Here is a 115,343-nt window from a genome sequence, read left to right as displayed (position 1 = left end):
CGCCGAGGGGGTTCGCTCCTTCCATTGCAGCGAGGCCGAGGTTTGGGAGTCGTTGTGATCGCGCTCGCTGTGGCGCTGATTCTGCTCTCTCATTTCTGGATCTACGTCGATCGCGGGAGCCTCCGCTCGAACTGACCGAATGATGCGTGTCGAAGGTCTGTAACGACCTTGATTCGCGACCCCGGAGGCCGGCGACCTCACTACTGAGAACCGGCCCCGGGGGTCGAACTTGGAAAGGTTGATACCCCGCATGGTATCGAATTTTGACCCCCAATCGATCGCCTTCCTAACGTCATCGCAGGCTCTCGTTGCAGAGGGCCTGCTCGATGCCGCGATCCTCCGAGCATCCGCAGTTGACGCCGCCGCAGCGTTCGCGCATGTGCGTGAAGCGGATTTCGACAACCCTAGTCTCGGCGTGATATTCGAGACTGCCGCCGAGTTGCGTGCCGCAGGACTACCGCACGACCCGGTCATAGTCCTCGATGAGCTGACCCGCCGTGGGCTGACCGCAGGTCACGTGGGCGCGATGCTCCGCAAGCACCTGCTCGATGTCGTCACCAGCGAGGCTGCAGCCTCGCCGCTCGCCGTCTCGTCGTATGCATGTGCCGTCGTATCCGATTCCTACAGGAGGAGATTCGAGATTCTAGGCAAGTCATTGGTTGAGGCCTCGGCGGGTTTCGCTGAACACGACCTTCTGCCGCTGCTTCAATCGGGACGGGACGCCGCTGTCGCGCACGCCGGTCGGTTGTTCAGACTCCGCGAGGCGACGGGGGCAGCGATATGAGCTTCTCTGTGACGGAACTGCCGGTGGCAGAACGATTCTGGACTGCTCGTCCGGTCCTTGAGCATATTCGCGAGTTCGCCCGAGCCCGACGATCCGGGCCGTGGTCGACACTTCTCGTTGTCCTCGCAAGAGCTGTCGCCAGCGTCGAGCCCAACGTGATGATCCCGCCGACGGTGGGGGGTTCTGTCTCGCTCAACCTGTTCGGTGCGCTCGTAGGGCAGTCGGGGGCTGGCAAGGGTGCCTCCGAGGGTGCTGGTCGGGATGCGGTGCAGTTCGTCGACTTCAACAGCCGAGTGATCGACCTCGACGAGCTGCCGCTCGGATCGGGGGAAGGTGTGGCGCGCACGTACCGCCCTGCAGGGACCGGCGACGAGGAGCCAAATCCCCGTACGCGTGCGCTGTTCTCGGTACCCGAGGTCGACACTCTCACGGCGCTTGGGCAGAGGCAGGGTGCCACGCTCATGGCCGAACTGCGGAAGCTGTACATGGGTGAGCAGCTTGGTTTCAACAACGCATCCAAGGCCACGTGCTCGGTGTTGCCCGCGCACACTTACCGGGCATCGTTGCTCGTTGGAGTGCAGCCGGCGAAAGCCGGACCGTTGCTGCATGACGCAGATGGCGGAACGCCGCAACGGTTCGTGTTCCTCCGTGTCGATGACCCGGATGCACCCGACGAGCCGCCGCCGGCACCGGCCCCGTTCGTGGTGAAGCTGCCGCGCTGGGGTAGCGGCCCTGTCAACCTGACCGTGCCTGAGATTGCTCGTGTGGCGATGGACCGGCACCGGGTCGCGATCCTTCGGGGCGAGGACGTCGACCCCCTGGACGGGCACCGGATGTTGACTCAGTTGAAGGTGGCGGCCGCGCTATTGATCCTCGACGGTCGCACTGTCATCGATGATGAGGACTGGAGGCTGGCGGGGTTCGTGATCCGGGAGTCGAACCGCGCCCGCACCGGCATCGAACGGACTCTCGCCGAGCGCACCCGAGCGGCGAACCGTGCGCGTGCCGAGGTGAAGGCAGACGAGGCCGACCTACTCCACGATCGGGCGGCGCAGCATCTCCGAAATCGAGCCCGTAGCGCTGTCCTGCGCAGGCTCGGGCGCGCCGAAGCCAGCCGAAAGGATCTTCGGTCGGCGATGCGCAACGACCTACGGGGCGATCTTGACTCAACGTTGGCCGACCTGATCGACGAAGGCGCGGTTGTTGAGACCGCGGGGGTGTACGTGCTTGTGGGGGAGTACGGGGGTACGGACTGTACCCCCCTCCGAAACTCACTTTGACCTGCTGAAAACGGCGGGGGTACGGCTCGTACCCCCGTACCCCCGCCGTTCACATTTGACCTGGGAAACGAGGAAACATGAGCAAACTCGCCCTCGAATGGCTTACCGGCGCCACTGACGAGGTGACCCCGTGATGCAACACCGTCTGTCGCAGGGTGTCGCAGTCGCAGGAACCGCCGCGATCTGCGCAGCAGCGTTCATACTGTCGTTCGCCGCTCTGACCGACCTTGCTGCGCGCTCAGGTGTCACGGTGCCGTGGTTGTGGCCGGCGATCGTCGACGGGCTGATCCTGGTTGCGACAGTCGCAGTCGTCGCGGGTGCCGGGCGCTACGCGTGGTTGCTGCTGCTCGTCGGTGCCCTGGTCTCGGTCGCGGGCAACGTGTTGCACGCCGCACTACCGGACGGGCCGCTACCCATCTGGTTGCGTGCCACTGTCGCCGCAGTGCCGCCGGTAGCGCTGGTTGCTGTAGCGCACTTGGCTGTCGTGCTACGCCGCGCAACAGTCGGTACCGCAGCCTCGGAGGAGTCGCCTGACGGACTCGATGCAGGTGTTGCATCTGCACCACCCCGGATCACTGACACGATCGAGGTGTACACGCCGTCGCCGACGCTCATCGACGATCCGGACCCCGAGCCGGACGGGACACTGTCCGGCGGTGTGTCCGCAGAGCCCGTTGATCCGCCCAATGCGGCACCCGAGGGCGCGACGAAAACCAGGGCACTGCAACTGCTCCACGAAGGGATCGAACCGCGCACCGTCGCACATCAACTCGGAGTCCACCGCACCACGGTCTACCGCTGGCGCAGGGAGGTCGCCCTGGCATGACAACCTCACCTCTCATGGTGCTGCCTACACCCGGCACACGCACCGCGCATAGCCCCGGCTACTGCCCGTCCCGAACAGGCGCAGGCGCGGTTTCGCGAGTACTCGGATACGCGGCGCACTGCACTGATGCACCTTCGCGCGGCGACGTCTTGCAGATGCTGTAGCGATGACCTCGAGAACTCGATTCATGTCTTCGCTTGGGTCTATGCATCGCCACCGCTCGCAACCGGGCAAGATGACCTGCTGAGCGTTGCTGTTGTCTGTGAAGGGGTGGGGTCGGTCATGGGTTCTGTTCACGAGGTCATCGAGGCGTTCCGGCAGGCGCCGACTAACTCGGAACGGGGCACCAAGTTCGAGCAGTTGATGGTCCGCTACTTCCAGCTCGACCCGATGCTTGCCCAGCAGTACGACGAGGTGTGGCGGTGGACGGATTGGCCGGGCCGCGACGGGAAGCCGGACACCGGAATCGACCTCGTCGCACGCGAGCGCGACACCGGCGCTCTGACTGCGATTCAGTGCAAGTTCTACGAACCGACCCACACCCTCGCCAAGGGTGACATCGACTCGTTCTTCACCGCGTCGGGGAAGAAGCCGTTCACGAACCGGGTGATCATCTCCACCACCGACCGGTGGGGCAAGAACGCCGAGGACGCCCTCGACGGGCAGTCCATCCCGGTGCAGCGGATCGGGCTCGCGGAAATCGCCGAGTCCCCGGTCGACTGGGACATCGCCTGGCCGGCGGGTGAGCTGCAGGTCGATCTCACGGAGGCGAAACGGCACGAGCCACGCACCCACCAGCAGGCGGCGATGGACGCGGTGTTCGCCGGGTTCGAGGCCGGCAACGATCGCGGCAAGCTGATCATGGCCTGCGGCACCGGCAAGACGTTCACCGCACTCAAGATCGCCGAGCGCGCCGCGGCCGAGAACGGCGGCAATGCCCGGATCCTGTTCGCGGTGCCGTCGATCTCGCTACTGTCGCAGACGTTGCGGGAGTGGACTGCCCAGACCCAGGTCGATCTGCGGGCGTTCGCGGTGTGTTCGGACACCAAGGTCTCGCGCTCCGCGGAGGACGTTGCAGTCCACGACGTCGCGATCCCCGTCACCACCGACGCCGCGACCCTGGTCCAGGAGATGGGACACCGCAAACGAGCCAAGGGACTGACGGTGGTGTTCACCACCTACCAGTCCCTCCCCGTCGTCGCGAAGGCGCAGACACAGGGCGTCGACGCCTTCGACATGGTGATCTGCGACGAGGCGCACCGCACCACCGGCGTCACCCTGTTCGGGGACGACGAGTCGAACTTCGTGAAAGTGCACGACGCCGACTACCTCAAAGCCGACCGCCGCCTCTACATGACCGCGACGCCGCGTATCTTCGACGAGTCGGTGAAAGAGAAAGCCGACGAGCACTCGGCGGAGTTGTCGTCGATGGACGACGAACTGATCTTCGGGCCCGAGTTCCACCGCCTCTCGTTCGGGGACGCCGTCGAGCGGGGTCTGCTCACCGACTACAAGGTGATCGTGCTGACCGTCGACGAGGACCTCGTCGCCGCGCCCCTGCAAACCCAGTTGGCGGGGGAGCTCGCCGAACTACGCCTCGATGACGCCTCAAAGATCGTGGGCTGCTGGAACGGCCTCGCCAAACGCGCCGGCCGCACCCCCGACGGAACCGGCTTCGCGCCCGGTGAGCCGCCGATGAAGCGGGCGGTGGTGTTCGCCAAGGACATCGCCGCGTCCAAGCAGGTCGCCGAAGTCTTCCCCGCTGTCGTCGACGCCTACCGCGATCTGCTCGAGAACGGCGAGAACGACGGACAACAGGTCTCGTCGACGAACCTCGACCTCTCCTGCGCGGTCCGCCACGTCGACGGCACCTTCAACGCCCTGCAACGCAACGCCGAACTCGCCTGGCTCAAAGCCCCCGTCCCCGAGGGTGAATGCCGGATCCTGACCAACGCCCGCTGCCTGTCCGAAGGTGTCGACGTCCCCGCCCTCGACGCAGTCATGTTCCTCAACCCCCGCAACTCGGTCGTCGACGTCGTCCAGTCCGTCGGGCGGGTGATGCGCAGGGCAGAGGGCAAGGACTACGGCTACATCATCCTGCCCGTCGCTGTGCCCGCCGGCGTCTCTCCGTCACAGGCCCTGTCGGACAACCGCCGCTTCAAGGTGGTCTGGCAGGTCCTCAACGCGCTGCGTGCGCACGACGACCGGTTCAACGCGATGGTCAACTCCATCGCCCTCAACGCCAAGTCGGACCTCAAGGCCGGCAAGGGCAGCGAGATGCTGATGGGCGGGCATATCGGCCCTACCGCCGATGCCGGCGAATCCATCGGCACCACCACCAGCAGCGGCACCCCCGCTTCGTCGGATGCCGACGGTGACACCGGTTCCGGATCCGGGCCTTCGGACACCGCGGGCGGGCAGATGGCCCAACAGATGGCACTGTTCTCCCTGTCGGAGTGGCAGGAAGCGATCGTCGCGCGCATCGTCGACAAGGTCGGCACCCGCGCCTACTGGGAGGACTGGGCCACCGACGTCGCCGACATCGCCACCGCCCAGATCACCCGCATCCGCGCACTGTTGGACGGCGCCAACCCAGCGGTGACCGAGGCATTCGTGCAATTCCTGCAAGGCCTACGGGACAACCTCAACGACTCCATCACCGACACCGACGCGATCAGCATGCTCTCCCAGCATCTGATCACCAAGCCGGTGTTCGACGCCCTGTTCGCCGAACACGACTTCGCCTCCCACAACCCCGTCTCACAAGTCATGCAGGCAATGGTCGACACCCTCGGCGACGCCGGCCTCGAAGCCGAAACCGCAAAACTCGACGGCTTCTACGCCTCGGTGCGGGTTCGGGCGTCGGAGGTGACCACCGCGGACGGCAAGCAGAAGGTCATCGCGGAACTGTACGAGAAGTTCTTCCGCATCGGATTCCGCAAGCAGTCCGAAGCACTCGGCATCGTCTACACCCCGGTCGAGGTCGTCGACTTCATCCTCCGCGCCGCCGACCAGGCATCCCGGGACGCGTTCGGCCGCGGCCTCACCGACGAGGGCGTGCACATCCTCGACCCGTTCACCGGGACCGGCACGTTCATGACCCAGCTGCTGCAGTCCGGGCTCATTGCACCCGATGATCTGGCCCGCAAGTACGCCGGCGAGTTGCACGCCAACGAGATCATGCTCCTCGCCTACTACATCGCGGCGGTGAACATCGAGTCCACCTACCACGCCCTCATCGGGAAGGAGGCGGCGTCGGAGTACACGCCGTTCGAGGGGATCGTGCTGGCGGACACCTTCCAGATCCGCGAGGACGGCGACAGCCTCGACGCGGTGATGTTCCCGCAGAACAACGACCGCATCCTCCGTCAGAACTCGATCCCGATTAACGTCGTGATCGGGAACCCGCCCTACTCGGTGGGGCAGACGTCGGCGAACGATCTGAACGCCAACATCGCGTACCCGACCCTCGACAAGCGGATCGCCGACACCTACGCCAAACGCTCCACTGCGACGAACAAGAACAGCCTCTATGACTCCTACCTGCGAGCCTTCCGGTGGGCCACCGACCGCATCGGCGACACCGGCATCGTCGCGTTCGTCTCCAACGGCGGCTGGATCGACGGCAACACCGCCGACGGCATCCGTCTATCGCTTGCCGATGAATACTCTCGAATCTACGTCTACAACCTGCGCGGCAACCAGCGCACCGCCGGCGAACTCTCACGCAAGGAGGGCGGTAAGATCTTCGGCTCCGGCAGCCGCAACACCGTCGCCATCCTCATCGGCGTCAAGAACCCCACCCACACCGGCACCTGCGAGATCTACTACCGCGACATCGGCGACTACCTCACCCGCGAAGACAAACTCCGTATCGTCGACGACAACACCCTCGACACCGTCAACTGGCAGACCATCACCCCCAATGCCCACGGCGACTGGACCAACCAGCGCAACGACGAGTACCTGACCTGGCCCGCAATCGGAGACAAGTCCAGCACAGCGACCCCCGCGGTGTTCTCGACATACTCCCGTGGGCTGTCCACTGGCCGCGATGCCTGGTGCTACAGCTCCTCCCGCGCCGGCCTCGCGGAGTCGATCGACGAACTCGTGAACCAATACCGCGCCACTCAGGCACGGTTCACTGCGTACTGCACCGACATCGGCGAACCCAAGCCGACTCAAAACACCGCGACAGCATTCCTCGATGCCAACGCGGATCTGACCGGGACAGGAAGGATCAGCTGGAACCGGGGCCTGCGCAATGATCTCGTCAAAGGCACCGAGATTGCGTTCTCTGAAGACTCGGTACGCCTCGGGAGCTATCGGCCGTTCAACCGACAATGGTCCTACCTCGACCGCCGCGTCAACGACATGATCTACCAGCTCCCGGCGATGTTCCCCACCTCGCATCACAAGAACATAGGCGTTGTATTGACCGGCGCAGCATCACATTTCGAGTTCACTCCGTTCATCACTGACTTGCTCCCCAACCTGCATTTGCTGGACACCGCCCAGTTCTTTCCTCGCTGGACGTATGTGAAGGAAGAGTCGGCTGACGGCGAGCTGGACTTCGCGGCGGCAGACACCCCCGAGGTTGACGAGTACGGCTACCGCCGGGTCGACAACATCACCGACGGCATCCTCGCCCTCTACCGCGACGCGGTCGGCGACCAGGTCACCAAGGACGACATCTTCTACTACGTCTACGGCCTGCTCCACGACCCCGCCTACCGTGACGCGTACGCAGCGGATCTTAAGAAGATGCTCCCGCACATCCCGACACCGAAATCTCGGGAGTGGTTCGATCAGCTCGCCAACGCCGGACGCCGGCTGGCCGAGTTGCACGTGAACTACGAGGCGGTCGAGCCGTACGGCCTCGACGTGCAGCTCAAGAAGGGCGCCGAGCCCGCCGATCGGGAGACGTGGCGGGTGTCGAAACTCAAGTGGGGCAAGAAGAAGGACCCCGAGACCGGGAAGAACGTCGATGACCGCACCACCATCGTCTACAACGGCAAGGTCACCATCACTGGCATCCCTGAGGACGCCGACCGGTACATGCTCGGTTCCCGGTCGGCGTTGGCGTGGATCCTCGACCGCTACCAGGTCAAGACCGACAAGACCTCCGGGATCGTCAACGACCCCAACGGCTGGTGCGACGAACACGACAACCCGCTCTACGTCGTCGACCTGATCCGCAGAGTGACGACCGTGGCGATCGAGACGATGAAGATCGTCGACTCGCTGAAATAATGACTCAGAAATCTAGATCCAAATTAAAGGTGCAGGTATCGTGAGCAGCTCCTTTCCTGCCACGCCGGAGAACGTCTATCTGGCATGCAATGCTTCTGCGCTGGCCATCAATGAATTATCGCGCTCGCTGCCGAATGACTCTGTCGACATCCGTGAGTACGACGAAAGGATGGGCGACACCCATATTTCTGACCCATTGAACACTTCGCACCGTTTGCTGGGAATGTATCTGATCGGCGCTGGAGACTTCCTCTACAGCATAGGAAAGCTTGTCGGACTCGAGAATCCTATGGTTATGTCTCCTGGTGCTCTTGCAAGGTCCGTGATGGAGTACTCGAGCCGCGCATGGTGGATTGCAACCGCTCCAGATCCCGATCTTCGGGCGTTGCGAGGACACACACTCATCCGAAGCGGGTATTCGGATGCCAAGAAGACCGGCATTGAAGATATCCCGGGAAGCAAGAGAATTGATCACACCCTGAACTCTTGGCGTGCAAAGCGCCCCAATCTGCCGAAGGTTTCCACGCCAAAGATCGCGAACCTCGTAGAGGCCATGTTGGGTGATCAAGGAAAACGCTCGTACAACTCATTGTCTGAAGTCGCACACGGCAACGCACTGACACTGATCGTCTCCGCTGTTGGATCTGCCGCGAAGGATCCAACTTCACTCGAGTCGGTTCTCATACAGGCGATCCACGCGAACATGGTGGCGTTGATCGCAGCTGAGCGAACCACGGAGCTGTGGAACGTGAGACCCGACGATCTGGATCACTGCGTACAGCTCTGCAGACATCTCATGGTCGAGGACGACCAAGATCCCAGCCAGGACGGGTGAGACCTGCACTCATCACCACGAGTTTCCGGCGTCGCGATCTCCCGAACTCGACCATCGCCGTCCATCGTCCCAGAACCTTCGATCTCGAGACCAAATGCCAGGGGCCGATCCGTGATCACTAGGGGTCGTATCAGGTAGCTGGTGGGTGACCCCTGTGTCCACGGGACTGGGGGATTCCCATAGCATTCTGACCGAAACCGGGGGGAACACATGAAAAAGACGCTTACAAGGCCGCCGCGCCGCCTCGCTGTGGCGGCACTGCTCCTCGTCGCACTGGCCGCGACGGCGTGTAGCGGCAGTGGCGACGCCGTCAGCAGCGCTCAGGGCACGGCAGCCGAAGGGGCGACGAACGCCACCGGCACTGGTGAAGGGCGTTGGTGCCAGTTGGTACCAAACCGTTTGGTGGCAGACGCCAGATGGGGGCGCGGCGACGAGGCGCCCAACGACTTTCTGCGGTTGACCGACGAATTCGACCTGCCGCCGCAGCTCGCGGGTCTGGCCGATCTTCCTGACCATCTCAAGCAGGGCTTCGGTGGTAATTACGTCAACGCGTCTTTCCCTGCACCGAACGGCGGGCTCGTCCAGTACCAGGACAAGTCCATCGGCGTCATCATGCCCACGTCCAGGACGAACCTCGGCACTCCCAACGCCCAGATGGACCTCGCAGTAGTCGACCAGGGGGGCGGCGTGGTCTCCTACACGCACTACGTCGAGCGTGATGGGCAGGAGCTTCCCGATCCGTTCGATCTCGGGAACGACCAGTTGAGCGGCTACTTCCGCGTCGGCGCCGTCAACGGCGTGACGATCCCTGCGGTCGCCGGCGGGGACGAGGACCAGAAGGCGTACCTGACGTCGGTACTGGCCGACGCCTTCGATGACTCGGTCGTGTGGGTTCTGGTCCGGGGGTCAGCAAAGTTGTACAGAGCTTCGATGTTATGGACCTCGCTCATCGACGACGCACCTGATAACGCCAGCTGCGTCGGCCAGCCTTAATAAAGCCAACTTCTCCGCAGACAACAGCTCCGCACCGGAATCCCGGTGCAGGGCGCTGCGTTTCGTGCTGGTCCAAGCACCGTGGAGCCGTTGCATTTCCGGGGTGCCCCATCCGACACACGGACAGACACCCCCAATGGCCTTTCTGACCGAAAAGACAACCTCGGGGGACTTTGATGACAACAGGATCCGAACTGCCACAGCCGGGTGTATTCCATTCCGTGGGAGGATCGGGGGGTACGCCTCCAGCATCACCGAGGTTCCGCCGTAGCGTGCATCTTTCGACCCTCGCCACCCTGCTGCTCGGGATCCCTTGGTTGCTGTTCAGCCTTGTCATCATCGGGCTTGTGGTGGACATCATCGCCCCCAACAACGACACCGCCCTCTCGACCACGGTCGCGGCATTCCTCGCATCCGGCCTGCTGGTCTTCTTCCGACCAACAGAAGACGTGATCGCCAGAGTGATGTTCCGTCTGCGGAAGCCAACCCTGGCTGAAGCCAGCGTCCTCGACATGGTGTGGGGTGATGTCGCCGCAGCAGCCGGGGTCCGGCCCCAGCGGTACCGACTCTGGGTCCAGGACACTCACGAGTTGAACGCCTTCGCCACCTCGGGGCACATCGTGGCCGTGACCCGCACCGCGTTGGAGATGCCGCCGAACCACCTCGCCGCGATACTGGCCCACGAACTCGGCCACCACCTCGGCGGACACGCCTGGGCGAGACTGCTCATGTACTGGTACGCCATTCCCGGCCGGCTGACCGCGAAGGCGTTCTATTGGCTCAACCACATGGTCTTCGCGATTCTCACGGGTTTCACCATCGGCGCCGCCGGTGGCGCAGTCGCTGGCCGCGCAGGAGGGCAGGCAGCGGGGTGCCTCGTCGGGCCGATCGTGCGCCTCTTCCCGGTGCTGTGGCTGCTCGGCCTCGCGTGGTTCGCCTACGCCATCCACCCCGCACTACTTCTTCTGTTCGCGATTCCGTTCGTACTGGCCTGGTTCAGCAGGTACGGCGAGAAGTACGCCGACCGCGTCGCCGCCGACCTCGGCTACGGTCCGCCGCTGGTCGAGGTTCTCTACGGGTGGCTCAACACAGGCCACGACGAGGCACGCAAACAACAAGGCTGGCGTGCCAACCTGTTCTCCAGCCACCCCTCGTGTGCGGCCCGGATCCAGGCCCTGGAGAAGCGTCTCTACGGTCACACCCAGATCGGCAGCCGGCCGTGAAGTGGCTCCCACATCGCAAACCCACCCGAGTGGAGCAGCCGTGGGACTACCTTCGCCACAACGATCCTGCCGCGGCAGGGATCCTGGATGCGCTGGCGAATGACCGGACCCTCGAAGACATCGACCGAGCCCGCATCCTCACCGCAGTCGACCACGCCGCCCATGACCTGGAGATCCGCCAGCGCCTGACCGCCGAACTCACCACGCTCGGCTCGGCAGCAGCACTGCACCCCTCCGGTCTTCGCACCCTGCCGGGCACCCGGTTCGCGACCCACAACATGCTCGCCGGGCAGGTGCGACTCGGGCGGGTGGTACCCACCGCGAACAGTGCCCTGATGCGGGCCGGCGACTTCGGCATCGACCACGACGTGCTGAGGACCTCGCTCATGGTGATCGGCCCGCCCGGATCGGGAAAAACCCGAAGCCTCGCAATCCCCATCGTCGAGCACCTCGCCCTCGCATCCCTGGCAGGGAAGGCGAGTCTGGTCGTGATCGACCCCAAAGGCACCGACTTCGCCTACGACGACTGGTTCGACATCACGATCGACCCCCTCAATCCGACCCACGGGTTCAGCCTGTTCGGAGGCGCCACCAACGCCGACACCGCAGCGGACCGGCTCACCGCAGCACTGCTGCCCCCGAACGTGTCCGACGACAAGGCGTACTTCAAGGACGCCTCCTACAACGCGCTCTACGACTGCCTCGCCCCGTACCACGCCGCGTACGGCGCGTGGCCGACCGTGAAGGAACTTCTCGCGCTGCTACGTGCCTCACAGTCCGTCCACGACCAGGTGAAGGCAGCGTTGAAAGGCACCCCCGGCGCGAAGGAATGGAAGGAGCATCTCGACAACCGGGTCCGGCAGTCCCAAGGCAGCCACGACCCGGCCGCCAGTCTCGTCGAACGTCTCGCCAGGCTCGACCGACCCGCGCTGCGGAAGATCTTCGATCACCAGCACCGGTTCGAGATGCGCGACATCAACAGGCCCGTTCGGGTCCGGGTCGCCATCCCCGAGGCCGACTACCCGGAAGCGTCGCGGGTGCTGGCCAGGCTGGTGGTGTCCCAGTTCGTGCAGACCGCATCGGCCCCGGACACCAACCGCCGCATCTTCAAGGGGCTCGTCATCGACGAGGCCGGTCGGTACGTCGACGACTACGTCGCCCGCGGCGTGCAGAAGGTCCGCTCCAACAACGCCGGCATTGTCCTACTCACCCAGACCCTCGCAGACTTCCCGCCCGATGTGCGCCCGACGATCTTCGGATCCACCGGCTGCAAAGCGGTGTTCGGTGGAGTCGATCCGGAGACCGCGGACCACTTCTCCCGATGGTTCGGTGACGAGTGGATCACCCAGAACACCGTCAGCCGCGGCCAAACCAGCAGTATCACCTACGACGACCGGACAATCTTCACCCGGCGCAGCGGTCACAGCGAGGGCCATACCCAGTCGGTGTCCAGTCGCCGTGTCGAACGCGCACGCTGGACACCATCGGACATCATCACCGCCGTCCCGCCCGGACACGCGCTGATGGCGCTCGCCACCAGCGACGGCAACCGTGTCGGACCGATGCTGGTCAACCTCCGGAACTGACGGGATGGCCTGCGGCCCAACCAAAGATGGTTGGGCCGCAGGTGTTCGCGGTTACCCGATCATTTCCCGAGAAGGGGGATCGCGCGTTCCACGAGAGGCAGAAGCTCCGGACAGAACACACCGACGATGGGAAGGATGAGCATCACGATGCCGATGATCACCCTGATGATGCCGGCCACTTCCGTGGTCAGGTGGTGAACGGCGGCGGCGAGCCTTCCGACCGCGTCCACGTTGTCCGTGGTGCGATCGACCTTCGCGACGAAGGTGTTGCGGTTCCGGTTGTTGTAGCGAGCCATCGGTTCTCCTTGAACCGTCAGGGATCAAGGGTCGCCAAGCGATGACTGCTCTAACAGCCACTACCGACGAACCCAAGATCCAGATCAATTGCACTGGACGGTTGAGTTGCCGGTGAAGTGGCAGCCTCTGTTTAGTTGTGCGGTCGAGAGCGTACCGGGGATCTCCGACATCCGATCCGCGAGCAGGTCATTGGGCGGTGTCGCCGGATGCCGGTAGCCTCGGGCTGTCGGTGGAGGTGCTCTAACACCGTTCGACACCGACAGGGGGCCGCGGCGTGGCTTGTAGCGAGCCCTGCGCCGCGGCTCTTCTCACCTCGCGGCACCAGGTGCCATGCTTCGACGAACCACATGCAGGCCATCGACACCGCCTGCGGTTCAGGATCAGCGATTCATGCTGCCTCATCGAACCGAGTCGCATCACCTGGGGCGGTAATTTCCACTCGCGGTCCACGAGTCCGCCTCCCTGGTTCACGGTTCCTGGCGTATTCGGGTCGTCAGAGCCCGCTACGCAACGCCACACTCTCGGCGTGCCAGGTGTCCCATGCTGCGATCAGTCCCCGACGCGCAGCCAGGTCCATGCCGAGCGGGAGACCCCGCTGTTCGGCCCTGACTGCGCAGTGTCAGCGGCCATCTCCCGTGGCGGTCAGATCCGATTTCGCGCGCACAGGGGAGACTGGCAGGTATGTCGGAACGTGAGCAGCAGTCGGGGTTGAATGACCGCGACAAGGCCCAGTTGAAGGTGATGGGGTCGATGCTCGAGTCCCTGCGCGACGCGTTCGTAAGCGGAGACAGTGATGGCGCCTCCGTCGTGGTTCGGCAGCTTGTACAGGTCGACATCGACTGGGGTCGCGTGCGTGACTGTTTGCATGTGCCGGAGGACGCCGGAGAGTGCGCCGAGGGATTGCAGCAGATCCTGTTGCGGATCCCCGACGGGTGGGGACGGTATGTCCGTGCGAGCAAGGGTTGGTACCCGATCCTCGTCCGGCTTGACGAGGCCCTCACTGCCCTCGATCCGGACTACCGGGTGTATCAGGTCAAGGAGAAGTTGGGGTGTCTGCGGTACTACTTCGGCACCGACCGCGATGAGGTTCAAGGGGCGATGAACGATCTCGTAGCGGCTGCGGAGGCTGCCGCCGAGCGTACTTGTGAGGAATGCGGCGACACCGGCACTGGAGTGCGGCTGCGGTCTGATCACTACCGGTATCAGACCCTGTGTGAGCAGTGTGCGGATCGGCGGTCGGACCGCACACTCCGCCCCATCTGACCACGGCAACGCACGACTCGCCCGGGCGCACGTTGATCCGCGACGCCCTTTGAACGGGCGACATCTTCTATCTAGGGGAAACGTCGATGTCCGCGGCGATTTGGTCAGTCCATCCCCTGCAGCTCGAGCGCGACCAGCCGGTCGACGTCCGCTTCTGTCAGGTGGCCCGCGATCAGACGGTCCACGGGGCGTTCGTTGTGGATTCCGAGGTGCGCGGTGAACCACCAGTCGAGCGTGCCCCACGGGTCGAGTTGGCACTGTAGAGCTTCGTTCGCATACGCGGCGACTGGAGAAATGCAGCGGCGGTCTCGGTCGAACTGGAACAGCGGGTAGCGGTACCGGCCGTCCACCTCGAGGCCGAGAAGATGGCTCGCATCCCGTCGAGCCGCGACCGATGACCGATCCGTTCCTGCGGAGAGGATCTCGCGCACGGTCTGCCCGCCGACGGTGTCGCGGTCCAGTGAGAGTGGCAGGCGGTAGCGGAGTCGACCGGTGGCAGTGTCGAGGTAGACGACATCGACCTCGGATGGATGCTCATCGCCATGTTGATGCACCGGACCCCCTTTGCGTTGAGTGGCACATCCGTGCCACTCGCATCAGATGTTTGCAGAAGGATTCTCTCTCGATCGCCGGGGAGGCTGGGTCCTGATGGTGAGCACAGGCAGCTGGCGCCTACGCGATCTGCTCCCCACGCGAGCGGACGAGTTGCGGCTGTCATGACCGGACGGGGCGCCACCGATCTCGCGGTGTTCGGATCGGCCGTCAGAGGCGACGCCGGCCCCAGCAGTGATATTGACCTGCTGATCACCCACCCCGGAAGCAGCATGGATCGGATCAGGTCCTGTCGATGGCATCGATCACATATGAACTGACCGAGATGCTCGGGGTCAAGGTCAATGTCATCACGCGCGCATCCTCGACGCCCGTGGCCGAGGAGGGGGAGGCCGGCGTCATCGGATCTATCGGGATGCGGTCCGGCTCGCAGAGGACAGCCCATCTTTCTAATTGTGATGGGGCTGAAATCTGTACACATCACCTACTCCGCTCGTAGCCGCTTTCTAGGGGTGCGGGAGCTAAAAATCTGCATGGAATCCATGTATCATACGTTTTATCTGCATCCTATGCTGATAAATCAGAATCGACAAGACGGCGCTATCTGCATGACACAACGCAAGGGGAGGACAGCATGACCCAGGAAGTGCCCTGGACAACGGCTCGCATCTGGACGACATCTGGCGCTATCGCGTTGGCGTCGAGCATGGTCGTGGCCCTGAACGCCGGCGCGAAGTGGTTCATCGTGTGCTTGATATGGGTGTTCCTGGTGGCGCTGTGGGTGCTCGAGAGGGTTGCGCGCAAGGCGAACGCGGCTGCGGCTGAGCAGGCCGTTGTCATTCGGGAACAGGCGCTGGCCGAACAGGTGGCGCGCGAGCAGGCTGCGGCTGAACGGGTCGCTCGAGAGGCCGTCGCGGCTCAGGAGGTCGCCGCCATGCGCGCGGCCGAGCAGGCGCGGGCCGCAGCTGCTGATCAGGCTGCAGATCAGGCCCTATTCGAAGATCTGGTGCAGGAGGCGCACAGGAAGATGGCCGAGGGAAGAAGCGGCGAGTAGGTTGCCACGCCGGCGTCGTGGGTTGGGGCGTTCGTGCGCCTGGGTCTGGCTGGGTGGGCAGGTGAAATCTGTATACCCCTCCCACGTGTCGCACAGGTTTGGGAAACCGGGTTCTGCACCGAATATCTGCAACTTATCCAGTTAAGATGACCTTTATCTGTAACTTATGCAGATAAAAGTGGGCGGGCCGCGATAGCGCTATCTGCACAGTGCAATGGAAGGGGTGGTTGGCATGGGGCGGTACAGATCACGACGGCCGGAGGAGATCGCGATGGGGCTGGTGGCGGCGCAAGCGGCGATCGCGAAGACTGCGCAGGCTCTGGCGGAGCGGTCGGCTGCGCTGCTGGACGCCGTGGACCCGGCGGCGCCGTTTTCGGTGGATGTGGCGGCGCAGACCGCCGAGTTGTTCGTGGCCATGGATGAGGCGACGACGACCGTGCGCCGCGAGATCGTGACGGCGCTGGCGGGGGTGTACACGCACGAGCAGTTGGCCCAGATCGTGGGCATGTCGCCTTGGTGGGTCGGGAAGGTGCTGCGGGAGGCGGGCAAGCCGTGAGGACCGCATTTCGTGAGGTAGACGCTCTGGGGTTGGAGGGGCTGCGTCAGCTCGCTCGCGCGGTCGGCATTCTCCGGTGGACTGAGCCGCCGGAGGTGGGTTTTTGGGATTCGGTCTTCAACGGCCTGCCGGAACGGTCCTACACGGGGTGCCTGCCAGTCGCGTACCAGCGCATGCCTGGGGACACGGACTCGGTGATCATCGAGTGGGAGCTGTTGGGGCCGAGGGCGCATCCGGCGGTTCTGTCGAGCGTGGCGGACCAGATGTTGACCAGCCTGCGGATCAATCGGGTGCTGAAAACCGAGCGTGTGGACCGGTCGGCGCGGATCATCCAGATCCTGACCAACGACCGGGTGATTCACTACCCGGCCGAGGAAATACTCGATCCGCCGATCCCGGACTCGCCGATCGAGTTGCGCTCATACCGCGTGCCGCGCCCCGCCATCCTGGCGCCCGCTGAGACGGGACGCCAGTGGAGGGTCACTGTTTCCCAAGTTCAGGAGGCTCAACGTGGCTAAGAAGGACGACGACTTCCTCGCTGAGCTGCGGGCGCGCAGGGCGCGCATTCAAAATCAGCAGCCTGTGCAGGGGCAGGAACGAGACGAGGCGGAGACAGAACCGCAGGACGAGTGCGTACGACCCGCACCCACGCCGGAGCCTGCGCCGCAGTTGCCCCAGCAGGTCAAGGATCCACAGCCCGCCGAGCCGGGGCCTGACACCGGGCCAGCGGATCAGCCCGAGGCGTGGTCAGTGCGTCTGACGGATGCGACAGCGAATGCGATCAGGGCTGGGTCCCCGATGCGTGCGGCCGGTGGCTGGTCCGATCTCGGCGGCGATGTGACCGCAACGGTCCGGGATCTCGAATCGCGGCTGTTCACGGCGCCGGAGCAGATGTCTGCGGCTGCCCATGCCGCGTGCGAGAAGATCGCTTGTGTGGTGCTGGACAAGCTCGAGGCGCGGGTAGAGGCTGTGGCGCTGGCCTGGTTCTCGGTCATCGAGACGGACTGGGCGCCGCTCTTCGCCGAGGCCCGTTTCGTCGACGTCACATGGCAATCGGCGTCCTACCTGCTGAACCAGGCTCTCCGCCCGGCGACCGCCCAGGCACAGTCAGTGGTGGACGCGGTTGGTGGTCTCGCCGGCCGGATGGCCACCGCACATCCTGATCTGGCGGACCCGTGGAAGGCGCTCGCCCGGGATCTGCGCGGCCGGCATGCCACGATCGCGGACACAGCCGAGGAGACCGGGCAGCCAGGATCTGCAGCTCACGTGCACGCACGGGCGCGTGCGCAGGCTCATGCGCGGCTGGCCGCCATGTCGTCCGAAGAGCGTCGCCGCGCTGCGCGAGAGGCCGTCATTCGGCGTATGTCACCGAAAGACGCTGCCGCTGCGCGGGCCGCGGACACGGCCGCTGAGGATGAGACGAAGGAGAAGGCTGCGGCCGCGGCCGCGGTGACCGAGTGGCGTACTGTCGCCGCCGATCTGACGCAGCGGTACCCGCTCGTGCGGTCGATCATCGCCCGTGGCCACCGTCCGGTGATAGAGCTGCTCCGTACGGCCGGACTGGGCAAGAAATCGGCTATAACCAGGAAGAATTCGGATGGATCGACCACCAAGGTGGTGTCCGAGGAACTGCCGACGCTTGCCGTGATCGGGGAGGTTGAGGACGGGATCGAGTTGGAGTTCGATCCGTTGCCTGGTCAGTCGGTCGCTACCTGGCAGACCGCTCTCGGCGTACTCGGCGTCGAGCTGGGATGCCCCTCACTGACCGTGATGCAGCGTGGACAGCGAATCGTCATCGCCACGAACGACGCACCGGTCCCGTTGCCTCCGGCGTCTCTTATCCGCCCGATGCCCGTGCCGTACGACCCGATCCGCGGACGCTCCTACCTGGGACAGAATGGTCGAGGAGACGACATATGGATCACCTGGAGGGAGAAGGCGGGTGCGGTCGTCGGTGGCACTCCCGGCAGTGGCAAAACTGGCTCGCTGTTGCCGCTACTCGCCGGCCTCGCCGGTCAGGCCGAGGTGCACATCTTCGACGGCAAGGGCGAGCACGACTACGACCCCGTGGCGGGGATCTGCCGGACCTTTGACATCAGCGGCGAGGTTGACGGGCCCTGCGCTGATGCTCTGGCCCGTATCGAAGAGCTTCGCCGGGCGCGTAGCGCCGCGATCTATGCGGCAACCGGGGGACAGAATTTCTGGAGCATTCCGCCTGACGTGCGGGAGAAGCTGAATCTGTACCCGGTCTTCATCGTGATGGACGAGTGTCAGACCTGGCTGGACAAGAAGGAGTTGTCAGGTAAGGACGAGTTGGCGATTGGCGCCGATGTCGAGCGTCTCCTCCGTCGGTTCGTGAAGAAGGGGCGGTCGGCCGGGATGATGACGATCCTGGCGACGCAAAAGCCCGAGGTAGAGAGCCTGCCGGGGGCAATCCGCGACATGTGCACGATCAAGGTCTGCTACCAGACCACGACAGATGCGCAGGCCAAGACCGTCCTGGCCGCGCTGCCGCCTGCGGGTCCGCTGCGCCCCACCGAAATCGCAGACGGAGAGTTCGGTCGGTGCGTCGTCAAGTCGGGAAAGAGCTTTGACCTGGTGCAATCCGTATTCGTCGATCCGAAGGACATCACCGCTGCGCTCTCCGGCATGAATCCGGTTCCGGACCAGATGACTGTGGCCCGCGGTCTGATTTCGGGCTGATCTCGAGCGTGAGGCGTGCAGATTTCAGCCCGTCTTTCTAATAGGGATGGGATGAAATCTGCACACCTCCGACGTGCCTCTCACGCCCGGATACTTGGGGTTCGTGGGTGAGAAATCTGGATGGCACCCATGTAAATTAGGAGTTATCTATATGATGTACAGATATACCTCTCGGTGGACTGGAGGGTGTATCTGCATGATGCAACGCGGAGGGGTGGGTATGAATCAGGAAGAGAAGAGTCGTAGGACGTGGGTCACGCGGGGGGCTATCGCGGTTGGATCTGCGGCAGTCGCAGTGGGATGCACCGCCGCCGGCCTCGGGGCGATCGCCGCGAATCCCGACCAGGTCGCCGTATCGGTTGACGCGGCGATGGCGACCTGGACTCAGGTCATCGAGTCCAGGTATCCGCTAATAGACCCGGCCGCACCGCCCTGCTATCGCCCGGCCACCGTGAATCTGGACGGCTCGCCGAACACGCACCTCGACTGCATGACGCAAGAAGAGGTGGAGCACAGCAATCGAGACACCATGAGGGAGCGGGAGCTGCTCATCGCGCAGAAGCAGGCCGAACTCGCTGCTCGGGACGCCGAGGCTGAACTGGAAGCCTGGCGCGACTCAAGGAAGCCCGATCCGCTGCAGCCGGTGGACGTCACGCCACGATGAGAAGAGAGGCTCGGTTGCTACGTATAACCGGACTATATCTTCGGGTTATACGTAGCAACTGAGCCTCTTGCCTGCGATGCACGAGCCCTGACCCTCATCCGGACGAGGCTTTGCCACCTGGTAGCGGCCACCAGTGTGAATCCCCGCCTGTGCGGGGCGGCTGACGTCGTCCCGATGACCACCGAGGCCCTAACCGGTTGATCCCCGCGTGTGCGGGGCCGGCGTCACCGTGATGCGCGGGGACCGTCACCGCCGGGGTTAATCCCCGCGTGTGCGGGGCCGGTGCTGTCCCTGCGCGCGCTCGCGCGTTTGGTGAGGGTCAATCCCCGCGTGTGCGGGGTCCTCAAGAGGAGGGCGTAGAGAACAAGTATTCAGGCTGACCGTTGACAACGCCAGGGGAGTGGCATCGCATCCCTTTCGTCAGGGAGGCGATCTGACGCTTATTCGTCGTTTATGAGCGGGAATGAATGGGTACGGTTGCGATTGGACAAGTGCTGTTCGAATTGAAATCAACTGTGCTGCAGTGCTTATGGGGAACCAATGAGGCTCCTTGAGTGTGCCCGCTCGCAAATCCATTGGTCGCGGGTTCGAGCCCCGCCCGCCCCACATCAGAAGGAACACTCCGCTTCGCGCTTCACCGAGTACCGACACATCGCTTATGAGCGCGGGTCAACGATCCCGATGTTCCGGTACCGAGCCTGACCATCGCTTCTCACGGACGCGTCCAGATCGTCGACTGAGCGATGTCGCCGGCGCGTTTGAGCCCGCGGTAGTCGGCTCGGTTCCAAGATGCGAGTTCTCGAACCAACGGGTTGTACCGCGGACGATCGGAGTCGTCGAGAAACAGCATCCCGCCCGGTGCGATCTTGGGAATCGCGGCACGCCCCGCAATCGACACGAGCACGACCGTCCACGACAACGAGATCGAAGCTCTCGTCCCGTTGTTCGAGAATCGCATGAACTGTAGTCGTCGAAGAAAGCTTCAGGTGCGGACTCCGACGCCATACTGCCCTGGGTGCTGGGCCGACGCAGTTCGATTTTGGCGTTGGCCGGGGCGGATTCCTTCAACACGTCGAACCATTCCTCGTCGTGTTCGACCGTGACGACCTCCGCGACACGATCGCCGAGCCAGAGGGTCGACCCGCCGCCGCCGAACTCGAAGACGCGGGCGTCGTCCGGGAGCGCGGAGGCGACGGCGTCGATGGCACGGACATTCCACCACGGTTCGCGCACGTCGAGGAGGCTGGAACGCCGCCCCCGGATCCAAGTCGGTATTTCTTGCCACCGGGAAGGCTTGTTCCAGTAGTAGGTGGCGACGCGTGTTGCAGTCTTGGTCCGAGACGTCAGAGTTGACATAGCCGCGATCGTCACACAGATGGGGAATGGATCACTCCTGTTGGGAGTTATGTAAATTCGCCCACCATGCCCTGTCAAGGGTTGTTCTGCATCCTTCTGGCGCACTTTCGTGACTTGTTCGCCGTCGAGTGGCGGGCTGCGCCTCGGTTCCGTAGCGAAGAAACGTCGACAACACTTCACGTTCCCGAAACTCGTCGGGGTGGTTCAGTGCCCCCACCGGCGGCCTGTCGGCGCATCTGTCCGACGCGAGAACCGCATGTTTCGTTCGTCGCTGATCGGCAGTCTCAGCGACCTACGAGACGCATCTGGGACTCGTTGTACCTGTCACCGTGGACGCCGAGGCGCGCGGCGAGCGTGTCGAGGTCGGCGAGGTCGTCGGCCGACAGCGCCACGGCGGTGGAGGCGGCGTTCTCGACGACGCGGCTGGTGCGTCGGGTACCCGGAATCGGCACGATCCACGGCTGCTGAGCGAGGAGCCAGGCGAGGGCGATTTGGCCGGGGGTGGCTCCGCGTTGTTCGGCGAGCTGTCTGACGTGGGCGACGAGGATCTCGTTCGCGGCACGGTTCGCGGCGTCGAACCGGGGGATCGTCGTGCGGACGTCGCCGTCCGTGAACGACGTGGGGGCGTTCACGGTGCCGGTAAGGAAACCCTTGCCGAGCGGACTGAACGGTACGAGACCGATGCCGAACTGGCTCAGAATGGCAAGAATCCTGCCCTCGGGGTCCCGGGTCCACAGCGAATACTCGCTCTGCAGGGCAGTGACAGGGTAGGTGGCGTGGGCGCGGAAGATCGTGTCGACGCCCGCCTCGGACAGCCCGAAGTGGCGAACCTTGCCTGCTTCGACCAACTCACCGACTGTGCCGGCAACGTCCTCGATCGGGACGTCGGGGTCGACGCGGTGCTGGTAGAACAGGTCGATACGGTCGGTCCGCAACCGCTTCAGGGAAGCATCCGCTACCGCGCGGATGTGTTCGGGGCGGGAGTCCAGGCCGGTCGCTCCGCCTTCGATGCGGAAGCCGAACTTCGTGGCGATGACGACCTGGTCTCGAACCGGCTCCAGCGCCTCCCCGACGAGTTCCTCGTTGACATACGGACCGTATACCTCTGCCGTGTCGAAGAAGGTCACACCCGCGTCGAGTGCGGAGCGCAGGACGGCAATCATGTCGTCGCGCGTGCCGGGGTTTGGGCCGTAACTCTGCGACATTCCCATAGCGCCGAGGCCGATCGCGGAAACCTCGAGGCCTTGGCCGAGGGTGCGTGTGTGCATGGTGCTGCTCCTCCCAGGAGGTGACGGTGAGGATGCGGACGACGCATTCGTGCAGCCCGGGGGAAGGCAGGCGCATCGGCTTTCGTGCCGACTCGCACCGACTGAGGACCGGACCCGCGCTCACGCGAGCACCCATGGCAACCAGCGTATGCCGGAGAGCTTCTCTGCACTTGTCGATGGAGATGGAGCGGTGTCGTCGCCACTTTTGAAAGAGGTCAGTGGGCGGATGCTCCACTTGCGCTTTCGTCGTCGAAGGTTACGCGGCGGCCTGATCGGCGTCGGGCCGGTCCGGGACAGGTCCGACTGCGGGTTTGTCGATCCACGCACCGGTGGGCAGATCCAGGATCTTCGGGGTGCCGGCCGTCCCGAAGCTTCGGGATGCTGTGCGCGGGCTCGAGCGAGCACGACGGCGCGTTCGGTGGCTTTCCGCCAGGCCAGACCGAAATGCACATCCGCTGGAGTCTGCAGGCCGATGCCGGTATGACGATGCTCGTGGTTGAACCACGCCGTGAACGAGGCTACTAGACCCGCGCTTGGTTGGATCGAGGCGAAGCGCTCCGGCCACATCCGCCCGTACCCGAGCGCCTTGTGTAGCGCTTTCCGTGTGCGGGTTGCCGTTCGATACCCGCAGCTTGGACGTGCACTCCGACGATGTAGCGGGAGAAGATGTCGATCATCACGTACGCATCGAAGTAGGTGCCCTTGGTCGCGCCGGTCAGTTTGGTGATGTCCACGAATACACCCGATGCGGCGGTGGCCACCAGTTCCGGACAAACCCGGCTGGGATGGCGAGCCTGCCGATGGCGCTCTTCGACCTGCGTGCTCTCCCGCAGAATCCGATACATCGTCGACACCGAACAGAGATAGATCCCTCGTCGAGGAGCTGAGCGTGGACCTCAAGCAAGTAGGAACGACAGTCCTCCGCCCGCCGCCATCATGCATCCCGCCCTGAGCTCGGCTTGCACACGAGGTGGTCCTCAGCCGGAACATGCCGACCATTCCCTCAGATGCCCACCTGCTCCCTTCGTTGACATCCAACAGTCCAAAACTGTCCTGATACGTCCGGCGTGAAACGGATCGGAACTCGTTGGCCGTGCGAGCGCGGCGGCGACCCGCAGCGAACGCTGCCATCTAAACAGACGATCCTCGGCTCACTCGTTCGCGACGAGATGACGGCTGCTCCGACTGTCCTCAACTACCTGCCGAAGGTCGGCGATGAAGCTGGATATAGTGTCCATCTCCTCGTCACTCCTTGCTTCGATCTTGGCGACTGCGTTCGAGATCAGTACGCCAGAGAAGGACCAGCCGAGTTCGACTGCCTCAGGGGTGACTTCAAGCAGAATGCTCCTGCGGTCTTGCGGGTGCCGCTGGCGCTGGACGTGTCCGGAGGCTTCCAGGCGATCGACAAGCGCGGTGACCGATGCCGAGGTCAGGCCGAGTTGCTCACGTAGCCAACTTGGTGTCGCCGGATGGCCGCTCCGCTCCGCGTCGAGCAGGCAGATCAGTGCTCTCACATCGGTAAAAGGCAGGTTGTTCGCGCGTGCGAACTCCGCTCCGAAGAGGTTCAGTTCGACTGCGAGCGCGCGTATTTGGTGTACAGCCTGCATGGCTCGTTCGTGTGTTGCAGGTTCGCTGGTCATGCGCCTCTTTCATCGTCGACAAACACTTCTCGACAATCTACTATCTCGATTATCTAACTAAAGTTGGAGAGGAACGAATGTCACCTCTGTCGATAGAAGATTTCGCCGCGACCGATGCCGGCACAGCGTTCTACAGCGCTTACGACACCGTGCTCGGGAATTGGCCAGTCGAGGTCACTCCCCTCGAACTCGAATCGGACTTCGGCACGACGCGCGTGAATGTCTGCGGCTTATCGCACGCACCGCCCGTGGTATTGCTCCATGGCGGCGGAGATACCTCGACAGTGTGGTTCAACAACGTCGCCGCTCTGGCCGGGCACTACCGGGTGTTCGCGGTAGACATAATCGGGGACCCGGGGAGAAGCGTCGGCCACGGGAAACCGGTGCGAACCGTCGAAGATCTGCTGGCATGGCTCGATTCCGTCGCGACCAGTGCAGGATTGGGCACCTTCAGCATGGTTGCCCACTCGTACGGGGCGATGATCGCGCTTGCATATACGCTCGACCACCCTGAGCGTGTGGACACGTTGACGTTGCTCGATCCCAACTCCTGCTTTGCAGGGATGCGCGCGAAGTACCTTACTCGAGCGATCCCACTCCTTCTGCGACCTACCGACAAACGACAGCGCGAGTTCGTTCGCTGGGAGACCGACGGCAACCCACTCGACGAGGACTGGCTGTCACTGCTCGCCCTGGGCGCGGCGCATTTCCCCAAAGCGAAGACCATCGTGCCGAAGCGGCCTCGACCGGGGAAACTCGCACGATTGGCAGTCGATACGACCGTGCTGTTCGCCGCTGGTAGCAAGGTCCATCACAGCGCGCGACTAGCGTCGACGATTGCGTCCGCGAGCCTTCGCCTCCACCCGTTCATGATCGACGGTGCAACGCACCACACTCTGCCCATGTCACCTGCGTCGGAAGTGAACGCTGCAATCATGCAGAGCATCGACAACGCTGGCGCCCTCCGAGGATTCGACTTCACATCTGATGACACGTGAGTGACATCGATCAGATCAAGGGGGTCGACACTGAAGTTGAGACAAGTGGAGAGAAGCAGCTGTGAATGAGCAGGGCGGCCCGTTGGTGCGAGCCGCCCCATCGGTTGTCTGTTCGCGAGGCGGCTTGTTCGACAGTGGGTAGCGATCGGCGTGTGTAGCCGGACGACTTCCGACCGCAGCTCGGCTACGTGCGTGCTGTCCACGCCGTGGCTGCCGGAGATCCCCGCGGCAAGCTCGACGGTCGCGTCGAGCACATGGTGCGCGCGCCGCTTTCCGTGCTTCTGCGCGTGAAGATGGCGCTTGGAAGAGGCGGAATCGCACACCCCAGCCCGACTCGTCGAGTGCTCGCGCCTGCGCGGCGAGCAGATCGGGTGTGCGTTGGTGTCGTGGCGGACGGTCATCGGGTTCCTCCGGCGGTGAGGCTGCGCAAGGTGGCGTCGATTTCGGCTGCGTTCGCGGCGAACTGGGCGGTCGAGGTGTTGACGACGAAGTAGATGGCCCGCGATGTGGTGGCATCGCTTGTCGAATCGGGTTCGATCGATGGCTTCGTCTCCGACGGTGCCGGCTCCGGCAACACGAACGTTGCGACGAGGCCATCCCCGCTCGTCGATGTGAACGGCTCGCTGACCCCGACAAGTCCGCTGTCGGTGGCGAGGGTGCCGCGACCACCGGAGACCGTGAAACCTCGGTCCTCGGCGTAGAGGTTCGACGTCATCATGGTCCATGAGCGCGTCGGCGTCGCCGGCAAAGGTTCCGCCGGTGGCCGAGATCTGTACGCCACCACCGGCGACGATCGGGTCTCCCATGCCACCGCGTCGTCGACCAGCGGAAGCCCGATACTCCACACGAGGCCGACACCGAGCACAACGCCTGCCGGTCAGAGTGCCTGTCCCGCGTGGGGCGACGCGACCAACTGAGTGCCCTCGATCGGCTCGGGATCGCGGGAGCAGTCTCGCGTCGACCGCCGGAAAGTTCGCACTTGTCGGGCGACGCGGCGCTAGCGTTGTCGTACCGAAAGCGCTCCGAGTGAGACCTGTTCATTGCTCGATCACAGGAACGAAGTCCGAGGATGACACAGGACGGCGGCACCGCAACAGCGGCAAATCGAACAACGAAGGTATCTCTTCTGACGCTCACCGCGATGGTGGTGGGATCGATGGTCGGTGCCGGTGTCTTTTCACTGCCACGCCGGTTCGCGCAGGAAACCGGCGTAGCCGGGGCGATGATCGCCTGGTCGATCGCCGGCACGGGCATGCTGACGCTCGCGTTCGTGTTCCAGCGCCTCGCACTCCGTGAGCCGGAACTCGATGCGGGGATCTACGCCTACGCCAAGGCCGGATTCGGCGAGTACACCGGCTTCTTCGCAGCCGCGGGGTACTGGGCCAGCGCATGCGTCGGCAACGTCACCTACTGGGTGCTCATCATGTCCACCCTCGGGCAGTGGATTCCAGGCCTGGGAGCGGGCGACACTGTGCCGGCCATCGCCGCCTCCACAGTCGGGCTGTGGTTGTTCTTCCTGCTGGTGCGGCGAGGTATCAAAGAGGCAACCTCGATCAACCGGATCGTGACGGTGGCGAAGATGATCCCCATCATCGTCTTCGTGCTGCTGGCGTTGTTCGTGTTCGACCCGCACGCGTTCGCGTCGAACTGGCGCGGAGAGTCCTACGGGTCGCTGTTCGACCAGGTGAGTGCCACGATGCTCGTCACGGTCTTCGTGTTCCTCGGCGTCGAGGGCGCAAGCGTGTATTCACGTCATGCGAAACATCGCGAGGACGTCGGGCGAGCCACGATCCTCGGGTTCGTCAGCGTGCTGTCGGTCTTCGCGTCGGTCACGATCGTGTCGTACGGGATCTTGCCAGCCGAGGAGATCGCCCAGCTTCGCCAGCCGTCGATGGCGGGTGTGCTCGACGCGGCCGTCGGGTCGTGGGGCACCGTGCTCGTCAGCATCGGTTTGATCGTCGCTGTACTCGGTGCGTACCTGACGTGGACACTGATGGCCGCCGAGGTGCTGTTCATCGCTGCGCGCGATCGCGACATGCCGCGCTTCCTGGCGCGTCAAACCGATCGGGACGTGCCCGTCAACGCGTTGGTCCTGAGCACGGTGCTCTCGCAAGTTGTGCTCGTATCGACCTATTTCTCAGAAGACGCGTTCGACTTCGCACTCGACATGACCGCTGTCATGACGCTGCTCCCGTTCCTGCTCGCGGCCGCATATGCCGTGAAGTTGCGGATCACCCGGGAGACCTACGACGGCGAGCGACCGGCAACGCTTCGGGTCGACCTCGTGATCTCGTCGTTGGCCACCGTGTACACCGCTTTTCTGGTTGTCGCCGCCGGGGTGCAGTTGGTTCTGCTCTCGTTCATCTTCTATGCGCCCGCCACACTTCTGTTCGTCCTGACCCGCCGCGAACAGGGTCGCCGGGTGTTCGGTCCCGTCGAGCTGATCCTGTTTCTCGGCGCAGCCGTCCTGGCGGTCGTCGCCGTGGTCGGTGTCGCGGCGGGCTGGATCGCTCTGTGACCCCGAAGCCGTCGAAACGGATCGGCGTTCGCGCGGCGCAGATTCAGACGACAGGAAACTCAGACCGCTTCGAGGGTGGGTTGCTCGACTGCCTCGAAACCGTTCCCGTCCTGATCGCGGAACGTGAGCATCGGTGGTACGCCGTCCCAGAGGAGCACTTCACCGACGACGACGCCGCGCTCCTGTAGTTGCGTGTGCAGCGCCGCGGCATCGGACGTGGTGAGCCTGATTCCGGTCTCGATGCCCGCAGGAATGCCGTCGCCGGCAGGAACCAGCGCGATTGTCGTGCGGGCATCCGGTGGCGCGACGATGATCCAGCGGCCCCCGAGTTGTTCGAGCGGTACGTCCATTCGTGTCTCGAAGCCGAGTGTGTCGACGTAGAACGCGAGTGCGCGGTCTTGGTCGGTGACCGGTACTCCGATCGTCATCACGTCGATGAATGCGCTCCCGGTCTTTTCCATGATCAGGTCCTTCATCTCGGAAACGTTGTCGAGTGGGTCGACTCGTCGCCATGGTGGAACTCATCGCGAGACGAGCCCGGCGCACCGAGAAGCGGCTACCGGCGCTGTTCCCACTCGGCTCGGGTGAGGGAGTACTCGACGTCACCGTGTTCGGATCCTTCGATCGCCTCGGCCCAGTCCCCGGTGAAGCTTCGTACGAACAGCAGACCTGCCTTTTCCAGCACGCGCCGGGAGCGCGTGTTGACCGCCATCGTGTTCGCGGTGACCCGCTCCACTCCGAGGTCGGTGAACCCCTTGTCGATCAGCGCCCGCGATCCCTCCGTGGCCAGGCCCTTGCCCCAGGCGGCCCTGTTCAGTCGGTAGCCGAGTTCGACTACGGCGGAGCGATGGTCATCCAGGGGGCGGAACTCGAACCAGCCCAGGAAGATTCCGGTGTCCCTGTCTTCCGCTGCCCAGTAGCCGCGGGTGCCGAAGCACGGGTACTCGTGCAAGAGCCGTGGCAGCGTCTGCGTTCGGACAACTTCGAGGCTCGCGGCGCGGCCGCCGTTGATGAAGCGCATGACGTCGGGGTCGTTGTCGAGTGCTACGAGGTTGCCGGCATCGGTGCCGGTGAAGGGACGCAGCACCAGCCGCCCGGATTTCAGGAAGACATCCATGTCCGCGATCCTCACACGAGCGGCCGTGCCGGTTGGCGGATCAACTGTCCGTGGACTCCGGGCACTCGGCCGGACCCGCCGTGAGTGCCGCGTTGATGGTCCGGGCGGCATCGCCGAGCGCGGCGAACTGGCCGGGAGTGAGAACGTCGACGACGAGACGACGCGCCTCCCGGACGTGGCCCGGCGCGGTCTTTTCGAGCTTCGCAAGTCCGGCATCGGTGAGCCACGCTTCGGCTCGCCGACCGCCACGGACGGTGCAGCTGCGCCGCTCGACCCATCCCGACCGCTCGAGTCTGGTGATCGCGTGGGACAGGCGGGACAGGGAGCCCTGTGCCAACGGGGCCAGCTCGCTGAGAATCAGGGTGCGGTCCGGCGCCTCGGCCAGCACGGCGAGGATGTGGTACTCGAACGAATTCATCCCCGCGTCTCGCTTGAGCTGCGCGTCCATGGCGGGGGGAAGCGTCGACAGCAGTTCGACGAGGGATACCCAATCGCGCAGTTGGTCCGGTGACAGCCAGAGAGTCTCGTCATCGCCGGAGGAAGCGGATGCGCGGGTGTTTTCGACGCTCACAAGAACACCGTACCCGACGTGTTGAACATTCAAGTCGTCGCGTGTAGCGTCCGACTTGAACATTCAAGTCCGTAACTCTCGGGAGACAATCATGCACCTACTCCGTATCGACGCCAGCATTCAAGGCGACCGCTCCGCAAGCAGCGCGCTCGCCGATCTCGTTCTCGATCGGGTCACCGCTGCGCACCCGGCGGTTCCCGTCGTCCGGCGGCACCTCGGTCAGGACCCCCTGCCGTCCGACGCCTGGGGAAATGCCCTCTCCGGAAGTGCCACGCCGGAACAGGATCGCAACGAGCCGCAGCGCCATGCACTCGCCCTCGCAGAGCGACTCGCGACCGAGTTGCAGCAGGCTACGGCAGTCGTTCTGGCGTTTCCGCTCTACAACTACGGCGTCTCACAGCACGTGAAAGCATGGATCGATCTCACCGTGGTCGGCGCCGAGCACGGCGTTCGGCTTCTCGACGGCACGCCCACCGTCCTGGTCGTCACACGCGGCGGTGCGTACGGACCCGGGACTCCGCGCGACGGCTGGGACCACAGCACCGGCTACGCACGTCGGATTCTCGTCGACCACTGGGGTGCGGACCTCACGATCGTCGAGCGCGACTTCACCCTCGTCGGCGTGAACCCCGCCCTCGACGAGTTCACCGAGACAGCGGTGACGATGCGCAAAACCGCGGAGGAGTCGGCGATCTCGGCCGGCGAGTCCCTCGCCGCCCGGCACGCCGCCTAGCCGGTACGCCTCCGGGTCCGAGGCCCCGCATGGCCCGTGACTTGTGCACGACCGTCAATCGAGGCAGAACTCGTTACCTTCGGGATCGGTCATCACGATGTGTCCGGCGTCGAGTGGGGGAGCGGGCTCGTGGCGTCGAACCCGCTCGGCTCCGCGGGTCACGAGCCGCTCGGCTTCCTTCTCCAACAGCTCCATTCGGGCGTCGCCGTCCGTTTCGGGTGCCGCTCGAACGTCGAGATGCACTCGGTTCTTGACCTGCTTTCCTTCCGGAACTCGCTGGAAGAACAGTCGTGGTCCGGCTCCGTCGGGATCGACGACAGCGGACGCGTCGTTGTGGTGTTCCGGTGGCACTCCCATTGCTTCGAGTGCTTCCTCCCAGGACGCGAAACCCGGGGGCGGGGCCTGCACCTCGTAGCCGAGGACGTCGGCCCAGAACTGGGCGAGTTTTGCGGGATCACCGCAGTCGAAGGTGATCTGGATGTCGCGGGCCATGTCAGCCCACCTCCTGTCGAGTCGAACGGCGGGTGTGCAGATAGAGGTCGCGGAGCAGGCACACCTCCGAGAGGTGATGGATCAGCTCGCGGTTGATGTGCAGAACCAGGGTCGCCATCGGGTAGTCGGCGTACGGACCCTCCGCCTCCCCGCAGGGGCGGAACAATCCCTCTTCCCCGAGCGATTCGACACCGGCGGCCCAGGTCGCGTATTCCGCGTCGAGTTGGGCGAGCGCCTCGTCCGCGGTCGCGGCGTACTCGAACGAGGCGTAGTCGGTGGGTGCCCGTCCGAAGTGCGACGCGTTGCGCATCGCGAGTACTCCGACGATGACGTGGCCGAGGCGCCACGCGATCGTCGTGAACGGCGGCGGGTCCGGCTCCGGAAATGCGAAGTCGATCGTCATGGCGCCGCTGCCGGCCTGCACGGGTGCGGTGCCGGTGCCTCGCGGGCGCACGTTCCAGCAATCGGGAGCGGGTTCCCAGAAGTACTCCTCGTCGGTGAGTCCGTCGAGGCGACTGCGTACCGGGGTGGCGAGCTGGTCTCGCAGGAGAGAATTCCAGTGTCGGTCCGTCATGGGTACAAGCGTCCCCCACATTCCGGACAGGATCGTTCCGTGATCGTGCGACGATGGAAATCGTGACCGTCGAGGCGACGACCGAACGGGTGCTGCGGTTGCTGGCGCTGCTGCAGAGCCGGCCGTCCTGGACTGCCGCGGACCTCGCGGTGGAACTGAGGGTCACCGACCGGTCGGTGCGCCGCGACGTGGAGCGGTTGCGGGCACTGGGGTATCCCGTCCGCGCCACCGCAGGCGTCGGCGGCGGTTACCAGCTCGGCGCCGGAACACGATTGCCTCCGTTGCTCTTTCACGACGAAGAGGCAATTGCGACAGCGGTCTCGTTGCGGCTGGCGTCGGGAAGCACGATCACCGGATCGGCCGAGGCGTCGCTGCGGGCGCTCGCGAAACTGGACCAGGTCATGCCGCCGCGACTGCGGGCGGAGGTGCGGGCGGTGTACGGGGCGATGGAGACCTTGGTGGGACCCGACATCGAGATCGACGCCGACACGCTGATGGTTCTGGCCCGGGCCTGCCGCGACGCGGTGCGCGTGCGGTTCCGGTACACCGATCGTGACGGGGAGGGCCGGGAACGCACGACCGAACCGGTGCGCTTGGTCGTCGCCGGCCACCGCTGGTATCTGATGGCCTGGGACATCGACCGCGACGACTGGCGTACCTTCCGGCTCGACCGGATGGGCGACGTGACGGCGACGACCTGGCGGTTTCGCCCGAGGGACTACCCGGACCCGATTTCATACGTGCAACGCGCCGTCACCGAGGCGCCCTACCGATATCTTGCGCGCGTGCGGGTGCATGCCCCCGCCCGCCGGGTCCGGGAGCTGGTGCCGCCCCAGGTCGGCCGCGTCGACGACGAGCACGACGGTTGGTGTGTGCTCGTCGTCGGCGGGCAGGACCTGGATTGGCTCGCCATGCACGTCGCGCGACTGGGTTTCGACGCCGTGGTCCTGGAGCCTCCCGAATTACGGGAGGCGGCACGGACTCTCGCGCAGCGACTCTCGGCGATGGCGACTGCTCCGGAGTGAACCCGACCGGCGGAGTCGGTGGGCTCGGTGGTTCGACACCTCAGTCGACACCACCGCGGATCCAGTTCTGGATCCGCCAGATCACGTTGTACAGATTCCACGGGGCGACGTGGTAGGTGTCCCACTCCTGGCCCACATAGGCGGTCCACTCGGGGATCCGGCCACAGCAGATCCGGTGACCGAACACGGTGAACAGGGTGTTGCAGAGTGCAGCGCGCATCAGGTTTCTCCTGACTCGGGGCGGCCCCGGGCCGGGGCTAGCCTTGGTGCTGCGCGTTGTGCATGGACGCGACAGTACGCGGTGCTACCGACATGAAAGGGCGTCGGCTGGGCATCCTCGTACGCTGCCCGGCCGACGCCGTCTGGGGGTGTCGGCAGCCGCGGCTCGACTGCCGGTGTTCGCTATTCCGCTCGGTACTCCACGACGGGATCGCCGAGAGCGTCGGTGGTGGTGTACGCGGGGCCGAAGTACTCCTGGACACCGTTGGTGACCTGGTTGACCCGTGCGCCCCCGGCACCGGAGTGATCGTCCTCGGAGAACCGGAACGGCACGAGGTTCGGGCCCGTGAAGTCGCTCGACCGGACGGCCTCGACGATCGATTCGCGGGTGGGATTCTCACCCGCTGCTTCGAGCGCCTGAACGAACGTGTGCGCCATGGACATCCCGTAGACGACGTTGCCGTCGAATTCGGCGTCGTTGTTGTACTTGGTGTTGATCTCCCGGAACTTGGTGGTCCACTCGTCGTCTTGGCTGAAGTGCGACGGCAGGTAATTGGTGCTGAGCAATCCTTCCGCGAGCGGGGCGGCGTCACCGAGGGTCTTGGACAGAGTCAGGTAATCGCCACCGACCGAGGCGGTGGTCCACTGCGGCCGGAATCCGAGTCGGCCCGCGGTGCCGATCGCGAGGGCGGTGAAGCCGGGAATCGTTGCGAGCATGACGACCTCGCAGCCCGCGGCCTGGAGCGCACCGATCTGCGGAGCGACGTTGGTATTGCTGGTGGCGTAGAACTGTTTCTCGACCACCGCGTCGGCACCGACGATCTGCTCGACTCCCGCCAGGTAGTCGCCACCCAGGTCGTCGTCCTGACCGAGGGTGCACACCTTCTTGCCGGGGAGGTTGTCCTTCACGTACTGCGCCATGATCTTTGCTTCGACGGTGTAGTCGGCGTTGAAGCCGAACGTGTTCGTGTATTTGTCGGGCTGGTTCCAGATCCGCGAACCGGACGCGACGAACAGGTCGGGAACATTGTTGGTGTTGAGGAAGTCGAGCACACCGGAATGGGTGGGTGTCCCGAGACCGCCGAGCAGCGCGAACACGCGGTCCTGCAGCACCAGTTCGCGCACGACCTGCTGGGTGTTGGACGGGTTGTAGCCGTCGTCGAGTGCCTTGTACTCGATGGTGCGGCCGTTGACGCCGCCTTGTTCGTTGACGTAGTCGAAGTACGCCTGGGTGGCGGGAGGGATCTTCGAGTAACCGGCGGCGGCCGGCCCGGTCAGTGGCATGTGGGTGCCGACCAGCACCGAGGTGTCGGTGACACCGGTGGTGTCTCCTTCACCGGAGGCCCCTGTCGACGCGGTGCTGCCGCTGCCGCACGCGGCAAGCGTCACGGCCGTCGTCGCAACGAGAGCGACGAGGGAAAGTCTTTGTCGCCGACCTGTTTTCATATGCTGGCCTCTGCTTTCGGTGGGGTGGAGACGGAAGTGGAATCGGGACCGCGCCCGTGTCGGGGCTTACCGGTGCGCGGCCGGAGACGGCGGACTGCTGCGCTGAACAGACCTTGGAGGCCGGCGGGCGCGAGCATCACGATGAGGATGACGGCGACGCCGAAGACCGCGATCGCGAGGTTGCCGTCCAGACGTTCGGCGAGGGACGGGGACAGTTCGAGCGTGTCGGTGAGGGCGGCTACGAGTGCGGGGAGCACGACCAGAAGCACCGCGCCCCATACGGCGCCGAGAAGAGAGCCGAGCCCGCCGATCACCACGCCCATCAGCAGGAACAGGGAGAAGGTGACACCGAACGCGCCCGGGGACGCGCTCTGGGAGACCATGGCGAGGACACCGCCGCCGAGGCCGGCGGCACCGGCACTCACCACGAATGTGGTGATCTTGGTGCGGGCGACGTCGATACCCGCGAGGCGAGCGGCGATCTCGTCGTCGCGCACGGCCTGCATGCGGCGGCCGAAGTCTCCGGCAATGAGATTCGACAGCGCGAGCACAGTGAGGGCCGCGGCGACCACGGCGATCATGGCCTGCCACTGTTCGACGGTGAACGCCGCTGCGATGCTGCTCGGCGGTCCCTCCACATACGCCCACAGTCCTTGGTCGCCGCCGAGCACACTGGAGAACGTGGTGGTGATCGACGGGATCACGACGACCAGCGCGAGCGTCAAGCCGGCCAGGTAGGGGCCGTGAAGCCGTGCGGCGGCCGCCCCGACGACGATCCCGACGACGGAGGTCACGAGCACGGCAGCGACGAGCGGCACGAGCAGCACCGAAATCCCGGTGACCCCGGCGTCGCCCATCGCGTTGGAGGTCAGCGCGAACGAGTATGCCCCGCACGCCATCAGCGCTCCGTGCCCCAGCGAGAGCTGACCGTTGCGGCCGATGAGCACTGTCAGCCCGGCTGTCGCGCACAGATAGGCCGCGATGGTCGCCAACTGGTAGTTCCGGAAGGGGGGCAGTACGAAGATGATCGCGATGACGGCGACGGCGATACCGGCCACCACCGCGGCGCGCACGGCAAACGAATCGAAGCGGGAAGTGTGCATGGTCAGACCTGCCTGGCGGCGACGCCGGAGAAAATGCCTTGGGGCCGCAGCAGAAGCACCGCCAGCAGCATCAGAAGTACCGCGATCGGCGCGATGCTTCCACTGAGGTAGCCGCTGACGAAACTCAGCAGCAAGCCTGTCGCGAGCCCGCCGAGCACCGCGCCCACCGGGCTGTCCAACCCGCCGATCACCGCTGCGGTGAAGGCAAAGATGAACACGAGATCGACTGCGTGCGGGTTGAGCCCGAGTTCGGTGGGTACGACGAGCAGGGCGGCGAGCCCGCCGACTGCGCCGGCCAGAGCCCACCCGAGGGTGAGCATCGCCGAGACCTTCACCCCGAGCAGTCGCGACACGTCCGGAGCGAACGCCGAGGCCCGCATCTTCAGTCCGAGATCGGTACGGGTGAACAGCAGCGCGAGGCCGATGACCACGACACCCACCGCAGCGAAGACGAACACGTCGTACGGAGACAGCAGCGGAACCGTCCCGACCCGCAGCGGGTCGCGGCTGAACGGCAACTGCATGGGACGGAAGTCGTTGCCGTAGATCATGCCGAGTACGGCGTGGATCACCATCACGAGGCCCAGCGCGACGATCACCGCGGCTAGTGGGCGGCTGTGGTCGAGGCGGCGGATCAGCACTCGCTCGACGAGGGCACCCAGGAGGAAGCCGCTCACGACGGCGGCGAGCAGTCCGTACCAGTACGAACCGGTCGCCGACGTCACCGAATAGGCGATGTAGGTGGTGGCCGCAGCCATCGCGCCCTGCGCGAAGTTGATCACGCGGGTACCGCGCCAGATCAGCACGAGCGCGAGTGCGAACGCTGCGAAGACGGCACCGCGCGCGAGACCGTCCACGGTGAGAAACAGGAATCTGTCCATCGGTTGCTCCTCAGAAGCCCAGGTACACGGTGCGGAAGTCGCTGTCCATGACGAGTTCCGCGGCCGAGGTGGCGACGACGACGCGGCCCAGTGCCAGCACGATCGCCTGGTCGGCGATCGGAAGCGCACTGTGCACGTTCTGCTCGACGAGGACCACCGTCAGGCCGGTGCGGTCCCGCAGGTCGCGCAGGACCGACATGATCAGGTCGACGATGCGCGGCGCGAGACCGAGCGAGGGTTCGTCGAGCAGGAGCAGCGAGGGCCGCGCGACCAGGGCCCGGCCGATCGCGAGCATCTGCCGTTCGCCGCCGGAGAGTTGATGGCCGCTGCTGGTCCGGCGCCGGGCGAGGGGCTCGAACATCTCGTACATCTCGGCAATGGCGCGAGTGGTGTCGGCGCGGTCCTTGCGCCACAGTCCGCCGAGACGCAGATTTTCCTCGACGGTCAGTTCGCCGATCACGCCGCGACCTTCGGGCACGTGGGCAACCCCGTGGTGCACGAGTTTCTCCGTCGGGACACCGAGCACGGACGTCCCCGACACGCTGATCGAACCCTGGACCGCCGGCAGCATTCCCGACAGTGCCCGCAGCAAGGTTGTTTTCCCGGCGCCGTTGGCGCCGACGACAGCGGCGATGGTGCCGGACGGGACGTCGAAGCTCACCTCGTGCAGGACCGGTACGGGACCGTATCCGCCCGTGAGGTTTTCGATCCGGAGCAACGGAGAGGTCACGCTGCCTCTTTTCCGCCGAGGTAGGCCGCCGCGACCAGCGGATCGGCACGGATCTCGTCGGGGGTCCCCGCGGCGATCACCTTGCCGAAGTCGAGCACGACGATGTGGTCGCACACCGACATGATCAGGTCGACGTTGTGTTCGACGAGCATCACCGAACGCGATCCGTCGCCGCGCGAAGGCAGTTGGCGGATCAGAGTCCCCAACTCTTCGATGTCGCTGCTGTCGAGACCGCCTGCCGGTTCGTCGAGAAGAAGCAATGTGGGATCGGAGATCAGAGCGCGCGCGAGCGCGACCTTCTTGGCGACCGCGTAGGGGAGTGCCGGCGGGAGTGCCTGTGCGTACTCTCCGATCCCGAACTCGTCGAGCAGTGTCGCGGCGGAACTGCGGGCGGCGAGCTGGGTGCGGGCGCCGTACGGCAACCCGAGCAGGCTGGTGACGAACGACGCGCGGTGCGACACCGACGCTCCTGCGGCGACATTTTCGAGAACGGTGAGCCCACCGAAGAGCCCGAGTCCCTGCAGGGTGCGCGCCACTCCATGCCGGACGAGGCGGTGCGGGGCGGGGCGTACCGGCCGGCCGTCGAGGGTCAGTGTCCCGGCGTGCGGGCGCAGGAACCCGCAGACGACGTTGAACAACGTCGTCTTGCCTGCGCCGTTCGGTCCCATGACGCCGACGACCGAGCCGGCCGGCACCTGGAGCGACACGTTCTCGAGTGCGACGAGGCCACCGAAACGGACTTCGATGCCCTCGAGACGGAGGCGGTCCGGAGGTTCACTCGGGGTAACGATTGATTGCACAGCGGGTGCACTTTCTCTCGGGCCTTCTCCGGCCTTTCGGGCGTTCTGCCGGGTCTCGGTGAGATCGACGTCACTTTTCAGCGACAGGTTACAACACTCCGAGTGTATGTTCCTACTGTCCGGAGGGATCGTTTTCGAGAGAGGAGTCGTGACGGTGGTCGTACCCATCGCCGGGACCCCGGGCCGGCTCGAGGGCCGGGTCGCGGTAGTGACCGGGAGCAGCCGGGGAATCGGATTCGGAATTGCCGAACGTCTCGTGGCGGAGGGCGCACGGGTGGTGCTCACGGCGCGCTCGCCGGAGCCTCTCGCCGAGGCGGTCACAGCACTGGGAACCGATGTCGCGTGCGGCGTGGCCGGCAAGGTGCACGATTCCGCGCATAGGGACGACACGATCGCCACGGCCGTCGACCGCTTCGGCAGAGTCGACATCCTCGTCAACAACGCCGGCACCAACCCCGTCTACGGGCCCCTGTCCGATCTCGACCTCGACGCTGCCCGCAAGATCCTCGAGGTGAACGTGCTCGGTGCCCTCTCGTGGACGCAGCGCTTCGCCAAGGCGGCCACCGAAGGTGGTGCGGTCGTGAATATCTCGTCGGTGTCCTCGTTCTCCCACGCGCCGGGAATCGCGTTCTACGGCGTCAGCAAGGCGGCGCTCAACCAGCTCACCCGGTCTCTCGCCGCCGAACTCGGACCGACCATCCGCGTCAACGCCGTCGCACCCGCCGTCGTGAAGACGCGGTTCGCGGCCGCGCTCTACGAGGGACGGGAAGAGCAGGTTGCGGCGCGATATCCGATGCGACGGCTCGGTGTGCCGTCGGATGTGGCGTCGGCGGTCGCGTACCTCGTGTCGGACGATGCCTCCTGGGTCACCGGCCAGGTCTTGTCGGTGGACGGTGGCGGGCTCACGGTCCCGTCCGCATGAGAGTCGGTGCGCACCGCTTCGTGCGGCCGGCAAGCACCCTCGTAGGCACTGGCAGAATGCAGCACAGCAGTCCACGAACGACGCAAGTGAGGAATCGGTAGTGACCAGCACCTCGGACGGGCGGACCGCACGCGGGGAGCGCACCCGGCGCGCCGTGATCGACGCGCATATCGCCCTGATCGAGGCGGGAGAACTCAAGCCCACCGGCGCGCAGATCGCGGAGCACGCGGGTATTTCCCTGCGCTCGCTGTGGGCCAACTTCAGCGATCTGGAAACGCTGTTCGGAACCACCGGTGCCGAACTGCTCAGTCGCCAGGACGCGATGTTCGTACCGGTGCCGCCCGACCTCGATCTTCCGCAGCGGGTGGACAAATTCTGCGCGCAGCGCGCGAGACTGCTCGAGTTCATTGCTCCGTACGCGCGGGCGGCAGGGTTGCGGGAGCCGTACTCGCGGGAACTCCGGACCAATCGGCTGCGGCACATCGGGCGCGTGACGGACGAAATCGAGGCGCTGTTCGCCCGAGAACTGTCGCCTCTTCCGTCGGCGCGTCGTACGCAGGCGGTCCAGGCGCTCGGAATCGCCAGTACGTGGGCGTCGTGGTCGGTGCTGCGCGACGAATACGGCCTCGCCGTTCCCGACGCCACAGCCGTGATGCGCCAGACGGTCGCCGCTCTTCTGGCCGCTGCCGTGCACGCCTCTCTCGGCTAGTGCGGCACACGCGGGCGGCGCGTCGGTGTCACTTCAGCAGAGACGCCACAACCTGATCCGCCGCATTGCGATGCCCGGCGGCGTTGGGATGCAGCGGGATCGCTTCGGCGACGGGCGACAAGCCTTCCATCCACCTGGTGTCGGGATCGGCGCACACATCGTGCCCGACCGTCGATCCGGTCAGATCGACGAACTCGGCACCCGATTCCTGCACCTGCTGACGCATGGCACTGTTCAACCGGTCCAGCTTGTTCTGGAGATAGGTCGCGTCCTCGGGCCACAACCGCTGCTCCGGGAAACACCCGCCGTCGCGGACAGCCGTGGGATAGCCGACGAAGACGATCTTCGCATCCGGTGAGCGTTGCCGGATCTCCGCGGTGATCGTTTTGTAGCGGGGGACGAAGGCGTCGATCGCGGCGTCGACGCGGTCGGCGCCACCGGCGGTGTTCGTCGCCGCGCAGGACTGCCCATTGGGGGGTGGCAGCAGATTGATGCAGCCCGCGGCGAGTTGGACGAGTCCGATGTCGTTGCCGCCGATGCCCACGGTCACCAGGTCGGTGTCCGGCGTCAGCGCCTCGTACTGGGGTGGGACACCCACGCCGCGGAACGTCGCCTGGGATTCCGTCAGATGGCCGCTGACCGCACCTCCGCACGAGACGTCGACGAAACGAGAGACATTGAGTACCTCTGCGACCAGGGTCGGATAGTTGCTGGCCGACCGTCCGCACTCCTCCGACACCGTGGGCGGAATACCGGGACCGGAGGTGAACGAATCCCCGAGCGCAACATACGAATCGTAGAGCGGGGTGGCCGACGCGGGCTGGGATGCGGGTATCCAGGTGACCAAAACGGCTGTGGTGGCGATGGATCCGAGGATTCCAGCGAGAGCGATGCCTGTGCGCACGGGACGACTCCGGTGTTGTCGGCTGTCGCTGGTATCGGCGACGTGTCTCGATGATGATCCGGCGGGGTCGCGGCGCTGTCAAGAGATTCCCGTCTGCCGGCCGGGCACAACCCGGCATCACGGCACGAACACCGTCGTGCTTGTCTGTCGGATGTGACGACGACGTGGGTGCGCGCGGCAATCGGAGTGGGTGCATGGGTCGCAACCTCGATCGGTGCGACCGGGATCGCGTTGCATGTCAGCCCGTCGTCGGCGCGAGTTCTCGTCCTCGCCGCGTCGGGCGCGCCCTATCTGATGGTGTGCGCGCTGTTCGGTGTCCTGGCGTTCTCGGCTCTCGGGAACCGGGCCGGAGTGGCGGTCGCGGGCCTGGTCGTCGTGGGTGCGGCGGCGACCCAAGCGCCGCTCTACATCGGTGACGCGGACCCCGCTGAAGGCCCTGTGGTGCACGTGATGCAGACGAACATCCTCTTCGGAGGGGTGGACGCCGCTGCCGTGGTGACCGAGGTACGCGACCGGAACATCGGACTGCTCACGGTCGACGAACTCTCGCCGGAGGCACTGGAGGCACTGGAGGCAGCGGGTCTCGGCACAGTGCTGCCTCACCGGCATCTCTCGCCCGGGCCGGCCGCGAACGGAACGGGGATCTGGAGCGCCTACCCGCTGTCCGACACCGTCGAGTACGACGGGTTCGTGATGAGCCAGGTCTCCGCGACGGCGGAGATTCCGGGCGCCGGGCCGGTCGGCGTCTACGCCTTCCATCCCGTGCCGCCCGTCGTCGGCACGGACGTGTGGGCCGACGAACTGTCCCGACTGCACGACATTCTCGAGCAGGAACCCGGGACACGCCCGGCTGTCGTGGGCGCCGATTTCAATGCGACATACGATCATTCGCAATTCCGGGTATTACTGTCGGGCCGCTTCGGCGATGCCGCCGATCAGGTGGGTGCGGGGCATCTGCGCACCTACCCCACCGACAAAGGGATCCCGCCCGTGGTCGGCATCGACCACATTCTCGTCGCAGGTGGATCGGCGACCGAGGTGGAGACGGTGAGCGTGCCGGGATCGGACCATCGTGCGGTGGTCGCGCAACTGCGCCTCGACGGCGTGCCCGAATAAGCCGCGCGGGCTTCGAGGGAACGAAAAAAGAGGCGGCGCCGCTGTGGCGGCGTCGCCTCCTTTCCGGCTGCGAACAGCAGTTACGTAGCGCGCACGATCAGAGGGACAGGATCGACGCGGCGGCCGTTCCGGGGGCACCGTAGACCTGGGCCAGTCCGACCTTGGGCTCTCCGGGCACCTGGCGATCGCCCGCCTGGCCGCGGAGCTGCACGACGAGCTCGTGCACCTGGCGAATGCCGGACGCGCCGATCGGCTCGCCGTTTGCGATGAGACCACCGTCGGTGTTCACGGGCAGCGAACCGCCGATCTCGGTGGCGCCCTCCGCGATCAGCTTTTCCTGGTCACCGTCGGCGCACAGCCCGGTTTCGGCCATGTGGATGACCTCCGCACCGGCGTCGGTGTCCTGCAACTGCGCGATGTCGACGTCCTCGGGTCCGATGCCGGCCGCCTCGTAGGCTGCCTTCGCGGCGTACACGGTCGGAGAGACGTCCTCGTCCACTGCTGCCCACGTTGCGTGCACCTCGTAGGCGCCGTACGTGCGGGTACGAATCGCGGTGGAACGCAGGTACACCGGCTTGTTCTCCGTGTACTTCGATGCCAGATCGCCGCGGCACATGATGACTGCCGCAGCGCCTTCGTCGGGAGCACAGAACATCTTGGCGGTGAGCGGGTAGTTCAGCATGGGTGATTCGAGGATCTCCTCGACGCTGAATTCGGTGCGCCGGAATGCCTTCGGGTTCAGTCCGCCGTTGCGGTAGTTCTTGGCGGCGACCCGGGCGAGCGTCTCGTGGGAGATGTTGTGCTCGAGGGTGTAGCGGTTGGCCTTCATGCCGAAGAACTTCGTGGTGACGAACTGGCCGTTCTCGGCGTACCACGCCGGCAGACCGAGCATGGCGGGGTCGGCGGTGAACGCACCGCGCGGGTGCTTGTCGGTGCCGACGGCGATGCCGATGTCGTACTTTCCGGACCGGATGCCGTCCGCGGTCTGTTCGATCGCACTCGCGGAGGTGGCGCACGCGTTGAACACGTTGGTGAAGGGGATGCCGGTCAGGCCCACCAGCCGGGTCACGGCGTCGGTGTTGTCGACCTCGTAGCTACCGCCGATACCGAACTGGATGTCTCGCCACGCCACACCCGAATCTTCGAGTGCGAGCTGGATTGCGTCGGCCGCCATCTCGATGGCCGACTTGGTGCCGAATCTGCCGAACGGGTGAAGGCCCACACCGATGATGGCAACGTCGTTCATAGTTTCAAGGACTCCTCGATCGGGTGTGTGCTGGTCAGATCGGCTCGAACGCCCACGTGACGATTTCGGTCCCGTCCTCGTCGACGTAGAACGGCACGAACGTGAGTTCGAGCTCCATGCCGGGCCGCAGCTCGGCGGGATCCGACTCGGTCAGCCGCGCCTCGACCCGCACGACATCGCCGAGCTGGACGAGGCCGAACGTGAACGGTGTGAAGGTGGCGGCGGTTTCGTTGCCGGCGTACGGCTGCTTCGGGACGAATCCCTGTGTCGTCCAGGCGACCAGGGTTCCGCGCCGGGGGAGCAGCAGTTCCGACACGTTCGCTCCGCTGCACCGCGGGCACCGCGGTTGCTGCGGCCAGGTGGTGGCGGCGCAGTCGGCGCAGTGGCTGCCGACGAGTTGGGGGTCCTCCGCCGGCCAGGTCGAAACGTCGGGCGCGAGCGCCTTCGTCGTCATAGGTCATCCTCCGTTGTTCGGTGCCGCCGCCCCGTGTCCCGAGGACTGCGGCCATGACAATCACGCTAGACGGAAATTGCATTCTCCACAATGAGAGCACCATATCCGACGCCGGGTTGCGGGCGGAGCGCGCCATGCGCGCGGAAAGCTTTATAGAACCTGTTCCAATTACGGAGGAATGTGGTTATCGTCACGTGCACAACTTGCAATGCGATGGAGGGCGTCAGATGAAGACCAAGGGTGCAGTGCTGTGGGGGCTCGACGAAGCGTGGTCGGTCGAGGACATCGAGCTCGGCGATCCCGTGGCGGGTGAAGTCCAGATCCGCATGGAAGCCGCCGGCATGTGCCACTCCGACCACCACATCGTCACCGGCGCGACGCCCATGCCGTCCTTCCCGGTCATGGGCGGGCACGAGGGATCCGGCGTCATCACGAAGGTCGGCGACGGTGTCGTCGGTTTCGAGGTCGGCGACCACGTTGTGCTGTCCTTCATTCCCGCGTGTGGACGATGCCCGTCGTGTGCGAGCGGACACTCGAACCTGTGCGATCTGGGCGCCGGACTCCTCAGCGGTCAGGCGATCTCCGACGGCAGCTACCGGATCCAGGCGCGCGGCCAGAACGTCATCCCGATGTGCCTGCTCGGGACGTTCTCCCCGTACATGACCGTGAATCAGAGCCAGGTCGTCAAGATCGACAAGGATGTGCCGTTCGAGCTCGCCGCCCTGGTGGGTTGCGGCGTTCCGACGGGCTGGGGTTCGGCTACGCACATCGCCGACGTCAAGCCGGGCGATTCGGTCGCGATCATCGGTGTCGGCGGCGTAGGTATGAGCGCGCTGCAGGGCGCGGTCGCGTCCGGTGCCCGCTACGTCTTCGCGATCGATCCGGTGCCGTGGAAGCGTGAGCAGGCCATGAAGTTCGGTGCCACCCACACCTACGCGTCGATCGAGGAAGCGATCGTGCCGATCATGGAGGTCACCTGGGGACGTATGTGCCAGGAGACGATCATCACCGTCGGTGAGATGAAGGGTGACCTGGTCGACCCGGCGCTGACGCTCACCGCGAAGGGCGGCAAGTGTGTCGTCACGGCCATGGGCTTCATGTCGGACATGGACGTCAAGCTGAACTCGTTCCTGTTCTCCATGCTGCAGAAGGATCTCAAGGGCAACATCTTCGGTGGCTGCAACGCCCGCGTCGACATCCCCCAGTTGCTGGACCTCTACAAGTCCGGTCAGCTCAACCTCGCGGACATGGTGACCCGCACGTACACGCTCGAACAGATCAACGACGGATACCGGGACATGCTCGACGGCAAGAACATCCGTGGCGTGATCCGCTACACAGAAGCCGACTGGTGACCTTGCTGCGCCCACCATCTCGTACCCTGGGTCGGTGCGCAGTCTCGAAGTGATATCCGAATGGCCCGTCGACCATGCCGCCGCCGCTGTCGTCACTCGCGACGGCGGCGTGGTTGCGTCCACCGGAGATCAGCGGGCGGTGTACTCGCTGGCCTCGGTGACCAAACCCCTCGTCGCATACGCGGCTCTCGTGGCGATCGAGGAAGGGGCCATCGAACTCGATCAGCCCGCAGGCCCGCCCGGATCGACGGTGCGGCACCTGCTCGCCCACGCGTCGGGGCTGGCGTTCGGAGAGCGCACCGTCGCAGCCGAACCCGGGCGCAAGCGCATCTACTCGAGTGCGGGCTTCGAGGTTCTCGGTGAGTTGATCGCCACCGAGAGCGATATCGCGTTCCCGGACTACGTGACCCAGGCGGTGTTCGAGCCTCTCGGGATGGGCGACTCGAGCCTGCCCGGTCCGGCGGGCCACGGAGGCCGTTCGTCGGCCGCGGACCTTGCCGTGTTCGCGGGGGAGTTGCTGGCCCCGACACTCGTCTCCGACGTGCTGTTCGGTGAGGCGACCGACGTGCAGTTTCCGGGGCTGAACGGATTGGTGCCCGGATACGGAATGTTCAAGCCCAACGATTGGGGGTTGGGTTTCGAAATCCGCGGCGAGAAGAATCCGCACTGGACCGGCACAAAGAATTCTTCCCGTACATTCGGGCATTTCGGCCAATCGGGGACATTTCTCTGGGTGGATCCCGAATTCGGCGCGGCATCTGTGGTACTTACCGATAGGGACTTCGGAGACTGGGCAAAACCGCTCTGGCCTGCGCTGAGTGACTCGGTAATCGCTGAACTCACATAAACCTCTTTCGTTTCCTGGCGAAACACTGGCAACAGGAGCACACTTGTTCCCAGTCGCATGGAGAAACCTTCGCGCAGAGGCCGTTGGGGAAGACGTCCTCGTCGAACCGGAGGTGTATCTATGCGCGTATCCAATCAGTTCGCGGATGTGACGACCGGGGTGATCTATATCCACTCTTCGCCCGCCGCGGTCTGTCCACATATCGAATGGGCGCTGGCTGCCACGCTGAGCAGTCGCCCGGAACTGACCTGGATCGGTCAGCCCGCCGACGTGGGCGTGCTGCGGACCTCCATCGACTGGGTCGGTCCGGTCGGCACCGCCGGCCGCCTCGCGGAGGCTCTGAGTGTGTGGCCGATGCTGCGCTTCGAGATCACCGAGAATCCCAGCGAGGGTGTCGACGGCGAGCGCTACAGCTACGTTCCCCGGCTGGGACTGTGGCGGGGGTGCGCCAGCGCGAACGGCGACGTCGTCGTCGGAGAGATGCGTCTGCGCGCCATCCTGGCCTCGTCCGACGCCGCCGCCGAAATCCACCGGGCGCTGGGGACGGCATGGGACGACGAACTCGAGCCCTATCGCAGCGGTGCCGAGGGCGCCGAGGTGACGTGGCTCCGGCGCGACGTCGGCTGAGCGGTACCGTGCCTTCGACCTGACACCTCCTGCACCTCTCCGCTACGACGCCGGCGCCGCCACCTCGGTTCGAAGGTGGCGGCGCCGGCGTCGGCGTTCGGTGCTTACAGCCGGTTCGGTGCTTACAGCGGAATGTTCTTGTGCCGCCCGCGGGTTGCAGGCGCTGCTGCCAGCGCCGCAGCCAGGGTGCTCCGCGTCTTTGCCGGGTCGATCATCTCGTCGACCACGCCGATCGAGATGGCGCGGCCGACGCCTCCCGCGATGGCTTCGTGCTCGGATGCGAGACGGTCGTGCAGGGCCTCGCGTTCCTCTTCGGGAGCGGCAGCGAGGGCCCGCTTGTGGAGGATCCCCACCGCGGCCTTCGCGCCCATCACGGCGACCTCGGACTCCGGCCACGCGAACACTGCTGTCGCACCGAGGGCGCGCGAGTTCATCGCGATGTACGCGCCGCCGTAGATCTTGCGGGTCACCAGGGTCACGCGGGGCACACGGGCTTCGGCGAACGCGTGCAGCAACTTCGCTCCACGGCGCACGACGCCCTCCCATTCCTGGCTGACGCCGGGAAGGTAGCCCGGCACGTCGACCAGCACCACCAGGGGAACGCCGAAGGCGTTGCACATGCGTACGAAACGCGCCGATTTCTCGGCACTCTCGGAGTTCAGGCACCCGCCGAGGCGGAGCGGATTGTTGGCGATGACGCCCACGGTGCGGCCGCCGAGCCGACCGAAGCCGGTGACGATACTGCGAGCCCAGCCACCCTGCAGTTCTTCGAAACTCGATTCGCCTTCGACGTTGTCGAGGAGTTCGTGGACGATCGGGCGCACGTCGTAGGCGCGGCGCGGCGACTCGGGCATGAGCGCGCGCAGATCGGTGTCTCCGAGGGCTGCGGCAGCGACGTCGAATTCGCCCTGTTCGGCGAGCATCGACACGAGACGCCGTGCCCGGTGCAGTGCGTCGGACTCGTCGTGGGCCGCGATATGGGCGACACCCGACTTCTTGGTGTGGGTGTCGGGGCCGCCGAGGGACTCCATGTCGACCTGCTCGCCGGTGACACTGCGTACGACGTCGGGTCCGGTGACGAACACACGTCCTTCGGGCGCCATGATCACGATGTCGGTGAGCGCCGGGCCGTATGCCGCGCCACCTGCGGCGAAACCGAGGACGACGGAAATCTGGGGGATGGAACCGGATGCGCGCACCATCGCCTCGAAGACGAGGCCGACGGCGTGCAGCGCTTCGACGCCCTCCGCGAGGCGCGCCCCGCCGGAGTGGAAGAGCCCGATGACAGGCGCTTCGAGTTCGAGGGCGGTGTCGATCGCCGCGACGATGTGCTTACACCCCTCGACGCCCATCGCTCCGCCCATGACGGTCGCGTCGGAGCAGTACGCCACTGTCCGGACGCCGTCGATGCATCCGATCGCGGCGAGGACGCCGGACTTGTCCCGGGCGTGGAGCAGCTCCGTGCTGCCCGAGTCGAAGAGTGCCTCGAGCCGGCGCAGAGGATCGCGTGGATCCGTCGAATGGGCGCGTTGTTTAGCCGGATCCAGGATGGTCATCGAGTGCTCCTCGGTCGAGCGCGGTGGTGGTGGGCCGCGGTGGAGGCTCCGGGGAGCCTCCACCGCAACGGTGGGACGAGCGTGTCGGGTCAGGCCCGACCGAACGCGAGTGCCACGTTGTGCCCACCGAAACCGAACGAGTTGTTCAGCGCGAAGTCGATCTGTCCGTAGCGGGCTTCACCCTTGACCACGTCCAGGTCGATTTCTGGATCCTGGTTCTCGAGATTCAGCGTGGGCGGAATGACTCCGTCACGCAGACTCAGGACCGTAAGTACTGCTTCGAGTGCACCGACCGCGTCGATCGAATGTCCGAGTGCGGACTTCGGGGCATAGATCGCTGCATGATTGCCCACTGCGGCGTTGATGGCCTTCGCCTCGGCGATGTCGCCGATCGGAGTGGCCGTCGCGTGTGCGTTGACGTGCCCGATGTCGGCCTTGGTGAGGCCGGCGCTTTCGATGGCCCGCGTCATCGCACGGGCCGCTCCGGTGCCCTCGGGATGCGGTGCCACGATGTGGTACCCGTCCGAGGTGATACCCGCGCCGAGGATCCGGGCATGGATCGTCGCCCCGCGCGCTTTCGCGTGTTCTTCGGATTCGAGCACCATCAAGGCGCCCGCCTCACCGAAGACGAAGCCGTCGCGGTCCTTGTCGAAGGGCCGCGAGGCGCCCTGCGGGTTGTCGTTGCGAGTGCTCAACGCCCGCATCATGGCGAAGCTGGCGAGACCCACCGCATCGAGCTGACTTTCGACACCACCGGCGACGGCGATGTCGGCATCACCGTTCGAGATCATGCGGAACGCGTTCGCGATTGCTTCGGAACCCGAGGAGCACGCCGAGACCGGTGTGATGACACCGGCGCGGGCACCGAGTTCGAGACCGACCGTGGCGGCCGGTCCGTTGGGCATGATCATCTGCACCGCGAACGGCGACACCTTGCGGTAGCCGCCGTCCCGCAGCTTGTCGACAGCGTCGATCAGCGACTCACCACCACCGAGACCGGTGCCGATCACGACCGCGAGCCGGTCCTTGTCGACGTCCGGGCTTCCGGCGTTCTCCCAGACCGTCCGGCCGAGAGTGAGGGCCAGCCGTTCGACGAAGCTCATCCGCCGGACCTCGACCCGGCTGAGCGACTCGTCGGGGCTCACCTTCAGCCGGCCGCCGATGCGGACCGGGAGGTTGTACTCGTCGACGAAGCCGTCGAGTACACCGATCCCGCTCTCACCGGCCAGGAGTGCCTTCCAGCTGGCATCCACATCGCCGGCGATCGACGTCGAAGCCGCGAGGCTCGTGACGACGACGTTGCGCAATGTCCGAGGAGAAGGGGAAGTCACGGTTGGGCTCACTCGTTGTCGTTCGTGGCCTGAACGCCCTCGGCCTCGAGCTTCTGGATGTAGTTCACGGCGTCACCGACGGTGCGGAGGCTGGCGAGGTCCTCGTCGGGGATCTTGACGCCGTACTTGTCTTCGGTCTGCACGGCGATCTCGACCATGGACAGCGAGTCGATGTCGAGGTCGTCGACGAAGGACTTGTCGACGGTCACCTCGGAGGGCTCGATGCCGGTAACTTCTTCGATGATCTCCGCGAGGCCGGCGATGATTTCTTCCTGAGTGGCCACGTCGTGGCTCCCTTCGTGATGTACCGACTATGTCGTGTGAAACCGGCCGAATGTTTCCGGCCGGACCCGGAAATTTCCCGGGTGTGCCCGTGCTGCGCGACGGTGCGCAGCAACCTAACCGAGTTCGAGTGTTTCGGCCAGAGCGGAGATGTCCGCGGGTGTTTTGAGGGCAGCAGTGGGTGTGCCGCGCATTTCGCGCTTGGCGATGCCCACGAGCGTGCCGGCGGGGGGAAGCTCCACCACCGTGGAAACCTGGGCGGAACGCAGGTGTGCTGTGCACAGGTCCCAGCGCACGGGGCGGGTGACCTGCGCCGCGAGTCGTTCGAGCGCTTCGGCGCCGGAGGTGACCGGTGCGCCGTCGAAGTTGGACAACAGGGTGCGGGTCGGATCGCTCGGGGCGATCTTCGCCGCGGCAGCGGCAACCGCATCCTGCGCGGGTGCCATGAACCGGGTGTGGAAAGCGCCCGCGACCGGCAGGGCACGGACGCGTGCTTTCGCGGGCGCGTCCGCGGCGAGTGCCGCAAGTGCTTCGAGGCGTCCGGCCGCGACGATCTGACCGGCGGCGTTCATGTTGGCGGGCGTGAGGTCGAGTTCTTCCAGGCGTGCGAGCACCTCGTCCTCTGCGCCGCCGAGTACGGCGGACATACCGGTGGGCTCGAGCGCGCACGCCTTCGCCATCTCGCGTCCGCGGATCGCGGCGAGTCCGACGGCCTCGTCGGTGCTGATGACGCCGGCCATCGCTGCGGCGGCCAACTCGCCCACTGAATGGCCGGCAACGATCACGTCGCCGGGTACCAGACCCAGGCGTTCGAGTTCCTCGAAGGCGAGCAGGGCGGTCGCCACGACCAGTGGCTGAGTCACGGAAGTGTCGGTGATCTCGTCTGCTGTTGCAACGGTGCCGAGGCGCTCGAGGTCGAGACCGGATGCCTTCGACCACAGCGCAATGCGGTCACGGGCACCGGCCTGCTCCAGCCACGGAGCAAGCATGCCGGGTGTTTGGGACCCCTGGCCGGGGGCAAGCAGCGCAATCACGAGCACCAGCGAACACCCTCAGCGCACTGTCGCGAGATGTCGGTGGGAATGAAAGCTTGTGCCCGGATTTGTAGGGATCTTACAAATTCCCACGTGGGCGTCGGCTATCGGCCGACTCTCCCGCCGTGTTACATGTCCGATTCGCGGGTTGTGAACCGTGTGACTGGTGGTGCTGGAGATCTCAATTCGTTATGGCTTCGAGCCAGACGACCCACCGTTGCCGCGATTCGCAACACGTACGCATCGCGTGGATTTGTGGGATCCCGCCCAGTGACTTCTGTGATCCGCTTGAGTCGGTACCGGACGGTATTTGGATGAACAAACAGCTTTCTGGCGCACGACTCGACAGCGCCGCCGCTGTCGAGGTAGGCGTCCAGCGTGTCGGAGAGCGACGACCCCGCCGCGGCCAGAGGGGCCACGATGTGATCGTCCAGCGCGGCGATCGCCGCCGGATCGCCCAGCAGTGCCCGCTCGGGCAGAAGTTCGGCCGCGTGGACCGGTCGGGGTGCGCCGGGCCAGCCTCCGACCGCCTCCATCCCCGCGAGCGCCTCGAGGGCGGAGACGTGCGCGGCGCCCAGGGTTGCGGTCGTCGGCCCGATCACCACCGGATCGTCGGAGAATGCCTGCATCAGTTCGCCGAGGAAACTCGCTGCCTCGGTCGTTCCGTGCAGATCGCCGCTGACGACCATCACCAGTCGCTCGCCCTGGACCACCGCGAGAGCGGCACGACCGTGCCGCTGGGCGATCGCGTGCACCGTGGTCACCACCGACACGCCCTCCTCGGGCGGGGGTGTGCCGACCACGACCGTCGCGGGCGCCGTCGCGTCCCAGTTGAGCGTTGCCGCACGCGACTGCATGTCGGCACCGGTGTCACCGCGGACCACGGCATCGACCACCAGCGCCTCGAGGCGGGTGTCCCACGCGCCGCGCGACTCGGCGGCGGTCGCGTACACCGCCGCGGCCGCGAAGCCCAGTTCGCGGCCGTATCGCAGGATCGCCTCGGTCAGCGCGACGAGTTGCTCCTCGTTGCGGGCCAGCGCCGGCAGCCACTGCTCGAAGAACTCCATCGCCGCCCGCACCATGTCCACGGTCTGCAGGAGGGTCAGGCGGTTCGCCAGATCCTGAGGGATCATCTGGAACGCGTCGAGGCTGAACCGTGGATCGTTCTCCGGGTTGCGCACCCACTCCAGGAAGTCCACCACCGACGTCTGGATCACCAACTGCACCGTCGCGCGCTGCGAGGCATCCAGATCGGAGAAGAACGGCAGTTGCTCCTGCAGCACGTGCACGGCCTCGGTGGACATGCGCCCCGAGAACTGCTTGACCCGACGCAGCAGCGCGTCGGGCAGGGGAGCGCGGTCGGGTCGCGCAGGCGGTACCGGACGCCCGGTTGGGACGCCCGGTACCCGCGCTCTGCGACCTGATGCGGGCTCGTCGACCATGCAACGAACCTACCCGGGTGTCACCCGGTCACCGTGGCCGAACCGCACGTGACGGCGTGATTCAGGCGACGCCCGGGTCCGAGGTCTGCTCGGGGGCTGCCGTCACGTCGTCGATCCGGTACTTCTTCGCCGCCTCGACTGCCCGCGCACGATCGATCGTGCCCTCACGGCCGAGAGCCTCGAGCACCGCGACCACCGTGGATTCGGCGTCGATGTTGAACACGCGCCGTGCGGCCGGGCGGGTGTCGGAGAAGCCGAACCCGTCCGCGCCGAGCACGGTGTAGTCACCCGGCACCCACTTGCGGATCTGATCGGGCACCGCACGCATCCAGTCGGACACCGCGACGAACGGTCCGGCGGCGTCGTTGAGCACGGACGCCACGTACGGAACCTGCGGTTCCCGGCCCGGATCGAGCAGCGCCTGGCGGTCGCACTCGACACCGTCGCGGCGAAGCTCGCCCCACGAGGTGACCGACCAGACGTCGGCGGACACGCCCCACTCCTCTTCGAGCATCTGCTGAGCGCGCAACGCCTCGGGCATGATCACGCCGGAGACGAGGATCTGCGCCTTCGGGCCCGACTCGGCACCCCGCTTGTACAGATACACGCCCTTGAGAAGACCCTCGACATCGAGGTCTTCGGGTTCGGCAGGCTGTGCGTACGGCTCGTTGTACACGGTGATGTAGTAGAAGATGTTCTCACCGCCGAACCCGTCGACACCGTCGGTCCCGCCGTACATCCGGCGCAGACCGTCGCGGAAGATGTGCGCGATCTCGTACGAGAACGCCGGGTCGTACGTCACCGCGGCCGGGTTGCTCGAGGCGAGCAACAGCGAATGCCCGTCGGCGTGCTGCAGGCCCTCACCGGTGAGGGTGGTGCGGCCGGCGGTCGCGCCGAGCAGGAATCCGCGTGCCATCTGGTCGGCCGCGGCCCACAGGCCGTCGCCGGTGCGCTGGAACCCGAACATCGAATAGAAGATGTAGACGGGGATCATCGGCTCGCCCTGCGTGGCATAGGACGTACCCACAGCCGTGAACGACGCGACCGATCCGGCCTCGTTGATGCCCTCGTGCAGGATCTGGCCGGCGGCGCTCTCCTTGTAGGCGAGCATCAGTTCGGCGTCGACGGAGGTGTAGAGCTGGCCGTTGCGGTTGTAGATCTTCAGCGACGGGAACCACGAATCCATGCCGAACGTGCGGGCCTCGTCCGGGATGATCGGCACGATGCGCTTACCGATCTCCTTGTCGCGCAACAGTTCCTTGAGGACGCGGACCGTGGCCATGGTGGTCGCGACTTCCTGCTTGCCCGAGCCCTTACGCACGACGTCGTAAGTCTTCTCCGGCGGCAGCGCGAGAGGCTTGGCGGCGGTGCGACGTTCCGGAACGAAGCCGCCCAGAGCGCGCCGGCGCTCGAGCATGTACTCGATTTCGGGAGCGTCGAAACCGGGGTGGTAGTACGGCGGCATCTTCGGGTTCTTCTCGAGCTCGGCGTCCGAGATCGGGATGCGCTGGAGGTCGCGGAAGTACTTGAGATCCTCGAGCGTGAGCTTCTTCATCTGGTGGGTCGCGTTGCGGCCCTCGAAGTGCTTACCCAGGGTGTAGCCCTTGATGGTGTGGGCGAGGATCACGGTGGGCTGGCCCTTGTGGTCCAACGCGGCGCGGTAGGCGGCGTGGATCTTGCGGTAGTCGTGGCCACCGCGCTTGAGGTTCCAGATCTCCTGGTCGCTGAGGTTCTTGACCAGTTCCTTGGTGCGAGGGTCGCGGCCGAAGAAATGCTCGCGGACGAACGCGCCGTCGTTCGCCTTGTACGTCTGGTAGTCGCCGTCCGGCGTGACGTTCATGAGGTTGACGAGCGCGCCGTCCTTGTCGGCGTGCAGCAGGGCATCCCACTCGCGGCCCCACACGACTTTGATCACGTTCCAGCCCGCTCCGCGGAAGAACGACTCGAGTTCCTGAATGATCTTGCCGTTGCCGCGGACCGGCCCGTCGAGACGCTGCAGGTTGCAGTTGATGACGAACGTCAGGTTGTCGAGACCTTCGGTGGCCGCCACGTGTGTGAGACCCCGCGACTCCGGCTCGTCCATCTCGCCGTCACCGAGGAACGCCCACACGTGCTGGTCGGAGGTGTCCTTGATTCCGCGGTCGTGCAGGTAGTGGTTGAACCGGGCCTGGTAGATGGCGTTCATGGGCCCGAGACCCATCGACACCGTCGGAAATTCCCAGAAGTTCGGGAGCAGACGCGGGTGCGGGTACGACGGCAGGCCGCCGCCCTGCGAGGCGTGGCTGTGTTCCTGGCGGAACCCGTCGAGCTGTTCCGCGGGAATCCGGCCTTCGAGATACGCGCGGGCGTAGATGCCGGGGGAGGCGTGGCCCTGGATGAAGACCTGATCGCCGCCGCCCGGGTGATCCTTGCCACGGAAGAAGTGGTTGAAACCGACCTCGTAGAGGGCCGCGGAGGACGCATACGTCGAGATGTGCCCGCCGACGCCGACACCGGGACGCTGCGCGCGGGTGACCATGATCGCCGCGTTCCAGCGGATGTAGGCGCGGAAGCGGCGCTCGACCTCTTCGTCACCGGGGAACCACGGCTCGTTCTCCGTGGGAATGGTGTTGACGTAGTCGGTGGACGTCAACGCCGGAAGCGACACCTTGCGCTCGTTCGCGCGCTCGAGCATGCGGAGCAGCAGGTAACGGGCGCGGGTCGGGCCCGCAGCCTCGAGCATGCCGTCGAACGATTCGAGCCATTCGTCGGTTTCTGCCGGATCGATGTCGGGCAGGTAGGAAGCCACGCCCTCGCGGATGACCCGGACACGGTTGTCCTTGGTCGAAGCCGTCTCGTTCGAGGGGCCCGTTCCCGCGGAGCCTGGTGTGGCGTCCTTCTGCGAGTCGGGTCCGTGGATCAGGTCTGTCAACGTCTGCTCCTCATCGTGGTAGGACGCGCAGGTGGGGCGCCCATTCAGAAGGCCGGCTCTTGTGGGGGCCGACCCAATCGACATCTGAACATGATGCTGATCTCATTCTCCCCCATCCCGCGGCGGAAGATGCGAGATGCCCTCTGATCGGGACACGAGAGTGCTCGGGCGGTCCCGCAGCCGAGCTTCTCGACGGTGACGGCGTAGCGTCCGGGGAAAGATTCTTGGTCTTTCCCAGCGATTCGGGTTGCGTTGAGCCTTCCGACCATGTTCGCTTTGACCATTGATCGTCACACACCGGTACGCCGAAGCGATTCGCGCACCACTACTTTTAGGAGGAGCCACCGTGGTCGCCGCGGCGGATGCCAAGAACTACGTTTCCAAGCTCGGTATCACTCACGACCATGTGGTGCAGGAACTCGGGTGGGACGAGGACACCGACGACGAGCTGAGGTCGGCGATCGAAGAGGTCACCGGAACCGAGCTCCTCGACGAGGAGTCCGACGAAGTCGTCGATGTCGTGCTGCTGTGGTGGCGCGAGAGCGACGGCGACCTGGTGGACACCTTGATGGATGCCGTCAGCCCACTCGCCGACGACGGTGTCGTCTGGGTTCTCACCCCGAAGAACGGTCGCGTCGACCACGTGGAGCCCAGTGAGATCGCCGAATCCGCCACCACCGCCGGTTTGACCCAGACCTCGGCGGCCAACCTCGGGGACTGGATCGGCAGCCGTCTCGTGCAGCCGAAGACCGGCCGTCCGCGTCGCTGAACCGGCCTTTCCCCCGAACGAAGGACCAGCACCACATGGCGATCGCAGTGGGCACCGAGGCGCCCGACTTCACCCTCAAGGATCAGAACAACCAGGAAGTCTCCCTCGCGGATTACCGGGGCAAGAAGAACGTCCTGCTGATCTTCTACCCCCTCGCGTTCACCGGGGTGTGCCAAGGCGAGTTGTGCGCCGTGCGCGACGACCTGCCGACCTTCGACAACGACGACACCGCGATCCTCGCGGTGTCGGTCGGGCCGTCGCCCACACACAAGATCTGGGCGGCCGAGCAGGGATATCTCTTCCCCTTGCTGTCAGACTTCTGGCCGCACGGTGAAGTCGCTCAGGCGTACGGGGTGTTCAACGAGAAGTTCGGTTTCGCGAATCGCGGCACGTTCGTCATCGATAAGGACGGCATCGTGCAATTCGCGGAAGAGAACCAGCCCGGGGAGCCCCGTGACCAGGGAGCTTGGGTGAGAGCGCTGGCCGCGCTAGAGTCCTGATGCGACGTCGGCGGCTTCGGCCGCCGACGATGCGGGCGTGTAGCTCAGTGGTAGAGCTCTGGTTTTACACACCAGCGGTCGGGGGTTCGAAACCCTCCGCGCCCACCAAAGGTACGGCTCGGCGTCGTGCCGGCGCTACGTGCTCGCGAACGGTCACCGCTCACGGATCCCGCACTTCCGTTGCCGGGTCCGTCGCCTCGCTGCTCCGACGGCCGCCTGCGACGGGCGTGGCGTCGGCACCTGCGTCGATTCTTCTCGAAGCGCGTGTGCCTGCGGAGGTGCGCCGTAGTCTCGGGTGAGTAGCTCAGTCGCCGTGATGAGGCGTCCAGGAACCACCCACAGGAGCGCGCGTGTCCGAGCAACCGACCGTGCTGACCGACCCTCTCACCAATCGCGGAACCGCGTTCACCCGCGAGGAACGCGCAGCGCTCGGCTTGGTCGGCCGGTTGCCGGCCGCGGTCGAGACACTCGACCAGCAGGCCGTCCGCGCGTACGGCCAGTTGGAGGAGTACACGGACGATCTCGACAAATACATCTTCTTGGACCAGTTGCACAACCGCAACGAGGTGCTCTACTACCGACTTCTGGTGGATCACCTGAGTGAATTACTGCCCATCGTCTACGACCCCACGGTCGGGGAGGCGATCAAGATGTGGTCCCGGGACTACCGCCTGTCCCGTGCCGTGTATCTCTCGGTGGATCACCCCGAAGAGGTGCGAGCATCGTTCGAGACCCTGGGGCTCGGTGCCGACGACATCGACTTGATCGTGGTGTCGGACGCCGAGGAAATCCTCGGAATCGGGGACTGGGGAGTCAACGGCACGGACATTTCCGTGGGGAAGGTGGCAGTCTACTGCGCCGCTGCCGGGATCGACCCGGCCCGCACCCTCGCGGTCAACCTCGACTGCGGCACCGACAACGAAGCCTTGCTCAATGATCCTCGGTACCTGGGGAATCGGCACGCACGGGTGCGTGGAGAGAAGTACGACCAGCTCATCGCGGAGTACCTCGAGGTCGCCTCGGACGTGTTCGGCAAGGCGCTGTTGCATTTCGAGGACTTCGGGCCGGCCAACGCCCGTCGCATCCTGGTCGAAAACGCCGACAGATACCGCATCTTCAACGACGACATGCAGGGCACCGGTGCGATCGTCACCGCAGCCATCGTCTCCGGACTGAAAGTGACCGAACAGACTTTCGCGGACATGCGGCTGGTCGTCTACGGGGCGGGTACCGCCGGGACCGGGATGGCCGATCAAATCTCCGCCGGGATGGTTCGTGCGGGATTGACGCCGGAGGAGGCCAAGGACCGTGTGTGGCTCATCGACATCCACGGTCTCGTCACCGACGACATGACGGATCTGCCCAATTACCAGCAGGCCTATGCCCGCGCTGCAGCGGACGTGAAGGACTGGAAGCGGGTCGACGGAAAGATCGGGCTGCTCGAGGTGGTGACCCGAGTCGAGCCGACCATCCTGATCGGCACCTCCACCGACCACAACGCTTTCACTCGCGAGGTGATCGAAGCGGTCGGTGCCGGCGTCGATCGTCCGATCATCCTGCCCTTGTCGAACCCGACCGAGCGCATCGAGGCGATGCCCGAGGACGTCATCACATGGTCGAATGGCAAGGCGCTGGTCGCGACCGGCATTCCGGTTGCTCCGGTCGAGTACGGGGGCACCACATACACCATCGGCCAGGGGAACAACGCGCTGCTGTACCCGGGTCTGGGCCTCGGCGTCATCGTCTCGGGTGCGAAGCATGTCACCGACGGGATGTTGCTCGCGGCGGCCGACGCCGTCGCGAGTCAGGTCGATCCGACGCCGCCGGGGGCGTCCCTCCTGCCACCGGTGGAGAACCTCCGCGCGTCCTCGGCGACGGTCGCGGTGGCCGTCGCGGGGCAAGCCGTGCAGGACGGGGCGGCCACGATCGAGCACGACAACCTGATACAGGCTGTGCAGGACGCGATGTGGCAGCCGGTGTACCGCCCGCTGGACGCGCGCTGAGCGGTGCCGGCAGGGGACAACGACGATGGGATGACCCGCACGAATTCTGGAGCGATTGGTTAATGTAGGCTTGCCTTACTAACGACCTATCGCCGAGCGCCCTGCGCTCTCCGACCCGGAAGAGTCCTGTGCCAGAAGCCGATTGCTCACCCGCCACCCTGCGTCCCGACGGGCACGCGCCCGTCACCGCACCCGTCCTGCACGTCACCATGGGTGCCGAGGGCCCCAGCGACGACCCGCGCATGGCCCGTGTGGATATCTATCGCCTACCCGAGATCGACCTGTCCGCGGTGCGCGGCCTCATCCTCGGCGGAGGTGTCGACCAGATCTTCCTCGCGCGCAACAAGGATCTGCTCACTGACTTCGTCACCTCCGGCGGCCGCATCGCGGTGATGGGCCACGCGCTCACGGACTTCCTTCCGGGACTTGGGGTATGGCGCAAGCTCGACTACACCGGGCCGAAGGATCTGGCAATCATGCTCGGCGCGCCGCATCCCGTATGGGCGGGCGTCGAACCCGTCGATCTGAGCACCCGCAAGGGCGTGACCGGATTCTACGGCCGTGGATACATCGACAAGATCCCGGACGACGCGCTCGTCACGACCCGCATCGGACGACACGCTCTTCCGTTCGACTACGTCTACCCGCTCGGGAAAGGCCAGGTTCTCGCCCACGGCGGCAACGACCTCCTCGGATGGAAGAACGACCCGAACAGTTCCGCACGGCTGGCCGTCCAGCTCGTAGATTGGCTGGTGCAGCGATGACGATCGTCGAACCCTTCACTCGTACCGACCGCGCACCCAAGCGGGTCCGCAGGCTCGCCATCGTCCACGGGGGCACGTACTTTCACCTCCAGACGATGAAGGACCCCGCAGTACTCGCCCACCAGCCGGACTTCCTCTACCTTCCCGAACTGCTGCCCGGCGATCTGGACTGCTACGACACCGTCGTCGTCGGTGACCGGCTGCACCCGGACCTGGTCGCCAAGAACGCGGCACAGTTCTATTCCGTGGCCGAACGCGGTGGCACCGTCGTCGCGCTGGGTGAAAGCGGCGCCCACACGTGGCTTCCCGGTGTGACGTGGGAACCGCGACCCACGAACTTCTGGTGGTGGCTGACCAAAGAGGATCCGATGATCCGGACCCGCAGCCACGACCACGAGTCCTGGCAGTACCTCACCACCAAAGCCGTCATCTGGCATCACCACGGCATCTACAACACCGACGCCGACGTGGTTCCCCTTCTGGTGTCGGAAGAGCCTGACTCCGAAGGTATTCCGCGTGACGCGGGCATGATGTTGTACGAGGACACCGTCACCACTCCCGGCCGGATCATCGCGACCACGCTGGACCCGATGTACCACCACGGCAGCAATTTCATGCCGGGCGCGACCCGCTTCCTGTACGCGTTGCTGCGCTGGGTCGACAACACCTGAGCGCGGTCACCGGCGAGTTCAGCTCGCGGCGTCCTCTTTCCGGGTATGCGCCACAAGAGCGTTGGCGTGGCCGTGACCGAGACCGTGTTCGGCCTTCAGCCAATTCACCAGCTCGGAGTGTTTGCTCAGATCCGACGCGCGGATGAGTTCTTTCCATTCCGCGATCGGCCGGCCGTACTTCTTCTCGATCGACGGAAAGTACGACTCCGGCCCCTGCACCTTCTCACCCATGTCCGAAAGCTAGCAGTCCGGTCGGACACCCACGTGGTGTTCACTCACCTGCGGTGCGGGACCGGTTGCGGAGCAGGCGTCTCCGGACCAGCAGAGTGAGGAACGCGACCACGGACAAACCCGCCGTCGTTCCGAGCACCAGCAGGGCCAAGCCCACGACCCACAGTCCGCTGGTGTCGTCGGACGACGCGTCCAGTGCCCACATCACCGCGAAGGCGCCCGTCGCGGAGAGGACCACTGCGGCAGCGCCGCCTCGTGAGCCACGGAGAGCCAGGCATCCCGCGACGACGACGGCCGCGACCGTCACCGCGCATGCGATCACCTGTACGGCCGAATACGGTCCCTCCACGCTGCCGTCGGGCAGTTCGCGGTAGCCGGTCTCCCAGCCGAGCCACGCGCACCAGGACAACGCCGAGGCCACGGCCACCGCGATCAGGACCGGAGCCGTGCGTGAGAAACGGGACATGGGTGCACCGTACGGGCCGCCCGCCATACCAGCGTGCCCGCCACCGACGAAAGGTGGCGGGCACGTCACGCTCGATCACACGAGTGGTCACCCCACGATGTCGTAGACCTCGTCCGCCGGCGCGGAGAGCAGTCGGTCTGCCATCTCCTGCTTGAGCACCGTCAGCCGTTCGTCCTCGGCTCGGGTGCGGTCGGCCTTGCGGCCGAGGGAGATGAACTCGTCGGTGACGAACCCTTCACGGATCTCGAGCCTGACGGTCTTCCCCCGGTAGGTGAGTTCGAATACGTACCGCTCGAGCGTCGCTCCGCGCTCGGGGCGTTCGAGTGCCGGGTCCACGGTGAAGCGGCCCTCGGTGACGCCGCGCGTGACAGCCTCGAATGTATCCCTTACCCCGGGGCCGCGGTGTGCGGTGACGGCCGAGATCTCGCGACGCTCGGCCGGTGCATCAGGGCTCAGAACCGGCAGGGCACGTTCGAGTACCTTGACGGCGTGCGCGACGCCACCGGGAAAACCCGGCCCGTGATACTTCATGATGTCGTCGACACCGAAACCGATGACGGTTCCGTTGTCGATGACCTCGAGCACTGCAGACATGGTCGATCCTCCTTGTGTTGACGTTGTTTTCGACGCTCGGTCAGCGGGAGCCGGACGCGGCGGCGACGAGTGCTGCGGTGTAGGCGTGCCGGGGACGGGCGAGAACCTCGCTCGCGCGGCCGGATTCGACTACACGGCCGCCCTGCATGACGACGATGTTCTCGCAGCTGCGTTCGGCGAGCGCGAGATCATGCGTGATGTGCACGACGGCGAGACCGGTGCCGGCGGCGAGTTCGGCCATCAGGTCCACGATCCCGATGCGTAGCGACGCGTCGAGGCCGCTGGTCGGTTCGTCGGCGAGCAGGAGGCGCGGGCGCGTCACCAGTGCCCGCGCGAAGGCCACGCGCTGTCGCTGTCCGCCGGACAGTTCGTGAGGGAAACGGTCCAGATAACGGGCCGTCGGTGTGAGGTGCACAGCGTCGAGAGCGGCGATCGCCGCTTCTCGCCGCTCGGTACGGTCACCGAGTCCGTGGATCACCATGGGTTCGGCGACGATGTCCCGGACCCGCAGTCCCGGTGGCAGCGACGCGTACGGGTCCTGGAAGACCATGTGCATGTCGCGGCGCACCTGTCGTCGTTGCCGTCCGCGGGCAGTCGTCACGTCGGTACCGTCGAAGATGATGCTGCCGGCGGTCGGAGTGACCAGTCCGGCGATCGCCCGCGCCACCGTGGACTTCCCGGCGCCGGAACCGCCCACCAGGGCGACCGATTCGCCCGCCGCGACCCGCAGGGAGACATCGGATACGGCGGGCACACCGTCGAACACCACGGACAGCGATCGGATGTCGAGCAGCGGGCTCACCGTGCGGCCTCGAGCAGCGCGGGGCGGAGCCGGGGAGCGGATTCGACGAGGTGCCGGGTGTAGGGATGTTCGGGTGCTCCGGTGATCTGCGAGACCGGGCCGATCTCCACCAGGTCTCCGTCCTTCATCACGGCGATGCGGTCGGCGATCCGCTCGATGACCGGGAGGTTGTGGGTGACCACCAGTAGCGCCAGCGAGTGCCGGGTCCGCAGGTCGTCGAGCAGTGCGAGCACTTCGGCTTCGCGGAGCACGTCGAGGCCGCTGGTGGGCTCGTCGGCGATCAGAACGTCCGGATCGTTCGCCAATGCCATCGCGATGACGACACGCTGGCGCATGCCCCCGGACATTTGATGCGGGTAGGCGTCGGCGCGATCGGCACCGAGACCCACCTGGGCAAGCAGGTCGAGCGAGCGTGCCCGCGCGTCGGCGCGGCTGCAGGAACGGTGTGCCCTGACGGCTTCGTCCAGTTGAGAGCCGATGGTCGTCACCGGGTTCAGGGCGCTCAGGGCCTCCTGCGGAACGAGAGCGATGCGGTTGCCGCGCACGGCGCGCAATTCCGCGGGCGTCATGGCCGCGACGTCCCGGCCGGACACCAGCACGCGCCCGGACACGATGTGTGCCGCGGGCGGCAGTAGGCCCACCGCGGCGGCGGCGACGGTGGACTTCCCGCTGCCGGATTCGCCGACCAGGCCGAGCAGTTCGCCGGGTGCGATCGAGAACGACACGCCGGTGGCGCCGCGTCCGTCCGCGCCGTAGCGGACGGTGAGGTTGTCGACGACCAGGGGGTGCTGCACGTCGTCGGCGACGGTCTCGGGGGTCGCCGCCCGGAGGCGCGACCGGCGAGAGGCTTTGCGCGGTAGAAGGATCGGCCGTGTCCGCTCTTCGATGGCGTTGCCGAGCAACGCGAACCCCAGCACCGTGACCGCGATCGCGATGCCGGGCGGCAGGACCCACCACAGCCACGCATCGGTCAGGAATGCGTTGCGGGAGTGGGCCATCGACAGCATCGACCCCCAGCTGGCCGCCGAGATGTCGCCGAGCCCGAGGAACGACAGCGAGGCCTCGAGCAGGATCGCCGTCTTCACGGCGAGGACGAACTGCGGAACGACGAGTGGGACCACCGCGGGTGCGATGTGGCGGCGGAGCACATAGCCCGCGCTCGCGCCCATCGCTCGCTGGGCCTGGATGTGATCGCGCTCGCGCAGGGTGAGGACCTGCGCGCGCAGTTCACGGGCCATGCCGGCCCAGAGGACGGCGGAGATGACCATGATCTGGGTGCGCAGGCCCGGACCGGCGAACACGCCGATCACGATGGTCAGTGGCAATACCGGGAGGGACAGCACGACGTCGACGGCGCGCATGAGAACGGTGTCGAGGACACCGCGCGCATAGCCTGCGACGACACCGACGAGTGTGCCGATCGCGGTGGCGACGGTTGCGGCGACCACACCGACGAACAGGGAGACACGGGCGCCGTGAAGCAGCATCGACAGCAGGTCGTGCCCGACGTCGTCGGCGCCGAGCCAGTGCTGCCAGGACGGAGACGCGAACGGCCGTGTCGCGCGCTCGGCCGGGTCGAAGGGGGAGAGCCACGGCGCGGTCAGCGCGCACAGCACCAGGATTCCGAGGATTACCGCGCCGGCCGTTGCGAGTCGCTGCGACCGTGTCTTCGTACCGAGAATGCTCACACGGTCACCTCTTCGTGAGTCGTGGCGGAGGTCCGGTCGCGACGGACCCGGGGATCGAGCAGGGGATAGGTCAGGTCGGCGACGATGTTCGCGGCGACGATGCCGACCGTGGCGAGCAGGAACGCGCCCTGCAGGAGTGGGTAGTCACGCGCGGTCACGGCGTCGAAGGTGAGTTTGCCGAGACCGGGATATGCGAAGACGGATTCGACGACGACCGCACCGGACAGCAGGACGCCCACGGTGAGCGTGAGGGTGGTGTAGACGGGCAGCAGCGCATTGCGCAGGGCGTGCCGGACCGCGACGCGGAACTCGCTCAGGCCCTTCGCCCGCGCGAGCCGGATGAACGGCTCGTCGAGGACCCCGACCATCGACGCCCGGGTCATGAGGAAGAACCCGCCGACACCGGCAATCGTGAGCGTGGCGACGGGAAGCGCCATGCGCGAGGCGACTTCGAGCAGCCATTCCCCGCCGGTGGAGGTGATGGCCGCTGCCCCGTAGGACGGGAACCAGCCGAGGGTCACGGAGAACACCGCGATGAGGATCATGCCGATGAAGAAACCGGGCATCGAATCGAGAACGAGAATGCCGACGACGGTTCCGGTTTCCTTGCCGGTGCCGCGGCGCCAGGCCGCCCAGGCACCGAGAAGGGTGCCGATGAGGAACGCCAGGAGGGTGCCGATACCTATCAGCGCAACCGTCCAGGGCAGCTTGTCCCACAGGACGTCGACCACGGGCCGGTTGTGCTGCACGGAGATTCCGAGATCTCCGTGCAGCAGACCGGACCAGAACGAGAGGTATTGCTCGAGGATCGGCCGGTCGAGTCCGTACTCGGCGCGCATCTGCGCGATGTACTTGGGATCGAGGGCCTGCTGGTCGCCGCCGTAGAGGTATTCGACGGGATCGCCGGGCGCCAAGTAGGGCAACGCGAAGTTCAGCGTCACCGCCGCCCACAACACGAGCGCGTATTGCCCTGCTCGACGCACGACGGTCATGGGTCAGTCCTGGGGTGCTTGTGCGTTGGCTGCCTCGACGACGTCCGCCGGCAGGAACGACCACTTGTGGACGATGCCGTACCCCGGGGTTTCGATCCATCCACCGAACGTGTCGGCGCGGAAGGCCCAGTACTCGTCCGGGTAGTACAGGGCGATGGCGGTCGGCTGGCGGTTGAACAGCTTCTGCATGTCCTGCATGGCGGCGATGCGCGCGTCGTTGGTCTCGGTGGCTTTCCACGCGTCGTACAGGGCGTCGAACTCCGGGTAGGCGAGGTCCGGGTGCTTCCACAGGTTGCCGGAGCGGTGCGACATGATGAACTGCGTCGAATCGGCCACTGCGTGTGGGCTGTTCGTGGTGACCATCATGTCGTAGGTCTTCTTGGACGACGCATCGGAGAACGATCCGGAGTCGAGCGGGGTCACGGTGACGGCGATGCCGATCTCGGCGAAGTCCTCGACGAGCAGTTCGGCGGCGCGGACCTGCGGTGCGTTGCCACCGTTGACGGCCAAGGTGAAGGTCGCCGGTTCGCCGGCGGGATTCTCCCGGGTGCCGTCGCCGTCACGGTCGGTCCAGCCGAGGCGGTCGAGCAGTGCCGTGGCCTGCTCGGCGTCGTAGGGGGTCGAGGCGTCGGGGTCGGCGATCGGCGCGTCGGGATGGACGTAGCCCTGTGTGCCGGGACGGCCCTGACCGAGTCCGACGACGTCGAGCAACTGGTCGCGATCGACCGCGAGGTTCAGCGCCGCGCGGAAGTCGGCCTGTGCGAACGGTTCCCGGGTGAAGTTCAGTTTGAGTTCCGGGTAGCTCAGCGGCGCGACGGTGATCACGCCGATGTCGTTCGAGGCGGTGAAGCGGTCCACGAGTTCGGGTGTGAGCGCGCGGTCGGCGGCGTCGATCTGGCCGGAGCTGAGCGCGGTGAACGCGGCGGCGTTGTCTTCGATGACCGGCATGACGAGTTCGTCGACGGTCGGGGTACCCGCGAAGTAGTCCTCGTTCGCCTCGAAGCGGTACCCGCTGGTCGGGCTGTAGTCGACGAGCACGAACGGGCCGGTGCCGATCGGAAGGTCCGTGACGGCTTTGGCCTCGGCAGGGTCGACCTTCGACCACACGTGCTCGGGGATGATCGGCAGGTCCGCGAGTGTGACGGGGCCCAGTTCGGGGCACGAGTAGTCGCACACGAAGCGGACCGAGTCCTCGTCCACGGCGTCGACCGTGGATATGGACGGCGTGTCGTTGACGTGGTGGGTGTAGCGGCCGGTGGGGGCGGCGTGCATGTAGTGGAAGCTGAAGACGACATCGTCTGCTGTGAACGCCTCGCCGTCGTGCCAGGTGACGTCGTCGCGGAGGTCGACCTCCCAGGTGGTCGCGTCGACCTGGCGGACGTCGGTGGCCAGCCACGGCTGGGGGTCGGCGACGTAGGGGGACGGCGACAGAAGCTTGTCGTAGATCAGCTCGGTCATCTGGTCCGTCTGGCCGGCGAAGATGTTGAGGGGCCCGGAGTCCTTGGAGGCGGCGATGGTGAGCGATCGGGCCGAGGACGGTCCCGGAGCCGACTCTGCCGCGGTGCTCGACCCGCCGCATGCTGCAACGAGAAGCGCCGGCGCGAGAACGAGGGGCAGGGCGTGAGAATGCCGGAGTGTGCGCGTCAACTGAGTTCACATTCTGCTGAAGGGAAGTACACGGCCGCACCACCCGAGGTAAGGCAATCCTTAGTGCGGTAAGGCTACCTTAATCCAGATCCGGGCATAAAAGGCAACCGCCCCCTCGTGTGAGGGGGCGGTTGTGTTGTCTCCGGAGAACGGACGGTTCGGCTACGGGCCGGGCTCCGCAGCCGTGTCGTAGGCCTCGCGCAGGAGTTCGGCCAGATGGTCGTCGAACCCGGCGGCGTCCGCGAGACTCAAACGGTGGGTGGTGATCGGGCCGGTCGGGAACGCCTCACGGAGAGCCGCGTGGTGCACCCGCCGCGGAAGATCGAGGGCGACTTCGAGCTTGGAGGCGTACACGAATGCGGCAGCGAATGTGCGGCCGCGGGACCACGAGATCTCCGACGCGTGCACGCGCTCCTCGATGTCGTCACCGAGGTCGAGAACCATCGTGCGGAATCGCAGGAACGCCTCGATTGCGGCCGGGTCCTTGTCCGCCAGGTAGTCCTCGACCGTGGCGTACATCAGGGCTCCTCGGAAAGTCGGTCGGCGGAAATGCGGTCGGCAGACGTGCGGTCGGCCCAGCCTGTCACCGGGACCGTCCGTAACGGTCGGCGAGCTTGTCTTCACGGGACGGCGGCGCTGCAGGAGCCGGCGCGTCGGCCGGTGCGGTGCCGGCGGGCACGGTGTCGTCAGCATCGTCGGTGAGCGCAGTGCTCTCCGACTTACGGAGGTCCGAACCGCGGCTGTCCGACTTCGCGGTGTCCGAGGCGTCGGCATCCGGCCCGGCGATCGTCGCGGCCTTCGCCTTCCGGCGTTCGCGGAGTTCTGCCCACACGAAGTAGCCGAGACCGAGCGGCGCCATGATGCCGAACGCGAGCCACTGGAGACCGTAGGAGAGGTAGGGGCCGGCGTCGAGCTGTGGCAAGGGGATGGTGCCGAGTCCGCCGGGCTGACCGTCGTCGAGCTGGAGGTAGACGTCCTCGAGCGGAAGCCCGGTGACCTGCGCGACCTGCGGGGCGTCGATGAAGTAGACCTGCTGATATCCCGCGTCGGTGAACGGGTCCTTGCCGGCCACGGTGCCCTCCGACATCCGGATCCGAGCGTCGAGGGAGACGTCTCCGGCCGGTGCGGGCGGGACCTCGGGTACCGCGGTGCCCTGCACCGGGCGGACGAAACCGCGGTTGACGAGGATCATCCGCCCGTCGTCGAACTCGAACGGAGTGAGGACTTCGTAGGCGGGACGGCCGTCGATGTTGCGCAGCCGCACGAGTACGTCGGAGTCGGGGAGATACGAACCCTGGGCCACGACCCGTCGCCACTCGTCGTCCACCGTGGGGCCGGGGCCGGCGAGAAGGTCACCGACCGGCACCGGATCCTCGGACATGGACGCGGCGAGACGATCGTTACGTTCCTCGGTGCTGGTGTTCTTACCCAGCTGCCACGGGGCGAGGACGGTGAAGCACGCGTAGGCGAAGCCGCCGACCACCAGGGCCAGGACCAGCCAGCTGGGACGGAGGAGAAACGTCAATCGGCGCACGTGTCCACGGTAGACGGTGAGGTAGGTCTCACTGCTGCCGCACCCAGTCGAGCAGCGCGGGAATCGCACCCTCGATCTGGTCGCGGACCTGCTCGAACTCGGGGAGCCCGCCGTAGTACGGATCGGGCACCGAATCGCCGTCGGCATCCGGGTCCAGCGATCGCAGCAGGACGCGCCGCTCCGCCGGGACACCCAGGTGCGCCACCGCCCGATCGTGGTGGGTGGTCATCGACACCACCAGGTCTGCGGAAAGATGCGACGGTCCGAGTTCGGCCGCGACATGCCCGGTCGGGTACCCGTGCCGCTGCAGCACCGCGTTCGTCCGCGGGTCGGCCTCGGCGCCGACATGCCAGCCGTGCGTGCCGGCGCTGCTCACCCGCACCCGGTCGCCGAGTCCTTCGCGGCGCACGTGCTCGGCGAAGATCTTCTCGGCCATCGGAGACCGGCAGATGTTGCCGGTGCACACGAACGTCACGTGGAGCACGTCGTCGTCAGCGGCCACCCGTGAGCACCTCGCGAAGTTCGTCGACACTGGTCGCGATGCGGGCGGCGGCCTGCCCCTCGGTGGCGTCGCCGTAACCCCATTCGACGAAGACCGTCGGTATGCCCCAGCGTCCCGCGCCGTGGATGTCGTGCTCGCGGTCACCGACCATCACGACGCCGGTGGTCCCTGCTTCGACCGGCCGGATACCGAGGGCTTCGAGGCTGTGCGCGACGACATCGGATTTCGCGCGCCGCGTTCCGTCGTCACTCGCCCCGCCGATGAACTCGAAGTACGGCGCGAGCCCGAAGTGGTCCAGGATGCGTTCGGCGAAGGACTCCGACTTCGATGTCGCGACCGCGAGGCGGCTCCCTGCGGCGCGCACGGCGTCGAGCAGGGGTTCGACGCCGTCGAACACCGCGTTCTCGGCCCAGCCTGTCGCCGAGTAGTACTCCCGGTACGCCTCGATCCCTGCGGCGATCCGGTCCTCGTCGAGCCCGAGTGCGAGCAGGCTGTCGCGCATGGGCGGACCCAGCAGTCGGTGGAGGTTGCCCGTGGGTGGAGCGAACCCGACGGTGTCGGCCGCGTGGAGAAATCCGTTGATCACGCCGGTCGCCGAGTCCGTGAGCGTTCCGTCGAGGTCGAACAGGACAACCGGGGCGGGCAGGAGCAGTGGCTGTGGTTCGACGAGAAGGGTCACGCATCCATTGTCCTCGGTTCGGGCACACCGCGCCGCGTAGGGTCGTCGGGACAGCCGAGACAACCCAGGAGGACACGTGACTGCGCCGTCGCTGCGTGAGGTGATCGACGTACTCGATACCGCGTATCCACCGTCGCTGGCCGAAGGGTGGGACTCCGTCGGACTGGTAGCGGGCGACCCCGCCGACCCGGTCCACAAGGTGCTCCTCGCAGTCGACGCCACCGCCGATGTCGTCGACGAGGCACTCGAGTGGGGTGCGCAGTTGCTCTTCGTCCACCACCCGCTGCTGCTGCGCGGCGTCGACACGGTGGGCGCGCACACCCCGAAAGGCGCGTTGATCCACCGGCTCATCCGCGGAGGCTGCGCGTTGTTCACCGCGCACACCAATGCCGATCGGGCGAATCCCGGCGTGTCCGACGCCCTCGCCGAGGCACTCGGGCTGACCGGACTGCGACCGCTCGAGGCCAAGCCCGAACCGGCCACCGACAAATGGGTGGTGATGGTGCCGTCCGGTTCCGCCGACAGCGTCCGGCAGGCGTTGTTCGATGCCGGTGCGGGAGCGCTCGGCAACTACACGGAGTGCTGCTGGACCACTTCCGGCACCGGCCAGTTCCGTCCCGTCGGCGCAGCCGATCCCGCACTCGGCGTCCTCGGGGAACTCGAGCACGTCGAGGAAGCTCGTATCGAGGTGATCGCTCCGCGACGTTCCCGCTCCCGGGTGCTCGCCGCCCTGCGCGCCGCCCATCCCTACGAGGAACCGGCGTTCGACGTGCTCGAACTCGCCGAACTCCCGAGTGCTCGCGGGCTGGGGCGGGTCGGGGAGCTACCCGAGACGATGACGCTCGCCGAGTTCACCGAGTCGGTGGCCGCGGCCCTGCCCGCCACCGTGTGGGGAGTACGCGCCGCAGGCGACCCGGAGCGGCCGATCCGGAGCGTCGCGGTGTGCGGGGGATCGGGCGATTCGTTCCTCGGCGCGGTCGCGGCGCTCGACGTGGATGCCTACGTCACAGCGGACCTCCGGCACCACCCCGCCGACGAGCACCTGCGCGCCGGGGGTCCCGCACTCGTCGATGTCGCACACTGGGCGAGCGAGTATCCGTGGTGCGCTCAGGCACGTGACGTTCTCGACGCGGCATTCGCCGGCCGGGACGGCTGGCAGGCGCGGGTGAGCCGGTTGCGAACCGATCCGTGGACGACCGCCGCGGTGCGCGCGGTACCGTAATCAGCTACGACCCGTCTCCGGGGCTGTCCGTCATCCCCGCCCATCGAGGCCCCACCGAAAGCAGGAACCACCCGAGTGAACGTCGAATCCGCAGTGCAGTCCAAGCTTCTGTCTCTCGCCGCCGTGGACGCGGAGCTGAATCGCCTTGCGCACCGCCGTCGCACCCTGCCGGAACAGCAGACGGTGGACCGGCTCCAGTCCGACCGCAACGCGCGTAAGGATGCGGCCGTGGCCGTCGAGATCATCCTCGACGATCTCGATCGCGACATCCGCAAGCTCGAAGGGGAGATCGAAGCGGTGCGCATGCGTGCACAGCGCGATCGGACGATGCTCGAGAGCGGGTCGGTCGGCTCGAAGCAGCTCACGGAACTGCAGCACGAACTCGGAAGCCTCGAACGCCGTCAGGGGGCGCTCGAGGACGACCTCCTCGAGGTGATGGAACGTCGCGAGGCGTCGAAGGGCGACCACGATCACGCCGGGGCGCAGGTCTCGCAGATCGACGATCAGCTCGCCGACGCGACCCGCGCTCGTGACGAAGCCCTCGCCGACATCGACGTCGCCGAGCAGCGGTGCCGCAGCGACCGCGCGGCCCTGATCGGTGCGCTGCCCGAGGACCTGGTGGCGTTGTACGAGAAGCAGCGCGAACAGACCGGCATCGGCGCGGCACTGCTGCAGGGACGCCGCTGCGGTGCCTGCCGCCTCGAGCTCGACCGGGGCGAGATCGCCCGGATCGCGGCCGCACCTGCCGACGCGCTCGTGCGATGCCCGGAGTGCAACTCGATCTTGGTGCGTACCAAGGAATCCGGACTGTGACCCGGGTCGTCGTCGAAGCGGACGGCGGCTCGAGAGGAAATCCGGGACCGGCGGGCTACGGTGTCGTGGTGTTCGACGCCGACCATCGGACCGTCCTCGCCGAGCGGCACGCGAGCATCGGGCGGGCCACCAACAACGTCGCCGAATACCGGGGACTGCTCGCGGGGCTGACCGCCGCCGCGGAACTCGGGGCGGACGAGGTGGACGTCCGTATGGATTCCAAGCTCGTCGTGGAGCAGATGTCGGGCCGCTGGAAGATCAAGCATCCCGACATGATTCCGCTCGCCGCGGCGGCGCGGGAGACGGCGGCGAAGTTCCGCCGTGTCGACTACACGTGGATTCCGCGCGCCGAGAACGCGTACGCCGACCGTCTTGCGAATGTGGCCATGGACGCCGCTGCCGAGGCACTCGTCTCCGGCGAGGAGACGCTCGTCCTCGCAGAGTCGTCCTCGTCGCCTTCGGTCGCGGCGACGACTCCGCCGGCCGCGACGACTCCGGCACCCACGGCGCCGGGCTGGACGGGCGCGACCGGTTCGCCGACACGGCTCCTGCTGTTGCGGCACGGCCAGACACCGCTGTCGGTGGAACGCCGCTACTCGGGGCGGGGCAACCCGCCGCTCACCGAACTCGGTCGTGAACAGGCCGTTGCCGCCGCGCGCCGGATCGCGGCACGAGGAGGCGTCGCCGCCGTGGTGTCGTCACCGCTCGGCCGCGCCCGCGAAACCGCCACCGTGGCCGCGGACGCCCTGGATCTGCCCGTGACGGTGCACAACGGCCTGATCGAGACGGATTTCGGCGAGTGGGAGGGCCTCACGTTCGGTGAGGCCGCCCAGCGCGACCCGGACATTCACCGCGCGTGGCTCGGCGACACCTCGGTGCGTCCGCCCGGTGGCGAGAGTTTCGACGAGGTCCACACGCGGATTGCCGCCGCGCGAGACGATCTGGTGTCGGAGTTCGGGGGAGTGACCGTACTCGTCGTCTCCCACGTCACTCCGATCAAGACCTTCCTGCGGCTCGCGCTGGATTCGGGTCCGTCCCTGCTGTACCGGCTGCACCTGGACCTGGCGTCGCTCAGCACCGCGGAGTTCTATCCGGACGGCGGATCCTCGGTGCGTCTGGTCAACGACACTTCGCATCTGTAACACGCGATATCCCGGTTCACGGGAGCAGCGATGAAAAGAGTGGCCGCGCAGGCATGTCGGGGGGTGCCTGCGTGGCCACTCACATCATGTATCGCTGCGATCGGTGAGGCGTTACCGGCCGCCGAGCTTTTTTCGAACTTTCCTTACGCGCCGCAGGTCGTTGTCGCGGGGACGCCGGCGAATCGCTGGTCCAGCCAGTCCATGCCCTCCACCAGAGCGGGGAAAAGTCCGACGACGTGCCCGAATCCTGTCTTGGTGAACGCCGGGGGAACGTCGTATCGCTGATAGGTGACGGTCGCTCCGGTGAGGCACCACTTGCCGACCATCGTGTCGACGCCCGACACGAGCACGAAATCGTCCCCGGTGGCCTGCGCCACGAACACCGGAGCGGACGGGGTCCGGTTGCCGAGTTCCTGTTCGGCCACGAGCGAGGCCCACGGCTCCTCCGAGAGATGCTCGACGATCGGCCGGCCGTCAACGGTGTTCCGGGTGGTCGAGGAGAACGGGTCGAGCAGCGGTGCGTCGAACACGCACGCATTTTCGGCGCGGCCGAGAATATCGAGGCCCGCGGGATTGAACACCGCCAGCATGTCGTCGGCGTGCTGCGGGTACGCGGAGACGAACCCGTTGACGACCCAGCCGATGCCACCCGACAAGAACGAACCGTCGCCTGCGACCGCCAGATCCCTCAGCGACGCGGGCGGTGATCCCGCGACCGCACCGGCGACCGGCAGTTCCGGGGCGTAGGTCGAGGCGAGTTCGGCGGCGGAGGCGGCAGCCATACCGCCCTGCGAATAACCCCAGAAGGCGATCGGGCCGTCCTCATCCACACCGAGAGTCCCCAGCGACCGGGTAGCGCGGGCGAGGTCGAGCATCGCGTGCCCCTGAGAGGCGCGGTTGAGATAGGGGTGGACTCCGGCGGTGCCGAGCCCTTCGTAGTCGGTGACCGCGACCGCGTAGCCGCGCGCGAGGAGCGGACCGATCTGGAGGTGCTCGTACTCCTGGCCGAAGGTCATGAGCTTGGACGGGGCACACTGATCGCCCATGCCATGAGTGCCGGGCCCGACCACGACGGTGGGCCGTGGGCCGTCGCCGGCCCACGGCAGTGCCGGGACCATCACGGTGCCGACGACGGCGACAGGCTTGTCGGTGGCGCTGGTGCTGCGATACATCACGCGGGTAACCGAGGCGTCGAGCACGGCGGGGGTGCCGGGGATGATTGCGGCGACCGACGGGGCAGTGCGCAGTACGTCTCCCGGCGAACCGGAACTCAGGTCGGGCGTGGCGTAGAAGTCGTCCGCCTGTGCGGCGGGGCCGGGCACCGCCGGCTGGGCGGCTGCGGTGGTCGTCGCGCCGAGGGAGAGTCCTGCGAGAGCGGCTCCGGCAAGCAGTCGTGCGGCAATCCGCATGTGTGTCCTTCGAGTCCGGATTCATGTGCCGCGACTGCGGCCCCCGGGGAGGGTAACTGCACTTACGAGGACGTCCGAGGATTTGCTTACTTGTGGTGACAAGTCACAGCAACTTGCGGAGTGTTTTCAGATTTCGAGAGGTGGTGACCGCCTTGTACCGACCGGACCCGGGCTTCCTCCCCAGCGCGCTGTCCAGTGTGCTGCCCTTCTCGACCTGCCAGTACAGGACCCCCGCACCCGGTGCGGCGCACTCGATGTCACTGTCGAGACGGTCCGCATCCGCGGCCAGGGCGTCGAGAACATCGGGGTCGGACACGAACACCACATAGGAATGCCGGTCCTCGCGGTCTCCGAAGGGGTAGGCCGCCACGATGTCCGCCACCCGCGACTGCTCGACGACAAAGGTGTAGGCGTCGTACCCGAAGCGCTCGGTCAGCGCGCTTTCGAGGGCGGGTTTCAGCGACGCGGCATCGTCGTCGGAGTCGAACAGCACATTGCCCGACGCGAGCACGGTGCGGACGTCGCGATGTCCCGCCGCGGAGAACAACTCCGCCAGATCGGCCATCTTGATCCGGATACCGCCGACGTTGATCCCGCGCAGGAAAGCCACGTACCGAGTCATGCGGTTCACGGTAGTTCTCCCGCGGCGGGCCGGGAGGGCGATAGGCGGTGGTCGCACGGCGGCAGACGGCACGGGGTCCGTGCGTCGTATCCCCGCGTGGGCGCGCTACGCTGTCCGGGCGGACGAGTTGGCCGGGCGACCGCGGAACAGGGAACCGGCACCGGACGGTGTCAGGCCCTGCGTCGAGGAAAGTCCGGACTCCACAGAGCAGGGCGGTTGTTAACGGCAACCCGAGGTGACTCGCGGGACAGTGCCACAGAAAACAGACCGCCTGCCCCTCGCGGGCAGGTAAGGGTGAAACGGTGCGGTAAGAGCGCACCAGCACCCCGGGTGACCGGGGTGGCTAGGTAAACCCCGCCCGGAGCAAGGTTGAAGGTCGCATCGCTGCGCGGTGCGTCTGCGCAGGTGCTCGAGGGCTGCTCGCCCGAGCCTGCGGGTGAACCGCTCGAGGTACCCGGCAACGGTGTGCCCAGATGGATGGTCGCCACCCCGCTTCGGCGGGGGACAGGATCCGGCTTACAGGCCGACTCGTCCGCCCTGCATCCCTGTCCCACCCCGCCGACGCGCGTGCCCGCCCCGGTCGGTCGACGGCATCGCCGCCGCCGGGAGTCGCTCAGAGCGGTCCGACGACCAGCAGGTGGGCCCAGTACGAGGCGGACTCGGGGCCTACATAGGGCAGCAGTGCATCGAAAAGGATGTACGACACGTGTGATCTCCTTCGGTCGGTGACGATCTTGTGGTCCGGCCGACGCTACCAGCTGCGCCGGTAGCCGAGTTTCGCCGAAACCGCGCCCGATATACCGGGTATCGCGCCGCTGTTCGGGCACACTGGGGCCATGAGTGACGACGGTTGGTATTTCGATGTGAAGACCGGCAAGGTGACCCAGGGCAAAGATCCCAGCGCCCTCAACCGCATGGGTCCGTACCCCGACCGGGAGACCGCCATGCGGGCCCTCGACATCGCTGCCGCCCGCAACAAGGCAGCCGACGACGCGGACGACGAATGGAACAAGTGATCGCGCGACGAGGAGCCCCGCCGCTTTGGTGACCACACCCATCGTCGTCGCACCGGAGATCGATTTCACCGGTGTCCGCGCCGAGTTCGGCCTCGTCGACGAATTCCCCGACGAGGCGCTCGCAGAGGCCCGGACGGCGACCGACAGATTCGCTTCGGAGCGCGACGATCGCACAGATCTGCCCGTGGTGACGATCGATCCACCCGGTTCGATGGACCTCGACCAGGCACTCCACCTCGAGCGCACCGACACCGGATTCGTGCTCCACTACGCGATCGCCGACGTGTACGCGGTCGTCGAACCCGGCGGTGCGCTGGATCTCGAGACGCACCGCCGCGCGCAGACCTTCTACCTTCCCGACGGGTCGGTGCCGCTGCACCCGCGGGTGTTGTCGGAGAACGCGGCCAGTCTGCTCCCGGGCGCGGTCCGACCGGCCGTGTTGTGGCGCATCGAGATGGACGAGTACGCAGAGCCCGTCGCAATCTCCGTGTCGCGGGCCCGCGTCCGCTCGGTGGCGCGACTCGACTATGCCGGTGTGCAGCGCGATGCCGATGCGGGCACCCTCCATCCGTCGATCGCGGCGCTACCCGAGTTCGGGCGGTTGCGCGAAGTCGCGGCGCGGGCACGGGGCGCGATCGAACTGAGACTCCCCGAGCAGGACGTGGTCGAAGACGGTGACGGCTGGCGACTCGACATCGAACCGCGCACCGAGGCCGACGACTGGAACTCGCATGTGTCGTTGCTGACCGGAATGTGCGCGGCGCGCATCATGATCGACGCGAAGACCGGGCTGCTGCGCACGTTGCCGCCCGCCGATCCCGACGCTGTCGCCTCTCTCCGCCGAACCGCCTGTTCGCTGGGCGTCGAGTGGCCGGGCGGCATGTCGGTGGGCGCCTTCCTCGCCGGTCTCGACGCGAATCTGCCCACCACGCTCGTTCTCATGAGCGAGGCGCCGACGCTGCTGCGCGGCGCGTCCTACGTCGCATTCGACGGGGAACTGCCGGAACTGACGGTGCACGGCGCGATCGGCGCCGCCTACGCGCATGTCACCGCGCCGCTGCGCCGGCTGTCCGACCGCTACGCCACCGAGGTGTGCCTTGCGGTGTCCTCGGGTACCGAGTTGCCCGGCGATGTGCGCGACACCCTGGGTCTGCTGCCGAAGATCATGTCCTCGTCCGATTCGCTCGCCGGCAAGGTCGGGCGCGCGTGCATCGACCTCGCCGAAGCGGTCGTGCTGTCGTCGCGGGTGGGGGAGACCTTCGACGCCACGGTCCTGAAGGACGCCACCGAGCGACGCGACGCCGAGATCTTCATCCCGTCGGAGACGGTGATCGCGCAATGCACCGGCACACCCGCGGAGGGACAGCGCGTCACGGTCCGCCTGGTACTCGCCGACCCGGCGTCCCGGAGAGTGCAGTTCGCCTGTGAACCCTGAACGGACCGTCGGGCGCCGACCGCTCGCGGCGATCACGGCGGTCGTGGTGGTCGCCGTGGCTCTTGTTGCCGCGACCGTGTGGTGGAGTGCCCCCAACAGGTTGTTCCCCTGGGACAGTGCATCGTTCCCGGACGTGGACACGTCGGCGCTGTCACCGACGCAGGTGCAGATCGTCGAGTTGCTCGAGGATCAGCACGACGCGCAACGGCCCGGGACGTTCTACTCCGAGGACGTCCGGGAGCCGTGGTGTGCGGACTTCGTCAGCTGGATCATGCGGGAAGCCGGTGTGCCCCTGGCTAATCCGCATTCCGGTCACTGGCGTATCCCGGGGGTGTACACGCTCGGGGAGTACTACGAGCAGACCGGCCGCTTCGAACCCTCCGGATCGGGCTACCGCCCCGCCGTCGGCGACGTGGTGCTCTACCACAGCTCACTGGGTTTCGGGCAGCGTGAACACACCAACATCGTGATCGCGGTGGAGGGCAGCACCGCAACCACCGTGGGCGGCAACGAGTTCGGTAAGATTCGCGTCCACACCCTCGATTGGGAGGGCGACGGCGCCGTGGTCGGTTTCGGGCGGTTGCCCGCCTGAACCGACGGCGGACTACCGGAACCGGTCCGTGGCCTCCAGGAGTTCATGGGTGATACCGGGTTCGGTTGCCGCGTGACCGGCATCGTCGACGATGCGCAGATCGGACTGTGGCCAGGCCCGATGCAGATCCCATGCGCTGCGCGCCGGACACACTACGTCGTAGCGGCCCTGCACGATCACCCCGGGAATGCGGTGCAGCAGATGCGCGTCGCGCAGAATCCGACCGTCCTCGAGAAAACCACGGTGGTAGAAGTAATGGTTCTCGATCCGCGCGAACGCGAGGGCGAACCGGGGTTCGGAGGTCTCCGCAACGCGGTCGGGATGGGGTAGCAGCGTGCTCGTGGCGCCTTCCCACGTCGACCATGCGATCGCGGCGTCCAGTGCCACGTCCGGGTCGGGGGAGTGCAGCAGACGGTGATAGGTGTCGACGGGATGCTCCCCGGGTTCCGCCGCGGCGAGTGGTGCGGTGAATCCCTCCCACAGATCGGGGAACACCTCTCCCGCACCGCCGTTGTAGTACCAGTCGATCTCGCTGCGCCGTAGCAGGAAGATTCCGCGCAACACCAGTTCGGTGACGCGGTCGGGGTGTCGCTGGCTGTAGGTGAGCGCGAGGGTCGATCCCCACGAGCCACCGAAGACGAGCCACTGCTCCACGCCCAGGTGGGTGCGCAGTCGTTCGATGTCGGCGACCAGATGGTCGGTCGTGTTGACCGACAGGTCTGCCCCGTCTGCGACGTGCGGGAGCGATCGGCCGCAACCGCGCTGATCGAACAACACGATGCGGTAGGCATCGGGGTCGAAGAACCGGCGCTGCATCGGCGACACGCCGCCGCCGGGCCCGCCGTGCAGGAACACCGCAGGCTTGCCCGCGGGGTTGCCACTGACCTCCCAGTACAGTTGCTGACCGTCACCGACGTCGAGCATGCCCTGCTCGTACGGTTCCAGCGGCGGATACAGCTCGCGGCGCTCGTTCATCAGAAGCCGACGAGACCGGATGCGAGATCGGGAATTTCGAGTGCGGTGATCGCTTCCTGCCGCACCTCGGGGCACTGCTCGGACGTGATCGTGTCGATCCGTGCCCGATCACCGGCGAGTGCGAGGAGGTCGACGCCGTTGGCCCCTGCCCATTCGCCGATGAGGATGTTGAGCCCACCGCGGCCGACCGACGGGGTGTACGTGCGCCACGGCGACAGTTGCGCCTCCAGCCGGGTGCACAGATCTTCCGCCTGACCCTCGGTGACGCCGGCGTCACCGGACTGCGGAGACCGCGTTGCCGAGGAGGTCGCCTCGGTAGACGACGACAGTTCTGTGCTGGAACCGGTCTGCCCGGATTCGGGCGCCGGAGCGCATGCCCCGAGAACGCCGATCATGGCGGCTGCGATGGCGGCCGCAGCCGGCACCTGTCGTAATCGGTTCATGGATTCACACCTCGTCTGTCGCGGCTCGGGTCGTGGTCGCCGTCGAGTGTGCCACCGAATCCTGAGGGTGCGGTGAGGCCGCCCCGCCGGAACCGGGGGACGAACGTCACACAACGGCAAGCCCTTCCGCGGCATACCGCAGGAAGGGCTTGCCGTTGCGTCGAGGGCGTCTGCTCAGAACGAATGCTCGGGACCGGGGAACGTGCCTTCGGCCACCTCGTGCGCGTACTGGGACGCGGCGCGACGCAGTTCGTCGCCGACAGCACCGAACTTCTTGACGAACTTCGCGGTCTTGCCGCTGGTGTAGCCCGCCATGTCCTGCCACACGAGAACCTGCGCGTCGCATTCGCTTCCGGCGCCGATGCCGACCGTCGGGATGGTGAGCTTGCCCGTGACCTGACCGGCCAGTTCGGCAGGCACCATCTCCATCACGACGGAGAATGCGCCGGCTTCCTGAACCGCCATCGCGTCGGCGACGAGCTGCTCGGCACCGTCACCGCGGCCCTGGACGCGGAACCCGCCGAGCGTATTGACCGACTGTGGGGTGAAACCGATGTGCGCCTGCACGGGGATGCCGGCCGCGGTGATCGCCGCGATCTGCGGGGCGACCCGTTCGCCGCCTTCGAGCTTGACGGCGTGGGCGCCGCCTTCCTTCATGAACCGGATGGACGTCGCGAGAGCCTGTTCGGGAGACGCTTCGTAGCTACCGAACGGCAGGTCCGCGATGACGAGAGCGTGCGGCGCGCCCCGCACGACGCCGCGGACCAGGGGGAGCAGTTCGTCGACGGTGACCGGAACGGTGGTGTCGTAGCCGTAGACGACGTTCGCTGCGGAGTCGCCCACGAGGAGGACCGGGATCCCGGCTTCTTCGAAGATTCGGGCCGAGGAGTAGTCGTAGGCGGTCAGTTCCGCCCAGCGGCGGCCTTCGGCCTTCATCGCCTGCAAGTGATGGACTCGAGTCTTGCGCTTGGGGGTATCGGCGGGAGCGGCGCCGCCGTATACGGACGTCATGTTGTCGGACATCGCTGTCCCTTTCTGCCTCGAGGCCCTAGGGGTCCCCGGGTTGGGTGATGACCGTCTCAGTCTGCCACCGCAGGTCGCTGCACAAACACCACGTGGCGGTGCGATTGGTCACAGCGTCGGCGCTCTGTCGGCTCATGGGACGATCGTCGGGTGTCGATGTCCCCCCGTATGCACGTTCTCCGCCTCGTCTCGCTCGCCGTTGTCGCAGGTCTCGCCGTCCTGGGCTGCTCGGCGCCGGGCAACAGCACGCAGCCGCCGTCGGATGTCGCGGTGCCGGGCGAACTCGAGAAGTTCTACCGCCAGGCGGTGCGGTGGGAGTCGTGCGCGGGATACGGAACCGACGGTCGCTACCTTGCCCTCAACGGTGTGGAGTGCGCCCGGATCACGGTGCCGCTCGAGTACGACGATCCCGACGGACAGACCGTCTCGCTCGCGTTGTCGCGGTCCCGGGCCGGCGGGGACCGGATCGGTTCACTGCTGACGAACCCCGGCGGGCCGGGCGCGTCGGGGTTGTCGCTCGCGCTGGCCGGAGAAGGCACCCCGCTCGCCGAGCGCTTCGACGTCATCGGGATGGATCCGCGGGGAATCGGCGCCTCGGAACCGCAGATCGTGTGCGGCACGGACGCCGAGACCGACGCCGATCGCGCCCTCGACCCCGGCGACACCACCAGTGAGGGCATCGCGCGAGCCGAGAAACTCAATCGGGAGTACGCGGATCTGTGCGCCGAGCGCACCGGGCCGGAGGTGCTGGCGCACGTCGGCACCCGCGAGGTGGTGCGCGACATGGATGTCGTGCGCGGGGTGCTCGGCGACGATCAGCTCACCTACCTCGGCTACTCGTACGGCACCAGGCTCGGCGCGGAGTACGCCGCAGCGTTTCCCGACCGGGTGCGGGCGATGGTGCTCGACGGTGCCATCGACCCGGACCAGGATCCCGTCGAGGAGATCGTGTTGCAGGCGGAGGGCTTCCAGCGCGCGTTCGAGGAGTTCGCGCGCTACTGCGCCGACTACGACGGATGCCCGCTCGGCGACGATCCTGCGGCGGCAGTGGACCGGTTCCGCGCCCTCGTCGGCCCGCTGCTCGACACACCCGCGCCCACCACCGACCCCCGCGGCCTGAGCTACGGCGACGCGATCACCGGGGTCCAGCAGGGGCTGTACTCACCGTCCTTGTGGGGCTCGTTGCGCGGCGGACTGGACTCGCTTGCGAGCAGCGGTACCGGCGACACGCTCCTGCGGCTCGCCGACCTGTACGAGGGTCGCGGCGACGACGGCACCTACAGCAACATCACCGCCGCGTTCGACGCGGTGCGATGCGTCGACGACGTACCCGTCACCGACCGGGTGCTCGCCGGAGAACTCGACACCCGGTTCCGTGAGGCGGCGCCGTTCCTCGACGACGGGCGCGGCAACGGTTCCGCCGCTCTCGACACGTGTGCTTTCTGGCGCGTCCCGCCCACCGTGGACGGCGAGGATGCGGACCTGTCCGGTCTGGCTCCCGTGCTCGTGGTGTCCACTACCGCCGATCCCGCGACCCCGTATCTCGCGGGAGTCGAGCTCGCGGGTCATCTCGGCGGTGCGCTGCTGAGTTTCGACGGGACCCAGCACACGGTCGTGCTCGACGGCGAGAAATGCGTCGACGACGCTGTGACCAGGTATTTGATCGATCTCGAGGTCCCCGAAACCGATCCTCACTGCTGAATCCGGCACGATGTGAGCGACACGCCACTGTCCCAACGCGCGTATGTAACACGGAATTAACGGATGATGCCTACTCTCGCGGATATGGATCGCCAGAAGGAGTTCGTGCTCCGCACCCTCGAAGAGCGCGACATTCGGTTCGTTCGTCTCTGGTTCACCGACGTCGTCGGCACCCTGAAATCCGTGGCGATCGCCCCGGCCGAACTCGAGGGAGCCTTCGAAGAGGGCATCGGGTTCGACGGTTCGGCGATCGAGGGATTCTCCCGGATCTCGGAAGCCGACATGGTCGCCCGCCCGGACGCGACAACCTTCCAGGTGCTGCCGTGGACCGACGACCGGGGCCACCAGTACTCCGCGCGCATGTTCTGCGACATCACCATGCCGGGTGGAACGCCCAGCTGGGCCGATCCTCGGCACGTGCTGCGGCGTCAGCTCAACAAGGCGTCCGACCTCGGCTTCAGTTGCTACGTGCATCCCGAGATCGAGTTCTTCCTCGTGGAGAACGGTGAAGAGGGTGCCGCGCCGGTGCCCGCCGATACGGGCGGTTACTTCGACCAGTCCGTCCACCGGTCCGCCCCGCACTTCCGGCGCCACGCCATCGACGCGCTCGAGTCGATGGGCATCTCGGTGGAGTTCAGCCACCACGAGACGGCTCCCGGCCAGCAGGAGATCGACCTGCGATACGCCGACGCGCTGTCCATGGCGGACAACGTCATGACCTTCCGCTACGTGGTCAAGGAGATCGCGATGCAGGAGGGCGTGCGCGCCACCTTCATGCCGAAGCCGTTCCGCGAGCACGCGGGCTCGGCCATGCACACCCACATGTCGCTGTTCGAGGGCGAGACCAACGCCTTCCACGACCCCGACGACCCGCTGCAGCTCTCGGCGACCGGCAAGGCGTTCATCGCCGGCATCCTCGAGCATTCCGGCGAGATCAGCGCCGTCACCAACCAGTGGGTCAATTCCTACAAGCGTCTCGTGCACGGCGGCGAAGCGCCGACCGCGGCGTGCTGGGGACCGTCGAACCGCTCGGCTCTGGTCCGTGTCCCGATGTACACGCCCAACAAGGCGTCGTCGCGCCGGGTGGAGATCCGCACCCCGGACTCCGCGTGCAACCCGTACCTGTCGTTCGCGTTGCTCCTCGCGGCGGGCATGCGCGGCATCGAGAAGGGCTACGAACTCCCTCCCGAGGCCGAGGACGACGTGTGGTCGCTGACGTCGGCGGAGCGTCGCGCGATGGGGTACCGCGAGCTGCCCACCGATCTCGACATCGCACTTCGTGAGATGGAAAAGTCCGAGCTGGTCGCCGAAACGCTCGGCGAGCACGTGTTCAACTATTTCCTGCGGAACAAGTGGCGCGAGTGGGAGAACTACCGTAGCCAGGTCACGCCTTTCGAGCTCGAGCAGTACCTGGGGCTGTAATCGGCCGGCGATGGCGGATGATGTGGTGGTGAAACCGCCGACTTCTCGTTCCACTGTCCCGGCTCCCGGTCGGCTCGGCCTCGTCGAGCCGACCGCGCCAGAAGAGCTGCAACGGCTCGGCTGGAACGACGCCGACAGCGTCGAACTGCTGTGGGCGCTGTCCCGCGCCGCCAATGCGGATCTGGCGCTGCGGACCCTGGCGCGCCTCGCAGACAGTCTCGGTGACGAAGGCTGGGCCGAACTCGATGCCGCGCTGCGTGCCGACAAGGGCCTGCGCGGCCGGCTGTTCGGCCTGTTCGGGGCGTCGTCCGCGTTCGGTGACCACGTGGTCGCGAATCCTGCCTGCTGGCGGCTGCTCGAAGGTTCCCTGGATCTGCCGGACAAGCACACCTTCACCGCGAGGATGCTCGACAGCGTCGGCGGGTATCCCGAGCCGGGCGGTCGCGTCGGCCGCCTGCTCTACCGCGCAGAGATCACCGGTCCCGCGGCGGTCGCGGCCTTACGGACCGCCTATCGCGACCAGCTCATGATCATCGCGGCGGCCGACCTCGCGGCGACCGTCGAGAACGAGCCGGTCGTTCCGTACCTCGAGGTCGGGGCGCTGCTCGCCGACCTCGCCGACGCCGCCCTCACCGCGGCTCTCGCGGTCGCCGTGACGACGGTGGTTCCCGACGAGCCGTGCCCGATCCACCTGGCGGTCATCGCCATGGGTAAATGCGGAGCGCGGGAACTGAACTACGTCAGCGATGTCGACGTGGTCTTCGTCGCCGAACCCGCGGATGCGCGCGCAAGCCGGATCGCGGGCGAAATGATGCGTATCGGCACCTCCGCCTTCTTCGAGGTCGATGCCGCCCTACGCCCGGAAGGCAAGAGCGGTGAGCTGGTGCGCACCCTCGAGTCGCACATCGCGTATTACAACCGGTGGGCCAAGACATGGGAGTTCCAGGCGCTCCTCAAGGCCCGGCCGATGGCCGGCGACTTCGATCTCGGCCGCCGGTACGTCGAGGCGCTGAGCCCGATGGTGTGGACGGCCTCCGAGCGCGAGGACTTCGTCCCGGAAGTCCAGGCGATGCGCCGGCGCGTCGAGGACCTGGTGCCCGCAGAACTGCAGGAACGCGAACTCAAGCTCGGCCGCGGCAGCATCCGCGACGTCGAATTCGCCGTCCAGTTGCTCCAACTCGTACACGGCCGCGTCGACGAGTCGCTGCGGGTCCCGAACACGGTCGAGGCGCTCGGTGCGCTCGCCGACGGCGGCTACATCGGCCGCGACGACGCCGCGAACCTCCGCGCGTCGTACGAGTTCCTCCGGTTGCTCGAGCACCGCCTTCAGCTCCAGCGACTCAAGCGCACCCACACGCTGCCGCCCGCGGACGACCGGGAGGCGCTGCGCTGGCTCGCCCGTGCGTCGCACATGCGTGCGGACGGGCGGAAGGATGCGCTCGGCGTGCTGGAATCCGAGATCAAGCGCAACTCGTCGCGGGTGCGGAAACTGCACGCGAAACTGTTCTACCGGCCGTTGCTCGAGTCGGTGAGCAAGCTCGACAAGGAGGCCGTACGGCTCTCGCCCGACGCGGCCGTCCGTCAGCTCGCCGCCCTCGGGTACAGCGCGCCCTCGCACGCGCTCGACCATCTGACAGCCTTGTCCGGCGGCGCGTCCCGTAAGGCGCGGATCCAGGCGATGCTGCTTCCGCAACTGCTCGAATACCTCGCCGACACAGTCGATCCCGATGCCGGACTGCTGGCCTACCGCCGTTTGTCCGACGCGCTGTACGACACCGTGTGGTTCCTGCGGGTGCTCCGCGACGAGCCGGCGGTGGCGGAACGCCTCATGACGGTGCTCGGATCGTCGGCGTACGTGTCGGACCTGCTCGTGAAGTCGCCCGAGGTGCTGCGCTTGTACGCCGACGGCCCGAACGGTCCGAGGTTGCTCGAACCGAAGCCTCCGGAAGTCGCCCGCGCGCTGGTCGCGTCGTCGTCCCGCTACGGCGACCCGGCGCGTGCGATCCTCGCCGCCCGCTCGTTGCGCCGCGCCGAACTGGCCCGGATCGCGAGTGCGGACATCCTCGGGATGCTCGACGTCCCCCAGGTGTGCGAAGCACTGTCGACGGTGTGGTCCGGGGTGCTCGAGGCCGCACTCACCGCCGTCATTCGCGCGTCGGAAAGCTCACGGGGACCGGCCCCCGCGCGCATCGCCGTGATCGGGATGGGTCGTCTCGGAGGTGCCGAACTGGGCTACGGCTCCGACGCCGATGTGCTGTTCGTCTGTGAACCGCACGCGGACGCCGACGACACCGACGCCGTGAAATGGGCGACGACCGTTGCCGAACAGGTCCGCAAGTTCCTCGGCGCGCCGAGCACCGATCCGCCGCTCGAGGTCGACCTGAACCTGCGGCCGGAAGGCCGTAGCGGACCGCTGGTGCGCACGCTCACCTCCTATGAGGCGTACTACACCCAGTGGGCCGAGGTGTGGGAGGTGCAGGCGCTCCTGCGGGCGCACGCTGTCGCCGGCGACCCAGACCTGGGCACGCGCTTTCTGCGCATGATCGACAAGGTCCGCTACCCGGAGGGTGGGCTGTCTCAGGAGGCGGTCCGCGAGATCCGCCGGATCAAGGCACGCGTCGATTCGGAGCGTCTCCCCCGCGGAGCCGACCCCGCCACCCACACGAAGCTGGGCCGCGGGGGACTTGCCGATATCGAATGGACGGTGCAGTTGCTGCAGTTGCAGCACGCGCACCACATCGGGGCGCTGCACAACACGTCGACGCTCGAGACCTTGGACGCGATCGGTGCGGCCGAGTTGATCAGCGCCGGGGATGTGGAGTTGCTGCGCGACGCGTGGATCACCGCCACCAGTGCACGCAACGCATTGGTGCTCGTCCGGGGTAAGCGCGCCGACCAATTGCCGGGTCCGGGAAGGCTTCTCACAGCGGTCGCGAGAGTGACAGGGTGGCAGGGCGAAGACGCCTCGGAGTATCTCGACCACTATCTGCGCGTGACCCGTCGTGCGCGAGCAGTGGTCGAGCGGGTGTTCGGTGCCTGACGGCGGCGGGGGTCAGTCGCAGAAGACGACCAGGGCAACCCCGCGCCAGACCTCCGTCTCGGTCTTGTCCCACTCTTCGGCGTCGGCGTCCCACGAGTATTCGACTTCGGTGTCGTAGCCGCGGTCGCGCTGCTCGGTCACGTTGCAGTTCCGCAGGGTGCTGCCCGCGCGGCTGAGGATGATGTATTCGACGCCGGCCTCGGACAGTGTTGCTTCGGCTTGCTCCTGGGACATTCCGACGGTCGAGATATCTGTCTGGGCACCGGCCACACCGGCGCCGATAGTGCTTATGAGCAGGGCGGCAGAGCATGCCGCAGCCCTGAGGATGTTTCTGCGCATCACGATCTCCTCCGGGAGACATGTCGTTCGGAGGTACTCGGCCGGGCACGAGCCCGGGTTCGACAGGGCCGAACGCGCAGGACGGTCTCGCACGACGACCGGATACGCAACGACAGGCGTCGCGTCGGCAACGGACGCGGCGACCGGAGAATCCGGTGCCGTGACGCAGGCGGCGTATCCCTGTCTTTGCCCCGACGCAAAGAAAACGTTCTCCATCACCTGAGGCGTGATCGAAGTCACCCTCACGGCACTACAAGGGTACGCCGGTGCGGCGGGTCCCCGCGCCGCTTCGCCTCGGCACCGGCCACACGGCCCCCACACGACGAAGCCACCCGCCGAAGTGCGACGGGTGGCTTCGGTGTCGCGGTGCCGTCCGGCGGCACCGTTCCCGGACGGCTCAGGCCAGATCGAACCGATCGAGATTCATCACCTTGGTCCACGCCTTCACGAAGTCCTGGACGAACTGCGGCTGCGCGTCGTCGGTGGCGTACGCCTGGGACAGCGCCCGCAGTTGGGAGTTCGCGCCGAACACCAGATCGACGGCGGTCGCCGTCCACTTGACCTCGTCGGTTCCGCGCGCGCGGCCCTCGTAAATCCCCTCCGACGACTCCGACACCTTCCACTCCGTGCCCATGTCGAGCAGATTACGGAAGAAGTCGGTGGTGAGCACCTGAGGCCGATCGGTGAGCACGCCGTGGTTGCTGCCGCCGTGATTGGTTCCGAGGGCACGGAGCCCGCCGACGAGCACCGTCATCTCGGGGGCGGTCAGTGTCAGGAAATTCGCACGTTCGAGGAGCAGCTTTTCCGGAGGAAGCTTCTCCCCGCCCTGCAGGAAATTGCGGAACCCGTCGCTCTTCGGCTCGAGCACCGAGAACGACTCGACGTCGGTCATCTCCTGGGACGCGTCCGTCCGGCCCGGAGCGAACGGCACCGTGATGTCGTGTCCGGCCGCCTTGGCTGCCTTCTCGACCGCAGCACTACCCGCGAGCACGATCAGGTCCGCGAGCGAGACCTTCTTGTTTCCCGTCGCCGAGCTGTTGAAGTCGTCACGGATGCGTTCGAGCACCGGCAACACCGCGTTCAGCTGGGCAGGTTCGTTGGTCTCCCAGTTCTTCTGCGGCTCGAGGCGGACACGTGCGCCGTTCGCGCCGCCGCGCATATCGGTGCCGCGGAAACTTGCCGCCGACGCCCACGCGGTGGCCACCAACTGCGGGATGGTCAGCCCGGAGTCGAGGACCGTGCTCTTGAGCGACGCGATCTCGTCGTCGCCGATCAGCTCGTGATCGACGTCGGGCACCGGGTCCTGCCAGAGCTGCGGCTCCGGGATCCACGGCCCGAGGTACCGCGAGAGCGGTCCCATGTCGCGGTGCAGCAGCTTGTACCAGGCCTTGGCGAACTCGGCTTCGAGTTCCTCGGGGTGGTCGAGCCAGCGCCGGGTGATCTCGCCGTAGATCGGGTCGTATCGCAGCGCGAGGTCGCTCGTGAGCATGCCGGGCGCATGCTTTTTCGCCGAATCGAACGGATCGGGCACGATATCCGACCCGGCGTTGTCCTTCGGTGTCCACTGCCACGCCCCGGCAGGACTCTTGGTCTTTTCCCACTCGAACCCGTACAGCATTTCGAGGAAGGTGTTGTCCCACTTCGTCGGGGTGGGTGTCCAGATGACCTCGAGTCCGCTGGTGATCGTGTCGGGTCCCTTGCCCGTGCCGTACGAGTTCTTCCAGCCGAGACCTTGTTGTTCCAGCGGCGCAGCTTCGGGTTCGGGACCGAGATTGTCGGCGGGCGCAGCACCGTGCGTCTTGCCGACGGTGTGGCCGCCGACGATCAACGCGGCGGTCTCTACGTCGTTCATCGCCATACGGGCGAACGTCTCTCGAATGTCGCGGCCCGACGCGAGGATCTCCGGATTACCGTTCGGGCCTTCCGGATTGACGTAGATCAGCCCCATCTGGACCGCGCCCAGCGGGCCCTGCAGTTCGCGCTCGCCGGCGTAACGCTCGTCGCCCAACCAGGTGTCCTCCGGGCCCCAGAACACCTCGTCGGCTTCCCAGATGTCTTCGCGGCCGAATGCGAACCCGAACGTCTTGAATCCCATCGACTCGTAGGCGCAGTTGCCGGCGAAGACGATGAGGTCGGCCCACGAGAGGCTGCGTCCGTACTTCTGTTTGATAGGCCACAGCAGCCGACGCGCCTTGTCGAGACTGACGTTGTCGGGCCAGCTGTTCAGCGGAGCGAAGCGCTGCGCGCCCTTGCCTCCGCCGCCCCGGCCGTCGGCGATGCGGTACGTGCCCGCGGAGTGCCAGCTCATGCGGATGAAGAGGCCGCCGTAGTGCCCGAAGTCTGCGGGCCACCAGTCCTGGGAGTCGGTCATCAGCGCGATGAGGTCCTGGCGGAGCGCGTCGACGTCGAGGTTCTCGAACTCCTTCCGGTAGTCGAAGTCGGGTGGCATGGGGTTGGCCATAGGGGAGTGCTGGTGCAGGACTTGGAGGTCCAGCTGATCCGGCCACCAGTCCAGGGCGGTCCTGGGGCGATGGGGCTGCGGCTTGGGGGAGGGGACTGCCGGGTTTTCGCTTTCGGACACTGCGGGTTCCTTCCGGATCTGGGTGGATCGGACAGATTCAGGGCTGTGGTCGCGAAGCTGCCGATGAGGAGCAGCCGGGGCACAGACCCCAGAAGACGACCTCGGTTTCGTCAACGGCGAAATCGCCGTCGTCGTACCCGGTGAGACAGGGTGTGTCACCGGTCGCGCTGTTCACGTCTGCAATGACTCCGCACGCCCGGCAGACGAGATGGTGATGGTTGTCGCCGACGCGGGCCTCGTACCGCGCATGGGATCCCGACGGCTCGATCCGCCGGAGCATCCCCCGTGACGTCATCGCGTGGAGTACGTCGTAGACGGTCTGGCGAGAAATGCCGGGAAGCGCGGTGCGCACCGTGTCGAAGATCGTCTCGGCGTCGGCGTGCGGGTGTGTACCGGCGGCGTCGAGGACAGCGACTCGCTGGCGCGTCACGCGGAGACCTGCTGCGCGCAACTGCTGTGCTGCTTCCCTCGAGGTGGGCACCAGACCACTATGACCCACGTTTCTGGAATGAGTCGCGATTTCGGCCGATCCGTCGCGCAAGCAGCCCGCGCGGTCGCGGTCAGCCCTGGCTGTGGACCCGGACTGCCGCAGCGGCCAGTCGGCGTCCGGTCTCGATCGGCGCCGCCGGCCGGCCGCGGAGGAACGCTACGAGGGTGCCGTTGTAGGCCATGAGCACCTCGTCGGCGAGATCCTGGGCACGTGCCCCGGCCAGAGGACTGGAGAAGTGCAGAAGCCGGGTGGTGAGCAGTTCGGTGTCCGCGGAAAGGATCCGGCGGATGTCGTCCGTCGCGTCGGGAAGTTCGGTGGCGGTGGCCAGGAAGGCGCACCAGCGCCCGGGAGCGCCGCGTGTGTCGCGGTAGTCGGCAAGGGCGTCGAACAGTGCCAGCAACCGCGACGTGTCGTCGTCGGCCGCGATGATGTGCTGGTCCCATACGGCCTGCCAGTCCGCCAGCCGAAGCCGCAATACCTCGGCGACGAGTGCGTCCTTGCTGCCGAACTGCGCATACAACGTCGCTGCCGAGACTTCGGCGCGTCGCAGCAACTCGTCCACGGACGTGGCGCGGATGCCGCGGTCGAACAGCATGCTCTCGGCCGCGTCGAGCAGTCGGGTGCGCGCGGGGGATCGCTGGGCTACGGACACCATCCCACTGTAACGCTCGTTCTGACAGAGGCTCCGTTTCGGAGTACTGTAACGAGCGTTCTGGTTCCGGCTCGGTCGGACGTGCGATGCGAACCCTCGTGGTCAGCGGCATGGCTCTGATCGCGGCGACCTACGGGTTGGCGCGCTTCGGCTACGGACTCTTCCTCCCACGCTTCACCGAGACCTTCCAGATGGGCTCCACCCTCGCCGGAGCCGTTCAGGCGGGAAGCTTCCTCTCCTATTGCTGTGCGGCTCTGACTGCCACGCGTCTCGGTGCGCGCCCCCGCCTGGTCGTGGTCTGCGCCGGATCGACGGCAACCGTGGGAGCCGCAGGCGTTGCGCTGGCACCGCACGTCGGCCTCTTTGCGCTGGGCGTGATCGTCGCCGGGGCAGGTGCCGGGTTCGCGACTCCGGGGCTCGTCACTCTCATCGAACGCAACGTCGCCGCCGCGCGGCAGGAGAACGCGCAGACCATCGTCAACGCCGGCACCGGCGCCGGAATCGTCGTCGCGGGCATCCTTCTGATCCTGACCGCCGGGCACTGGCGTGTCGGATGGCTGGTCATCGCGCTCGCGGCTGGGCTCGCAACGGTCGCAACTCTGCGCGCCGACCGGTCGACGCCGCGTCGCCGTCGGTCCGCTCGTCCGTCTCGGGTGAAAGCCGACGACGTGGCTGCCCTCGCCCGTCCGCTCGTGGCCGCGACGCTGGCCGGTGCGTCGAGCGCCGCGATCTGGACCTTCGGGCGCTCGGTGATGGCCGATTCCGGAGCAGGCGACGAGACACTGTCCATCGCGGCCTGGATGGTCCTCGGGGCATTCGGGATACTCGGCGCCGCCGCGGGGAAGATCGTGCAGACCTGGAGCCTGCGGATTGCCTGGGTCGCCACGACCGCGGTCATGGCGACAGCGACCGTCCTTCTCGGGGTGGCTCCCGGCATACCACCCGCCGCGTACGTCTCGGTGGCAGCGTTCGGGGCGAGCTACACCGCGATGAGCGGGGTCCTCATCGTCTGGGCGGTGCGGGTGGTGCCGGATCTCGCCGCCGAGGGGACTGTCGTGCTGTTCATCGCCCTGGCGGTCGGGCAGGCGGCCGGTTCGGTAGCGCTCGGAGTGCTGCTGGGAGCATCACCGGTCCTCGCCTTCGTAGTTGCCGGCGCGCTCGGGATCCTCGCCGTGCTGCCGGCCGTCCGTGACCCCGCGGCAGCAGGGTCGAGGCGCGCGACGCGGTGAGTGTCGGGGTCCCCCCGTCGGTGCCGGGATTACAAGACTTGCCTATGCAGGCAGGAGCAGATACGCCGACCCATCACCGATGATGGCGGTATGGAGAACGCGAGCACACCCGTCGTCGACACCGTCCGCGAGTCGTACTCGGCCAGATCCCAGGAGTATGCGGATCTCTTCGGCTCCGCGGCGTCGGCGCATCCGTTGGACCGGGCGCTGATCGGCAGCTGGGCCGACACTGTCTCCGGTCCCGTGCTCGACGCCGGATGCGGCCCGGGTCAGTGGACGGATTTCATGGCCGGGCGCGGACTGGCCGTGAGCGGCGTCGATCTCGTTCCCGAATTCGTCGAGCGCGCTCGTGAGCACTATCCGGATCTCTCGTTCGGGGTCGGCACCTTGGACGCACTGGACATTGCGGCGGAGTCGCTGGGAGGTGTGCTGTCCTGGTTCTCGCTCATTCACCATTGCCCGCGGGACATCCGGACTCCGCTCGCCGAATTTGCGCGCGTAATCCGGCCGGGCGGTGGGCTTTTGGTGGGCTTCTTCACGGGACCAACCCTCGAGGCCTTCGAACATGCTGTGACAACCGCCTATCGGTGGCCTGCCGCCGAACTCGGCCATGAGTTGGACAGGGCCGGCTTCCGGACCGTGGAGACACATACACGCACCCGGAACGACCACAGGCCCCTCGCCGCGATCACCGCGATCAGAAAGACTGCAGGATAACGAAACTGGTCCGCTCGCCCGACGTGGGGCAAGCGGACCAGTTCTCGAAACTACCGCGGAAGTCTTGCTGACGACACGCTCCCAGGGGAGTGTTCGGCCGTCAGCGCATCACGAGACTCAGCAGTCGAAGTACAGCTGGAACTCGTACGGGTGCGGGCGCAGGTTGACCGGAGCGATTTCCTGCTCACGCTTGAGCGAGATCCAGGTCTCGATCAGGTCGGTGGTGAACACGCCACCCTCGGTGAGGTACTCGTGGTCGGCCTCGAGGCGGTCGATGACCGCGTTGAGCGACGTCGGAGCCTGCGGGATGTTCTTGGCCTCCTCCGGCGGAAGCTCGTAGAGATCCTTGTCGACCGGAGCCATCGGCTCGATCTTCTTCTTGATGCCGTCCAGGCCGGCCATCATCTGCGCGGCGAAGTTCAGGTACGGGTTACCCGAGGAGTCGGGCGCGCGGAACTCGAGGCGCTTGGCCTTCGGGTTGTTGCCCGTGATCGGGATACGGACCGCGGCCGAACGGTTGCGCTGGCTGTAGACGAGGTTGATCGGCGCCTCGTAGCCCGGCACCAGACGGTGGTACGAGTTGATCGTCGGGTTGGTGAACGCGAGCAGCGACGGCGCGTGGTGCAGGATGCCGCCGATGTACCAGCGGGCGAGGTCGGACAGACCCGCGTAGCCGGACTCGTCGTGGAACAGCGGCTTGCCGTCCTTCCACAGCGACTGGTGCACGTGCATGCCCGAGCCGTTGTCGCCGAAGAGGGGCTTCGGCATGAAGGTGGCGGTCTTGCCGTTCTTCCACGCGGTGTTCTTGACGATGTACTTGAACAGCTGCAGGTCGTCGGCAGCCGAGAGCAGCGTGTTGAACTTGTAGTTGATCTCCGCCTGTCCGCCGGTGCCGACCTCGTGGTGGGCGCGCTCGAGCTCGAAGCCCGCGAGCTGCAGGTTGGTGGAGATCTCGTCGCGCAGGTCCACGTAGTGGTCGTACGGCGCAACGGGGAAGTAGCCGCCCTTCGGGCGAACCTTGTAGCCACGGTTCGGGGTGCCGTCGGCGTTGTAGTCCACACCGGTGTTCCAGGCGCCGGAGATGGAATCGACCTCGTAGAACGAGCCGTTCATCTTGGAGTCGTAGGACACGGAGTCGAAGATGTAGAACTCGGCCTCGGCGCCGAAGTACGCGGTGTCGGCGATGCCGGTGCTGACCAAGTACTCCTCGGCCTTGCGCGCGACGTTGCGGGGGTCGCGGGAGTACGACTCGCGAGTGAAGGGGTCGTGGACGAAGAAGCTCACGTTGAGCGTCTTGGCGGCACGGAAGGGATCGATGCGCGCAGTGGTCACGTCCGGAAGCAGGAGCATGTCCGACTCGTGGATGGACTGGAAGCCACGCACGGACGAGCCGTCGAAGGCCAGGCCGTCCTCGAAGACGTCCTGATTGAACGCCTTCGCCGGGATCGAGAAGTGCTGCTCGATGCCGGGCAGGTCGGTGAAGCGGATATCCACGTACTCGACGTTTTCGTCCGCGATGTACTTGATGACCTCTTCGGCCGTGGTGAACGCCACGCTTGTGCTCCTTCAGTCGGTGCGCGCCATGGTGCTGGGGCGCCTGCGTCGGATCAGACGGTATGGACCTGGTGTTGCCCGCCCATCAAACCTATGTTTCGACGGTGTTACGGCTCGCATTGCCCCTGCTGTCAGGGCAGAAACGTGGTAGAGGTCACCGCCGGTGCATGGGATCATGGTGGTCCGCAGCGACCAGCCTATCCTGGACGTATGGCACGTATGACGGGCAGTTGGCTTTCCGGACCTTCCGCGGCGCTCCCGAAGGGGCAGCAGGAAGAGCAGGCGTACTCCGGCGAACTGCTCGGCCTTCCCCAGCACGGACCCGGGTCTCTCGTGTCGACGGCGCGCCGCGTGCTGGCACTGTCGCTCGACTGGTTCCTGTCGATGGCGATCGCGGCGAGCCTGGTCGGCGAGAACCCGCTCGAAAGCTCCCGCCTCTCGGGATACACGTTGATCATCTGGTTCGTCGTCGGCGTCGTGACCGTCGCGCTGTTCTCGTTCACCCCCGGCCAGTTCCTCGCCGGCGTGCGCGTCGCTCGCGTGGACGCGCCCGTCCGGGTCGGTATCGTCCGGGCGCTCGCACGCCAGATGCTGATCGTGTTCGTCGTCCCCGCGACCGTCACCGACGTCGACGGCCGCGGCCTGCACGACCGCGCGACCGGTACCGCGATCGTCCGCGCCCGCTAGACGTCCCTGACCGCACCGAAAAGCCGCCCCGATCAGTGGATCGAGGCGGCCTTTGCGTGGAACGGAGGGAATGCGGGGTCAGCGGCGACGGATCGTGCGCTGCACGCTGCGCATCTTCGCGCCGGCGGGCAGCGGACCCTTCGGCATGGCCGGTCCGGTCTTCTTGGTGCTCAGCGCCGAGAGACGACCCTCGATGGTGTCCATACGCTTGGTGTCGATGTTGCGGGGAAGCTTCGACAGGTGCTTCTGGAGCTGCGAGAGCTTGACCTGTCCCTCGTCGTTTCCGACGATCACTTCGTAGATCGGCGTGTCGCCGACGAGGCGGGAGACGCGCTTCTTCTCCTGAGCCATGAGGCCCCGGACCCGGCCGGGGTTGCCTTCACCGACGAGAATGACGCCGGGGCGGCCGATGACGCGATGGACCGCGTCGAGCTGCGTCGTCCCGGCGACCGCCTGCGTGACGCGCCAGGCGCCCTGAAGGTTGTCCAGTGCCCAGGCTGCTGCGCCGGCCTGTCCGTCGGCCTTCGTGTACACCGACTTCTGGACGCGGCGCCCGAAGATGATGAACGCGAGAAGCACGCCCACGAGAATTCCGATGGGCAACAGGAACCACTGGATCCCGAAGATCAAACCGATGAGGAAGAACACGACGATCGATGCGACGAGCGTCCCGATCATCCACGGAAGGAGAAGCTTGTCTTCCTTGCGCTGAATCTGGAACGCCTGCCACAACTGGCCGCGACGCTCCTTCGACGCCTGCTTCCGTGCGGCTTTCGCCGCAGCCTTCGCTTCCTTGTCGCTGCTACTGCCCTTGGCCATACCCACAAGGATACGGCCCCGGTGGTGGCGCATTCGCCACCACCGGGGCCGACCGGACAGCGTCGCCGATCCAGAGCGTCAGCTACCGAATCGGGCGAGGACCGCGCCCGCCTCTTGCGATGCGGTGCCTTCCTCGGCGAGGTGCGCCTGTGCTGCGGGCAGTTCGCGGCCGTGATGGGCCATGGCCTGCGCGTAGAGACGGCCGGCGCGGTACGACGAGCGCACCAGCGGACCGGCCATCACGCCGGCGAACCCGATGGAGCGGGCGGTGTCGGAGTGCGCTACGAACTCTTCGGGCTTGACCCACCGCTCGACGGGATGGTGCCGCGGCGACGGCCGCAGGTACTGCGTGATGGTGATGATGTCGCACCCGGCGTCGTGCAGGTCGTGCAGCGCCTGGGTGACCTCCTCGGGCGTCTCGCCCATTCCGAGGATGAGGTTCGACTTGGTGACGAGACCGAATTCGCGGGCCGCGGTGATCACGTCGAGCGACCGCTGGTAGCGGAAGGCCGGGCGGATGCGCTTGAAGATCCGCGGCACCGTCTCGACGTTGTGAGCGAGTACCTCGGGACGGGACTCGAACACCTCGCGCAGGAGGTCGGGCTTGCCGTTGAAGTCGGGGATCAGGTTCTCGACACCGGTGCCGGGGTTGAGTTCGTGGATCTGCCGCACGGTCTCGGCGTACAGCCACGCGCCGCCGTCGGGGAGGTCGTCGCGGGCAACGCCGGTGATCGTCGAGTATCGAAGGCCCATCGCCTGAACGGATTCGGCGACACGGCGCGGTTCGTCACGGTCGAGTGCCGCGGGCTTGCCGGTGTCGATCTGGCAGAAGTCGCAGCGCCGCGTGCACTGTTCACCACCGATCAGGAACGTCGCCTCACGGTCTTCCCAGCATTCGTAGATGTTGGGGCACCCGGCCTCTTCGCAGACCGTGTGCAGGCCCTCGCGTCGTACAAGGCCTTTGAGCTCGGTGTATTCCGGGCCCATCTTCGCCCGGGTCTTGATCCAGTTCGGTTTACGTTCGATCGGCGTCTGAGCGTTTCGGGTCTCGATCCGCAGCAGTTTGCGTCCTTCTGGGGCCACAGTCACGTCCTCGATCGTACGCCCGCGCTCACACCGTGACCCGGTCGGGGAGCGCCGCCGGTCAGAACTGCACAGTGGTGAATTCCGGGGCGCGTGAGGAGCCTTCGGCCGCGGCGGCGGCTTCCTCGAAGGTGACCCGGTCGATGTCGGATGTGGTGACGGGAATCCGTCCGTCGAGCGCATCGAGCACGGCCTCGGTCACCGCCGGGGTGACGTCGTCGATCGTGATCTCCCTGCCGAGTTCCCCGGTCAGTGATGCGACACCGGCGTCGCGGATTCCGCACGGCACGATCGAGTCGAACGCATCGAGCCTGGAATTGCAGTTGAGCGAGAAGCCGTGCATCGTGACGCCGCGCTGCACGCGGATCCCGATCGCAGCGATCTTCCGCTCGGGCACCCACTGCCCGTCGCGCAGTTCCCCGGGCAGCCATACCCCGGAGCGTCCCTCGATGCGGCCACACGTCAGTCCCAGGTCGGTGCACACCGTGATGAGTGCCTGCTCGATCCGGCGTACGTACCCGACGACGTCGATGGGCTCAGCGAGTTTGATGATCGGATATCCGACAAGCTGGCCGGGACCGTGCCAGGTGATCTTTCCGCCCCGGTCGACATCGATGACGGGGGTGCCGTCGGTGGGACGGTCGCCGTCCTCGGTGCGCCGGCCCGCGGTGTAGACCGCGGGGTGTTCGAGCAGCAGCAGGGTGTCGGACCCGGTGCCGTCGGCGCGGGCGTTGAGGATCTCCCGCTGCCGCTCCCACGCCTCGAGGTACCCGATCGACCCGAGATGCACCACGGTGACCGGCGCGGTATCGGAACGGGCGGACGCGGTGGGGTTGCTCATGTATCCGGACTTTACGCCGGTCGGGTCGAAGCGGAACGGCCCGTACCGCCACCGCACGACGAAAAACGGGGGCGCCGTCGTGATGACGGCGCCCCCGCTATCGGTGGAGCACGAACGTGATCTTCAGCCGATCACAGACCGAGGATCACAGACCGAGGTCGGCCTCGAACGCGGCTTCCTCGAGACGATGCTTGATCGTCGTCAGGAACCGGCCGGCATCGGCGCCGTCGATGAGACGGTGATCGTAGGTGAGCGGCAGGTAGCACATCGACCGGACGCCGATCGACTCGTTGCCGGTCTCGTCGGTCACCACCACGGGGCGCTTGACGATCGCGCCCGTACCGAGCATCGCGGCCTGCGGCGGCACCAGGATCGGGGTGTCGAACAACGCGCCCTGGCTTCCGATGTTGGTGATCGTGAACGTGCCACCGGCCAGCTCGTCGGGCTTGAGACCGCCGCTGCGCGTGCGCTTGGCGAGGTCGGCGATGGCCCGTGCGAGCCCTGCCAGCGACAGGTCGCCGGCGTTGTGGATCACCGGGGAGAGCAGACCCTGCTCGGTGTCCACGGCGATGCCGAGGTGTTCCGCCGCGTGGTACGTGATCTCCTTCTTGCCCTCGTCGAACGACGCGTTGACGTTCGGGTGCGCACGCAGGGCCTCGACGACAGCCTTCGCGAAGAACGGCAGGAACGTGAGGTTCACGCCCTCACGCTCGGCGAACGACTTCTTCGCCTGGGCCCGCAGCTGGGCGATCTTGGTCATGTCGACCTCGAAGGTCTGCGTGAGCTGCGCCGTGGTCTGCAGCGACTCGACCGTCTTCTTCGCGGTGATCTGACGGATCCGGTTGACCTTCTGCGTGGTACCGCGCAGATCGGCCAGTTCGGGACGCACACCCGGTGCGGCACCGGACGGTGCGGACGGAGCGGACTTCGCGGGAGCCTTCTCCTCGGTGGCCGGAGCCTTCTTCGCCTCCGCGGCGGCAAGCACGTCCTGCTTGCGGATTCGGCCACCGACACCGGTGCCCTTGACCGTGGCCAGGTCCACATCGTTCTCCGCGGCGAGCTTGCGCACGAGGGGAGTGACGTACGGGCTGGACCCGTTCGACGAGTCGCCGGACGAGGACGCGACAGCCTGCGGAGCCGGAGCCGACGCGGCCTGCTCGGCCTTCGGGGCGGCCGGCGCGGGCTTGCTCTCGGCAGGCTTCTCGGCGGCCTTGGGAGCCTCCTGCTTGGGAGCCTCCTGCTTGGGAGCCTCTTGCTTGGGCGCGGGCTTCGCCTCGGGTTCGGCGGGCTTCTCGGCGGGGGCTTCGGTGCCGATGACGGCGAGCTGTCCGCCGACCTCGACGGTGTCGTCCTCCTGCGCGGTGATCTCGGTGAGGATACCGGCGACGGGGGACGGGATCTCGGTGTCGACCTTGTCGGTGGAGACCTCGAGGAGGGGTTCGTCGGCGGCCACTTCGTCGCCGACAGCCTTGAGCCACCGGGTGACGGTGCCTTCGGTGACGGACTCGCCCAGTGCGGGCATGGTGACCGGGGTGCCTTCGCCGCTGCCACCGGAAGCAGCCGGAGCGGACTGCTCGGGCTCGGACGGCTCCGACTCGGACGGCTCGGGTGCCGCTTCCTCGGACGGAGGCGTGGAGGCAGGCGCGGCGGCCGGCTCTTCCGCCGGCTTCTCCTTCTCGGCGGGGGCCTCGGTGCCGATGACGGCGAGCTGTCCGCCGACCTCGACGGTGTCATCCTCCTGCGCGGTGATCTCGGTGAGGATACCGGCGACGGGGGACGGGATCTCGGTGTCGACCTTGTCGGTGGAGACCTCGAGGAGGGGTTCGTCGGCGGCCACTTCGTCGCCGACAGCCTTGAGCCACCGGGTGACGGTGCCTTCGGTGACGGACTCGCCCAGTGCGGGCATGGTGACCGGGGTGCCTTCGCCGCTGCCACCGGACGAAGCGGGAGCGGATTCCGCGGGAGCTTCCTCGGCTGCGGGTTCCTCTGCGGGCTCTTCGGCGGCGGACTCTTCGGCAGGAGCGGCGTCGTCGGCCGACTCGCCGGCGTCACCGATTACAGCGAGTTCGCCGCCGATCTCGACTGTGTCGTCTTCCTGAGCGACGATCTTGACCAGGACGCCTGCAGCGGGCGAGGGGATCTCGGTGTCCACCTTGTCAGTGGAGACTTCGAGCAAGGGCTCGTCGACATCGACCGTGTCTCCTTCCTGCTTGAGCCATCGCGTGACAGTTCCCTCGGTGACGCTTTCACCAAGCGCTGGCATCTGGACGGAGAAGGCCATGTCTGTTGACTCCTCGACGGTTGTGTTCGTGTGTGTTGAGTTGTACCGACTCGTGGTCGACAACCATTGTGTGGTCGTCACCATTGTGCTCGAGGCCGGAGACTCGTGCGGGTGCTTCAGGGGTAGACGGACCGCTGCCCAAGCGAGGCATGGCCGTAACCATCCTTGCACTCATCGTCTCGGCGCGGTTGCAGAGGGGCAGCACCGTCTCACACCGCGGACAGTGCGCGCCCTGCTCGCAGCGCACGGTGGCGCTGGGAGCAGGACGCGCCCGCAGTGCGGTCAGCCGTGCTCGGCAGTGTGGTCAGCCGTGCTCGGCGATGTCCTCGATGACGGTGATCATCGTGCGTACCGGCACTCCGGTCCCGCCCTTGCCGACGTACCCGAAGGGGCCACCGGTGTTGAACGCCGGCCCCGCCACGTCGATGTGCGCCCACTGGACGCCCTCGGCGACGAATTCCTTCAGGAACAGGCCTGCCGCGAGCATGCCGCCCCATCGGTGCGGAGTGACGTTCGCGAGATCCGCGACCCGCGAGTCGAGGTCACGGCGCAGTTCCTCCGGCAACGGCATCGGCCAGCCGTTCTCGCCGACCTCCTGGGACAGCGCGGCAACCCGATCGCGGAACTCCTCGGTGCCCATCACACCGGGGGTGCGATTGCCGAGGGCGACCATCTGCGCGCCGGTCAGCGTTGCGGTATCGATGAGGTAGTCGGGCCCGTCCTCACACGCACGCACGATCGCGTCGGCGAGCACGAGACGACCCTCCGCGTCGGTGTTGATGACTTCCACCGTCGTTCCGCCGTACTGGGTCAGCACGTCGCCCGGACGCTGCGCCGTCGAGGACGGCATGTTCTCGGCCATCGGAACGGTGGCGACGACGTCGGCGGCGACACCGAGCTTGGCGGCGAGCACCACGGTGGCGACGACGGCGGCGGCACCGGCCATGTCGGAGGTCATCGCTTCCATGCCGGCAGCGGGCTTGATGGAGATGCCGCCGGTGTCGAACGTGATGCCCTTGCCCACGAGGGCGATCTTCGGCGCCTTCCGCTTCTTCGCCGAGTACGACAACCGCACCAGACGCGGCGGCCGCGACGAGCCCTTGCCGACGCCGACGATTCCGCCGTAGCCCTGCTTCTCGAGGGCCTTCTCGTCGAGCACCTCCACCTTCAGCCCGGCAGCTTCACCCAGTGCCTTCGCGCGCTCGGCGAACTCGGCGGGGTAGAGGTGGCTCGGCGGGGTGTTCACGAATTCGCGGGCAGTCGCCACCGCCTCGGCGATTGCGGTCGCCCGGGCGAGAACGGCCTTGGCCGCCCGGTCGCGCACGGACGGAACGAGCAGTTCGATGCGGGTCGCGGGGCGCGCGTCGTCCTTCGGCGCCGACTTCGCGGAACGGAACTCGGTGAACGTGTAGGAACCCAGCGCGAAACCTTCGGCGGCGGCACCGAGATCGACCGACGACAGGGTGGTCGCGACGGTGGTGACACCGGTCAGCGCACGCGCTGCTGCACCGGCGGAACGACGGACCTGTTCGGCATCGATACGGTCCGCGGCTCCGAGGCCGACGGCGAGCACGCTCGCGACGGGAAGTCCGGCCGGCGCGGGCACCCGGGTGAGTTCTTCGCTTCGGCCCGTGGCGCCCACCGCCTGCAGGGTATCGAGCAGTTCGCCGAGCACCGCTTCGTCGACAGGACCGTCGCCGAAGAGGATTTCGGGACCGTTGTCGGACGAGGTGAGTCCGATGACGAGAACGTCGGCTCGCTTGGATACCGAACCGGCGAGTGCGAGTTCGGGAAGTGCGGGGGTCGGTGTGCTCACAGGCAACTCCTAGGAAGCGGGGGTGATGGCTTCGATGCTAGTGACCACCGTCCGAACGGTCGCAGCGGTGGGATAGCGTCGTGCGACATGAGTGACGAGGAACTCCAGCAGGGGCCCATCCACGCCGTCCATGTCGAACTCGGCGCCACCTTCGCACCGTTCGGTGGCTGGGAGATGCCCGTCTCCTATGCCGGGACGGTCGCCGAGCACACCGCGGTCCGTGAGGCCGTGGGCCTGTTCGATGTCAGCCACCTGGGTAAAGCCCTGGTCCACGGCCCGGGCGCTGCCGCATTCGTGAACGCCGCGCTCACCAACGACCTCGCCAAGATCGGCCCCGGCAAGGCGCAGTACACCCTGTGCTGCACCGAGACCGGCGGTGTCACCGACGACCTCATCGTCTACTACGTCTCCGACGACGAACTGTTCCTCGTTCCCAATGCGGCGAACACCGCCGCAGTCGTCGAGGCGCTGTCCGCCGCGGCACCGGACGGGGTGACCGTCTCGAACCAGCATCGCGACTTCGCGGTGTTCGCCGTGCAGGGACCGCGGGCCGAGGACGTGCTTGCCGGCCTCGGGCTGCCCACCGACATCGCCTACATGGGTTTCGTCGACGCCGACTACCAGGGCATGCCGGTGCGGGTGTGCCGCAGCGGCTACACCGGTGAGCGCGGGTTCGAGGTGCTGCCCCGCTGGGACGACGCCGAGACGGTGTTTCGCGCGCTCGCGGCGTCGGTCCGTGACGCCGGTGGGCAGGTGGCAGGCCTCGGCGCTCGCGACACGCTGCGGACCGAGATGGGTTACGCACTGCACGGGCACGAGCTGTCCGTCGACATCTCGCCCGTCCAGGCACGGGTGGGCTGGGCCGTCGGCTGGAAGAAGCCGCAGTTCTGGGGTCGCGAGGCGCTCATCGCCGAGAAGGAATCCGGACCGGCGCGGCGCCTGTGGGGTCTGCGGGCCGTCGACCGCGGGGTGTTGCGCCAGGGGCTGACCGTCTCCCGTGACGGCGTGCCCGTCGGGCAGACCACGTCCGGAACGTTCTCCCCCACCCTCAAGATCGGTATCGCGCTCGCGCTTCTCGACACCGCCCCGGGAATCGCCGCCGGTGACGAGGTCACGGTGGACGTGCGGGGCCGGTCGTTGCGGGCCGAGGTCGTGAACCCGCCGTTCGTCGAGGACCACACGAAGTAGATCCGTTTCCGCTGATTGTTAGGATTGTCGTTCATGACAGGTGTCCTCGAATTCGTCCGCGTCCCGCATTCCTCACCCAGCTCTGCGGAGCGGCGACAGGAGATTCTGTCCGAGCCCGGATTCGGGCAGTACTTCACCGACCACATGGTGTCGATCACCTACACCGAAGGTGTGGGCTGGCACGACGCGAAGGTCGAGCCGTACGCCCCGATCCAGATCGATCCCGCTGCCATGGTGCTGCACTACGGCCAGGCGATCTTCGAAGGACTCAAGGCGTACCGGCAGGCGGACGGCAGCATCTCGTCGTTCCGGTTGAGTGCGAATGCGGCGCGGATGAACCGGTCCGCCGAGCGCCTGGCCATGCCGTACCTGCCGCCGGAGTTGTTCGAGAAGTCGGTCCGCGAACTGCTCGACGTCGACCACGAGTGGGTTCCCGCGGCGGGCGGGGAGGAGTCGCTGTATCTGCGGCCCTTCATGTTCGCGACCGAGCCTGCACTCGGCGTGCGGCCCGCCCACGAGTACCGATACCTCCTCATCGCCTCTCCCGCCGGCGCCTACTTCCCGCGCGGCGTGCGCCCGGTGAGCGTGTGGCTCTCGCGTGAATACGTGCGCGCCTCGCCCGGCGGCACGGGTGCCGCGAAGTTCGCCGGCAACTATGCGGCGTCGCTCGTCGCGCAGGCCCACGCCGCCGAGCAGGGTTGTGACCAGGTGGTGTGGCTCGACGCGATCGAACGCAAGTACGTCGAGGAGATGGGCGGGATGAACCTGTACTTCGTGTACGGGTCCGGCGCGGATGCGCGTCTCGTCACCCCGGAACTGTCGGGGTCGTTGCTGCCCGGCATCACCCGCGACTCGCTGCTGACTCTCGCCACGGATTCCGGTCTGGTCGTGGACGAACAGCGGATCAGCACCGACGAGTGGCGTGAGAAGGCCGCAAGCGGGGAGATCACCGAGGTGTTCGCGTGTGGAACCGCAGCCGTGATCACCCCGGTCGGCAGAATCAAGGACAAGGACGGCGAGTTCATCATCGGAGACGGCGAGCCGGGACCGGTGACGATGGCGCTGCGCGACACGCTGACCGGTATCCAGCGCGGCACGTTCGCCGACACGCACGGCTGGATGACGACGCTGCGCGCGTAGATCAGCCCGCAGAGATCTGCACCCGGAGAGGGTCGCGACCGTACCGACGGTCGCGGCCTTCTCTGTTTCGGCCGGTCGGCTCTGTCAGAGCGCGGTTGCAGCCACCAGTGCGACCGCCGCGACCGTGCCTTCCAGCGCCGCGCCGAGCACGTCGCCGTTGAGTCCGCCGAACCGGCGGGCGCAGTGCCGCACGAACAGAGCCGACAACACCAGCGCCACGAGTACGGCAAGCGGGCCGAGCCACGGCGTTGCGGGCGTGGTCAGGACGGCAGCGGCTGTCGCCGCGACCAGCCACAGCGCGATCGGAAGCGGACCCTGCGTTCCGGCCACCAGGGTGCCGAAGCCGCTTCCCGGCGCCGCGGGCACTCCTCGGCGGCACGCGAGCACCACGGCGACCCGGCCCACGGCTACCGCAACGAGGATCGCCGCCCATCCACCGGCGTCCGCGAGCGCGCCGAACGACGCCGCCTGAATGCCGAGTACGACGATCGACGCGACGACACCGAACGGCCCCGCTCCGCCGCTGTGCATCACTTCCCGGGCACGTTCGGGCGGTCCGTAACAACCGAGACCGTCGGCCGTGTCGCTCAGCCCGTCGACGTGCATCCCACGGGTCCCGACGGCGAGCACACCGACACAGAGCAGTCCCGTGGCGAAGACCGGCGCACCGGCGGTGCTCGCTACCCAGGACACCGCGGCCGCTGCTGCACCCAGTACCAGGCCGGCGACGGGAGCGGCGGTGATCGCCCGGCCCGCGACCGTTCTGTCGATGTCGTGCGGGCCCCGCGCGGGAAGGACGGTCAGCCACGAGAGCGACAGCGACACGCCGTCGATCCACCGGCGCAGCATCACCCGGCGGTCTTGGTGGGAGCCTCGTCGCGGGTACTGACTCCGGCCTCCGAGAACGTCGCCATGCTCGCCAGGATCTCCACCGCACCCTGCACGACGGGGAGTGCGGCCACCGCGCCCGATCCTTCGCCCAGCCGCATGTCGAGATCCAGAATCGGTTCGAGTCGCAGGTGGCGCAGCGCGATCGTGTGGGCCGGTTCGGCGGACCGATGCCCGGCGACCCACCATCGTGCTGCGCCCGGGGTCAGTTCTTCGGCCACCATCGCCGCAGCGGTGACCACGACGCCGTCGAGGATCACGGGCGTGCGGCGTACCGCAGCCTGCGACAGATATCCCGCCATGGCGGCGAAATCGGCACCGCCCGCTGTGCGCAGCAGGGCGATGGGATCGCGGGTGTGCGGACGTGCACGCCGCATCGCGTCGCGGATGGCGGTGACCTTGCGCATCCAGCCGGCGTCGTCGACTCCGGTGCCGCGGCCGACGGCGGCGACAGGTTCGGTGCTCGTCAGCGTCGCGATGAGGACGGTGGCGGGGGTGGTGTTACCGATCCCCATGTCACCGGCGATCAGGAGATCCGCCCCTTCGTCGACTTCTCGGTCGGCGAGTGAGCGACCGGCCTCGACCGCCCGTACCGTCTCGTCGTGGGTCAGCGCGTCTTCGCGGTCGATGCTCCCGCTCGAGCGCCGGATCTTGAAGGTGGACACCTCGGCGGGGGTGTCGCCGTCCACCGCCATATCGACGACGCGGACGCCTGCTCCGGCAGCGCCGGCAAGGACGTTCACTGCTGCTCCGCCTGCTACGAGGTTGGCGACCATCTGGGCCGTCACCTCCGGCGGGTATGCGGAGACACCGTTGCGTGCGACTCCGTGGTCACCGGCGAAGACCACGACGCGGGGCCGCCGGAACGGGTGCGGGGGAACTTCGCCCTGGCATGCGGCGACCCAGCAACCGAGGACCTCGAGACGGCCCAGTGAGCCGGCAGGCTTGGTCAGGTCCCGCTGTCGTTCCTCGGCGACGAGTCGCACCTCCCTGTCCGGTGCGGTCAGCTGGGGGAACTCGATACCGGCGGGTGAGCCGGGGGTGCTGGTCACATGTCACCTCTCGCGTGGGGAATCACCGACTGACGCTATCAATTCGCCCTGTGGCACAAATCCGACGATGGATGTCTTTTCTGCCACTTTCGCTCGGAGATCATCACCCGCAGGCTGGCACTATGGCGGACATCATAGTGATCATGGGCTTTCTCCTGGCACTCGCGGCCGCGCCGGAGATCGGCCGGTTCCTCCCGGCTGCGCGGCCCCGGTGGGTGGCGCGGGCCTGGTGGCGGACCAACGCCTTCCGGCCCGGAGAGACGAATCGGCCGCAGCCCGAATTGTCCGAGGACGAGCGGGCCGCGGCCGAAAACCACGATGTGTGCCGAGCGGGCGAAGATTCCTAGACGGCGTCGCCGGGCTTGACCCGGGGGAGCGGCGCGCGGAGCTTGCGGATCTGCGACGCGCGGACGAACGCGTACCAGCCCAGCCCGAATCCGCCCTGGGCGGAGTCGGGATAACGCTCGCGGACCTTCCTGTTCACGAGACGGCCGAGGTAGATCCCCTCGATCACCATCAGCAGCATCAGGAGGAACATCGCCAGCGTGACGTACTGCTGCACGACGGGGCCGAGGAACATCGACATGATGAGCACCAGCGCGAGCGGCATGAAGAGGCCGACGAGGTTGCGGCGGCTGTCGACGAGATCGCGCACGTACGCGCGCTCCGGGCCCCGGTCGCGGGGAAGCAGGAACTTCTCTTCGCCGGCGAGCATCCGGTTACGGCGCTCGGATGCGGCCGCGCGACGCTCGGCTGCAGCGGCTTTGCGCTGGTCTTTCGACTGCGACTTGCGTGCGGCTTTGCGCCGCTCGCGCGCTTCCTTCGCCGTCATCGGGGCCGGGGCGACCGGGCCGCGACGGCGGCTTTCGGCGTCTCGGCGCTTGGGCGTCGGGCGGCCCTTGCCGGTGGTGACCTTCGGGGCGGCGGCGACAGCCTCCCCGTCGGGCAGGGCCTCGGGCACGGGAACCTCGTGGTCGGCGGACTCGTCGGAACCGCCGCGGCGTAGCAACTTCACCCTTCCAGGCTATGGGATATTCGCGAGAACGGGTAAACCAGGCTGCAATACCACTGTGTTGCGCGACTCGTTCACGGGGAATACATCCGGGCGCGGTACCGTTGAGGCATCCGGGTCCGACACGAACCATAGGTCCGACACGAAATACAGGGAGCGCCCATGACTGTGCAGCAAGAAACCGACACTCACGGCGTCGTCCTGACCGAGGCCGCCGCCTCCAAGGCGAAGGCACTTCTCGATCAGGAGGGCCGTGACGACCTCGCACTGCGTATCGCCGTGCAGCCCGGCGGCTGCGCCGGTCTTCGATACCAGTTGTTCTTCGACGATCGCAGTCTCGACGGCGACCTGATCAAGGACTTCGCCGGCGTCAAGCTCGCTGTGGACCGTATGAGCGCTCCGTACGTCGAAGGTGCGGCGATCGATTTCGTCGACACCATCGAGAAGCAGGGCTTCACGATCGACAACCCGAACGCCACGGGTTCGTGCGCGTGCGGTGATTCGTTCAACTGAGTCGGTCTCGAGAGGGCCTCGGTGCGAGAGCACCGGGGCCCTCTCGTGTCTCCGGGTACCGTGAGGGCGCTACGGCCTCGTCCCGAGTGCCTCATCGTCCCGATTCCTGCGGAAAGGTACAGCCACGTGACCATCGCTGTGACCGGCTCCATTGCCACCGATCACCTCATGCGCTTCCCCGGCCGGTTCGCCGAACAGTTGCTCGCCGACCAGCTCGCACACATCTCGCTGAGCTTCCTGGTGGACGACCTCGTCGTCCGGCGAGGTGGTGTCGGCGGCAACATCGCGTTCGCGATGGGTGTGCTCGGCGGTTCTCCGGTGCTCGTCGGCGCGGTCGGCGCGGACTTCGCCGAGTACCGCGGCTGGCTGGAGAACCACGGCGTGAACTGCACGTCCGTGCATGTCTCCGAGACCGCGCACACGGCTCGGTTCGTGTGCACGACCGATGAGGACATGGCGCAGATCGCGTCGTTCTATCCGGGTGCGATGTCGGAGGCCCGCGAGATCTCGATCGCGGATGTCGTGGCACAACACGGAGTCGACCTCGTGCTGATCGGCGCCAACGACCCCGACGCCATGATCCGCCACACCGAGGAGTGCCGCCGGCTCGGCGTCCCGTTCGTCGCGGACCCCTCCCAGCAGCTCGCGCGCCTCGACGGCAAGCAGGCCGCCGAGCTCATCGAGGGCGCGGAGTACCTGTTCACCAACGAATACGAGTGGGGACTGCTCCAGCAGAAGACAGGTCTGACCGAGGACGAGATCGGCGCCAAGGTCGGCATGCGGATCACCACGCTCGGCGGCAACGGCGCGAACATCGTCGACCGTGACGGCAACTGGGTGCACGTCGGCGTGGTCCCGGACCGCGCGAAGGTGGACCCGACCGGCGTCGGCGACGCCTTCCGTGCGGGCTTCCTCGTCGCCCACCGCGCAGGACTGGGTGTCGAACGTGCCGCGCAACTCGGCTCGCTGGTCGCGGTGCACGTCCTCGAGACCACCGGGACGCAGGAGTGGACCTTCGACCGGGCCGATGCGCTCAAGCGTCTCGCCGACGCCTACGGTGCGGCTGCCGCGGACGACATCGCCGCCATCCTCTAGTTCACCGGGCTTCGGCTCTCGGAACGACAACAGACGGTCGTGGCCACTTCCGCTCGGCGGAGTGGCCACGACCGTCTGTTGTCGTGCGTGTGGTGCCTAGACCTCGACGGGGTACGCCGGTTCCTGGATCTGCGGAACGATGCGCTCCTCGACGAAGATGCCGTGCCAGATCATGAACACCAGCACGGTCCACAGCCGCCGGCTGTGGTCGACCGTGCCGACGCGATGGTCGTCGAGCATCTTCGTCACCGCGGCCTTGTCGATCAGGTGGTCGGTGCCGGACTCGGCGATCACCTGATGCGCCCAGTCGAACAGCTCGGTGCCGGCGAGCCAGTGCCGCAGCGGCACCGGGAACCCGAGCTTCGCGCGGTGCAGGACATGGGACGGGACGATGCCCTCGAGCGATTTACGCAGCGCGTACTTGGTGGTGTCCTTGGTGATCTTCTGGTCCAGCGGGACCTGCGACGCCACGCGGTACACCTCGGGATCGAGGAACGGGACGCGCAGCTCGAGGGAATTCGCCATGGTCATCTTGTCGGCCTTGACGAGGATGTCGCCGCGCAGCCACGTGAACAGGTCCAGGTGCTGCATGCGGGCGACGGGATCCCAGCCCACCGACCGCGCATAGATGGGCGCGGTGACGTCCTGGTGCGTCCACTCGGGCCGGAACTCGCGCAGCACCGACCGCAGTTGCGCGTCGCTGAAGCTCCGCGCGTTGCCGTAGTAGCGCTCCTCGAGCGGCATCGACCCGCGATGCAGCAGGCTCTTGCCCCGGGTTCCCTCGGGAATACGGTCGGACAGTCTGCCTGCGGCGCGGCGCAGCGCCGGAGGCAGGAACTCGAACGGTCGCAGCGACAGCGGCTCCCGGTAGATCGTGTAACCGCCGAACAGTTCGTCGGCGCCCTCGCCCGAGAGCACCACCTTGACGTGCTTGCGGGCCTCCTTGGCGATGAACCAGAGCGGCACCAGCGCCGGGTCGGCGACAGGGTCGTCGAGGTACCAGACGATCTCGGGAATGGCCGCGGCGAACTCGGCGGGGGAGACGACCCGCACCACGTGGCGCGCACCGATCGCGGCGGCGGACTCGGCGGCCACGTCGACCTCCGAATATCCCTCCCGCTCGAAGCCGGCCGTGAACGTGATGAGGTTCGGATTGTGGCGCATCGCCAGAGCCGCAATGGCGGTGGAGTCGATGCCACCGGACAGGAACGAACCCACCGTCACGTCCGCGCGCATGTGCTTGGCGACAGAATCCTCGAGCGCGTCGGCGATCTCGCGGTAGCGATCCTGCTCGCGGCCTGCCGCGAAGGGCCGCACCGGGAAGGTCGGTTCGAAGTACCGCGTGATCTCGGGCTCCGCTCCCGGGGTCAGTCGCGCGTAGCAACCCGACTCGAGCCGGCGGATCTCCTTGTGGAGCGATTCGGGCTCGGGCACGTACTGCAGGACCGTGTAGTGCTCCACTGCCCGCGGATCGAGTTCGGTACCGATGCCGATCAGGTCGGCCAGTTCGAGAAGGCTCTTCTTCTCGCTGCCGAACGCGGTGCCGGCGGTGCCGGTCGCGAGGAACAGCGGCTTGATGCCGAACGGGTCGCGTGCCAGGAACAGCTCACGGTTCACGGTGTCCCAGATCGCGAACGCGAACATTCCGCGCAGGCGGCGCACGGCCTCGGCGCCCCAGTGGTGGTACGCCGCGACGATGGTCTCGCTGTCGCCTTCGGTCTCGAACGTCGCCCCGAACTCGTCGGCGAGTTCCTTGCGCAGTTCGAGATAGTTGTAGATCTCGCCGTTGAAGGTCAGGGCATACCGGTCGGGCTGCTCCGGAGGCCCCCAGCGCAGAGGCTGATGCGAATGGGCGATGTCGATGATCGACAGGCGGTTGAACCCGAAGACGAGATCGGCATCATTCCAGGTGCCGTGTTCGTCCGGGCCGCGATGCCGGAGGCAGTGCATTGCGGACGCCACCTGGGCGACGGCCTCGTCGCTGGTGCCGTCGGTGGTCAGAAACCCGAGCAAGCCGCACACGCGTTCGGTACCTCATTCCGGTCGGGGTGTCAGAAGCGAACCAGCCGGCGACCACCGCTCAGGGGCCGTGGGAACTGTTCGCCGACGTTCGTCGTTGTTCCCTTGGAGTATGCCGCAGTCAGCCGGGAGGGCGAGCGGGCGGCACCGCGCAAAAACCGTCGTCACGTCGGTACGTTCCGGGCGAATCCCCAGGCGCGACACTTTCTTCGTGCCCCGAGGATGGATAGCGGCCGGGTTTGGTCTACGCTGCGTAGTAATTGGGCTGGCCCTCTTGGTGTGCCCTACTGAAATTGCAGCGATCAGGAAGGCGTGAACGTGGCGCAAGGTCGGATCCTTCGGCGGTTCGGGCTCGCAGCATCACTCGGCATTGCAGCCTTGGTGCTGACCGGGTGTTCGAGCGAAGAAGTCCTTCGTTTCGGCTGGCCGGAGGGCGTGACCCCCCAAGCCGAGCGTATGCGTGACCTGTGGACGTGGTCGGTTGTCGCCGCCCTCGTCATGGGAATTCTCGTGTGGGCCCTCACCTTCTGGGTGATCATCGCCTACCGGCGACGGAAGGACTCCCCGGAGTTCCCGCGGCAGACGGCATACAACGTGCCGCTCGAGCTCGCGTACACGGCGGCGCCGTTCGTTGCTGTGTGTGTCCTCTTCTACTTCACGGTCGTGGTGCAGAACTACGTCCTGGAGAAGGAAGACAACCCCAACGTCGTCGTCGACGTCACCGGTTTCCAGTGGAACTGGAAGTTCGGTTACCGCTCGATCGACCTCCAGGACGGAAGTCAGCCGTACAACGGCATCGACGAGGCCGCCGAGGAAGCAGTGCAGATCGACATCCCCAATGCGGAGGATGCGCACGCCGAACTCGGCCCGATCCACGGTGCCCCGGTCGAAGACCTGTCCTACCTGCACTACGACAAGATCGAGACGATCGGCACCAGCAACGAGGTTCCCGTCCTGGTCCTCCCGACCGGCAAGCGGATCGAGTTCTACCTCGCGTCGTCGGACGTCATCCACTCGTTCTGGGTCCCCGAGTTCCTGTTCAAGCGTGACGTGAACCCGAACCCGATCCAGAACAACTCCGACCCGGTCTTCCAGATCTCGGAGATCGAGCGGGAGGGCGCCTTCGTCGGTCGCTGCGCGGAGATGTGCGGTACCTACCACGCAATGATGAACTTCGAGGTCCGCGCGGTGAGCCCCGAGGACTTCGCACGCTTCATCGACCTTCGTAAGCCTGTCGAGGACGGCGGACAGGGTCTGTCCAACGCCGCCGCACTCGAGGCCATCGGCCAGAGCCCCGTCGCCACGTCGACGGTCCCGTTCAAGACCGATCGCACCGACCGTTCCGCATCCGGCGCCAGCGAGTGACCCGTCTCTTCGCCTTTCATCGACAAGGACAAGTGCTGATATGAAAATCGAAGCCAAGCTCTTCGAAGTGACGACGGTGTTCTTCGTGCTCGTCGCGATCGTGTACGGAACCTTCACAGGATTGTCCCGTACGGGCATCGAGTGGGCGGGTCTCACCGGCATCGTGCTCTCCGCCGGACTGACCCTCATCATCGGAACGTACTTCCGGTTCGTGGCTCGGCGTCTCGACACCCGCCCCGAGGATTACGAGGATGCCGAGATCAGCGATGGCGCCGGCGACCTCGGATTCTTCAGCGCGGGCAGTTTCTGGCCCATCCTGCTGGCCGCGTCGGCATCCTTCGCCGCCATCTCGCTGGCGTTCTTCCAGCCCTGGATGATCGCGGGTGCCGTGGTGCTGATCCTCGCGGCATCGGCCGGCCTGGTGTTCGAGTACCACATCGGTCCCGAGAAGCACTGAGCGAGTTCATAGTCCACAGCGGGCGCCACACCTTCGGGTGTGGCGCCCGCTGTCGTCGGCGCCGTTCCGGTTCTTCTCGAGGTGGAGCGGTTGTCACTCGTCCGGCTACGTACCGACGGGCTGTCGGGCCGGGCGGGCGATCGGCTACCGTTTGAAGGTCGACCCGCGACCGCGCGTCGCTCGATCGACCGAACTGTGGAGGTTTCCCGTGGCTGGTGGTCTCGTCGCCCTGCTGGACGACGTCGCGGCGCTCGCGAAAGCAGCAGCGGCGTCCATCGACGACGTCGGCGCAGCGGCCGGTCGCGCGAGCGTCAAGGCCGCGGGAGTGGTCGTCGACGACACCGCGGTCACTCCCCGCTACGTGCACGGATTCAGCCCGGATCGCGAACTGCCGATCATTCGCAAGATCGCGATCGGTTCCATCCGCAACAAGCTCCTGATCATCCTCCCGGTGGCGATGATCCTCAGCCAGTTCCTGCCGCAAGCGCTGCCGTACCTGCTCATCGCCGGCGGCCTGTTCCTGTGCTACGAGGGAGCGGAGAAGGTCTACGAGGCCCTCACCGGGGGCCATCACGAGGACGAGGCCGCGGACGCACCCAAGTCCGGACCGGAACTCGAAAAGACCATGGTCAACGGAGCCATCCGGACCGATCTGATCCTGTCCGCCGAGATCATGGTGATTTCGCTGTCGTCGGTCGAGTCCGAACCGTTCCTCACCAGGCTGATGGTTCTGATCGTCGTGGCGCTCCTCATCACCGCGCTGGTGTACGGCGTGGTCGCGCTGATCGTGAAGATGGACGACGTGGGACTGTCGCTCGCCCAGCGGCAGTCGTCGTTCGCTCGCCGGGTCGGCCGGGGACTCGTCGCCGCGATGCCGAAGGTGATGGCCGTGCTCACCGTCGTGGGGATCGCCGCGATGCTGTGGGTCGGCGGGCACATCCTGATCATCAATGTCGGCGAGGCCGGATTCCATTGGCCCGCCGACCGGCTTCACGATCTCGAGCACTGGTTCGGTGAACTCGTCCACGGCGGGTTCGGCGGTGTCCTGTCCTGGACTTCCGGGACCGTGGTCTCGGCCCTCGTCGGACTCGTTCTCGGGGCACTGGTGGTCCTGGTGATGCACCTGATTCCGAAGCGGAAGAAGACGTCCTCGGTGCACTGAAACTTCGGGCACTGAAACTTCGGGCACTGAAACTTCGGGCACTGAGACTTCGGGCACTGAGACTTCGGTGCAGTGAAAGTTCGACGCTCCGCGTTGTGACTGTTTGAGTCCGTGCCGTCCGGTTATCCGGGGTCGGCCACGAAAGTGGTCACCGTGCCCGGTTCGCAGTCGGCCACGTGTTGCGAACCTTCCGGGAGGACCCCGTCGGCGCCTGCGTCGGCGGGGTCTTCACATGCCTGCCTTCACATGTGGGGAGCGTTCCGACAACGGCGCGGGCCCGCGTCCCGGAGGACGCGGGCCCGCGCGCAGGTCAACAGATCAGGGCGTTTCGGGATCGAGGGCGTCCTTCATCTTGCCCATCAGCCCCTTCTCCGTGCCCAGCGCAGCCGAACGCGGCTCACCCTGCGACCCGTCATAGGTCGCATACAGCTTCGGATCCGGCGGCGGCGCACTGGCCACATCACCGAGCGGAACCGGATCGGCCAGGAACGACATCGGCGTCGACCCGTCGGGACCGGTACCGTGCGCCCACCGGCCCTGATCCGAGGCGACCCCGTCCGACAGATGCCACAAGCTCGTGGCATGTTCGGAATGCTCCTCGTCGAACAACGCGTTCGGTGCGATCGGGGACGGCTCGATCCCGTCGGCCTGCAGTTCCTCGATCGCCGCGAGCCACAGATTCTGGTGGTACGTATCGCGCGCCAGGTTGAACTCGAGCATGTCCTTGACACCCGGATCGTCGGTCATGTGATACAAACGCGCGGTTTGTACCCGGCCTTGGGCTTCGGCAGCGACGTTGGCCCGGAAGTCGGCGAGCAGGTTGCCGCTCGCGACGATGAACCGTCCGTTCCAGGGCACACCGTTGCTGTCCGACAGCGTCGGTCCGCCGCGGGAGACGATGGCCTGTTGCGGGTCCATTCCGCCGAGCACGGCCGCGACGACGGGGTCGGCGGCGGCGTTCTTGGTCGATTCGGTGGCCGGTGCGCCTTCGAGGAGCCGGGCGACCATGGTGGCGATCATTTCGACGTGGCCGATTTCTTCGGTGGCGACGTCCATGATCATGTCCTTGTACTTGCCGGGCATCCGGCAGTTCCATCCCTGGAACAGGTACTGCATGGTGACGGTCATTTCGCCGTATGCGCCGCCGATGAGTTCTTGGAGTTTGCGGGCGTAGACGGGATCGGGCTTCTCGGGTTTGACGTCGAACTGGAGGTGATCTGTGTGACGGAACAATTCTCTCCCTTTCGTGTCGGGACTTCTGAGTCCTGCGGTGGAGGTACCACCGCGAAACGCGACCAAACCTCCGAGATCGTGAGATCTCCCCGGAACTGATCGGCCCGGTCGTGCATCGGACGTATCCGAGGGCGTACCCGCGTGCCACGAACCACGAGGAGACCCGGGAGGCGACTTGAAAGCGATGGTGTACCGAGGGCCCTACAAGGTCCGGGTGGAAGAGAAGGACATCCCGCGTATCGAGCACCCGAACGATGCGATCGTGCGCGTGCAGAGAGCGGCTATCTGCGGTTCGGACCTGCACCTGTACCACGGCATGATGCCCGACACGCGTGTCGGGATGACCTTCGGTCACGAGTTCATCGGCGTGGTGCACGAGGTCGGGCCGTCGGTCCGCAATCTGACGCCCGGAGACCGGGTGATGGTGCCGTTCAACGTGTACTGCGGATCCTGCTACTTCTGTGCACGCGGGCTGTATTCCAACTGCCACAACGTCAATCCGAATGCCACGGCAGTGGGCGGCATCTACGGCTACTCGCACACCTGCGGCGGATACGACGGAGGCCAGGCGGAATTCGTGCGAGTGCCGTTCGCCGACGTCGGGCCCGAACCGATCCCGGAATGGATGGACGACGAAGACGCGCTGATGTGCACCGACGCGCTGGCGACAGGCTATTTCGGTGCCCAGTTGGGTGACATCACCGAGGGCGACACCGTCGTGGTCTTCGGGGCCGGCCCGGTAGGGCTGTACGCCGCGAAGAGTTCGTGGTTCATGGGCGCCGGCCGAGTCATCGTGATCGACCACCTCGAGTATCGACTCGAGAAAGCACGCACCTTCGCTCACGCCGAGACCTACAACTTCGCGGAATACGACGACATCGTCGTGCAGATGAAGAAGGCCACCGACTATCTCGGGGCCGATGTGGTCATCGATGCGGTAGGCGCGGAAGCCGACGGCAACTTCCTCCAGCACGTGACGTCGGCGAAGTTCAAGTTGCAGGGTGGATCACCTATCGCATTGAACTGGGCGATCGACTCGGTCCGCAAGGGCGGAACGGTCTCGGTCATGGGGGCGTACGGGCCGATGTTCAGTGCCGTCAAATTCGGCGACGCGATGAACAAGGGTTTGACGCTGCGGATGAATCAGTGCCCGGTCAAACGCCAGTGGCCGCGTTTGTTCGAACATATTCGCAACGGTTACATCAAGCCCAACGAGCTTGTCACGCACAGGATTCCGCTGGAACACATCGCCGAGGGATTCCACATCTTCTCCGCGAAACTCGACGAGTGCATCAAGCCGGTCATCGTGCCGGATGCCGGATGAGAGGGCTGCGTGATGGCAGAACACGAACTTCCGACCGCCTACGTCCCGAGCGCGCCACAGCCGCCGGACACCGATGCGTTGCGCGCACGTATTCCCGGATGGGGTGTGGACATCGATCCCGCGGACCGTCCGTCGGTACCGAAAGAGCGCTTCGACCCCGAGGCATCGGGTGCGCAATGGACCTTCCCCGAGCGACAGGAGGAGAGGTGGCCACGGGAACGATCCGTCGAGCATGCCTTCGTCACCCCGGTCTTCGGCACGGCGTGCCCGCCCAAGGGCCTGTCCGGAATGATCCGCAAGTACGCCTACCGCCGTTTCAGTGAAGGCCGTGCCGCGCACTGGCTCCTGCTGCTCGGTGCCGATCGTGTCGACGCGGTCGAGTCGCATCTGCGTTCCTTCGTTTCCGGGCGACCGGACAACCCGGTGACGGAAACGGGAGTCCGGGCGGAGTTCACCCATAACGGACCGGCGGAGCGTGCGAAGAGCACGCGAGTCGACAAGTCCCACCAGTGGCTCGATCCGATCCTCGTCGGCGCGCCGTGGCTCCTGGCTCTCGGTGCGGGACTCGGCGTCGCGATACGGACGGTGTCGAAGCGGACGGTCTCCAAGGGACTCGCCCGGCGGCGCTGACACACAGCGAACGGGTCGGACCGGCGCCCGGGTTCGGCGGGCCTGGGTTTGGCGGGCCGGGCATCGGAAACCCGATATCCATGAACAGCACCGAAGGACCCGCAGACCGTTACGACCCCAGCCAGGATCCGGACGCCGATCCAGAGAATCTCCGGTCCGGCGCACCCCTGCAGCCGGACCAGGCCGAAGGGGAAGACGATCCCGAGGAGACCGATCCCGAGTGACGTACAGGGCCGCCGGGGAGCGGCTCCGCGGGGGGAAGGCACCACGATGACAACGATCGCACCGGGTAGCGACACACTCGGCCACCGCCTCGCCCGGCTTCACGGCTCGCTGAATGTCGCCGGAGGGCTGTGGCCCCTTGTACACAGGCAGAGTTTCGAAGCCGTTTTCGGGGCGAAGG

At 66.5% G+C, this 115,343-nt stretch carries 112 protein-coding genes, 1 tRNA gene and 1 other RNA gene (2 of these 114 cut by a window edge); 56 read left to right on the top strand and 58 right to left on the bottom strand.

Going from position 1 to position 115,343, the window contains the following annotated elements:
* The 9 genes from HF877_RS06260 to HF877_RS06220 form a co-directional block, all read left to right on the top strand.
* Positions 1–58, top strand: the end of a protein-coding gene (locus HF877_RS06260) for a hypothetical protein (RefSeq protein WP_169620295.1). Its footprint begins 557 nt before the window's first position; the window shows 58 of its 615 coding nt (coding positions 558–615); its start codon lies off the left edge, out of view; the stop codon is at positions 56–58.
* A gap of 192 nt (positions 59–250) precedes the next feature.
* Entirely contained in the window at positions 251–784 is a 534-nt protein-coding gene (locus HF877_RS06255) for a DnaB-like helicase N-terminal domain-containing protein (RefSeq protein ID WP_240952098.1), read from the top strand.
* A gap of 8 nt (positions 785–792) precedes the next feature.
* The gene (locus HF877_RS06250) at positions 793–2,064 is read left to right on the top strand and encodes a hypothetical protein (RefSeq protein WP_206036656.1); all 1,272 of its coding nucleotides are present in this window, start codon (positions 793–795) and stop codon (positions 2,062–2,064) included.
* 133 nt (positions 2,065–2,197) lie between these two features.
* Complete coding sequence (locus tag HF877_RS06245; RefSeq protein ID WP_169620396.1) at positions 2,198–2,890, top strand: DUF2637 domain-containing protein; 693 nt, start codon at positions 2,198–2,200, stop codon at positions 2,888–2,890.
* Between the two features lie 282 nt (positions 2,891–3,172).
* Complete coding sequence (locus HF877_RS06240) at positions 3,173–8,143, top strand: DEAD/DEAH box helicase (RefSeq protein ID WP_169620293.1); 4,971 nt, start codon at positions 3,173–3,175, stop codon at positions 8,141–8,143.
* Between the two features lie 40 nt (positions 8,144–8,183).
* Positions 8,184–8,978 carry a hypothetical protein gene (locus tag HF877_RS06235; RefSeq protein WP_169620292.1) on the top strand — a complete coding sequence of 265 codons (795 nt, stop codon included), beginning with the start codon at positions 8,184–8,186 and terminating at the stop codon, positions 8,976–8,978.
* A gap of 402 nt (positions 8,979–9,380) precedes the next feature.
* The gene (locus HF877_RS06230) at positions 9,381–9,971 is read left to right on the top strand and encodes a hypothetical protein (protein WP_169620291.1); all 591 of its coding nucleotides are present in this window, start codon (positions 9,381–9,383) and stop codon (positions 9,969–9,971) included.
* A gap of 272 nt (positions 9,972–10,243) precedes the next feature.
* The gene (locus tag HF877_RS06225) at positions 10,244–11,194 is read left to right on the top strand and encodes a M48 family metalloprotease (protein WP_169620290.1); all 951 of its coding nucleotides are present in this window, start codon (positions 10,244–10,246) and stop codon (positions 11,192–11,194) included.
* A 29-nt stretch (positions 11,195–11,223) separates the two neighbouring features.
* Positions 11,224–12,780 (top strand): TraM recognition domain-containing protein, encoded by a 1,557-nt coding sequence (locus HF877_RS06220; protein ID WP_169620289.1) that lies wholly within the window; start codon positions 11,224–11,226, stop codon positions 12,778–12,780.
* 59 nt (positions 12,781–12,839) lie between these two features.
* On the opposite strand, the gene HF877_RS06215 is transcribed toward HF877_RS06220, so the two are convergent.
* On the bottom strand, positions 12,840–13,076 hold the full coding sequence (locus HF877_RS06215) for a hypothetical protein (RefSeq protein ID WP_169620288.1): 237 nt from the start codon (positions 13,074–13,076) through the stop codon (positions 12,840–12,842).
* 682 nt (positions 13,077–13,758) lie between these two features.
* Between HF877_RS06215 and HF877_RS21160 the strand changes: the two genes are divergently transcribed.
* Positions 13,759–14,340, top strand: a complete 582-nt coding sequence (locus tag HF877_RS21160) for a hypothetical protein (RefSeq protein ID WP_206036654.1) — start codon at positions 13,759–13,761, stop codon at positions 14,338–14,340.
* A 104-nt stretch (positions 14,341–14,444) separates the two neighbouring features.
* Here the strand turns inward: HF877_RS21160 and HF877_RS06205 are convergent, their stop codons facing one another.
* Positions 14,445–14,894, bottom strand: a complete 450-nt coding sequence (locus tag HF877_RS06205) for a hypothetical protein (protein WP_169620287.1) — start codon at positions 14,892–14,894, stop codon at positions 14,445–14,447.
* A 632-nt stretch (positions 14,895–15,526) separates the two neighbouring features.
* Between HF877_RS06205 and HF877_RS06195 the strand changes: the two genes are divergently transcribed.
* The 5 genes from HF877_RS06195 to HF877_RS06175 all read left to right on the top strand — a co-directional run bounded on the left by HF877_RS06195 (position 15,527) and on the right by HF877_RS06175 (position 19,869).
* Entirely contained in the window at positions 15,527–15,946 is a 420-nt protein-coding gene (locus tag HF877_RS06195; RefSeq protein ID WP_169620285.1) for a hypothetical protein, read from the top strand.
* 232 nt (positions 15,947–16,178) lie between these two features.
* The gene (locus HF877_RS06190; protein ID WP_169620284.1) at positions 16,179–16,502 is read left to right on the top strand and encodes a hypothetical protein; all 324 of its coding nucleotides are present in this window, start codon (positions 16,179–16,181) and stop codon (positions 16,500–16,502) included.
* A 32-nt stretch (positions 16,503–16,534) separates the two neighbouring features.
* Positions 16,535–17,020: a hypothetical protein gene (locus HF877_RS06185; protein ID WP_169620283.1), complete on the top strand. Its 486-nt coding sequence runs from the start codon at positions 16,535–16,537 to the stop codon at positions 17,018–17,020.
* Positions 17,013–19,205, top strand: a complete 2,193-nt coding sequence (locus HF877_RS06180; RefSeq protein ID WP_169620282.1) for a hypothetical protein — start codon at positions 17,013–17,015, stop codon at positions 19,203–19,205. Before HF877_RS06185 ends, HF877_RS06180 begins: the two co-directional genes overlap by 8 nt.
* A gap of 295 nt (positions 19,206–19,500) precedes the next feature.
* A complete protein-coding gene (locus HF877_RS06175) occupies positions 19,501–19,869 on the top strand; it encodes a hypothetical protein (RefSeq protein WP_169620281.1) in 369 nt (122 codons plus the stop codon).
* 712 nt (positions 19,870–20,581) lie between these two features.
* On the opposite strand, the gene HF877_RS06170 is transcribed toward HF877_RS06175, so the two are convergent.
* From HF877_RS06170 to HF877_RS06155, 4 genes are all read right to left on the bottom strand, one after another.
* Positions 20,582–20,827, bottom strand: coding sequence for a hypothetical protein (locus HF877_RS06170; RefSeq protein WP_169620280.1), 246 nt, complete (start codon positions 20,825–20,827; stop codon positions 20,582–20,584).
* A 682-nt stretch (positions 20,828–21,509) separates the two neighbouring features.
* Positions 21,510–22,493, bottom strand: a complete 984-nt coding sequence (locus tag HF877_RS06165; protein WP_169620279.1) for an aldo/keto reductase — start codon at positions 22,491–22,493, stop codon at positions 21,510–21,512.
* Positions 22,494–23,014: 521 nt separating this feature from the next.
* The gene (locus HF877_RS06160; protein ID WP_169620278.1) at positions 23,015–23,338 is read right to left on the bottom strand and encodes a hypothetical protein; all 324 of its coding nucleotides are present in this window, start codon (positions 23,336–23,338) and stop codon (positions 23,015–23,017) included.
* A gap of 306 nt (positions 23,339–23,644) precedes the next feature.
* A complete protein-coding gene (locus tag HF877_RS06155) occupies positions 23,645–24,133 on the bottom strand; it encodes a MarR family transcriptional regulator (RefSeq protein ID WP_169620277.1) in 489 nt (162 codons plus the stop codon).
* Positions 24,134–24,210: 77 nt separating this feature from the next.
* Here HF877_RS06155 and HF877_RS06150 point away from each other — a divergent pair, with 77 nt between their 5' ends.
* A complete protein-coding gene (locus tag HF877_RS06150; RefSeq protein ID WP_169620276.1) occupies positions 24,211–25,131 on the top strand; it encodes an alpha/beta fold hydrolase in 921 nt (306 codons plus the stop codon).
* Between the two features lie 397 nt (positions 25,132–25,528).
* Here HF877_RS06150 and HF877_RS06145 read toward each other — a convergent pair whose 3' ends face one another.
* Positions 25,529–25,996 carry a hypothetical protein gene (locus HF877_RS06145; protein ID WP_169620275.1) on the bottom strand — a complete coding sequence of 156 codons (468 nt, stop codon included), beginning with the start codon at positions 25,994–25,996 and terminating at the stop codon, positions 25,529–25,531.
* A 204-nt stretch (positions 25,997–26,200) separates the two neighbouring features.
* Here HF877_RS06145 and HF877_RS06140 point away from each other — a divergent pair, with 204 nt between their 5' ends.
* Positions 26,201–27,649 (top strand): basic amino acid/polyamine antiporter, encoded by a 1,449-nt coding sequence (locus tag HF877_RS06140; protein ID WP_169620274.1) that lies wholly within the window; start codon positions 26,201–26,203, stop codon positions 27,647–27,649.
* A 59-nt stretch (positions 27,650–27,708) separates the two neighbouring features.
* Here the strand turns inward: HF877_RS06140 and HF877_RS06135 are convergent, their stop codons facing one another.
* The 3 genes from HF877_RS06135 to HF877_RS06125 all read right to left on the bottom strand — a co-directional run bounded on the left by HF877_RS06135 (position 27,709) and on the right by HF877_RS06125 (position 29,337).
* Positions 27,709–28,125, bottom strand: a complete 417-nt coding sequence (locus tag HF877_RS06135; protein ID WP_169620273.1) for a VOC family protein — start codon at positions 28,123–28,125, stop codon at positions 27,709–27,711.
* Between the two features lie 80 nt (positions 28,126–28,205).
* Complete coding sequence (locus HF877_RS06130) at positions 28,206–28,766, bottom strand: GNAT family N-acetyltransferase (RefSeq protein ID WP_169620272.1); 561 nt, start codon at positions 28,764–28,766, stop codon at positions 28,206–28,208.
* A gap of 40 nt (positions 28,767–28,806) precedes the next feature.
* Complete coding sequence (locus tag HF877_RS06125; protein WP_296550107.1) at positions 28,807–29,337, bottom strand: MarR family transcriptional regulator; 531 nt, start codon at positions 29,335–29,337, stop codon at positions 28,807–28,809.
* Positions 29,338–29,428: 91 nt separating this feature from the next.
* Between HF877_RS06125 and HF877_RS06120 the strand changes: the two genes are divergently transcribed.
* On the top strand, positions 29,429–30,070 hold the full coding sequence (locus HF877_RS06120; protein ID WP_169620270.1) for an NAD(P)H-dependent oxidoreductase: 642 nt from the start codon (positions 29,429–29,431) through the stop codon (positions 30,068–30,070).
* Between the two features lie 54 nt (positions 30,071–30,124).
* On the opposite strand, the gene HF877_RS06115 is transcribed toward HF877_RS06120, so the two are convergent.
* Together HF877_RS06115 and HF877_RS06110 are read right to left on the bottom strand one after the other, a co-directional pair.
* Positions 30,125–30,562 carry a VOC family protein gene (locus tag HF877_RS06115; protein WP_169620269.1) on the bottom strand — a complete coding sequence of 146 codons (438 nt, stop codon included), beginning with the start codon at positions 30,560–30,562 and terminating at the stop codon, positions 30,125–30,127.
* A gap of 1 nt (position 30,563) precedes the next feature.
* Positions 30,564–31,136, bottom strand: a complete 573-nt coding sequence (locus tag HF877_RS06110; RefSeq protein ID WP_169620268.1) for a DinB family protein — start codon at positions 31,134–31,136, stop codon at positions 30,564–30,566.
* 62 nt (positions 31,137–31,198) lie between these two features.
* Here HF877_RS06110 and HF877_RS06105 point away from each other — a divergent pair, with 62 nt between their 5' ends.
* Positions 31,199–32,161, top strand: coding sequence for a YafY family protein (locus tag HF877_RS06105; protein ID WP_169620395.1), 963 nt, complete (start codon positions 31,199–31,201; stop codon positions 32,159–32,161).
* A 40-nt stretch (positions 32,162–32,201) separates the two neighbouring features.
* Here HF877_RS06105 and HF877_RS06100 read toward each other — a convergent pair whose 3' ends face one another.
* From HF877_RS06100 to HF877_RS06075, 6 genes are all read right to left on the bottom strand, one after another.
* Positions 32,202–32,381: a hypothetical protein gene (locus tag HF877_RS06100; RefSeq protein WP_169620267.1), complete on the bottom strand. Its 180-nt coding sequence runs from the start codon at positions 32,379–32,381 to the stop codon at positions 32,202–32,204.
* Positions 32,382–32,563: 182 nt separating this feature from the next.
* Positions 32,564–33,769 (bottom strand): ABC transporter substrate-binding protein, encoded by a 1,206-nt coding sequence (locus tag HF877_RS06095; RefSeq protein ID WP_206036652.1) that lies wholly within the window; start codon positions 33,767–33,769, stop codon positions 32,564–32,566.
* A gap of 53 nt (positions 33,770–33,822) precedes the next feature.
* Positions 33,823–34,929 (bottom strand): branched-chain amino acid ABC transporter permease, encoded by a 1,107-nt coding sequence (locus HF877_RS06090; RefSeq protein ID WP_169620265.1) that lies wholly within the window; start codon positions 34,927–34,929, stop codon positions 33,823–33,825.
* A gap of 2 nt (positions 34,930–34,931) precedes the next feature.
* A complete protein-coding gene (locus tag HF877_RS06085) occupies positions 34,932–35,810 on the bottom strand; it encodes a branched-chain amino acid ABC transporter permease (RefSeq protein WP_169620264.1) in 879 nt (292 codons plus the stop codon).
* Positions 35,811–35,820: 10 nt separating this feature from the next.
* Positions 35,821–36,540: an ABC transporter ATP-binding protein gene (locus HF877_RS06080; RefSeq protein WP_169620263.1), complete on the bottom strand. Its 720-nt coding sequence runs from the start codon at positions 36,538–36,540 to the stop codon at positions 35,821–35,823.
* Positions 36,537–37,340: an ABC transporter ATP-binding protein gene (locus HF877_RS06075; RefSeq protein ID WP_346765075.1), complete on the bottom strand. Its 804-nt coding sequence runs from the start codon at positions 37,338–37,340 to the stop codon at positions 36,537–36,539. The genes HF877_RS06080 and HF877_RS06075 overlap by 4 nt, the downstream gene beginning before the upstream one ends.
* Positions 37,341–37,488: 148 nt before the next feature.
* Here HF877_RS06075 and HF877_RS06070 point away from each other — a divergent pair, with 148 nt between their 5' ends.
* Together HF877_RS06070 and HF877_RS06065 are read left to right on the top strand one after the other, a co-directional pair.
* On the top strand, positions 37,489–38,262 hold the full coding sequence (locus tag HF877_RS06070) for an SDR family oxidoreductase (protein WP_296550095.1): 774 nt from the start codon (positions 37,489–37,491) through the stop codon (positions 38,260–38,262).
* A gap of 100 nt (positions 38,263–38,362) precedes the next feature.
* Positions 38,363–38,971: a TetR/AcrR family transcriptional regulator gene (locus HF877_RS06065; protein ID WP_169620260.1), complete on the top strand. Its 609-nt coding sequence runs from the start codon at positions 38,363–38,365 to the stop codon at positions 38,969–38,971.
* Positions 38,972–38,999: 28 nt separating this feature from the next.
* On the opposite strand, the gene HF877_RS06060 is transcribed toward HF877_RS06065, so the two are convergent.
* A complete protein-coding gene (locus HF877_RS06060) occupies positions 39,000–39,875 on the bottom strand; it encodes an SGNH/GDSL hydrolase family protein (RefSeq protein ID WP_169620259.1) in 876 nt (291 codons plus the stop codon).
* A gap of 153 nt (positions 39,876–40,028) precedes the next feature.
* Between HF877_RS06060 and HF877_RS06055 the strand changes: the two genes are divergently transcribed.
* Entirely contained in the window at positions 40,029–40,991 is a 963-nt protein-coding gene (locus HF877_RS06055) for an endonuclease/exonuclease/phosphatase family protein (protein ID WP_169620258.1), read from the top strand.
* A 97-nt stretch (positions 40,992–41,088) separates the two neighbouring features.
* Here HF877_RS06055 and HF877_RS06050 read toward each other — a convergent pair whose 3' ends face one another.
* Complete coding sequence (locus HF877_RS06050; protein ID WP_169620257.1) at positions 41,089–42,237, bottom strand: thiolase family protein; 1,149 nt, start codon at positions 42,235–42,237, stop codon at positions 41,089–41,091.
* Between the two features lie 34 nt (positions 42,238–42,271).
* Positions 42,272–42,691, bottom strand: a complete 420-nt coding sequence (locus HF877_RS06045) for an OB-fold domain-containing protein (protein WP_169620256.1) — start codon at positions 42,689–42,691, stop codon at positions 42,272–42,274.
* Between the two features lie 227 nt (positions 42,692–42,918).
* Between HF877_RS06045 and HF877_RS06040 the strand changes: the two genes are divergently transcribed.
* The 3 genes from HF877_RS06040 to HF877_RS06030 all read left to right on the top strand — a co-directional run bounded on the left by HF877_RS06040 (position 42,919) and on the right by HF877_RS06030 (position 45,520).
* Positions 42,919–44,046 (top strand): NDMA-dependent alcohol dehydrogenase, encoded by a 1,128-nt coding sequence (locus HF877_RS06040; protein ID WP_169620255.1) that lies wholly within the window; start codon positions 42,919–42,921, stop codon positions 44,044–44,046.
* A 34-nt stretch (positions 44,047–44,080) separates the two neighbouring features.
* Entirely contained in the window at positions 44,081–44,893 is an 813-nt protein-coding gene (locus tag HF877_RS06035) for a serine hydrolase domain-containing protein (protein ID WP_169620254.1), read from the top strand.
* Between the two features lie 120 nt (positions 44,894–45,013).
* Positions 45,014–45,520 carry a DUF3145 domain-containing protein gene (locus HF877_RS06030; RefSeq protein WP_169620253.1) on the top strand — a complete coding sequence of 169 codons (507 nt, stop codon included), beginning with the start codon at positions 45,014–45,016 and terminating at the stop codon, positions 45,518–45,520.
* A gap of 122 nt (positions 45,521–45,642) precedes the next feature.
* Here HF877_RS06030 and HF877_RS06025 read toward each other — a convergent pair whose 3' ends face one another.
* From HF877_RS06025 to aceE, 6 genes are all read right to left on the bottom strand, one after another.
* Positions 45,643–47,076, bottom strand: coding sequence for a carboxyl transferase domain-containing protein (locus tag HF877_RS06025; protein WP_169620252.1), 1,434 nt, complete (start codon positions 47,074–47,076; stop codon positions 45,643–45,645).
* 89 nt (positions 47,077–47,165) lie between these two features.
* Positions 47,166–48,407 (bottom strand): KasA/KasB family beta-ketoacyl-ACP synthase, encoded by a 1,242-nt coding sequence (locus tag HF877_RS06020; RefSeq protein WP_169620251.1) that lies wholly within the window; start codon positions 48,405–48,407, stop codon positions 47,166–47,168.
* An 8-nt stretch (positions 48,408–48,415) separates the two neighbouring features.
* A complete protein-coding gene (gene acpM, locus HF877_RS06015; protein WP_072699228.1) occupies positions 48,416–48,691 on the bottom strand; it encodes a meromycolate extension acyl carrier protein AcpM in 276 nt (91 codons plus the stop codon).
* A gap of 114 nt (positions 48,692–48,805) precedes the next feature.
* Positions 48,806–49,723: an ACP S-malonyltransferase gene (locus tag HF877_RS06010; RefSeq protein WP_169620394.1), complete on the bottom strand. Its 918-nt coding sequence runs from the start codon at positions 49,721–49,723 to the stop codon at positions 48,806–48,808.
* A 128-nt stretch (positions 49,724–49,851) separates the two neighbouring features.
* The gene (locus HF877_RS06005; protein WP_169620250.1) at positions 49,852–51,165 is read right to left on the bottom strand and encodes a helix-turn-helix domain-containing protein; all 1,314 of its coding nucleotides are present in this window, start codon (positions 51,163–51,165) and stop codon (positions 49,852–49,854) included.
* Positions 51,166–51,226: 61 nt separating this feature from the next.
* Complete coding sequence (gene aceE, locus HF877_RS06000; protein WP_169620249.1) at positions 51,227–54,076, bottom strand: pyruvate dehydrogenase (acetyl-transferring), homodimeric type; 2,850 nt, start codon at positions 54,074–54,076, stop codon at positions 51,227–51,229.
* Between the two features lie 346 nt (positions 54,077–54,422).
* On the opposite strand from aceE, the gene HF877_RS05995 reads away from it, so the two are divergent.
* The 6 genes from HF877_RS05995 (at position 54,423) to HF877_RS05970 (ending at position 58,783) form a co-directional block, all read left to right on the top strand.
* Positions 54,423–54,845: a DUF3052 domain-containing protein gene (locus tag HF877_RS05995; RefSeq protein WP_169620248.1), complete on the top strand. Its 423-nt coding sequence runs from the start codon at positions 54,423–54,425 to the stop codon at positions 54,843–54,845.
* A gap of 35 nt (positions 54,846–54,880) precedes the next feature.
* The gene (locus tag HF877_RS05990) at positions 54,881–55,345 is read left to right on the top strand and encodes a peroxiredoxin (RefSeq protein ID WP_169620247.1); all 465 of its coding nucleotides are present in this window, start codon (positions 54,881–54,883) and stop codon (positions 55,343–55,345) included.
* Positions 55,346–55,378: 33 nt separating this feature from the next.
* A tRNA-Val gene (locus tag HF877_RS05985) sits at positions 55,379–55,453 on the top strand.
* Positions 55,454–55,695: 242 nt separating this feature from the next.
* On the top strand, positions 55,696–57,348 hold the full coding sequence (locus HF877_RS05980; RefSeq protein WP_169620246.1) for an NAD-dependent malic enzyme: 1,653 nt from the start codon (positions 55,696–55,698) through the stop codon (positions 57,346–57,348).
* 128 nt (positions 57,349–57,476) lie between these two features.
* Positions 57,477–58,112 (top strand): hypothetical protein, encoded by a 636-nt coding sequence (locus HF877_RS05975; protein ID WP_346765074.1) that lies wholly within the window; start codon positions 57,477–57,479, stop codon positions 58,110–58,112.
* Positions 58,109–58,783, top strand: coding sequence for a hypothetical protein (locus HF877_RS05970; RefSeq protein WP_169620245.1), 675 nt, complete (start codon positions 58,109–58,111; stop codon positions 58,781–58,783). The genes HF877_RS05975 and HF877_RS05970 overlap by 4 nt, the downstream gene beginning before the upstream one ends.
* Positions 58,784–58,801: 18 nt before the next feature.
* Here HF877_RS05970 and HF877_RS05965 read toward each other — a convergent pair whose 3' ends face one another.
* The 11 genes from HF877_RS05965 to HF877_RS05915 all read right to left on the bottom strand — a co-directional run bounded on the left by HF877_RS05965 (position 58,802) and on the right by HF877_RS05915 (position 67,918).
* Positions 58,802–59,014, bottom strand: coding sequence for a DUF4287 domain-containing protein (locus tag HF877_RS05965; RefSeq protein WP_169620244.1), 213 nt, complete (start codon positions 59,012–59,014; stop codon positions 58,802–58,804).
* Between the two features lie 40 nt (positions 59,015–59,054).
* The gene (locus tag HF877_RS05960) at positions 59,055–59,480 is read right to left on the bottom strand and encodes a hypothetical protein (RefSeq protein ID WP_169620243.1); all 426 of its coding nucleotides are present in this window, start codon (positions 59,478–59,480) and stop codon (positions 59,055–59,057) included.
* A gap of 87 nt (positions 59,481–59,567) precedes the next feature.
* Positions 59,568–60,074 carry a hypothetical protein gene (locus HF877_RS05955; RefSeq protein WP_169620242.1) on the bottom strand — a complete coding sequence of 169 codons (507 nt, stop codon included), beginning with the start codon at positions 60,072–60,074 and terminating at the stop codon, positions 59,568–59,570.
* Between the two features lie 40 nt (positions 60,075–60,114).
* A complete protein-coding gene (locus HF877_RS05950; protein WP_206036650.1) occupies positions 60,115–60,876 on the bottom strand; it encodes a dipeptide/oligopeptide/nickel ABC transporter ATP-binding protein in 762 nt (253 codons plus the stop codon).
* Complete coding sequence (locus tag HF877_RS05945) at positions 60,873–62,564, bottom strand: dipeptide/oligopeptide/nickel ABC transporter permease/ATP-binding protein (RefSeq protein WP_346765073.1); 1,692 nt, start codon at positions 62,562–62,564, stop codon at positions 60,873–60,875. The genes HF877_RS05950 and HF877_RS05945 overlap by 4 nt, the downstream gene beginning before the upstream one ends.
* A complete protein-coding gene (locus HF877_RS05940; RefSeq protein WP_169620241.1) occupies positions 62,561–63,556 on the bottom strand; it encodes an ABC transporter permease in 996 nt (331 codons plus the stop codon). The genes HF877_RS05945 and HF877_RS05940 overlap by 4 nt, the downstream gene beginning before the upstream one ends.
* Before the next feature lie 3 nt (positions 63,557–63,559).
* Positions 63,560–65,203: an ABC transporter substrate-binding protein gene (locus HF877_RS05935; RefSeq protein ID WP_169620240.1), complete on the bottom strand. Its 1,644-nt coding sequence runs from the start codon at positions 65,201–65,203 to the stop codon at positions 63,560–63,562.
* A gap of 162 nt (positions 65,204–65,365) precedes the next feature.
* Positions 65,366–65,722, bottom strand: a complete 357-nt coding sequence (locus HF877_RS05930; protein ID WP_169620239.1) for a DUF5655 domain-containing protein — start codon at positions 65,720–65,722, stop codon at positions 65,366–65,368.
* Between the two features lie 64 nt (positions 65,723–65,786).
* Positions 65,787–66,737 carry an SURF1 family protein gene (locus HF877_RS05925; RefSeq protein ID WP_169620238.1) on the bottom strand — a complete coding sequence of 317 codons (951 nt, stop codon included), beginning with the start codon at positions 66,735–66,737 and terminating at the stop codon, positions 65,787–65,789.
* Positions 66,738–66,765: 28 nt separating this feature from the next.
* Positions 66,766–67,221: a low molecular weight protein-tyrosine-phosphatase gene (locus tag HF877_RS05920; RefSeq protein WP_169620390.1), complete on the bottom strand. Its 456-nt coding sequence runs from the start codon at positions 67,219–67,221 to the stop codon at positions 66,766–66,768.
* 7 nt (positions 67,222–67,228) lie between these two features.
* On the bottom strand, positions 67,229–67,918 hold the full coding sequence (locus tag HF877_RS05915) for an HAD-IA family hydrolase (RefSeq protein WP_169620237.1): 690 nt from the start codon (positions 67,916–67,918) through the stop codon (positions 67,229–67,231).
* Positions 67,919–67,994: 76 nt separating this feature from the next.
* Between HF877_RS05915 and HF877_RS05910 the strand changes: the two genes are divergently transcribed.
* From HF877_RS05910 to HF877_RS05900, 3 genes are all read left to right on the top strand, one after another.
* Positions 67,995–69,140: a Nif3-like dinuclear metal center hexameric protein gene (locus tag HF877_RS05910; protein WP_169620236.1), complete on the top strand. Its 1,146-nt coding sequence runs from the start codon at positions 67,995–67,997 to the stop codon at positions 69,138–69,140.
* A gap of 75 nt (positions 69,141–69,215) precedes the next feature.
* On the top strand, positions 69,216–69,953 hold the full coding sequence (locus tag HF877_RS05905) for a C4-type zinc ribbon domain-containing protein (RefSeq protein ID WP_169620235.1): 738 nt from the start codon (positions 69,216–69,218) through the stop codon (positions 69,951–69,953).
* On the top strand, positions 69,902–71,095 hold the full coding sequence (locus HF877_RS05900) for a bifunctional RNase H/acid phosphatase (RefSeq protein WP_206036648.1): 1,194 nt from the start codon (positions 69,902–69,904) through the stop codon (positions 71,093–71,095). The genes HF877_RS05905 and HF877_RS05900 overlap by 52 nt, the downstream gene beginning before the upstream one ends.
* Positions 71,096–71,238: 143 nt before the next feature.
* Here the strand turns inward: HF877_RS05900 and HF877_RS05895 are convergent, their stop codons facing one another.
* Positions 71,239–72,504, bottom strand: a complete 1,266-nt coding sequence (locus HF877_RS05895; RefSeq protein ID WP_169620233.1) for a lipase family protein — start codon at positions 72,502–72,504, stop codon at positions 71,239–71,241.
* Positions 72,505–72,607: 103 nt separating this feature from the next.
* Complete coding sequence (locus HF877_RS05890; protein WP_169620232.1) at positions 72,608–73,126, bottom strand: DUF1697 domain-containing protein; 519 nt, start codon at positions 73,124–73,126, stop codon at positions 72,608–72,610.
* A gap of 123 nt (positions 73,127–73,249) precedes the next feature.
* Between HF877_RS05890 and rnpB the strand changes: the two genes are divergently transcribed.
* From rnpB to HF877_RS05870, 4 genes are all read left to right on the top strand, one after another.
* Positions 73,250–73,661, top strand: an RNA gene (rnpB, locus tag HF877_RS05885) — RNase P RNA component class A.
* Between the two features lie 301 nt (positions 73,662–73,962).
* Complete coding sequence (locus HF877_RS05880) at positions 73,963–74,142, top strand: hypothetical protein (RefSeq protein WP_169620231.1); 180 nt, start codon at positions 73,963–73,965, stop codon at positions 74,140–74,142.
* A 25-nt stretch (positions 74,143–74,167) separates the two neighbouring features.
* Positions 74,168–75,577, top strand: coding sequence for an RNB domain-containing ribonuclease (locus HF877_RS05875; protein WP_169620230.1), 1,410 nt, complete (start codon positions 74,168–74,170; stop codon positions 75,575–75,577).
* Between the two features lie 31 nt (positions 75,578–75,608).
* Positions 75,609–76,169 carry a CHAP domain-containing protein gene (locus HF877_RS05870; RefSeq protein ID WP_346765081.1) on the top strand — a complete coding sequence of 187 codons (561 nt, stop codon included), beginning with the start codon at positions 75,609–75,611 and terminating at the stop codon, positions 76,167–76,169.
* Positions 76,170–76,181: 12 nt separating this feature from the next.
* Here HF877_RS05870 and pip read toward each other — a convergent pair whose 3' ends face one another.
* The 3 genes from pip to panB all read right to left on the bottom strand — a co-directional run bounded on the left by pip (position 76,182) and on the right by panB (position 78,610).
* Entirely contained in the window at positions 76,182–77,144 is a 963-nt protein-coding gene (pip, locus tag HF877_RS05865; RefSeq protein ID WP_169620228.1) for a prolyl aminopeptidase, read from the bottom strand.
* Positions 77,144–77,587: a hypothetical protein gene (locus tag HF877_RS05860; RefSeq protein ID WP_169620227.1), complete on the bottom strand. Its 444-nt coding sequence runs from the start codon at positions 77,585–77,587 to the stop codon at positions 77,144–77,146. Before HF877_RS05860 ends, pip begins: the two co-directional genes overlap by 1 nt.
* 174 nt (positions 77,588–77,761) lie before the next feature.
* Positions 77,762–78,610 carry a 3-methyl-2-oxobutanoate hydroxymethyltransferase gene (gene panB, locus HF877_RS05855; RefSeq protein WP_169620226.1) on the bottom strand — a complete coding sequence of 283 codons (849 nt, stop codon included), beginning with the start codon at positions 78,608–78,610 and terminating at the stop codon, positions 77,762–77,764.
* Between the two features lie 156 nt (positions 78,611–78,766).
* On the opposite strand from panB, the gene HF877_RS05850 reads away from it, so the two are divergent.
* The 3 genes from HF877_RS05850 to HF877_RS05840 all read left to right on the top strand — a co-directional run bounded on the left by HF877_RS05850 (position 78,767) and on the right by HF877_RS05840 (position 84,773).
* Positions 78,767–80,311: an alpha/beta hydrolase gene (locus HF877_RS05850; RefSeq protein ID WP_240952082.1), complete on the top strand. Its 1,545-nt coding sequence runs from the start codon at positions 78,767–78,769 to the stop codon at positions 80,309–80,311.
* Positions 80,312–80,395: 84 nt separating this feature from the next.
* Entirely contained in the window at positions 80,396–81,733 is a 1,338-nt protein-coding gene (gene glnA / locus HF877_RS05845; RefSeq protein ID WP_169620225.1) for a type I glutamate--ammonia ligase, read from the top strand.
* Positions 81,734–81,758: 25 nt separating this feature from the next.
* A complete protein-coding gene (locus tag HF877_RS05840) occupies positions 81,759–84,773 on the top strand; it encodes a bifunctional [glutamine synthetase] adenylyltransferase/[glutamine synthetase]-adenylyl-L-tyrosine phosphorylase (RefSeq protein WP_169620388.1) in 3,015 nt (1,004 codons plus the stop codon).
* 12 nt (positions 84,774–84,785) lie between these two features.
* Here the strand turns inward: HF877_RS05840 and HF877_RS05835 are convergent, their stop codons facing one another.
* The 4 genes from HF877_RS05835 to HF877_RS05820 all read right to left on the bottom strand — a co-directional run bounded on the left by HF877_RS05835 (position 84,786) and on the right by HF877_RS05820 (position 88,835).
* Positions 84,786–85,112, bottom strand: coding sequence for a hypothetical protein (locus HF877_RS05835; RefSeq protein WP_240952035.1), 327 nt, complete (start codon positions 85,110–85,112; stop codon positions 84,786–84,788).
* Positions 85,113–85,509: 397 nt separating this feature from the next.
* Positions 85,510–87,693: a catalase/peroxidase HPI gene (gene katG / locus HF877_RS05830; protein ID WP_346765072.1), complete on the bottom strand. Its 2,184-nt coding sequence runs from the start codon at positions 87,691–87,693 to the stop codon at positions 85,510–85,512.
* A gap of 37 nt (positions 87,694–87,730) precedes the next feature.
* Positions 87,731–88,174: a Fur family transcriptional regulator gene (locus tag HF877_RS05825; RefSeq protein ID WP_169620224.1), complete on the bottom strand. Its 444-nt coding sequence runs from the start codon at positions 88,172–88,174 to the stop codon at positions 87,731–87,733.
* 79 nt (positions 88,175–88,253) lie between these two features.
* Entirely contained in the window at positions 88,254–88,835 is a 582-nt protein-coding gene (locus HF877_RS05820; RefSeq protein WP_169620223.1) for a TetR/AcrR family transcriptional regulator, read from the bottom strand.
* 86 nt (positions 88,836–88,921) lie between these two features.
* On the opposite strand from HF877_RS05820, the gene HF877_RS05815 reads away from it, so the two are divergent.
* Together HF877_RS05815 and HF877_RS05810 are read left to right on the top strand one after the other, a co-directional pair.
* The gene (locus tag HF877_RS05815; protein WP_169620222.1) at positions 88,922–90,064 is read left to right on the top strand and encodes an MFS transporter; all 1,143 of its coding nucleotides are present in this window, start codon (positions 88,922–88,924) and stop codon (positions 90,062–90,064) included.
* Positions 90,065–90,154: 90 nt separating this feature from the next.
* Positions 90,155–90,781 (top strand): class I SAM-dependent methyltransferase, encoded by a 627-nt coding sequence (locus tag HF877_RS05810; RefSeq protein WP_169620221.1) that lies wholly within the window; start codon positions 90,155–90,157, stop codon positions 90,779–90,781.
* A 117-nt stretch (positions 90,782–90,898) separates the two neighbouring features.
* On the opposite strand, the gene glnA (HF877_RS05805) is transcribed toward HF877_RS05810, so the two are convergent.
* Entirely contained in the window at positions 90,899–92,335 is a 1,437-nt protein-coding gene (gene glnA, locus HF877_RS05805) for a type I glutamate--ammonia ligase (RefSeq protein WP_169620220.1), read from the bottom strand.
* 210 nt (positions 92,336–92,545) lie between these two features.
* Between glnA (HF877_RS05805) and HF877_RS05800 the strand changes: the two genes are divergently transcribed.
* Positions 92,546–93,022: an RDD family protein gene (locus HF877_RS05800; protein ID WP_169620219.1), complete on the top strand. Its 477-nt coding sequence runs from the start codon at positions 92,546–92,548 to the stop codon at positions 93,020–93,022.
* 78 nt (positions 93,023–93,100) lie between these two features.
* On the opposite strand, the gene HF877_RS05795 is transcribed toward HF877_RS05800, so the two are convergent.
* The 5 genes from HF877_RS05795 to HF877_RS05775 form a co-directional block, all read right to left on the bottom strand.
* Positions 93,101–93,841 carry a DUF4191 domain-containing protein gene (locus tag HF877_RS05795; RefSeq protein WP_169620218.1) on the bottom strand — a complete coding sequence of 247 codons (741 nt, stop codon included), beginning with the start codon at positions 93,839–93,841 and terminating at the stop codon, positions 93,101–93,103.
* A 78-nt stretch (positions 93,842–93,919) separates the two neighbouring features.
* Entirely contained in the window at positions 93,920–94,930 is a 1,011-nt protein-coding gene (gene lipA, locus HF877_RS05790) for a lipoyl synthase (RefSeq protein WP_169620217.1), read from the bottom strand.
* A gap of 55 nt (positions 94,931–94,985) precedes the next feature.
* The gene (gene lipB / locus HF877_RS05785) at positions 94,986–95,765 is read right to left on the bottom strand and encodes a lipoyl(octanoyl) transferase LipB (RefSeq protein ID WP_169620216.1); all 780 of its coding nucleotides are present in this window, start codon (positions 95,763–95,765) and stop codon (positions 94,986–94,988) included.
* A 145-nt stretch (positions 95,766–95,910) separates the two neighbouring features.
* Positions 95,911–98,046, bottom strand: coding sequence for a 2-oxoglutarate dehydrogenase, E2 component, dihydrolipoamide succinyltransferase (gene sucB / locus HF877_RS05780; protein WP_169620215.1), 2,136 nt, complete (start codon positions 98,044–98,046; stop codon positions 95,911–95,913).
* A gap of 304 nt (positions 98,047–98,350) precedes the next feature.
* Complete coding sequence (locus tag HF877_RS05775; RefSeq protein WP_169620214.1) at positions 98,351–99,862, bottom strand: leucyl aminopeptidase; 1,512 nt, start codon at positions 99,860–99,862, stop codon at positions 98,351–98,353.
* An 87-nt stretch (positions 99,863–99,949) separates the two neighbouring features.
* Here HF877_RS05775 and gcvT point away from each other — a divergent pair, with 87 nt between their 5' ends.
* The gene (gcvT, locus tag HF877_RS05770) at positions 99,950–101,050 is read left to right on the top strand and encodes a glycine cleavage system aminomethyltransferase GcvT (RefSeq protein WP_169620213.1); all 1,101 of its coding nucleotides are present in this window, start codon (positions 99,950–99,952) and stop codon (positions 101,048–101,050) included.
* A gap of 33 nt (positions 101,051–101,083) precedes the next feature.
* The gene (locus tag HF877_RS05765) at positions 101,084–102,190 is read left to right on the top strand and encodes a branched-chain amino acid aminotransferase (protein ID WP_169620212.1); all 1,107 of its coding nucleotides are present in this window, start codon (positions 101,084–101,086) and stop codon (positions 102,188–102,190) included.
* An 84-nt stretch (positions 102,191–102,274) separates the two neighbouring features.
* Here the strand turns inward: HF877_RS05765 and HF877_RS05760 are convergent, their stop codons facing one another.
* Both HF877_RS05760 and cobT read right to left on the bottom strand, forming a co-directional pair.
* Positions 102,275–103,039, bottom strand: coding sequence for an adenosylcobinamide-GDP ribazoletransferase (locus tag HF877_RS05760; RefSeq protein ID WP_169620211.1), 765 nt, complete (start codon positions 103,037–103,039; stop codon positions 102,275–102,277).
* Positions 103,039–104,130, bottom strand: coding sequence for a nicotinate-nucleotide--dimethylbenzimidazole phosphoribosyltransferase (gene cobT, locus HF877_RS05755; protein WP_169620210.1), 1,092 nt, complete (start codon positions 104,128–104,130; stop codon positions 103,039–103,041). The genes HF877_RS05760 and cobT overlap by 1 nt, the downstream gene beginning before the upstream one ends.
* Positions 104,131–104,252: 122 nt before the next feature.
* Here cobT and HF877_RS05750 point away from each other — a divergent pair, with 122 nt between their 5' ends.
* A complete protein-coding gene (locus HF877_RS05750; RefSeq protein ID WP_169620209.1) occupies positions 104,253–104,477 on the top strand; it encodes a hypothetical protein in 225 nt (74 codons plus the stop codon).
* Here the strand turns inward: HF877_RS05750 and HF877_RS05745 are convergent.
* Entirely contained in the window at positions 104,474–105,145 is a 672-nt protein-coding gene (locus HF877_RS05745) for a DUF3043 domain-containing protein (RefSeq protein ID WP_169620208.1), read from the bottom strand. The genes HF877_RS05750 and HF877_RS05745 overlap by 4 nt on opposite strands.
* Before the next feature lie 159 nt (positions 105,146–105,304).
* Here HF877_RS05745 and HF877_RS05740 point away from each other — a divergent pair, with 159 nt between their 5' ends.
* Positions 105,305–105,655: an iron-sulfur cluster assembly accessory protein gene (locus tag HF877_RS05740; protein ID WP_169620207.1), complete on the top strand. Its 351-nt coding sequence runs from the start codon at positions 105,305–105,307 to the stop codon at positions 105,653–105,655.
* Positions 105,656–105,781: 126 nt separating this feature from the next.
* Complete coding sequence (locus tag HF877_RS05735) at positions 105,782–106,750, top strand: carbohydrate kinase family protein (RefSeq protein WP_169620206.1); 969 nt, start codon at positions 105,782–105,784, stop codon at positions 106,748–106,750.
* 96 nt (positions 106,751–106,846) lie between these two features.
* Here HF877_RS05735 and asnB read toward each other — a convergent pair whose 3' ends face one another.
* Entirely contained in the window at positions 106,847–108,772 is a 1,926-nt protein-coding gene (gene asnB, locus HF877_RS05730; RefSeq protein ID WP_169620205.1) for an asparagine synthase (glutamine-hydrolyzing), read from the bottom strand.
* A 309-nt stretch (positions 108,773–109,081) separates the two neighbouring features.
* Here asnB and HF877_RS05725 point away from each other — a divergent pair, with 309 nt between their 5' ends.
* From HF877_RS05725 to HF877_RS05715, 3 genes are all read left to right on the top strand, one after another.
* Positions 109,082–110,134 (top strand): cytochrome c oxidase subunit II, encoded by a 1,053-nt coding sequence (locus HF877_RS05725; protein WP_169620204.1) that lies wholly within the window; start codon positions 109,082–109,084, stop codon positions 110,132–110,134.
* Between the two features lie 40 nt (positions 110,135–110,174).
* Positions 110,175–110,591, top strand: a complete 417-nt coding sequence (locus tag HF877_RS05720; protein WP_169620203.1) for a cytochrome c oxidase subunit 4 — start codon at positions 110,175–110,177, stop codon at positions 110,589–110,591.
* A gap of 208 nt (positions 110,592–110,799) precedes the next feature.
* Positions 110,800–111,753: a DUF808 domain-containing protein gene (locus HF877_RS05715; protein WP_169620202.1), complete on the top strand. Its 954-nt coding sequence runs from the start codon at positions 110,800–110,802 to the stop codon at positions 111,751–111,753.
* A 318-nt stretch (positions 111,754–112,071) separates the two neighbouring features.
* On the opposite strand, the gene HF877_RS05710 is transcribed toward HF877_RS05715, so the two are convergent.
* Positions 112,072–112,986, bottom strand: a complete 915-nt coding sequence (locus HF877_RS05710; RefSeq protein WP_169620201.1) for a manganese catalase family protein — start codon at positions 112,984–112,986, stop codon at positions 112,072–112,074.
* Positions 112,987–113,161: 175 nt separating this feature from the next.
* Between HF877_RS05710 and HF877_RS05705 the strand changes: the two genes are divergently transcribed.
* The 4 genes from HF877_RS05705 to HF877_RS05690 all read left to right on the top strand — a co-directional run.
* Complete coding sequence (locus tag HF877_RS05705) at positions 113,162–114,310, top strand: zinc-dependent alcohol dehydrogenase (protein ID WP_169620200.1); 1,149 nt, start codon at positions 113,162–113,164, stop codon at positions 114,308–114,310.
* Positions 114,311–114,322: 12 nt separating this feature from the next.
* Entirely contained in the window at positions 114,323–114,940 is a 618-nt protein-coding gene (locus tag HF877_RS05700) for a hypothetical protein (protein ID WP_169620199.1), read from the top strand.
* A gap of 80 nt (positions 114,941–115,020) precedes the next feature.
* Positions 115,021–115,164: a hypothetical protein gene (locus HF877_RS05695; RefSeq protein WP_169620198.1), complete on the top strand. Its 144-nt coding sequence runs from the start codon at positions 115,021–115,023 to the stop codon at positions 115,162–115,164.
* A 46-nt stretch (positions 115,165–115,210) separates the two neighbouring features.
* Positions 115,211–115,343 carry the beginning of a hypothetical protein gene (locus HF877_RS05690; protein ID WP_169620197.1) on the top strand. The gene runs 260 nt beyond the window's last position, so 133 of the gene's 393 nt are visible here — the first part of the coding sequence; the start codon lies at positions 115,211–115,213; its stop codon lies off the right edge, out of view.

Source organism: Rhodococcus sp. BL-253-APC-6A1W (assembly GCF_012843405.1).
In the GTDB taxonomy this organism is placed as follows: Bacteria; Actinomycetota; Actinomycetes; order Mycobacteriales; family Mycobacteriaceae; genus Rhodococcus.
This window is presented reverse-complemented; position numbering and strand designations above follow the sequence as displayed.

Excerpts from the sequence above, each read along its gene's own strand:
- HF877_RS06140 (WP_169620274.1), top strand. The coding sequence starts at position 26,201 with ATGACACAGGACGGCGGCACCGCAACAGCGGCAAATCGAACAACGAAG.
- HF877_RS05960 (WP_169620243.1), bottom strand. The coding sequence starts at position 59,480 with ATGTCCCGTTTCTCACGCACGGCTCCGGTCCTGATCGCGGTGGCCGTG.
- HF877_RS05740 (WP_169620207.1), top strand. The coding sequence starts at position 105,305 with ATGACTGTGCAGCAAGAAACCGACACTCACGGCGTCGTCCTGACCGAG.
- HF877_RS05750 (WP_169620209.1), top strand. The coding sequence starts at position 104,253 with ATGGCGGACATCATAGTGATCATGGGCTTTCTCCTGGCACTCGCGGCC.
- HF877_RS05900 (WP_206036648.1), top strand. The coding sequence starts at position 69,902 with ATGCCCGGAGTGCAACTCGATCTTGGTGCGTACCAAGGAATCCGGACT.
- HF877_RS05965 (WP_169620244.1), bottom strand. The coding sequence starts at position 59,014 with ATGGGTGAGAAGGTGCAGGGGCCGGAGTCGTACTTTCCGTCGATCGAG.
- HF877_RS06135 (WP_169620273.1), bottom strand. The coding sequence starts at position 28,125 with ATGAAGGACCTGATCATGGAAAAGACCGGGAGCGCATTCATCGACGTG.
- HF877_RS06190 (WP_169620284.1), top strand. The coding sequence starts at position 16,179 with ATGGGGCGGTACAGATCACGACGGCCGGAGGAGATCGCGATGGGGCTG.
- HF877_RS05760 (WP_169620211.1), bottom strand. The coding sequence starts at position 103,039 with ATGCTGCGCCGGTGGATCGACGGCGTGTCGCTGTCGCTCTCGTGGCTG.
- HF877_RS06120 (WP_169620270.1), top strand. The coding sequence starts at position 29,429 with ATGCACCTACTCCGTATCGACGCCAGCATTCAAGGCGACCGCTCCGCA.
- HF877_RS06025 (WP_169620252.1), bottom strand. The coding sequence starts at position 47,076 with ATGACCATCCTGGATCCGGCTAAACAACGCGCCCATTCGACGGATCCA.
- HF877_RS06150 (WP_169620276.1), top strand. The coding sequence starts at position 24,211 with ATGTCACCTCTGTCGATAGAAGATTTCGCCGCGACCGATGCCGGCACA.
- HF877_RS06165 (WP_169620279.1), bottom strand. The coding sequence starts at position 22,493 with ATGCACACACGCACCCTCGGCCAAGGCCTCGAGGTTTCCGCGATCGGC.
- HF877_RS06115 (WP_169620269.1), bottom strand. The coding sequence starts at position 30,562 with ATGGCCCGCGACATCCAGATCACCTTCGACTGCGGTGATCCCGCAAAA.
- HF877_RS05795 (WP_169620218.1), bottom strand. The coding sequence starts at position 93,841 with ATGGCCAAGGGCAGTAGCAGCGACAAGGAAGCGAAGGCTGCGGCGAAA.
- HF877_RS06170 (WP_169620280.1), bottom strand. The coding sequence starts at position 20,827 with ATGCGATTCTCGAACAACGGGACGAGAGCTTCGATCTCGTTGTCGTGG.
- gcvT (WP_169620213.1), top strand. The coding sequence starts at position 99,950 with ATGAGTGACGAGGAACTCCAGCAGGGGCCCATCCACGCCGTCCATGTC.
- HF877_RS06050 (WP_169620257.1), bottom strand. The coding sequence starts at position 42,237 with ATGAACGACGTTGCCATCATCGGTGTGGGCCTTCACCCGTTCGGCAGA.
- HF877_RS06215 (WP_169620288.1), bottom strand. The coding sequence starts at position 13,076 with ATGGCTCGCTACAACAACCGGAACCGCAACACCTTCGTCGCGAAGGTC.
- HF877_RS05695 (WP_169620198.1), top strand. The coding sequence starts at position 115,021 with ATGAACAGCACCGAAGGACCCGCAGACCGTTACGACCCCAGCCAGGAT.
- HF877_RS06040 (WP_169620255.1), top strand. The coding sequence starts at position 42,919 with ATGAAGACCAAGGGTGCAGTGCTGTGGGGGCTCGACGAAGCGTGGTCG.
- pip (WP_169620228.1), bottom strand. The coding sequence starts at position 77,144 with ATGAACGAGCGCCGCGAGCTGTATCCGCCGCTGGAACCGTACGAGCAG.
- HF877_RS05880 (WP_169620231.1), top strand. The coding sequence starts at position 73,963 with ATGAGTGACGACGGTTGGTATTTCGATGTGAAGACCGGCAAGGTGACC.
- HF877_RS06005 (WP_169620250.1), bottom strand. The coding sequence starts at position 51,165 with ATGGTCGACGAGCCCGCATCAGGTCGCAGAGCGCGGGTACCGGGCGTC.
- HF877_RS05860 (WP_169620227.1), bottom strand. The coding sequence starts at position 77,587 with ATGAACCGATTACGACAGGTGCCGGCTGCGGCCGCCATCGCAGCCGCC.
- HF877_RS06245 (WP_169620396.1), top strand. The coding sequence starts at position 2,198 with ATGCAACACCGTCTGTCGCAGGGTGTCGCAGTCGCAGGAACCGCCGCG.
- panB (WP_169620226.1), bottom strand. The coding sequence starts at position 78,610 with ATGTCCGACAACATGACGTCCGTATACGGCGGCGCCGCTCCCGCCGAT.
- HF877_RS05815 (WP_169620222.1), top strand. The coding sequence starts at position 88,922 with ATGCGAACCCTCGTGGTCAGCGGCATGGCTCTGATCGCGGCGACCTAC.
- HF877_RS06160 (WP_169620278.1), bottom strand. The coding sequence starts at position 23,338 with ATGTATCGGATTCTGCGGGAGAGCACGCAGGTCGAAGAGCGCCATCGG.
- HF877_RS21160 (WP_206036654.1), top strand. The coding sequence starts at position 13,759 with ATGTCGGAACGTGAGCAGCAGTCGGGGTTGAATGACCGCGACAAGGCC.
- glnA (WP_169620225.1), top strand. The coding sequence starts at position 80,396 with ATGGATCGCCAGAAGGAGTTCGTGCTCCGCACCCTCGAAGAGCGCGAC.
- HF877_RS05720 (WP_169620203.1), top strand. The coding sequence starts at position 110,175 with ATGAAAATCGAAGCCAAGCTCTTCGAAGTGACGACGGTGTTCTTCGTG.
- HF877_RS05765 (WP_169620212.1), top strand. The coding sequence starts at position 101,084 with ATGACAGGTGTCCTCGAATTCGTCCGCGTCCCGCATTCCTCACCCAGC.
- HF877_RS05970 (WP_169620245.1), top strand. The coding sequence starts at position 58,109 with ATGACGATCGTCGAACCCTTCACTCGTACCGACCGCGCACCCAAGCGG.
- HF877_RS05890 (WP_169620232.1), bottom strand. The coding sequence starts at position 73,126 with ATGACTCGGTACGTGGCTTTCCTGCGCGGGATCAACGTCGGCGGTATC.
- HF877_RS05700 (WP_169620199.1), top strand. The coding sequence starts at position 114,323 with ATGGCAGAACACGAACTTCCGACCGCCTACGTCCCGAGCGCGCCACAG.
- HF877_RS06195 (WP_169620285.1), top strand. The coding sequence starts at position 15,527 with ATGACCCAGGAAGTGCCCTGGACAACGGCTCGCATCTGGACGACATCT.
- HF877_RS05800 (WP_169620219.1), top strand. The coding sequence starts at position 92,546 with ATGGCACGTATGACGGGCAGTTGGCTTTCCGGACCTTCCGCGGCGCTC.
- HF877_RS05955 (WP_169620242.1), bottom strand. The coding sequence starts at position 60,074 with ATGTCTGCAGTGCTCGAGGTCATCGACAACGGAACCGTCATCGGTTTC.
- HF877_RS06100 (WP_169620267.1), bottom strand. The coding sequence starts at position 32,381 with ATGCGCGCTGCACTCTGCAACACCCTGTTCACCGTGTTCGGTCACCGG.
- HF877_RS05940 (WP_169620241.1), bottom strand. The coding sequence starts at position 63,556 with ATGACCGTCGTGCGTCGAGCAGGGCAATACGCGCTCGTGTTGTGGGCG.
- sucB (WP_169620215.1), bottom strand. The coding sequence starts at position 98,046 with ATGGCCTTCTCCGTCCAGATGCCAGCGCTTGGTGAAAGCGTCACCGAG.
- HF877_RS06030 (WP_169620253.1), top strand. The coding sequence starts at position 45,014 with ATGCGCGTATCCAATCAGTTCGCGGATGTGACGACCGGGGTGATCTAT.
- HF877_RS05990 (WP_169620247.1), top strand. The coding sequence starts at position 54,881 with ATGGCGATCGCAGTGGGCACCGAGGCGCCCGACTTCACCCTCAAGGAT.
- HF877_RS05895 (WP_169620233.1), bottom strand. The coding sequence starts at position 72,504 with ATGCGGATTGCCGCACGACTGCTTGCCGGAGCCGCTCTCGCAGGACTC.
- HF877_RS05810 (WP_169620221.1), top strand. The coding sequence starts at position 90,155 with ATGGAGAACGCGAGCACACCCGTCGTCGACACCGTCCGCGAGTCGTAC.
- HF877_RS05930 (WP_169620239.1), bottom strand. The coding sequence starts at position 65,722 with ATGTACGCCACGGTCGAGGACTACCTGGCGGACAAGGACCCGGCCGCA.
- HF877_RS06085 (WP_169620264.1), bottom strand. The coding sequence starts at position 35,810 with ATGGACAGATTCCTGTTTCTCACCGTGGACGGTCTCGCGCGCGGTGCC.
- HF877_RS06090 (WP_169620265.1), bottom strand. The coding sequence starts at position 34,929 with ATGCACACTTCCCGCTTCGATTCGTTTGCCGTGCGCGCCGCGGTGGTG.
- HF877_RS06045 (WP_169620256.1), bottom strand. The coding sequence starts at position 42,691 with ATGACGACGAAGGCGCTCGCGCCCGACGTTTCGACCTGGCCGGCGGAG.
- lipB (WP_169620216.1), bottom strand. The coding sequence starts at position 95,765 with ATGAGCAACCCCACCGCGTCCGCCCGTTCCGATACCGCGCCGGTCACC.
- HF877_RS05835 (WP_240952035.1), bottom strand. The coding sequence starts at position 85,112 with ATGCGCAGAAACATCCTCAGGGCTGCGGCATGCTCTGCCGCCCTGCTC.
- HF877_RS06240 (WP_169620293.1), top strand. The coding sequence starts at position 3,173 with ATGGGTTCTGTTCACGAGGTCATCGAGGCGTTCCGGCAGGCGCCGACT.
- HF877_RS06155 (WP_169620277.1), bottom strand. The coding sequence starts at position 24,133 with ATGACCAGCGAACCTGCAACACACGAACGAGCCATGCAGGCTGTACAC.
- HF877_RS06110 (WP_169620268.1), bottom strand. The coding sequence starts at position 31,136 with ATGACGGACCGACACTGGAATTCTCTCCTGCGAGACCAGCTCGCCACC.
- HF877_RS05850 (WP_240952082.1), top strand. The coding sequence starts at position 78,767 with ATGTCCCCCCGTATGCACGTTCTCCGCCTCGTCTCGCTCGCCGTTGTC.
- HF877_RS06130 (WP_169620272.1), bottom strand. The coding sequence starts at position 28,766 with ATGGATGTCTTCCTGAAATCCGGGCGGCTGGTGCTGCGTCCCTTCACC.
- HF877_RS06255 (WP_240952098.1), top strand. The coding sequence starts at position 251 with ATGGTATCGAATTTTGACCCCCAATCGATCGCCTTCCTAACGTCATCG.